The sequence below is a fragment of the Limosilactobacillus reuteri genome, assembly GCF_002254085.1.
GTDB lineage: Bacteria > Bacillota > Bacilli > Lactobacillales > Lactobacillaceae > Limosilactobacillus > Limosilactobacillus reuteri_K.
In genome coordinates this window covers 1-110,035 of the sequence record NZ_NGPY01000055.1, presented here as the reverse complement: position 1 = coordinate 110,035, position 110,035 = coordinate 1, and the positions used below count along the sequence as shown (strand labels likewise).

Here is a 110,035-nt window from a genome sequence, read left to right as displayed (position 1 = left end):
GAATTGAATACTTTACAAATACATTTATTTCAGCTAAAAGAAATGACCTTACTGCAACGGAATTTCGTTACGGCAAAGCCAATTAATTTTTATTATTTAGTGTGTAAACTTGACAGGGTACAGTACCGGTGAAGATCTTCAGCTTTTTTATGGAATAGCTTCCAATGTGACTTCATAATTTTATATTCTCGGCTCTGTTTATCGAGTTGTTTTAGGATAGAAATACGACAATTGTCTAAAGCGCGACCAGCTAATTGCACAAGATGGAAGCGATCAATAATAATGTTGGCATTAGGAAAAAGGCGATAGATAAAGCTTTGATATTGAGCATTTAAATCAATTACAACTGATTGAACGCATTCGCGTTCGGCTTTTGAATAACGACTTTCAAAATAATCAATAATTGTAGGTGATAGACGATCCTGTAACTTTGTGACAATTTGGTGGGTTTCAGCATCACAACAGATAAAGGACATCACAGACTTAGTTGAACGAAACTCGTCAAAACATAGATGCTTAGGCAACTTAGCCACACGATAGTGTGGTTCCATGCGCTCTAAAATTGTTCGACGAACACTGCTAGGAGAGCAGTGACACATTTCAGCAATTAGCTGACCTGATAGTCCTTTACGAGCTAAAAGCATGATTTGATTTTTGAGATCATTGGATAGGGTTTGATTTTCTTTGGTTAAATTAGTAATAGCACCAAAAGTAGTATGGCATGATTTACATTTATAGCGTTGTTTACGAAGCTCTAGTTCATATCTTCTCCCGTTTAAACTAGCCAGTCGTACATGAGTTTTGCGAAAGCCATCCTTATTAACTGTAGGAAAGCCACAGTTACGACAACGATTAATCGGATAGGAAAGAGTAGCTGTTATTAGTGTTATATACTCTTTAACAGAATCATCGTTGTGTTCATCTTCTTCAACAGAAATAATTTTAATATTTTTATCTTTAATTCCAAGAATATTTAGGATAGAATCATTATGGGACATTTGTTTAACCTTCTTTCATGATTTTTGTGGTGAATTGATTGTATAACGAGGGGACAGCAAATGTCTCTTTTTTTATACAAAAAAATCTGGCATGGAATCTCCATCCATACCAGAAAGTGTATACCCATTTTAATGAGTTTCGTCAAAACGAATAAATTACTTTTTAATACATCAGAAAAATTAATGGTATTTTAGTATCGCTAATTTTTAACTAACTTAGGAAGAAAATTTTACAAAAATATTTCAATTGAAAATATTCTAAAATTTCCCTTGATCTAATTACGTTTCTTTAGTATTATGGATAGGTGCTTGAGCTTTGGAGGTAGATTTGCCTTACCCCCTATTAAGTGAAAGCTGCGAAGCGTTGATGCGGAAGGTTGCGACACACCCGGCCGCTTTGCCACAGGATGTGGCGGTAATTTCCGCGGAGCTAGTCAAATTTCAAATCTGACGAAGGAGGGAACATAATGGCAAAACAAAAGATTCGTATTCGGTTAAAGGCTTATGAACACCGTATTTTAGATCAATCTGCTGATAAGATTGTTGAAACCGCTAAGCGGACAGGTGCTCAAATTTCAGGTCCTATTCCGTTACCAACTGAACGGACTATCTACACTGTTATCCGTTCACCACACAAGTTTAAGAAGTCACGGGAGCAATTCGAAATGCGCACACACAAGCGTTTAATCGATATTGTTGACCCAACACCTAAGACCGTTGATTCATTAATGAAGCTCGATCTTCCTAGTGGTGTTGATATTGAAATTAAGCTTTAATTGTTAGAATAAGAATAATACATAAAACATAAAATTGGAGGTGTACTCATGACCAAAGGAATCTTAGGTAAAAAGGTTGGAATGACTCAAGTATTCACTGACAATGGTGAATTAGTTCCAGTTACTGTTATCGATGTTACACCAAACGTTGTAATGCAAATTAAGACCGTTGAAAACGATGGTTACAGTGCTGTACAACTTGGTTTTGATGACAAGCGAGAAGTTTTGAGCAACAAACCTGAACAAGGTCATGCAGCAAAAGCAAACACGACCCCTAAGCGCTTCATCGGTGAAATCCGCGACGCTGAATTAGGGGACATTAAAGTCGGAGACGAAGTTAAGGCTGACGTTTTCGCAGAGGGTGAAACTGTCGACGTTACGGGTACTACCAAGGGTCATGGTTACCAAGGTAACATCCATAAGGATAACCAATCTCGTGGACCTATGGCACACGGTTCTCGTTACCACCGTCGTCCTGGTTCATTGGGTGCCATTATCAACCGGGTTTTCAAGGGTATGAAGCTCCCTGGTCGTATGGGTGGCAAGACTGTTACCATGCAACACTTACAAGTTGTTAAGGTTGATCTTGACAACAACGTATTACTCATCAAGGGTAATGTTCCTGGTGCAAACAAGTCTTACGTAACTATTAAGAACTCAGTTAAGGCTAATACTAAGAAGAGTCTTAGCAAACAACACAATAAATAATAAGAAAGGAGGAAGTAAATAATGACTAGCGTTAATTTGTATAAACAAGATGGTAGCCAAAACGGTACTGTTGAATTAAACGATGCAGTATTTGGTGTTGAACCAAATGAAAATGTTGTATTTGATGCAATTTTGCGTCAACGTGCTTCATTACGTCAAGGTACACATGCTGTAAAGAATCGTTCTGCAGTTAGCGGTGGTGGTAAGAAGCCATGGCGTCAAAAGGGTACTGGTCGTGCTCGTCAAGGTTCTATCCGTTCTCCACAATTCCGTGGTGGTGGTATTGTTTTTGGACCTACTCCACGTTCATATAAGTACAGCCTTCCTCGTAAGGTTCGTCAACTTGCAATCAAGTCTGCCCTTTCTCAAAAGGTTCTTGATAACAGCTTTGTAGTAGTTGATGCATTAAACTTTGATGCACCAAAGACAAAGGAATTCGCTGATGTTATGGGTAACTTAAACGTTGCTGAAAAGACATTAGTTGTTGTTACTGATGACGACAAGAATGCTGCTTTATCAGCACGTAACTTAGCTAATGCTACAGTTGTTACTCCAGCAGGTGTTAACATCTTGAACGTTGTTGATAACCAAAAGATTGTTATCACTAAGTCAGCTCTTTCTCAAGTAGAGGAGGTGCTCGCATAATGGAAGCACGCGACATTATTTTACGTCCAGTAGTTACTGAAGCTTCAATGGCTGGTATGGACAACAAGCGTTACACTTTTGATGTTGATTTACGAGCAACTAAGACACAAGTTAAAAATGCTGTTGAAGAAATTTTTGGCGTTAAAGTTGTAAAAGTTAACATTATGAATGTAAAAGGTAAGTTAAAGCGCCAAGGTCGTTACGAAGGATACACTAAGCGTCGTCGTAAGGCTATTGTTACTTTATCTGCCGACTCAAATGAAATTAAGTTGTTTAACGACAACAACGAAAACTAATCATTAAAAAAGGAGGAAAAAACAGTGGGAATTCGTAAATATAAAGCAACCACTAACGGTCGCCGTAATATGAACGGTTACGACTTCGCTGAAATCACGAAGACAACACCTGAAAAGTCATTATTGGCTCCGTTAAAGCACACTGCTGGTCGTAACAGCTATGGTCACATTACTGTTCGTCACCGTGGTGGTGGTACAAAGCGTCAATACCGTATTATTGACTTTAAGCGAATTAAAGATGATGTTCCAGCAACTGTTAAGGCAATTGAATACGATCCAAATCGTACTGCAAATATTGCTTTACTTGTTTACGCTGATGGTACTAAATCATACATCATCGCACCTAAGGGCTTGAAGGTTGGCATGACCGTTCAATCTGGTCCTGATGCTGATATCAAGGTTGGTAATGCTCTTCCTTTAAAGAACATTCCAGTTGGTACTGTTATTCACAATATTGAATTAAAACCAGGTAAGGGTGGTCAACTTGCTCGTTCAGCTGGTGCCTCAGCTCAATTACTTGGTAAGGAAGAAAAATACGTATTAGTACGTCTTTCTTCTGGTGAAGTTCGTATGGTCCTTGCTACCTGCCGTGCTACTATCGGTACTGTTGGTAATGATGAACACGCCTTGATTATTAAAGGTAAGGCTGGTCGTACTCGTTATGCTGGTCAACGTCCACACGTTCGTGGTTCTGTTATGAACCCTAACGATCACCCACATGGTGGTGGTGAAGGTAAGCAACCAGTTGGTTTACCATCTCCTCTTTCTCCATGGGGTAAGAAGACTGTTGGTAAGAAGACCCGTTCACACAAAGCTCGTTCAAACAAGTTCATTGTTCGTGGTCGGAAGCGCGGTCCACATACTCGTTAAAATTTATATACGTTCTAATACCCGAGAGGAGGTACACTAAATGGGTCGTAGTTTGAAAAAAGGACCTTTCGCTGATGCTTCATTACTGAAGAAGGTTAAGGAGCAAGAAGGTTCTGAAAAGAAGACTGTCATCAAGACATGGTCACGTCGTTCTACCATTTTCCCAAGTTTTATTGGTTACACATTTGCAGTATATGATGGTCGGAAGCACGTGCCAGTTTACGTACAAGAAGACATGGTTGGTCACAAGTTAGGTGAATTTGTTCCTACTCGGACTTTCCATGGTCATGCTTCTGATGACAAGAAGACAGGTAAGTAAGGAGGGTGAAATAACATATGGCTGAAAACATTACGTCAGCTAAGGCTACTGCCAAGATGGTACGGGTGTCTGCTCGTAAGGTTCGTCTTGTATTAGATGCCATTCGTGGCAAGAGTGTTGCCGAAGCATTTGCTATTTTGAAGTTCACCCCTCGTGGTGCCGCTTCAGATGTTGAAAAAGTATTAAAATCTGCTGTTGCAAACGCTGAAAACAATTTCGACTTAGATCGTGCTTCATTGGTTGTAAGTGAAGCCTTTGCTAACGAAGGACCAACTCTTAAACGGTTCCGTCCTCGTGCTAAGGGTTCTGCTTCTCCAATTAACAAGCGGACTAGTCATATTACAGTGGTTGTTACAGAACGATAGGAGGAATGAATAGTGGGTCAAAAGATCAATCCTAATGGTTTTCGTGTTGGGGTCATTCGTGATTGGACTGCAAAGTGGTACGCTGATAAGGACTTTGCTGATTACCTTAACGAAGACCTTCGAATCCGTAAGTATATTGAAAAGCGACTTGCTGATGCCTCTGTATCAACCGTTGAAATTGAACGTGCAGCTAACCGCGTAAACGTATCAATTCATACTGCCAAGCCAGGAATGGTTATTGGTAAAGGTGGTTCAGAAGTTGAAGCACTTCGTAAAGAACTTAATAAATTAACTGGTAAACGTGTTCACATTAACATTGTGGAAATTAAGAAGCCAGATTTAGATGCTCACCTTGTTGGTGAGAGTATTGCACGGCAATTAGAAGCTCGTATTGCTTTCCGTCGTGCTATGCGTGGAGCTATGCAACGTGCTATGCGTGCTGGAGCTAAGGGTATTAAGACTCAAGTTGCTGGTCGTTTGAACGGTGCAGATATGTCACGGATCGAATCATACTCAGATGGTACTGTTCCATTGCATACACTCCGTGCTGATATCGATTATTCTTGGGACGAAGCTAACACTACATACGGTGTTCTTGGTGTAAAGACTTGGATTTACCGTGGTGAAGTACTTCCTACTAAGAAGAACTCAAACAATGATGAACAAGGAGGGAAGTAACACATGTTAGTACCAAAACGTGTAAAGCACCGTAAGGTTCAACGTGGTCATATGCGCGGTGAAGCTAAGGGTGGTAAAACTGTTACTTTTGGTGAATTTGGTTTACAAGCTCTTGATTCACATTGGATTAGCAACCGTCAAATTGAAGCTGCTCGTATCGCTATGACGCGTTACATGAAGCGTGGTGGGAAAGTTTGGATTAAAATCTTCCCACAACTCTCATACACAAGTAAAGGTGTTGGGGTCCGGATGGGTAACGGTAAAGGTGCTCCTGAAGGATGGGTTGCTCCAGTAAAACGTGGCAAGGTAATGTTTGAAGTAGGGGGCGTTTCTGAAGAAGTCGCTCGTGAAGCTTTACGTCTTGCCGGTCACAAGTTGCCAGTTCGCACTAAGATCGTACAACGTGAGGAAGTAGGTGGACAATCTAATGAAAAGTAAAGATTATGTACAAGAACTGAATGGATTAACCACTGATAAGCTACTTGACCGTGAAAAGGAACTGAAGGAACAATTGTTTAACTTACGTTTCCAATTAGCAACCGGCCAGTTGGAAAATACTGCAAGTCTTAAGCAAGTACGCAAAGATATTGCACGGGTTAAGACAGTTCTTCGTCAACAAGAATTAAACAAATAAGAATACGAAAAGGAGGATTAGCGCATGAGTGAAGAACGTAATGCACGTAAGGTTTACCAAGGCCACGTTGTTTCTGATAAAATGGATAAGACTATCACTGTTGTAATTGATACTTACAAGAGTGCACCTATCTATGGTAAGCGTGTTAAGTACTCAAAGAAGTACTATGCTCACGATGAAAACAACGAAGCTAAGACCGGCGACACTGTACAAATTATGGAAACTCGGCCATTATCAGCTAAGAAGCGTTTCCGTCTTGTAAAGATTGTCGAAAAAGCTGCTACCCTTTAATTTAGCAGATAACTCTAAAAATTATTCGTATTCTAATTCTTATTTGTAAATGGAAGGAGGACATTAACCGTGATTCAACAAGAAAGTCGGTTGAAGGTCGCTGATAACTCCGGTGCTCGTGAAATCTTAGTTATTAAGATTTTAGGTGGTTCCCGAGTTAAAACAGGTAATATTGGTGACATCATTGTTGCTACTGTAAAGCAGGCAACACCAGGTGGCGTTGTCAAAAAGGGTGACGTTGTTAAGGCCGTTGTTGTACGGACTAAACATGGTATTCACCGTAAGGATGGTTCATACATTAAGTTTGATGAAAATGCCGCTGTTTTAATTAACAACGACAAGAGCCCTAAGGGTACCCGTATTTTTGGCCCAATCGCTCGTGAGCTTCGTGGAGACGACTTCATGAAGATCGTTTCATTAGCTCCAGAAGTTCTCTAAAGATTTTACCGAAAATAAGGAGGTGCACAATCAACATGTTCATTAAAACAGGTGATAAGGTTCGCGTAATCGCTGGTAAGGATAAGGGCAAAGAAGGTACTATTAAAAAGGTACTTGCTTCTCAAAACCGCGTTATCGTTGAAGGTGTAAATATCGTTAAGAAACACCAAAAACCAAGCAACTCAAATCCTAATGGTGGCGTTATTGATACAGAAGCTGCAATTGATGCTTCAAACGTAATGCTGATTGATCCTTCAACAAATGAACCAACTCGTGTAGGTTACAAGTTCGTTGATGGTAAGAAGGTTCGTGTTGCGAAGAAGTCAGGTAAGACACTTGACTAATTTTTAAGGAAGGGAGGAATAACTTCTAATGGAAAACCGTTTGAAAGCTAAATACGAAAATGAAATTCGTCCAGCATTGATTGAAAAGTTTGACTACTCTTCAGTTATGCAAGCACCAAAGATTGACAAAATCGTTTTAAACATGGGTGTTGGTGATGCAACTACTAACTCCAAGAATCTTGACGAAGCTGTTGAAGAACTCGGCTTGATTTCTGGTCAAAAACCTTTAATTACTAAGGCAAAGAAATCAATCGCTGGTTTCCGTCTTCGTGAAGGTATGTCAATTGGTGCTAAGGTAACCTTACGTGGTGAACGTATGTATGATTTCTTAGATAAATTAGTTAATGTGGCATTGCCACGGGTTCGTGATTTCCATGGTGTAAGTAACAAGGCATTTGATGGTCGTGGTAACTACACTCTTGGTATCCATGAACAATTAATTTTCCCAGAAATTGATTATGATAAAGTTAACCGAGTTCGTGGTTTAGATGTTGTTATTGTAACAACTGCACAAACTGACGAAGAATCCCGTGAATTACTTGCTCAACTCGGTATGCCGTTTGCTAAATAAAGGAGGTTCCACAAATTGGCTAAAAAATCAATGATTGCTAAGTGCAACCGTCCAGCTAAGTTCTCAAGTCGTGAATACACGCGTTGTGCACGTTGTGGACGTCCGCACTCTGTTTACCGTAAATTCCACCTATGCCGGATTTGCTTACGAGAACTTGCCCACAAAGGACAAATTCCTGGTTTGAAGAAGGCTAGCTGGTAAACAAAAAAACCGACAAAAGGAGGAAAACATCGATGTCTATGAGTGATCCAATTGCAGATTTCTTAACTCGTATTCGTAATGCTAACATGGCTCAACACGAATCAGTAGAAGCACCTGCATCAAAGATGAAGAAGGACATCGCTGAAATCTTAAAAAACGAAGGTTTCATTCGCGATGTTGAATACGTTGATGATAACAAGCAAGGCATCATCCGTGTGTTCTTAAAGTACGGTAATGACGGTCAACGTGTTATTTCTGGCTTAAAGCGTATTTCTAAGCCTGGTTTACGTACATACGTTAAGTCAGATGCTGTGCCTAAAGTTCTTAACGGATTAGGTATTGCTATCATTTCAACATCTGAAGGTGTTGTTACTGATAAAGTTGCTCGTGCCAAGAAAATTGGTGGCGAAGTTATCGCTTACGTTTGGTAAAAAACGAATATTAGATAGGAGGTGCAAAGATGAGTCGTATTGGTTACAAAGAAATTGATTTGCCAAGTGGTGTTGAAATTTCTCAAGATGGTAATGTAGTTACTGTTAAAGGTCCTAAGGGTACTTTGTCTCGTGAAATTTCACCATTAATCAAAATGACTATTGATGGTAACGTTGTAAAGTTTGATCGTGATGCTGATACTAATAAGTTAAAGATGTTACATGGAACTACTCGTGCTAATGTTAACAACATGGTTGAAGGTGTTGTTGATGGTTACAAGAAGGTTCTTAAGCTTGTTGGTGTTGGTTACCGTGCTCAACTCAAAGGTAACAAGTTGATTTTAACTGTTGGTTACTCAAACCCAGTTGAAATGGATAAGCCAGAAGATGTTGAAATTAACGTACCTGACAATACTACTATCGAATTAAGCTCAATTAACAAGGAACACCTTGGAAATTTTGCTGCTGAAGTTCGTGCTGTACGTTCACCTGAACCATACAAAGGTAAGGGTATTCGTTACGAAAACGAACACATTATCCGTAAGGAAGGTAAGACTGGTAAGTAATCTGAAAAGATTATTTAACATTCTTTTATTTAATAGAATTAATATAATAAGAGGTGACTGTTGTGATTTCTAAACCAGACAAGAACAAGATCCGTCAACGTCGTCATTTACGCGTTCGCGGTAAGATTTCTGGTACTGCGGAGCGCCCACGCTTAAGTGTTTATCGTTCAAACAAAAACATTTACGCTCAATTAATTGATGACGTAAAGGGTGTGACGCTCGCAAGTGCCTCCACAAATGATAGTGAAGTAAGTGGAAAGACTAAGACTGAACAAGCTAGTGGTGTAGGAGCATTAATTGCTAAACGCGCTAACGAAAAGAACATTACTGAAGTTGTGTTTGATCGTGGTGGATACCTTTACCATGGACGTGTTCAAGCTTTGGCTGAAGCTGCTCGCGAAAACGGACTTAAATTCTAAAAAAAGGAGGAATAACCTGCAATGGCATCATCAGAATTCATTGATCCAGCAAAGTTGGATTTAGACGATCAAGTTGTAGCCATCAACCGGATTACTAAGGTTGTAAAGGGTGGACGTCGTATGCGTTTCGCTGCTTTAGTAATTGTTGGTGACCGTAAAGGTCATGTTGGTTTTGGTACTGGTAAGGCTCAAGAAGTTCCAGAAGCTATTCGTAAAGCTCAAGCAGCTGCTGAAAAGAACTTGATTACTGTTCCTATCGTTGGAACTACTATTCCACACGAAGTTATTGGTGTATACGGCGGTGGAAAAATCATGTTAAAGCCAGCTGTTGAAGGTTCTGGAGTTGCTGCCGGTGGTGCGGTTCGTAATGTTATGGACCTTGCCGGTGTTGCGGACGTTACTTCTAAACGTCTTGGCTCTAACACACCTGTTAACGTTGTTCGTGCAACGTTTGAAGGTTTGAAGCAATTAAAGAACGCTGAAGAAGTTGCAAAGTTACGTGGTGTTTCAGTAGACCACTTAGCAGAATAAGGAGGGCACTAAATTATGGCTCAAGTAAAAGTTACCTTAATTCACAGTGTTGCCCACCGACAACCTACTCAACGTCGTACTGTTAAGGCATTGGGATTAGGTAAGATCAATAGCTCAGTTATCTTACCAGATAATGCGGCAACACGCGGTCAAATTTTTAAGATCGCTCACTTGGTTTCTGTTGAAGAAGTTAAGTAATTAAAATTAAATAATAAGGAGGTGCCTACTAATGAAGTTAAACGAATTGAAGCCAGCTGCTGGTTCTCGTTCTAAGCGTCTTCGTAAGGGTCGTGGACTTTCATCAGGACACGGTTTTACATCTGGACGTGGTACTAAGGGGCAAAAGGCTCATGGAAAGACCCGTTTAGGATTTGAAGGGGGTCAAATGCCACTTTACCGGCAAATTCCAAAGCGTGGATTTACCAACATTAACCGGAAAGAATACGCAATTGTTAACTTGGCATCATTAAACAAGTTTGATGATGGTACAGAAGTTACTCCACAATTATTGATGGAAAGTGGTTTAGTTAAGAACTTGAAGAGCGGTATCAAGATTCTTGGTAGCGGTAAGCTTGAAAAGAAATTAACTGTTAAGGCTAATAAGTTTTCTGCTTCTGCAGTTTCTGCAATTGAAGCTGCCGGTGGTAAAACTGAGGTGATGTAGTTTGTTCACAGCCGTCAAAAATGCATTCAAGGTAAAAGATATCCGTAAAAAGATTTTCTTTACATTGTTTGTATTGATTGTCTATCGGATTGGGGCAGCGATTACCGTTCCTGGAGTTAACGCTGCTGCTTTGCAGGAAATCTCCTCAACCGGTTTAGCATCAATCCTCAATACCTTTAGTGGTGGTGGATTGGAGAATTACTCTTTATTTGCAATGGGAGTGTCTCCATATATTACTGCGCAAATTGTTGTTCAACTATTACAAATGGATATTGTTCCGCGTTTTGTTGAATGGAGTAAACAAGGAGAAGTAGGACGGCGAAAACTTAATCAAGCAACCCGATGGTTAACGATTGTACTTGGATTTATTCAATCAATCGGTATTACCGCCGGGTTTAATGCATTGAGTACTATTCGTTTGGTTAATCACCCTGGTGTTCAAACGTATTTAACAATCGGTTTAATTTTAACTGCAGGTACAATGTTTGCTACTTGGATGGGAGACATGATTACTGAACGTGGATTGGGTAATGGTGTTTCCATGTTAATTTTTGCTGGTATTGTTGCGCAAATGCCAGGTGGAATTCGTCAGTTATGGGATGACCAAATTGCTGGTGAATCTGGTTCTGCTTTGTGGATGGGAATTGGATTTGTTGCTCTTGTTATTGTTGCAATTTTAATTATTGTAGCATTTGTTACATGGGTACAGCAGGCGGAAAGACGTCTACCAATTCAATACACAAGACGAACCACTACTTCACCATCCAGTAGTTATCTTCCTTTGAAGATTAACGTATCAGGTGTTATTCCTGTTATTTTTGCTGGTTCTTTTATCTCAACCCCGCAAACTATTCTTATGGCTTTCCAGCAAAACCATGGTGGGGATAGTTGGTATCAAATCATGACGACCATTTTTAACATGCAATCTGGTCCTGGGATCGCACTGTATGTATTTTTGATTGTTGTATTTACCTTTTTCTATGCCTTTGTTCAGGTTAACCCAGAAAAACTTGCTGAGAATTTGCAAAAGCAAGGAAGTTATATTTCTGGGGTACGTCCTGGAAAGGGTACACAAGACTATATTTCTTCATTGTTAATGCGATTGAGTACAGTAGGTTCATTATTCTTAGGATTAATCTCCTTAATTCCGTTAATTGCAAGTAACGTATGGAACCTAAGTCAGTCAATTGGTTTAGGTGGTACAAGCTTACTGATTATCGTACAAATTGCTTTAGATGTTGTTCGACAGTTAAACGGACTAACAATGAAGCGCGAATATATTGGATTTATTCGAGAACCTAAAGGAGGAAATGACTAATGAGTATGAATCTTGTATTAATGGGACTTCCAGGTGCCGGTAAAGGTACTCAAGCTCAAAAGATCGTTGAAGATTTTCCAATTCCTCATATCTCAACTGGAGATATTTTTCGGGCAGCCATGAAGAATGAAACTCCCATGGGAATTGAAGCTAAGAAATATATTGATAAAGGTGAACTTGTTCCGGACGAAGTTACTAACGGTATCGTTAAGGAACGGTTAGCTCAAGATGATACTAAAGATGGCTTTATGCTGGATGGATTTCCTCGTAATCTTAACCAAGCAGCAGCTTTGGATAAGATGTTAGCAGAGAGTAATCGGCATCTTGATGCTGTGATCAATATTCACGTTGAACCGGATGTATTGGTAGAACGTTTAAGTGGACGTTTTATTTGTCGTAACTGTGGAGCAACATATCATAAACTTTATAATGCTCCTAAAGTTGAAGGCACATGTGACGTTTGTGGTCATCATGAATTTTATCAGCGTGATGATGATAAGCCTGAAACGGTTAAGAATCGTCTAGATGTTAATATTAAGTTGAACACACCACTGGTAGACTATTACCAAAAGAAAGGTGTTTTGCACGAAATTAATGGTGAACAAGATATCGATAAAGTTTACGAAGATATCAAGAAAGTATTAACAAACCTAAACTAGATAATAGTTATCTCTTGCGAAGTTTGTAAACATATGCTAAACTATGCAAGGTTTATCTATCTGATTAGTGGGAAGTTTTATACTTTCCACCATTTTTACGTAATATCTAGAATAGGTAAGGAGGTACTATTTCGTGGCCAAAGCCGATGTAATTGAAGTAGAAGGTAAAGTAACTGAAACTTTGCCTAATGCAATGTTTAAAGTTGAATTGGAAAATGGAGCAGAAATTTTAGCACATGTTTCTGGCAAAATTCGGATGCACTACATTAAAATTTTACCAGGAGACCGTGTTAAAGTAGAAATGTCTCCATATGACCTTACAAAGGGTCGGATTACTTTCCGGTTCAAGTAGTTATTGATCATTTACTCTCAATAGGAGGATTTTAGAATGAAAGTAAGACCATCTGTTAAAAAGATGTGTGAGCACTGCAAGATCGTTAAGCGTAATGGTCGTGTTATGGTTATTTGCTCTGCTAACCCAAAGCATAAGCAACGTCAAGGTAAGTAATTTATTTTATAGAGAAATGGAGGTGTAGCTCATGGCTCGTATTGCAGGTGTCGATTTACCTCGTGACAAGCGAATCGTAATCGGCTTAACATATATTTTTGGTATTGGTAATTCTACTGCTAAGAAGATTCTTGAAAATGCTGGTGTATCAGAAGATATCCGTGTTCGTGATTTGACTCCAGATCAAGAAGAAAAGATTCGTGCACAAGTAGATCAAATTCAAGTTGAAGGTGATTTACGGCGTGAAGTTTCAATGAATATCAAGCGTCTTCAAGAAATTGGATCATACCGTGGTATGCGTCACCGTCGTGGCCTACCTGTTCGTGGTCAACATACTAAGAACAATGCTCGTACTCGTAAGGGTAAGGCTGTAGCTATCGCTAATAAGAAGAAGTAATTTAACTTTATAAAAAAAGGAGGTTAGTACTAGATATGGCAACCAAAAAAGGTACGCGTAAGCGTCGTGCAAAAAAGAATGTTGAAACTGGTGTTGCACACATTCACTCAACATTTAATAACACTTTGATCATGATTACTGACGTTCAAGGTAACGCTGTAGCATGGTCCTCAGCTGGTGTTTTAGGCTTTAAGGGAAGTCGGAAGTCCACTCCATTTGCTGCTCAAATGGCTTCAGAAGCTGCTGCTAAGCAAGCTATGGAACATGGTATGAAGACTGTTGAAGTTGAAGTTAAGGGTCCAGGTTCAGGTCGTGAAGCTGCTATCCGTGCACTTCAAGCAACTGGATTGGAAGTTACTGCTATTCGTGATGTAACACCTGTTCCTCACAATGGTTCTCGTCCTCCAAAGCGTCGTCGTGTTTAATTGACATTGCTGGAGACAATTATTTCCATCAATTGCCTTTTTGTCTCAAATACGAACCACGTTTTGAAAGGGGTACAAGGATAGAATGATCGAATTTGAAAAGCCAAATATTCACAAAGTTGAAGAAACAGATAACTACGGTAAATTTGTCGTAGAACCACTTGAGCGCGGTTATGGAACCACTCTCGGTAACTCGTTAAGACGTGTATTAATTGCATCTTTGCCAGGTGCAGCGATTACGAGTATGCAAATTGATGGTGTTTTACATGAATTTAGCACTGTTGAAGGTGTAACTGAGGATGTTACGCAGATTATCCTAAATCTTAAGAAAGTTTCTTTGAAACTTGATTCTGAGGATCAAAAGAATCTTGAATTAGATGTTAAAGGACCTGCTGAAGTAACTGCAAGTGATATCCAGGGTGATAATGAAGTTACAATCTTAAATCCTGATCTGCATATTGCAACTGTTGCTGATGGCGCAGAATTACACATCAAGTTAACTGCTGATAAGGGTCGCGGTTACCTTTCTGCTAACGATAATAAGGCCCGGATGGATGATTTAGCAATTGGTGTTTTACCGATTGATTCCATCTATACCCCAATTGAACGTGTAAATTACACTGTTGAAAATGCACGGGTTGGTCAGCGTAACGATTATGATAAGTTGACGCTGGATGTTTGGACTGATGGTTCATTAACACCAACTGAAGCAGTTAGTCTAGGTGCGAAGATTTTGACTGAACACTTAGCTATGTTTGTTGATTTAACAGAAACAGCTCAAAATGCTCAAGTGATGGTTGAAAAAGAAGAAACACACAAAGAGAAAATGCTTGAAATGACGATTGAAGAGCTTGATCTCTCTGTACGTTCTTACAATTGTTTGAAGCGAGCTGGTATCAATACTGTTAAGGAATTAACTGATCGAACAGTGTCTGATATGATGAAGGTTCGGAACTTAGGACAAAAGTCGTTAGAAGAAATTAAACTTAAGTTAAATGATCTTGGTGTTTCATTTCGCCAAGACGACTAATTAGTATACCAATTGCAAAGGAGGGAACCACTTTATGAGTTACCGTAAATTAGGACGTACAAGTTCACAACGTAAGGCTTTATTGCGTGATTTAACTACAGATTTAATCGTTAATGGTCGTATTACCACTACTGAAGCACGTGCTAAGGAAGTTCGTAAGACCGCTGATAAGATGATTACACTTGCTAAGCATGGTGATTTAGCTTCTCGTCGTAAGGCTGCCGCTTTTGTACGTAATGTTGTTGCTGATGTTAAGGAAGATGGCGATGATATTCGTGTACAATCTGCTCTTCAAAACCTTTTTGAAGAACTTGCTCCAAAGTATGCAGATCGTAACGGTGGTTACACACGCATCTTGAAGACTATGCCTCGTCGTGGTGACGGTGCACCAATGGTTATTCTTGAATTAGTGGACTAATTGATTTGTTCACATAAACTAAATACGTAATAAAGAATCACTATCATTGATAGTATAGAGCGTTACGATGGTGGGGAAACCCTAGTCTAGCTTGAATGCGGGAAACCCTCGCGCACTTCAATGGTAAGTGATTTTTTATTTTAAATTTAATTTTGATAGATAATTCTGTGGACTTTGCTAAAATATACTTATTAACTAAAATTGAAAAGAGGAAATACTGTGACTGGAATAAAAATTCGAAAGCTTGTATTTACATATCCAGACAGTAAATACCCCGTTTTAAAAAATATCAATCTAGATTTTGAACCATTTTCTTGGACAGCGATTATTGGCCATAATGGTAGCGGAAAGAGTACATTAGCCCGATTACTTGATGGGTTACTCAGTCCTACTGCGGGATCAATTGAAGTTGACGGGATTCAAGTTAACGAAAGTTCTTTAGGTCAGATTCACCAGCAAATAGGATTCGTTTTTCAAAACCCTGAAAATCAATTTGTAGGAGCAACAGTTGCTGACGATGTTGCATTCGGACTTGAAAACCGACAAGTAGCTCGAAATGAAATGGAGGAAAAGATTGATAAAGCTTTAAAGATGGTGGGAATGAGTGATTATAAAAACACAGCTCCTATTAATCTCTCAGGAGGACAAAAGCAACGGGTAGCACTTGCAGGAATCCTTGCATTAATGCCTAAGATAATAATCCTTGATGAGGCCACTAGTATGCTTGATCCTTTAGCACGACAAGAAATTTTGTCTTTATTGCGAAGATTAAAAAATGAATATAACCTTTCAATTATTTCGATTACGCATGATCTTAAAGAAATTGAGCTAGCGGATAAAATAGTTGTATTAAATGATTCGCAAGTTGTAAAGCAAGGTACTCCAGCCGAAATTCTTAAAGATAAAGAATTATTACTTGAAATTGGAGTAGGAGTTCCTGCGAGTCAGCAACTGCAGAAATTATTGGTTGAACGAGGAATTGATATTCCAAATAGATATTTAAATTTAGAGGAGCTAAAAAATTGGCTAAAGCAGCAATTACAGTAAAAAAACTCCACTATACATATCCCAATTCTACTAATGAAGCCTTACATAATATTTCATTAACAATTCATGAGCAGGAATTTGTTGCCATTATTGGACAAACCGGAAGTGGAAAATCAACATTGGTTTCATTAATTGATGGATTAATAAAACCTAGTAGTGGAGAACTTAATGTAGCAGGTTTAGAAATTAATGCAACGACAAAAGCTGAATATTTAAGTAAAATCCACCATCAAGTCGGTTTTGTATTCCAATTTCCTGAACAGCAACTATTTGCAGAAACAGTTGCGGAGGATATTGCTTTTGGGCCTCATAATTTAGGGTGGTCTGCAAAAAGAATTGAAAAAGCAGTTGACGAAGCATTAAAAATGGTGGATTTGCCGTTAGAATTAAAGTCACACTCCCCTTTTGCGCTTTCTGGAGGACAGATGAGGCGAGTAGCGATTGCTGGCGTTTTAGCAATGGATCCCAAAATTTTAATTCTTGATGAACCAACAGCGGGACTGGATACTCAAGCAACTAATGATTTGCTTAAACTTATTAAAGAACTTAATATGAAGGGAACAACGATTATAATGGTTACTCACCAAATGGAACAGGTAGCCTACTATGCTAATCACGTAATTGCAATGAGTAATGGGCAGGTTGTTGCGGATACGACTCCTCAGCAATTATTTAATGATGCTCAACGATTAAAAAAACTATCATTGACGTTGCCTGTTTCCGTCGAAGTTGCGCAATTCCTTAGTAAAGATGGGATAACTTTAAAAAATACAGAACCGCTTACGCTTGATGCATTAGCAGATGAAATAGCAGAAGCGATGAGGAGAAAAGAAAATGAATAGTAAAATCGTATTTGGTAGTTATGTACCAGTAAAATCGATCCTTCATCGTCTTGATCCACGAATAAAACTAATTATGTGTATTATTTACGTTATTTTAATTTTCTTCGTGAATAATTTTTTAGCTGCTATATGGCTTTTATTAGCGCTCCTTGCGGCAATTAAGTTAAGTAATGTTGGGTTAAGACAGTATTGGCAAGGAATTAAGCCGTTATTTTTAATTATTTTGATAACAGTAGCGTTTCAAATTTTATTTAGTAGTGGCGGAAAGATGTATTGGCATTGGGGAATTATGGCAATAACTCGTGACGGTCTTATTAACTCATTGATTATTTTCTATCGTTTTATTGTAATTATCACTGCCTCAACAGTTTTAACTGCCACCACTCAAACTTTTCAGATTGCAGACGCCTTGGCATGGTTAATGAAACCATTACAAATAATTAAGGTCCCTGTCAATCAGATTACGTTAATGCTTTCCATTGCGTTGCGCTTTGTTCCAACTATTATGGATGAAACTAATAAAATTATGAAAGCTCAGCGGGCCCGCGGGATTAATTTTAACGCTGGAAATCTTTTGACACGGATTAAACATTTAGTTCCGATTCTTATCCCATTGTTTGTCAACTCGTTTAAGCGGGCAGAAGAATTAGCAACGGCAATGGAAGCACGAGGGTATGATCCTAATGCACCACGGACTCATTATCGTCAATTAGTTTGGCATAAAAATGATGCGTGGGCTAGCTTGGCGCTATTGATTGTGACAGTTGGTCTAGTTTGTATTCGAATATTTTTCTAAATTAATAAGGAAGTAAACAATGTATCGTTATAAAATAACCTTTGCTTATGATGGAACCAATTTTTCCGGTTTCCAAATTCAACCAAATAAGCGGACAGTTGAACAAACATTAAAGAATGCAGTAAATAAAATTGCTAAGCACCCAACTCCTGCTATTCCCGTTATCGGCTCAGGAAGAACAGATGCAGGAGTTCATGCTCTGAATCAGGTTGCGCACTTTGATATTCCCTATCATTTAAGTAATGAATCGATGAGAAAGGCCCTCAACAGCATTTTGCCACTGGATATTTTAATTAAGAAGGCCGAATTAGTGGATAATGATTTCCATGCGCGATACAGTGCTCATCGTAAGACTTATCGTTATCGGGTTGATCAGGGGGAATTTGTGAACCCATTTAAACGCAACTATACTTCTCATTTTAAATATCCTCTTAACTTAGAAAAGATGAGAAAAGCAGCTAATGATTTAGTTGGAACTCATGACTTTACAAGTTTTGTTGCGTCGGGGAGTCAAGCAAAAAGCAATGTACGGACGATTGAGAATATTACAATTAGACGAGACGAATTAAGAAATGAAGTCGTCTTTGATTTTACTGGTAATGGTTTTCTTTATAACCAAGTCCGAATAATGGTCGCTTTTCTCTTAGAAATCGGAAGCAATCAGCGGCCAGTAGATGACGTGTCTCGAGTCCTTACAGCAAAGGATCGGACATTGGCACGGATGACAGCTCCAGCGAGTGGTTTATATTTAGTTAATGTAGATTATGGAACAAATGATGAAAAGGATTGACGAAAGTACTAGAAGAAGGTATACTAGCCATTGGTATTTCTTTTCCATCTAATAACTCGGTACACTATTATATGTAAAAGAAAAACAAAATTGGAGGACTTAATCGTGAGAACGACATACATCGCAAAACCTGGTGAAGTTGAACGCAAATGGTACGTTGTCGATGCTAAGAATGTCCCAATGGGTCGTTTAGCATCTGCAGTAGCATCAATTTTGCGCGGTAAGAACAAGCCAACATTTACTCCACACGTTGATACTGGTGATTACGTTATCGTTATCAACGCTGCGCAAGTTAAGTTAACTGGTAAGAAAGCATCTCAAAAGATGTACTACCGTCACTCAAACTACCCTGGTGGTTTGAAGCAACGGACTGCTGGTGACTTCCTTGCAAAGGAACCAGAGAAGTTATTGGAAACTGCTATCAAGGGTATGCTTCCACATAACTCTCTTGGTCACAAGCAAGGTTTGAAGTTACATGTTTATGCTGGTGAAGACCACAAACATGCTGCACAAAACCCAGAAGTTTTAGACATTACTAACTTAATCTAAGGAGGGAATGGAATTGGCTCAACAAGTACAATACAGTGGTACTGGTCGGCGTAAGGATGCAACCGCACGCGTTCGCTTAGTACCAGGTTCAGGTAAGATTACGATGAACGGCAAGGCAATTGAAGACTACATTCCATTTGCCAACTTACGTGCTATCGTTAACCAACCATTTGCTGTTACTAAAACAGAAGGTCAATACGACGTTTTAGCTAACGTTAATGGTGGTGGATTCTCTGGTCAAGCAGGTGCAGTACGTCACGGTATCGCCCGTGCACTTCTCGCTGTTGATCCAGACTTCCGTGACGCTTTAAAGAAGGCTGGTCTCTTAACTCGTGACCCTCGTATGAAGGAACGTCGTAAGCCAGGTCTTAAGAAAGCTCGTAAGGCTGCTCAATTCAGTAAGCGTTAATATTTCGATTATCGCTTCCAGAGACATCAGTGTTTTGCTGGTGTCTTTTTTATATTTAAACGGAATTTAATATACGGTATAATAAATGATAACTAATATAAAGGAGGGATTACTAATGACTAAAAAGGTAGCATTAGTAACTGGAGCAAGCCAAGGAATTGGTAAGGCAATTGTAGAAAGATTGATTAAGGATGGCTTTGCAGTTGCTCTTGTAGCATTAAACGAGGCAAAGCTCCAACAAGTTGCTGATGAAATTAATAATAATGGTGGAGAATCACTCCCACTTGTAGCTGATGTAGCAAATAGGGAAGAAGTATTTGCAGCTGTTGAGAAAACAGTCGAACATTTTGGAGATCTTAATGTAATCGTTAATAATGCTGGATTAGGTCCTACGACTCCAATCGATTCAATTACACCAGAACAGTTTGAAAAAGTATATGGCGTAAACGTTGCCGGCGTTTTATGGGGAATTCAAGCTGCCCACAAGGCATTTAAGGAGCTTGGCCATGGTGGTAAAATTATCAATGCTACATCTCAAGCTGGTGTTGTTGGTAATCCTAACCTTGCACTTTATTCTGGAACAAAATTTGCTATTCGAGGCATTACGCAGGTAGTAGCTCAAGATTTGGCAACTGAAGATATTACGGTAAATGCTTTTGCACCAGGAATCGTTAAGACACCGATGATGTATGATATTGCACATCAAGTTGGTCAAAACGCTGGTAAGAGTGATGAATGGGGAATGGAAACTTTTGCGAAGAACATTGCAATGAAGCGTCTTTCTGAACCAGAAGATGTTGCTAATGTGGTAAGTTTCTTAGCTGGTCCTGATTCAAATTACGTTACTGGACAGACAATTATTGTTGATGGTGGAATGCAATTCCATTAATATTTAATGCTAGTAGCAGCAAGCGCAACTGGAAAAGAATTTTTCAGCTGCGCTTTTTTAACTTCTTCTAAAAATATTACGATAAATTAACCCAAACGAGATGGATTTTGCTACAATTAGTAACTAGTAGAAATGAGGAGGCTAGGCTTGTGGCAAAACGGAAGCGGAGAAGCAAAAACCGCCATACGGGTAGAAATTGGATTATTAGCATTCTTGCTGTTATTGTTATTTTTTTGGGTGTTTACGTTGGACACCATTTTTACCGAATCTGGAATCAGCAACGAATTGAACAAGAGGCACGTGAAAAGGATCGCCGAGCGAAGCAATTATTTATTCAGCAAGTTGCTCCTGAAGCCCAGGCAATGCAAAATACTTATCATGTCTATGCATCAATTACGATTGCCCAAGCGATTCTTGAATCTCAATGGGGAACGAGTCAGTTAGCATCGCAATACCATAATTTATTTGGAATTAAGGGAACGGGAACAAATTCACGAGTAATGACAACTAAAGAATACATTAATGGTAAGTGGATCGTTACTAAGGGACGGTTCCGCGTTTATGATAGTTGGAGCGACTCTATTAAGGATCATACGCGATTGATGTTAAATGGGACAGACACCAATCAACAAAATTATGATCGAGTTGTTCATGCGACTAATTATCAAGAAGCAGCTCGTGGATTACAAGAAGCAGGGTATGCGACTGATCCTGATTATGCACAAAAATTAATTTCTGTGATTAAGGCATATAAATTATATAATTATGATAAGTAATATAGAGGGGTACGAAAATGAAAGAGCTAGAAGAAAAAATTAAGGAATATGGGACTGTTTTACCGGGTAATGTTTTAAAAGTGGATGCCTTTTTGAACCATCAAGTTGATCCTCAATTAATGTTGCATATCGGTCAAAAATTTGCCAAACTTTTCGCTAATGAAGGTATTACTAAAATTTGGACAGTTGAATCATCAGGAATTGCGCCAGCTGTAATGACCGGGTTGGAAATGAACCTCCCAGTTATTTTTGCTCGTAAGCATAAGAGTCTTACTCTTAACCAAAATATGTATACTGCTGATGTATATTCATATACCAAGAAAACAACCAATCGGATTTCAATTTCTAAAAAGTATGTAGATGCTGACGATAAAATTTTAATGATTGATGATTTCTTGGCTAATGGTCAGGCAGTAGAAGGTTTATTAGAAATTGCCGATCAAGCAGGGGTTCAAGTAGCTGGTGCAGGAATAGTTATTGAAAAAAGTTTTCAACCTGGAGCTGGTGAACTAAAAGAACGTGGAATTCGTGTCGAATCGTTGGCACGAATTCAATCATTGAGTGATAATAAAGTTGAATTCGTAAAAGACTAATAAGGGAAGTGATAAAATGGGCAGAGATGCTATTTACCCAGGTAGTACTTTAGGAATTATTGGAATTAACCGTAATGGGGCTACACTTATTGCGGCAGCGAAAAAGGCAGGCTTTAATGTTGGGGTGTATGTGGATCGCTCTCAGCCATCAGTAACTAAAATGGCTGACTTTACAATTGTAGGGGCAATGAACGATCGGACAAAACTAACTCAGTTTGGGGAAGCGTGTGATGCAGTTATTTATCAAACCCCTAATGTCGATTCTCGCGTCCTGCACTTTTTGAATCAATATGCAGTGATTCCACAGGGGATTAATGCTCTTGAAATTGTTCAAGACCGGTTAATGGAACGGGCTTTCTTAGATCAAGTAAATATTAACATTGCTCCATATGTGACGGTGGTTAGTTTAGATGATGTTTACCAATCAATTGATTCCATTGGCTATCCTGCACTATTAAAACCCATTCAACGAGGAATTGGGGAAAATTCAATGCTGATTGAGCGCCAATCAGATATTACTCGCGCCGCTGATTTTATTGATACTGGTACATATTTACTAGAATCGTGGATTGAACATACAAATGAATATACGATGACAGCGGCAACTGATGGAAAAGATACAGAGATTTTTCCCCTTGCTCAGCTTCATTACAATGACAAGCGCCAGTTGATTTCTGTTGCGACACCAGCAAATATTCACGATGATATGTTAAAAGAGATGCAGCGGATTGTAAAAAGTGTTGCGGCATCTCTTGAATATCGGGGTGTATTTTCCGTTAACTTTTATGTTACTTCTACTGGTACTCTTTATGTAAAGAATATTGAACCAGGGTTAACATCGATTGCTAATATTTATGATGTCACGACAAATGTTGACCAGTATGAAGAACAATTAAGAAGCGCTGTTGGAATGCCCCTGCATGTTATTACACCATTACAAATTGGTTTGTTGATGGTAGTTCGCAATTATCAATCACGGGCAATTCAGCGGCAATGGTTGTTGAAGAATAACTGGCAATTTAGGTTCTTTAATGATGTTGGGGACGATGATCAAGCAATTCTAGGCTTTGTCTGGGTAACCGGCGGCGATAACTTGGCAGCCTTAAAGAATCAGGTTGACGATACTGAAGTTTGGAACGACCAGGCTTGATCATGAAATTACAAATTAAGCGTACAAGATTACGAGGGACTGGGGATGAAATCGCAGTCTCTTTATTTTTCCTAACGTATGTTCGATTTTAGCACCAAATGAGATCCTAATTTGGTATAATATTAGCCGATGAAAATTTAGAGAGGATGGAACAAGCGTGAATAACGGTCAAGCATTATTAGAAGGAATGAACGATAAACAATCCGAAGCAGTATTAACGACAGAGGGACCATTATTAGTAATGGCCGGTGCTGGATCAGGAAAGACACGGGTTCTTACACACCGGGTTGCTTACTTAATTGAAGAAAATGGTGTATTACCATGGAACATTTTAGCAATTACTTTTACTAACAAGGCTGCGCGCGAAATGAAAGAGCGGGTTGGTAAATTACTTGGTGAAAGTGCTAATGAGATTTGGGTATCGACTTTTCACGCATTATGTGTTCGAATCCTCCGTCGTGACATTGAAAAAATTGGCTACAATCGCGCCTTTACGATTGCGGATACAAGTGAGCAACGGACGTTAATGAAGCGGATTTGCGCAGAATTAAATATTGATACCAAAAAATTCGATCCCCGCAGTATCTTAAGTACGATTTCTAATGCTAAAAATGCTTTGTTGACGCCAGATGACTATAGTAAAGAAGCTAATAGTATGTTTGAAAACATGGTTGCACGTGCTTATAAGCTTTACCAACAAGAGCTAGAAGCTAATCAGGCATTAGATTTTGATGACCTGATTATGAAGACCATTGAGTTATTGGAAAGTGATCAAGAGACACTTGAATTTTATCAAGATAAGTTCCACTACATCCATGTTGATGAGTACCAGGATACAAACGATGCCCAATACCGGTTAGTTAATTTATTAGCGCAAAAGTACCAAAATTTGTGTGTGGTAGGGGATGCAGATCAGAGTATTTATGGTTGGCGTGGAGCTAATATGAACAATATTTTGAATTTTGAGCATGATTATCCTCAAGCCAAGACAGTAATGCTTGAGCAAAACTATCGGTCAACGCAAACAATTTTAAATGCAGCGAATGAAGTTATTGCTAATAACCTTTATCGAAAAAAGAAGAATTTGTGGACAGAAAATGGTCAAGGGGACAAAATTTCGTATTACCGCGCGCAAAATGAACACGATGAAGCGCAGTTTATTGTTTCGAAGATTAAAGAAGAACAAGAAAAGCATGGTTATCACTTTAATGACTTTGCGATCCTTTATCGGACTAATGCGCAATCACGGATGGTTGAAGAAACTTTCTTGAAGAGTAGTATTCCCTATACGATGGTCGGTGGTCATAAATTCTATGACCGGCGTGAAATTCGTGATATTTTAGCATATTTGACTTTAATCGTTAACCCTGCCGATTCAATGAGCTTTGAACGAGTTGTTAATACGCCCAAACGAGGAATTGGTTTAACTAGTGTGGAACATCTTCGCAATTTTGCTAATGAAAATGGCTGGACATTATTAAAGGCAGCTCAAAATGTTGATACTGCTAGTGAAATTACTGCACGAACACGAAACAAAATTGATGAATTTGGTCAATTAATGGCTAACTTGACTAAACAAGCAGAATATCTAACGTTAACTGATTTAACTGAACAGATTTTAGAGTTAAGTGGCTACAATAAGATGCTGAGTGATGATCGAAGTCTTGAAGCACAAGCTCGTCGTGAAAACCTTGATGAATTTAAGTCGGTTACGCAAGAATATGATGAACAGCATAAAGACGATGATGATCCTAATTTGCAAAAAATTATTAACTTTTTAGCTGATTTGGCCCTTGTTTCAGATCAAGATGATGTTGACGAACAAGCACCTGCTGTAACTTTAATGACATTACATGCAGCTAAGGGACTTGAATTTCCAGTTGTTTTTCTTGTGGGAATGGAAGAAGGTATTTTCCCATTATCGAGAGCTTTAATGGAAGATGATGAATTGGAAGAAGAACGTCGCTTAGCCTATGTTGGAATTACGCGGGCAAAGAAGAAGCTTTATCTTACTAATGCCTTTTCACGCTTACTTTATGGTCGTATCCAACGTAACCAACCATCACGATTTGTAGAAGAAATTGATTCTGAGTTGCTACAGTTTGAAAATAGCCTATCAGGTAATAGTATTAAAGATAGTAAACTGCCATTTGATCGTGCTGCTGCGACCGCTACTACCTACCGTGACCAACAAAAGCGGACATATCGCAGTGCTGGTAAGCGGGTTAAACCAATTACTAACACCGGAACTGGGGCCGATAAAGTTGGCTGGAAAACTGGCGATAAAGTTGAACATAAAAAGTGGGGCCAAGGAACAGTGGTCAAAGTTAACGGTAGTGGTAATGATATGGAATTAGATATTGCCTTTCCAGGTCAGGGTGTAAAGCGGTTATTGGCAAGTTTTGCCCCAATTACGAAAGTACAAAAATAATGAAATGAGGCGGATGAGATGAGCGAAAAACAGACGCCAGTAAAAGAATTAACCCTTCAAGAAGCTCAAGATGAGATTAAGCCATTACGAGCAAAATTGACTAAGTGGGGAAAAGAATATTATGAACAAGACAATCCAAGTGTAGAGGACCATGTATATGATCGTGCTTATCAGCGATTAGTACAACTAGAAGAACAATTTCCCCAATTAGTCTCTGCCGATTCACCAACCCAACGAGTAGGAGGAGCAACAGAAAGCCAATTAACAAAAGTTCGGCACGAAATTCCGATGTTATCGATGGGGGATGTCTTTTCGATTGAAGAATTGATGGACTTTAACCAACGACAACAGGAAAATCGGGATGTCGAAGTTGAGCCCGAATATAATCTCGAACTAAAAATCGATGGTCTTTCTCTTTCACTTGTTTACGAGAATGGAAAGTTAGTTCAAGGTTCTACGCGTGGCAATGGAACGATTGGTGAAGATGTTACTGCTAATGTCCGAACTATCAAGTCAGTTCCCGCCGAATTGTCAGAGCCATTGTCAATCGAGGTTCGGGGCGAATGTTATATGCCCAAAGCAGCTTTTGCGAAGTTAAATGCTAAACGCGAAGCAGAAGGGTTGCCAGTTTTTGCTAATCCCCGGAATGCGGCAGCCGGAAGTTTGCGGCAACTAGATCCAAAAGTAACGGCGCAACGTGAACTAGATACATTTATGTACTATGTTCCTGAATATCAAAAGCTGGGCGTTAAGACCCAAGCAGAAGCACTTGATCGTATGCGAGAATTAGGCTTTAATGTTAATCCTAATAATCGAGTTGTCCATAACCGTGAAGAGATTGAGGAGTATATTGAAGAATATACAGCTCAACGAGATAAGCTCACTTACGGGATAGATGGAATTGTTGAAAAAGTAAATGATCTTGATACGGAAGTTGCCCTTGGGAATACAGTTAAGGTGCCGCGCTGGGAAATTGCTTATAAATTCCCTCCCGAAGAACAAGCAACGATTGTCCGTGATATTGTCTGGACTGTCGGACGGACCGGCAATGTAACACCAACAGCAGTTATGGACCCGGTTCAATTAGCGGGTACAACGGTTAGTCGAGCTTCTTTGCATAATCCTGATTACTTACGAGAGAAAGATATTCGGATTGGTGATACTGTTTACCTGCATAAAGCGGGTGACATTATTCCTGAAATTTCAAAAGTAGAACTAACTAAGCGTCCTGCAGATTCTGTTGAATATGAGATTCCAACGAAGTGTCCGGTCTGTGGCTCAGAATTAGTTCATCTTGATGGTGAAGTTGCGTTACGCTGTATTAATCCAATGTGTCCAGCACAGATTAAAGAAGGCTTAGCACATTTCGCTTCTCGGAATGCCATGAATATTGATGGGCTTGGTCCTAGAATTATTGAACAGCTATGGGATAAAGAATTAATTCATGATGTTGCCGGTTTGTATCGGCTTAATCATGACCAATTATTAACTTTAGATAAATTTGGTGAGAAATCGACCGCTAATCTATTGACATCGATCGATAATAGTCGTAATAATTCTGTCGAGCGCTTATTATTTGGTCTTGGAATTCGGCATGTTGGTGCGAAAGCTGCTCGAATTATCATGGAACATTTCGGTGACCTTGATAGCTTAATGAAGGCTGATGCCGATGAAATTTCTGCCATTAGTGGAATTGGGCCAACAATTGGCGAAAGTATCGTAACTTATTTTGCTAATCAACAAGTTGTTAAATTAATTGACGAATTACGAGAAGTTGGGGTAAACTTTGCTTATCTTGGCTCACGGTCAAATGCTAATCCTGATAGCGAATGGAATGGTCGGCGAGTAGTACTGACTGGTAAGCTAACTGAAATGACTCGTGGGGAAGCAAAGTCATGGCTTGAAAACCACGGGGCTAAGGTAACCGGAAGCGTCTCAAAGAAAACAGATATTGTCATTGCGGGTGCTGATGCTGGTAGTAAGCTAACAAAAGCTCAAGACCTGGGCATTGATGTATGGAATGAACAGCAATTCAGCCAAGCAATGAAGGAGGAACAGTAAATCGTGAAGCGAAAGGCAAAAAAAATAGCCGTTAGTGCTGCCGTTTTGATGTGTACTGTCTTGCTTGCATCATGTGGTTTTGGAGGAAAGTCGTCATCGAAAAACTATTCAACGACTGGTTCAAGTAATGGTACTTATCAAGGTGTGATTAAAAATGGTCGTTACCGAACAAGTAAAGCTCGAGGTATAAATGTCTCACAAAATGATAATCAATATAACCTTAAAAGTTTTGAAAGTGGTTTGACTCAGGTTTCAAAACGGGTCTTTTCAACAAAAAGCTATATTTTCCAAGAAGGTCAATACCTTAGTAGTGGCACGATTGAAAACTGGCTTGGTCGAAAAACAAAGAGTAATCCTGAAGGGCTAAACCCTGCTCAAGGAAAGAAGAGTAACCCTAACCCAGTCTATATTCAACAAATTGAAGAACAAGATTATATGCAAGAAAGTGGTAATTCCATGAAATTGCGGGGGATTACGATTGGGATTGGAATAAATTCCGAATACAACTACCAAACTAAGACAGGAGGACCAACTTTAACTAAGAAGATTAGTGATAGTGAGGTTCGTCGTCAAGGTGAAATCGCGGCACAAAAGGTTCTTCAACGAGTGCGGAAAAAGTCAGGCGTTGGAAATGTTCCAATCGTGATTGCACTATACAAACAAGCACCAGATGATAGTTTAGTTGGTGGTACATTCTTTGCTTATAGCAAGAATAGTGGTAATACGATTAGTAGCTGGCGGAAGTTAAATTACAAGAATGTAGTCCTTCCAAAGGCTAGTGCATCAACAACTAATAGTTCTGATCAAACTGATGACGATAGTTTCTCAAACTTTAAGAGTCAGATTCAAAGTTTCTTCCCTAACTTGAGCGGAGTTACAGCACAAGCACAATATGAAAATGGAACTTTGTCGGGGATGCACATTACCGTTACTACTCAGTTCTATAGTCAAAGTGAAATTACTAGTTTTACCCAATATATTACCCGGGCAGCAAAGAAGTACCTGCCTAATGGGATTCCGATTGATATTAAGATTCAATCTGATTCCGAAATTCAAGCGGTTGTTTATCGGAATGCTGGTTCTGATAACTTCCAGTCGCATATTTTTGATTCTTATTAAAGGTGAAAAAGGAGAATATCGATTCGTTACTAGAAAATGCGAATCGATAACTCCTTTTTTATTTCTACATGGATGAAATAGGAGCCTATTCTGTGCTAAAATTGTTAAATGTATATGTAGATTTTAAATTACTGGAAAAGAGGTAGAGAGAATGGCCAGTAAAATCACTGAGCAACAAGTAGAACACGTTGCTGAACTTGCTAAGCTTGAGTTCCCTAAGGATGAACTTGGTAAGTTTACCACTCAACTAGGAAACATTATTGATATGTTTGAAGACCTCGAAGCGGTTGATACCGATGGCGTTGAACCAATGACATCAGCAACCGATCGGGTAAATGTAATGCGTGAAGATAAGGCAATTAAGAGTTCCAAAGAAGAACAAGAAGCCTTGCTTAACAATGCTCCTGAAACTGATGGTGGCTACATCAAGGTTCCGGCAATTCTTGACGAAAGTGAGGACGGCGAATAATGGATTTTTACCAAACAAGCTTGAGTCAATTGCACGATGACTTGGTAAATAAGAAAATCAGTGCAACTGAATTAACAAAGGAAACTTTTGCCCACATTAAGGGTAACGAAGACCAAGTTAAAGCCTTCATCAGCTTAAATGAAGAACAAGCACTGAAGCGGGCAGCTGAGATTGATGCAAAGGGCATTAGTGCTGATCAATTAACTGCAGGGGTTCCGCTTGCAGTTAAGGATAATATCTTAACTAAGGACCTCACAACTACAGCTGCTTCTAAGATGCTTGAAAACTTTAACCCTGTATATGACGCGACAGTGGTTGAAAAGTTAAATGCTGCTGATTATATCAACGTTGGTAAGACTAACCTTGATGAATTTGCCATGGGATCATCTACTGAAAATTCAGCATTCTTTACAACTCATAACCCATGGGATCTTACACGGGTTCCTGGTGGTTCTTCCGGTGGTTCTGCTGCTGCTGTTGCGGCCGGGGATGTTTTAGGTGCGCTTGGTACTGATACTGGTGGTTCTATTCGGATGCCTGCTTCCTTTAACGGTGTCGTTGGGATGAAGCCTACATACGGTCGTGTATCGCGGTGGGGAATCATTGCCTTTGGTTCAAGTTTTGACCAAGTCGGCTGGTTGACCCAAAATGTTAAGGATAATGCCTTGTTGACCGCCCTCATCAGTGGAAATGATGAACGGGATATGACATCTTCCCTTAAAGAAGTTCCAGACTGGGCAGCCCAATTAAACGAAAATACGAATGTTAAAGGCTTACGGATTGCTGTGCCAAAGGAATACTTTGATGGCTTAGACGAAGATGTTCAAGAAGTAATCAAGGCTGCTTTGGACCACTTAGAATCCCTCGGCGCAATTGTTGATGAAGTAAGTTTGCCACACACCAAGTATGGGGTTCCTGCTTACTACATTTTAGCCTCATCTGAAGCATCTTCTAACCTTCAACGTTACGATGGTATCCGTTATGGCTTCCGAGCTGCTGATGTTAAGAACTTGGAAGATGTTTATGTTCGTTCTCGTTCGGAAGGTTTTGGTGAAGAAGTTAAACGGCGGATTATGTTAGGGACATTCTCTCTCTCTGCTGGTTTCTATGATGCTTACTTTAATAAGGCCGCTAAAGTTCGCCGTCTTATTGCCCAAGATTTTGAAGACGTATTTAAGGATCATGATGTAATCGTTGGTGCTACTGGTGCTTCAACGGCATTTAAGATTGGTGCGGAGATTGATGATCCACAAACTATGTACATGAACGACGTATTGACTGTTCCCGTTAATATGGCCGGCCTTCCTGCAATGTCCATTCCTGCTGGCTTCTCTGCTAAAAATGGCATGCCAGTTGGTCTGCAAATCATCGGAAAAGCATTTGACGAACAAACAGTTTATAACACTGGATATGTCTTTGAACAGACAACTGATTTCCATAAGAAGACACCACAGTTAGGAGGTCAAAACTAAGATGAACTTTCAAACAACAATCGGTCTAGAAGTCCACGTTGAATTAAAGACTAATTCAAAAATTTACAGTCCATCCCCCGTTGAATACGGTGACCAGCCTAATGCAAACACTAATGTCATCGACTGGGGTTACCCTGGTGTATTGCCAAGTTTAAATAAGGGTGTCGTTCGTGACGGAATCATGGCTGGACTTGCTCTTCATGCTCAAATTGCCCACCACATGCACTTTGATCGGAAGAACTACTTCTATCCTGATAACCCGAAAGCCTACCAGATTACTCAATCAGATACGCCAATCGCTCATGACGGTTGGATTGAAATTGAAGTAAATGGTAAGAAGAAAAAGATCGGTATCAAAGAAATGCATATTGAAGAAGATGCTGGTAAGAACACTCACACCAGTAAGTATTCATATGTTGACTTGAACCGGCAAGGAACTCCTTTGATCGAAATTGTTTCTAAGCCAGATATCGCCTCACCTGAAGAAGCGGTAGCCTACTTGGAAGCATTGCGTCAACGGATCCAATTTACGGGGATCTCTGATGTGAAGATGGAAGAAGGATCCATGCGGGTTGATACCAACATCTCAATTCGGCCAATCGGTTCTGACAAGTTTGGGACCAAGACAGAAATGAAGAACATCAACTCCTTTAATTATGTTCGGAAGGCCCTCGCATTTGAAGAAAAACGGCATCAAAAAGTATTGATGGCTGGTGGACACATTGGTCAGGAAACACGTCGTTATGATGAAGCGACTGGTGAGACTATTTTGATGCGGACAAAGGAAGGTTCTGATGATTACCGTTACTTCCCAGAACCAGACTTGCCACCAGTAAACGTTAGCGATGAATGGATTAGTGAAATTGAAAGCGAAATGCCAGAAATGCCTGGTGAGCGTCGTGAGCACTATGTTAAGGACCTTGGCTTAACTGATTACGATGCCATGGTTCTTACCCAGACTAAGGAAATGTCTGATTTCTTTGAAGAGGCTGTTAAGGACGGTGGCGATCCTAAGCGGGTAGCCAACTACTTAATGAACGATGTAAACTCATACTTGAACGATAAGCAAGTTGACTTACAAGACACCAAGCTTACTCCAGCTAACCTTGCCGGCATGGTGAAGTTGATTGAAGATGGGACAATTTCTTCTAAGATGGCTAAGAAGGTCTTCAAGGGTATCTTAGATGGTGAGGAGCCAAATGCTTACGCAAAGGAACACGGTCTTGTTCAATTATCTGATCCTGCACAACTGCAGCCAATCGTTGATGAAGTTCTTGATAACAATGAACAATCAATTGAAGACTTTAAGAATGGTAAAGACCGGGCTGTCGGCTACTTAATGGGTCAAATCATGAAGCAAACGCGTGGTAAAGCAAATCCACAAGTTGTTACTCAATTATTGATGAAGTCTTTAAAGGCTAAATAGTTAGGGGGGATGACCGTGCGAAAACGTGCTCGGATAATTTATAATCCTACTTCGGGGCGTGAGACTTTTCGTAGCGACCTCGTAGATATCCTATCGATTTATGAAAAAGCAGGTTATGAGACCAGTGCTTTTGCGACTACTCCTGCTCCTAACTCAGCCAAAAATGAAGCTACCCGTGCTGCTAAGGATGGTTTTGATTTAATCGTTGCAGCTGGTGGTGATGGGACACTTAATGAAGTGGTTAATGGAATCGCGGGCTTAGAACACCGGCCGACATTAGCCATTATCCCTGCCGGAACAACGAATGATTATGCACGAGCATTACGAATCCCACGAGATGATCCGATTGCGGCGGCTAAGTTAATCTTGAAAAAAAATAAGAAGTTTAAGATTGATATTGGTCGTGCGGGGGATAATTACTTCATGAATATTGCAGCTGGTGGGACAATGACAGAAGTAACCTACGAAGTTCCATCCCAAATGAAATCATTATTTGGCTATGCTGCTTATTTTGCCAAGGGTGCAGAATTAATCCCACGAATTAAACCGATTGAAATGTTGATTAAGTATGATGGGCAAGAATATCGTGGTAATGCAACAATGTTTATGATTGCCCTTACTAACTCAGTAGGTGGTTTTGAACAGATTGTCCCTGATGCTTCTCTTGATGATGGTAAGTTTACAATGATCATCATTAAGAAGAGTAATGTCATTGATATGCTAAGTTTAATGGCAAAGGCGCTTCAAGGTAAGCATCTTGATGATCCACGAATTATTTATGCTAAGGCGACTGACATTGAAGTTATTCCCTTAAATAAGGAAGACCGCTTAATGATTAACCTTGATGGTGAATATGGTGGTGACGCGCCGATGCACTTCCATAACTTAAAACAGCACTTAGAAGTGATTGCTAATTTGGATGAAATTCCTGAGGACGCAATTACAACTTCTGCTGATTTTAAGCGGGTCGAAAAAGACTTTATGGATGGCATTGACGATTATAAAGATCGCGAAAAGAAATAGAATAAATAAACGGTCAGCTTCACAAAGAGGAAGTTGGCCGTTTGTTTTGTTATAATAGGAGAAGTTTGTAACGTTGAAATTAATGGAGGAATAACTTTGAAACTAAACATTCCAGTACATAAAAATGAAGAGTACCCTGCGAAAGTAGTTGACCTAACTTATGAGGGTAACGGGGTTGTGAAGATTGATGATTTTCCCGTCTTCGTTCCCAATGCTTTACCAGGGGAAGAGATCACAGTAAGGATTACTAAAGTTGCCAGTCATTTTGCCTGGGGCCGGGTGATGGCATGGCAAAAGAAGAGTCCTGACCGGGTTGATGTTAAGGATAAAAAGTATATCCAGACAGGAATTGCGCCGCTTGGTCATTTGAAATATGAAGCCCAATTGAAGTTTAAACAGCACCAAATCGCTGAGTTGCTGGCAAAGGCGCATTTAGATGAGATTGAAGTATTGCCAACGACGGGGATGAAAAAACCTTATCATTACCGCAATAAGGCCCAAGTACCAGTAAAAATGGTCCGCGGTCAATTAGAAACCGGTTTTTATAAGCGGGGAAGTCACAACTTAGTCCCGATTGAAGATTTCTATATCCAAGATCCAGAAATTGATAAGGCCATTGTGGTTGTCCGTGACTTATTACGGCAATACCACATTACACCATATGATGAACAAACTGGTAAAGGCGTGATTCGCACAGTAATGGTTCGACGGGGATATTACAGTCATGAGGTAATGGTTGTTTTGGTTACCAACACCAAACGCTTACCGATGGAAAAGCAAATTGTTGATGGGATTGTTGCTGAGGTTCCAGAAGTAAAGAGCATCGTTCAAAACATCAATGATAAGCGAACGAACCGCTTGCTCGGCGATAAGAATAAAACATTATGGGGTGCTGATGAAATTCATGATCAGCTCCTCGAGATTGATTTTGCAATTTCCCCATTATCCTTCTATCAAGTTAATCCGCAGCAAACTGAACGCCTTTACCAAACAGCCATTGATAATGCTGGGCTAAATGGCAGTCAAACAGTTATTGATGCCTACTGTGGAATCGGGACGATCTCATTGGCAGTTGCTAAGCACGCTAAGCAAGTTTACGGGGTCGAAATTGTCCCAGCCGCGATTGAAGACGCCAAACATAACGCTAAACGGAATGGTATTAAGAATGCTAAGTTTGTTGTTGGTAAGGCGGAAGATCAATTTGCTAAGTGGCAAGCAGAAGGGCTCAAACCGGATGTTGTCATCGTTGATCCACCGCGGAAGGGCTTAGCTGAAAGTCTGATCGAAGCTACCGGTAAGATGGGACCAAAGAAAGTGATTTATGTTTCCTGTAATCCTGCTACTTTGGTTCGTGATATCAAGCGGTTTGCTGATCAGGGCTACCATGTAACGAAGCCAATTCAGCCGGTGGACCAGTTTCCACAGACGACACATGTGGAGAGCGTAACGGTGTTGGAATGTAGCTAATGGGAACGTGAATTTAACTAATTTAACTGCTCCTTGTAATAGACGTCTGTAAAAATAAATTATAAGGCAAAAATTGAACTGGTAACAATTAACTGATTCTTATTGAGAATAGGGAGTAAATAATAGAGTACCGATGCCATGAAAAGTTGTAAATGTTTATTACAGGATTAAATTCTTCAAATATTACAATTACCTAAGAATAATTGACCAATAATGAATAATAATTCTTTCTTTATGGGGTAGTTCTATTAAAAAATTAAAGTTTTGTATTGTTAATTAGACATTTAATAACTTTTTTCAATATTTCAGGAATTGGCACTCCAATTTTACTGATTATTTTTAACAAAGTAATTAATTCTTTTGAAATATAAAATATGATTGTGTAGTTTCTAATTTTTGTACCACTTTTTAATAAATGAACATCTAGAATATGTGTAGTACTAACTAGAATTAAAATTGCGATTTTACACAGTAGAACATGAAATAATGCTTTAATTGAAAAATTATGTTTATCAATAGCAAATAAGATATGTGTTAAATAATTAACTACTATAAAAATTAATAGACAGTAGAGAAGATCATCAATTCCACCGAGATAATATTCGAAAATAATTTTAATCATTATATTATTCCTCCTTAAATACATCCTTTGAGTTTGATTTGCTAATACTCTGACGTTGATCTGAATTTGGCATCAGGGTTGGTTTACCTGCAGGTTTAACAATTTCTTGACTGAACAGTTCGGTGAATTTCTTCTTATTGATTGGTCGGTATAACCTTCGGCACTCTTCTTTGCTAACATTTTGCGGATGATTACTTTATCTTCAATTGAGTCACGTTTTGGTTGCCCATCATCGCTTGAAGCTTCATTTTCGTTGCTTGATAACAATTGATGAATGGACCGAATGGTTTTCTGGGTCTGATCAAGCTGGTTCTCAGCCTCCTTGAGTTTCAACTCAAGGTCATTCATTATGCTCATAGGAATCCTCCTTTACTTCGTTAATCTCTAGCTGTTGAACATCTTTACCGGGTGCAATCACCATCAGATGGTGTGGTTGACCAAGTAGTAAACGCAGCAGTCGTTCACGGATTGTGATTTGACGCATGATGCCAACACCATCTTGTTGGGGATGTTTGGTAACACTGATTGATACTTTATTAGCCATTCTTGCTAGCTCCTTTCATTAAGTTACGTGAGCCATTTCTCACACCTGTTTGCCAGGAGCAGAAAAAAAGTGAACCATATCTGGCTCACTTTTACGAAAATTATTCTTTTTTATTATAAAAACTGCGCAATTTTACTAATCCAGCTCTAACATGTCTTCCTGCCATGGTTGGGCTAATACTCATTTTCTCAGCAATTTCTTTCTTCTTGAGTCCTTTGCAGTAATAACCGAGGACAGCATTTCGTTGTTTATTAGTTAAAGTTGTCAGGGCAGCTGGTAATTGTGCAATCAATTGCTGGTGGTGCCGCTGGTCTTCCTTTTCAATTAATGAATCCAATAAGTTATCCTTGCTGTAAACAGATGTAATTTCCATGGAACTACGGTCCGCTATTGTATCGATTGCATTAATAGCTGGATCTTCCTGTGAATTAGCGAAGAATTTATCCTGATGCCGTTCGTTTCGATGATCTGAATTATATTGCTTATGATCAAAGTCAAAGACAACGTTACCTTGTTCTTTGGTGATAGTGATTACTTGGTTTCCTATCTGCTTGACTCTAACGACTAGCTTGCCATTTTCTTCACCGATTAATTCATACTCACTGTTATTTGTCTTCATTAATAAAAGCCTCCGTTCCGGTCTCTCGAAACGAAGGCAAAGAACAAAAAGAGCCACTGGTAGTGTGCTAAACAGTCCAAAACTCATTCGTTTCGGGACTGCAGCAAACCTTCCAGTGGCTGGTTGCAGTAAAAGTATTTGATTTTGTGATGACCTGGAAGAGCCATTAGCTGTATGGCGACCATCGAGTAGAAAGAAAAGTCAACTAAAACTTTTTGTGAAATGTTAAAATATAATGTGATAGTTAAACATGTAACTTTCTACACCATCTATGCTAGAGATTTTCTGAATTTGGTGACTCCCAATAATTACCCATTTCTCGTAAATTTCTCGGAACTATCTTGGGGGAGGTGAAAGCATGGTGCGATTGGACTTGGCTACCTACATCGCCACGTTGAAAAAATATATGAGGCAAAAAAATACAGCTACTTTAGTGGATACTCTTTTTGGCTCGATTGCCGGACCATTAGAACTTAAGATATCAAGGGGACCGCATAAAGGCGAAGAATATGCGATATCTTCTGGAAGAGCTAGTGAACTTCTAAATAGGAAGAGAAATCCTGATACGCAAATTTCTGCCGGGGCTGATAATCCTAAAGTTTTAGCAACAATTGGTGATTATTTTGATTCCACTGTGCTCGAACTTCTGATGATGGGTGATAGTTTAGATGCGCTGAACGATGAATTGATAGGTGAAATTAACAGTGATGTTCATATGCAAAGGGGCATAAAAAAAGAGCTTTTAGAAAAATCTAAAAGCTCAAATATTAGTTCATTGTTAGCAGCAATCTTTTTGTATGTCGTTAAGGTAGATAACACTGGTAAACCAGAACGTACTCTAGAATCTATTAAAGATGTTCCATTAAGTAGTGTCTCATTTGATTCTCAGGATAATAAACTTCATATTAGTTCTCTTACTATTCCACTGCCCGAAAGCATTGCCCCTAGAAATATTAGAAATGATGAATTTAAATATTTGAATGCATTATGTCAGGCATACTCAGACAAGCTTGGTATGACAATCAGCATAGATAATATTGATTCTTGCCCTAAAAAAAGATTTCGTAATGATTTCAATGATGAACGAAATTATTATAATAGTGTACAAAGTAGAATTAGAGGGGTAAGAGAAATATTCTCTGATGTTGATGAACAATATGACGTGCTTAAGAAAGAAGCTTATGAAGGAATAAAGGAAACATATCTAGATGATTATCCGGATGGATTTAAACGTTTAATGGAGGTCTTAAAGAAAATTACTAGTACTTCATTAAATAGGTCTCAACTGGTTAAACTGGATATTATCGGTAATGCTGAAAGAAAGGGCTTATGTCATGTTTTAGTAAATGACGGGTACATCAATTCGTGGGTGGACATTGATGAATGATAAGAATATTTTTAACAGTTCTGTAGAGCTAACATTACGAACACTATTGGTGTTAAGTCATTTTAGTGATTTAAACGTTGATCAGATTGCGATAATAGATTTTAAGACTACCTATGGTAAGTATTTTGGAAATTCAGAATACAATTTACATGGTGATAATGAGTTTGGCTTGCAAGAGTACGGATTACGTAGACAGAAAATAAGTAAGTCTATTAAGGAAGGTGTTTTACAAGGAATAATTACTTATCGTGAATTTGCTAAAAAAGGTTTTCTCTACTCTTTAAGTACTGATGGGAAATCAGTTGTTAATAATTTTCCTAAAGAAGATTTATATTTTAAGGAATATAACGCAGCCTTAAAAAACATTGAAGTGCCCAACATATATGAAATAAAAAATTTTCAGGATAAGTTAAGCCAAAAAATGTGGGGAGGTGTAAATAATGAATAATAAGTTTCATATAAGTTCTGTTAAAGTAACAGGGCCAGGAGTGCGGGATTCTGAAGTCCAATTTCGAGAGGGGCTTAATATTGTTGAAGGTGGATCAGACACAGGGAAAACTAGTATTGTGCATTGCATCTTATATGTTTTTAACAAATCCTGGGGCAATAAAAACGATAGTAAACGACACAAAAAATTCCCATTTTTAGATGAATATGGTTACACACAAGTTGTGGTAACATTCAAAAATAAGAAAGGTTATATTACCATCTCAAGGGAAAAAGACGCTCAAAAAGTTCAAGTAGATAGTTCCTTTTCAGGAATTTCGTCAGGCTATTATTCGGTTAATAATACTAAAAGAAAAAATTTAAATGATATTTTATTAGAAATGTTAGGAATGCAAGAGCGACACCAAATTCCCAAAAATATTAACTATCAAACTCAAAATTTTTCGTGGAAAGGTATTTCACCCTTATGGTATGTAGATGAAAATGACGTAATTCAGGCAAATCCCATAATGCTACCCTTGTATAACACACAAACGACAGCTTTCTTGTCTTCTTTAATTTTTATGATTACTGGAAGTGAAATAGAAATTCCTGAAGGTATTAGAGACCCTAAAACTAAAAAGGCAAAGGATGAAGCAACTAAAGGGCAACTTGCCAAGCAGTTACAGGAGTCTAGTAGCAAAATAGAAGAGATTCATTCCCAACTTGCAGAGAAAAAATATGATAATGTAGAAGACCAGCTTCAGGTTATCGTTGACAAAATTGATAAGTTAAATGAACAAATATATGAACGTGTCAATAATATCCACAGTATTCAGCAAGAGCTAACTGGAATTAGCCAACAGATAGAAGAAATGACAGTATATGTGGCTAAATTTAAAAACCTACGTTCAGAATATATAGGCGATGTTAAACGTCTAAGTTTTATTGTGAATGGGGAACAACAATTAAAACATATCCAAGGCAAACGAAAATGTCCATTTTGCAATCAAACTATTAATCCGAAAGATAACCATAATCATACTAAAGCTGCTCAGGCGGAACTTAGTCGTATTATAGGACAATTAGAAAGCTTAGAACAATCTACAAATGATGTGAAAAATAAGAAGCATAATCTTGAGCAAGAGCAGCATGACAAAGAAGAACATCTTAATCAATTGAGTCAGAAGCTACAGAAAGAAATGAAGCCAGAGCTAAAAAGCTTAAGGAAACAGCAAGAGAATTATCAGAATTATTTGTTGTTAAAGAATAAAGAAGAGATATACAAAGGATTAATTTCAGAATGGTCTGATGAAATCAATAAAATTGATAATGAAAAAGAAAAACATCCTGAGTATCATCCTCTAGAACATCTTCCTGAAAATTTTGCTAAAAAAATTTCTGATATCGTTCGTACTATTTTAATAGAATGTGATTACGCGGGTTTAGAAAATGTTAGGTTTGATATCAAAAATTTTGAAATTGAAATTAATGGTATTCAGAAATCAGATAATCACGGCAAAGGATATAGAGCATTTTTAAACACTGTTGTTAATTTGGCTTTCAGAGAATATATGTATGAAAATGCAATGTATTCTTCATGGCTTGATATTATAGATACGCCATTTCTCGGGTTGGAAGAAGCTGGCGATTCTCATATACCTGAGCACCTAAAGACTGGCTTGTTAGATTATCTAATCTCTCATCAAAAAGAGGGCCAAGTAATCTTAATTGAAAATAATAAAGACCTGCCACAAAAATCTTTGAGCAAAGAAAAGGTAAATGTAATTGAATTTGAAAGTGATAGTAAACGGACGGGATTTTTGTTAGATATTAGCAAATAGAGTTTAAAAACGGCTGGTACTGATATAACTTTAGTACCAGCTTTCATTTGTTCTAAAGTTATGAGAACGCATAATTAAATGCCTATTTAAAGAATAAACACTGTATAATTGAATTATGAGAGTTATCTATGTGAGGGGAAAATATGTATTTTAGTTACAATAAATTATGGAAATTATTAATTGATCGTGGTTGGAAAAAGAAAGACTTGCGTGAAAAGAGTGGAATTAGCTCTGCATCAATTGCCAAATTGGGAAACAATGGCAATGTTACAACAGAAGTACTGCTTAAGATTTGTAAAGCATTAGATTGCGATATAAGTGACATTATGAAAATCGTAAGATCCTAGATTTGGGGTAAAAATATGGTAAAGACATATAACGAATTAACCCGAGTTCAACTTCCTGCTGTACTGCATTTAGTAAAACTGGGTTACAAATATTTTTCGTATAAACAAAATAAACAAGATATTGATACTGAAACTAATATTTTTGTTCCAGAATGCAAAAGGCAATTTTTAAAGTTAAATCCAGAAGCAACAGATTCTGATTTTGAAAAAGAATTTAAAGATATCAAGCTGGAGCTAGGCTATAACGATCTAGGACGCAGTTTCTTTAACAGAATACAAGGGACGAGTAATTCTAATTATAAATTTATTGATTGGGAAAATTTTAATAATAACTCATTCAAAATAGCTATTGAAGTTCCTTGCATAAATAGTGAAGAAGAATTTAGACCTGACATTACAGTATTTATTAATGGCCTTCCACTTAGCTATATTGAAGTAAAACAACCTAATGCAATTAGGGATAAGACGACAGGCATGAAATCCGAGTTTAATAGGATGACTGTTAGATTTAAGAATCAAAAATTTAGAAAGTTTCACAACATTACCCAGTTAATCTGTTTTTCGGATAATATGCCTTATGCTGACGATGAAGGGCAACAAATGCAAGGTTCATATTATGCTACTACAAGTCTTGGTAAAGCTATCTTTAATTCTATGCATGAGGAACGGTATGGAGAATTAGTGGATAGAATTGGAACTATTTCAGATCAGCAAATAAATGAAGTACTTAAAGATGCAAATAAGATTGTCTTAAAAAATAGTCCTGAATTTAAGACAAATTGCAAAAATGAAACCCCAATGAATATGTTCTTAACCTCAATGTATGACAGGCAACGGTTGCAATTTTTCTTGCGCTTTGGGATGACCTATGTTGATACAAAGGATAAAAATGGTAATGAAGTGTTGCAAAAGCATATTATGCGATACCCCCAATTCTTTGCCACTCGAGCAGTTGCTGACAAAATTAATGAAGGTGTAAAGAAGGGAGTTATTTGGCATACACAAGGTTCAGGTAAAACGGCACTAGCGTTCTTTAATATCCGATATTTGCGATATCTTTTTCAGAAGAAAAACATTATTCCAAGATTTTATTTTGTTGTAGATAGATTAGATTTAGCAACTCAAGCAAGTAAAGCTTTTAAGGAACGTGGGCTGAAAGTTAAATTGATTTCTAACAAAAGACAATTGAACAAGCCCTTTTCCGAGGATATATCCGTAGTTAATATTCAGAAAGTTAATGAAGATACTGATTTAACAAATAAATCTGGGTATGATTTGAATACTCAAAATATTTATTTTATTGATGAAGCTCATCGCTCGTACAATGAAAAGGGATCGTATTTGCCTAACTTATATAATGCCGATAAAAAGTCCATAAAAATTGCATTAACTGGAACACCATTAATTAATATTGATCACAAGGGCAAGAAAACTAGCAGAGCTACAACTAAAGAAATATTTGGAGACTATATTCATAAGTACTATTACAACCAATCTATCCAGGATGGTTATACTCTACGCTTGATGCGAGAAGAAATTGAAACCAGCTATAAGCATAAATTAAAGGACATTTTAAATGGCTTATCAGGGAATGTTGAAAAGGGAAGCCTGAATAAAAGGCTCCTTTACTCCAATCCTAAATTTGTTTCTCCAATGTTGGATTATATACTTGATGATTTTGTTAAATCGAGGGATATATTTGGTGACCAGACCATCGGTGGAATGATTGTTGCACAGTCTAGTGAGCAAGCTAGGGAAATGTATAAGGAATTCCAAGAAAGACAACGGTCTGGCAAAACAAAGTTAACTGCATCTCTCATTCTCTCTGATAAAGACGATAAAGAAACCAGAGGAGAAGAGGTGGAAGATTTCAAAAAAGGAAAAACTGATTTACTCATTGTTTACAATATGTTGCTAACAGGGTTTAATGCTCCAAGACTAAAAAAATTGTATCTTGGACGAATGATCAAAGCACATAACCTATTGCAAGCTTTGACCCGTGTTAACCGACCATATAAAGATTTCCGTATGGGCTATATTGTTGATTTTGCTAATATTTCAAAAGAGTTTGATAAGACTAACCATGCATATTTTGAAGAATTAAATAGCGAGTACAACTCTAATTTAACAGATGAAAAAGCTGAAAACATATATGGTTCCCTCTTCGTACCTGCACACGAAATCGAAGATAGCTTGAATCAGGCAACAATTATTCTGTCACAGTATGATACTGGTAATTTAGAGAACTTTAGTCAGCAAGTAAGTGAAACACCAGAAAAGAAAGATTTATTAGAGCTTAAAAATACTCTTGAAAAACTTAAAGAATACTACAACATTAGTCGACTGATGTCGTACACTGATTTAACAGAAAAAATCAAAGCAGTTGAAGTTCCTAAACTGTTGAAAATTGTATCTGATAGGCTCATGACCTTAAATCTTATTTCTAATGCCAAAGATGACTCTAGTGATCAGCTTCTGAAAATGGCTATGAATAAAATGGACTTTAGCTTTAAGAAGGTTGGTGAGGTTGAACTTCAGTTGGCGGCAAATGATTTTGTTGAAAAGCAGAGACAAGCTGCATCAGCTTTGGGTCATAATTGGGATCAAAAAGACCCAGAATGGATTAGCCTTTATGAAGAATTTACTCGTGTCCTTGAAAAACAGCATATTGGTGAAATGACAACGGCAGATACTAAATTGAATACAACAGCTCTTGATCGAATAATAAAGCGAATTAACAATTTAAATGCTAAGAATAGACGTTTAGCAACTGCATTTAATGGCGATAAAAAATTTGCTAGAACATATAAGTATGTCATATATAAGAAAAAGGGTATAGCACCTAGTTCAGTAGCTGAAGAACCTGTTTTATATAAGGTTATGAAAAAAGCAAAAGATAAAATTGATAATGAGGTGTCTAAAAACCAAAATATGGTTGTAAACAAGGCATATTTTAATAACGAAGCTATTCAATCTATTCGCCAAAGTAGTCGAGAAGAGAATACAAAAATACCTGTACCAGAAGTTAAAGAAGTTTCTAGTCTTTTGACTGAGGAATATGACAAGGAATATCAAGGAGTTGATTAAAACAAATGAATAATACTGAATATAGTAATAAGGTAAAGCAATTGGTAGATGACTTGAAAGGTGTTTTTACCAGTGCTGGACTTGGTGGAGAAGCTGGCGAATACAAGCTACTTACTCAATCTTTCTTATATAAATTTATTAACGATAAATTCTTGTACGAAGCACGAAAATTTGATCCTAAGAATGATTATCAGACTCTCATGAAAATGAGTGATGATGATTATGAGGGATTACAAATGGACTTAGGTAATGAATCCGCTGTGATTAAACGTGAAGATCTTATTGAAACTCTATTTAATCGTCAAAATGAAGATGATTTTAGTACTTTATTTGATGCCACGTTGAATGACATTGCCATTGATAATAATGATATCTACTCGGTCGAGACAGCTGGGAATACTCAAGTGCGGCTATTTGATAGTGACCTTATTCAAGATAATGTTATTGATGGATCGCAACGAAATATTGTTGCTCGAGCTATTATTAACAAACTGTCAGAAACTAAGTTTGATGAGCATATCTTTGATGCTGGTTTCGATTTTTTCTCAACTATCTTTGAATATATGATCAAGGACTACAACAAAGATGGTGGTGGAAAATATGCCGAATATTACACACCACATTCTGTTGCTAAAATCATTGCTAACATTTTAGTTGGATATGACAAACCAGAAAATGTTCGAGTTTATGACCCTGCTGCAGGTTCAGGAACTTTGTTGATGACTCTTGCAAGTAAAATTGGTACAGATAGAGCAACTGTTTATAGTCAAGATATTTCGCAGAAATCAACTAACTTGCTTCGTATGAATTTGATTTTAAATGGCTTGAGTCATTCAATTCATAATATTGTACAAGGCAATACAATTCTTCATAATAAACACACAGAAAAAATGGACTATATTGTCTCAAATCCTCCATTTAATTTGGACTTTTCCCAATGGAGAGACGAGATCTTGACTTTACCTGATAAGAATTTAAGATTCTTTGCTGGTGTGCCTAATGTTCCTAAAAAGAAGAAAAGTAGCATGTCTATTTATTTACTTTTTATACAACACATTTTGTGTTCAATGAGTGATGACGGGCATGCTGCAATAGTTGTACCTAGTGGTTTTTTAACAGATACAGGTTCCATAGAATCAGAACTTCGTAAAAGAATAATTGAGAATAAATCTTTATTTGCGGTTGTCCAAATGCCTACAAATGTTTTTGCAACTACTAATACAAGCGTTTCAGTGATATTTATTGATAAAAGTAAAGAGCACAGTAATGTTATGTTTGTGGATGCCTCAAAGTTAGGAAGTTTAGTAAAGGCAAAAGATAATACTAGAGTTGTTCTGTCTGATCAAGATCAACAAAGAATAGTTGATGCAATAACTGACAATAAAGAAGTACAAGAATTCTCTACCTTTGTTTCTACTAATACGATTACTGACAATGACTATATGCTAAAGCCAGGACTTTATTTTGAGATGCAGTATTCTGTTTTGGCAAACTATCTAGTAAATTTAAGTAGTGAAGTCGAGAAAGCAAAGCAAAGAAAAAGAGGATTGTTATGGAATATAAGAAATGAACTAGAACGCAATAAAATAATTGAGTGGTTTGTAAAATTTAATGCCGATACTGATGTATTTTCTGGAGAGAAAAAATCTTCATTGTATGGAGAAATACCTGTTGAAATTGAGCTCACTTCTTTAGAACAACTATTAGATCAAACGATTGGAGGAGAATGGGGCAAAGCTAGTGAGCAGGGTAATTACAAAAACAGAATAAAATGTATTAGGGGGACAGATATTCCTAATGTTTCAAGGGCGTATTATGATAATGTACCTACTAGATATGTTTTGGACAAACATATTAAGGAAAAAAGAGTACGTATTAATGACATAATAATTGAAATTTCAGGAGGTAGTCCAATTCAATCAACTGGGAGAATTTGTTTAATAACAGAAGAGCTGTTAAAAGAAATGAAAGTACCTGTGCTATGTACCAACTTTTGTAGGATTTTAAGATTAAAATCTCCTGAATTAGCGTTATATGTATATAACTATCTTGTCCTTTTATATGACCGTGGATACTTCTTTAACTTAGAGAATAACACTACAGGAATAAAGAACTTAATTTTTAATTCATTTGAAAAAAACGTTAAAGTGCCAATCCCAAATGCAGAAGTCATGACAAAGTTTAATAAGAGTTTAGAGAAGGACTTCCAGAAAATAATAATTTAATTAAAACCTCATCTTTGAATTGAAGTTTGTTCTACTCGCTCTCTAGTGAAAAGATGAGGTAGTTTTTCCAGATGTTCATAAACAAATCTAATATTTTATGGACACCGGGTATATAGCTTTGCACCAATCTGAATTATTTATCTTATCGCTACTAACTACAGCTTTGGCTTTGATAAGAACTTGAAAGATTCTCTAATTGAAACGCACTTTAAACAAATTGATACTGCTAAGTATGCTCAAGAGGGGATGTAGTGCAACGCACATTTAGGGAGGAAGGAGGACGAAAATAGTGTCTAATGAATTTTTAAACAATCTACAGAAAAATAATGAATTTCCAATTATATTTATAGGGTCGGGGATAACACAGCGCTATTTCAAAAATGCACCTACATGGGATAGCCTACTAAGGCAGATTTGGGATGAATCCAAAACTGACCAATCCTATTTTTCTAGGTATAACCAGTTGTCAAAAAAATATCAGAATGCTTTTCAGACATATACTCATCTAGCTGATGAATTAGAACAAAAATATGATCAAGCTTTTTTTGATGAAGAACTCAAGATTGATGGTTTAACTCCTGAAGAAGCACACTATAATGGCGTTTCTCCTTTTAGAAAAAGAATAGCATCCATATTCTCTAATTTAGAGCCTAGAGACGGGGTTCATGCAGAAGTTACATTATTATTTGATATGTTAAAGAAAGCTCGATTGGTTGTAACGACAAATTACGATCCCTTTATTGAAAAGAATCTGAAAAATACCAACATAAAGGTTGGTAACAAAGGGCTTTTCGAGCCATCGGATTCCCTAAATGAACTGTATAAAATTCATGGATCGGTAGAAGATGCTAATTCAATAATAATTACTAGTAAGGATTATGAAAAACTTCAAAGAACGTCTGCAATTGTAAATGCAAAAATACTAAGTCAATTAACAATTTCTCCAATAATTTTCCTTGGGTATTCGCTAACAGATCAAAATATACAAACGCTTTTAAAAGATTTAGCAAGCAATATGCCTTTTTCTATTGAGAAAGCTGCCAAAAGAATAGGGGTAGTGGACTATCAAAAAGGGAATAAAAATATAGAGGAGACCATGGCAGATACTCCATATGGAGTGCATTATACGAAACTATCAACTGATAATTTTGAACAAATATATAAAGGCGTTTCCAAAATTAATCAGGGAATTTCACCTTTAGAAATTAGTAAGTATCAAAGTGCTTTTAGAAAGATAATCGATACGAAAGGTAAGCAAGGAAAATTAAAACAGGTATTGACATCGTTTGTTGACTTAAATAAGTTGCCTGATGAATTAAAAAGCAAAAATCTAGTAGTTGCTTTAGGGGACAGTAGGTTTTTGTACAAATATCCTACTTATGTTGATTATGTAAAAGACTATTTTCTAGGAAAAGAGGAAATGCCTTTAGAAATCGCGTTAAGATTTATTGTAAAAACTGCTCCTAAATCTACCTTACCCGTTTCAAAGTACATTCTTAAAGTAAAAAATGGTGAGTTAACATTAAAGGATAAAGATAAAGCTAAATTAAATGACAGATTAAGTAGTTTCCCGTCTCTCGAATCTTTACATTTGCCTAATACGCCTAAGAAACATCGAAATTCATTACGGAATATGGACTTTAATAATGTGCAAAAAATATTATCTAGGAATGATAATATAAAGAATTATACGAAGTTAAATTATTTTAGCTCCCATATAAAAGATTATTCTAAGGAAACAGCACTTAATCTTATAAAGTTTATTTTAGAGAATGAAATAGATAGTTTTATTGGTGATACTGCATGTCGGAAACTTTTTATGGCTTATAGTCTTGGTTATGAACCTATAGTCCAAAAAATATAAGTAAACAAAAAAGAGCCTCAATCATAGAAACTCTATGTGAGACTCTTTTTTGCAAGCCCAAAAACAGCATTACAAATGGCATAATGGTTTTTGTCTATATTATGGTACCAGTAGTTTTAAAATCAGTCAAGTTTGTGAATCACTGCAGTTGTTATTGATTCATAATTACTTGGCAGTTTTTAGGAAGCAGTATACATTCCCACAAACTAATAAAATCTTATCTCTATAATTCATTCCAAACTTCCACTAAAAGTCGGAATTATAGTCTTGAGTCAACAACTATGCTAGATTGATGTAGACAATAAAAGTTGCCTAGCGTAGTGATTATGTCCACACCGGTTATAAAATGTTGGAAAACACCGATTTAAATTGTCGGTTTTCCAACATTTTTTTATACTTGTTTCATATTAAATCTGGAGGAATTTATATGAGACAAGATATTCGACAGGAGTTGAGAAAATATCAAATGGATAAAATTAAACCAAATTTTACTGAATTAGGTCGTCAATTAGGCTGCGATCCAAGGACAGCTAGAAAATATTATTATTTGAAAGACGATGGTTATGAAAACAAAAGAAAATGACGTAAAAGTAAATTAGATCCCTATCGAAATATTATTGATGAGAAGGTTAAGAATTCTTGTTCAGCTACTTCAATTTTTTATTTCATTAAGGAGATGGGTTATACCGGCGGTATAAGTATATTGCGTGATTATTGCCATCAAATTAAAGTAAAAAAACAAACAACTCCAGTTGTAAGAATTCAGACTGCGCCAGGTCAATCTGCACAAGTTGATTGGAAAGAGGATTTTGTTCTACATACCCGAAAAGGTACTCCTATTAAGTTCTCAATTTTTCTTTATGTTCTTGGATATTCCAGGAAAAAGTATCTTAATTTTGTCTTTGATCGGAAACAAGATACCTTATTCTCGAGTCTTGTTGGAGCTTTTGAATTTATGAATGGAGTTCCTAAAGAAATTGTCTTCGACAATATGAAAACAGCTGTTGATCATGCTAGAAGTTCCTTTACTAAGGTTGTATGGAATGAGAAGTTACTGGAGTTTGCACGCACTGCTGGTTTCACACCTAAATCATGTAAACCATTCAGACCACAAACCAAAGGTAAAGTCGAATCACTAGCTAGAACCATTGAACGATTAAGAGTCTATAATTATGAATTTGATAATGTAAATGACTTAGCACAGCTAATTCACAAGTTAAATGTGCAGCTTAATAATGAATTGAGTCAAGCAACTGGGGAGAAGCCAAACACTTTATGGACAAAAGAAAAAGAATATTTATCACCTTTTGACAAGAATTTGCTTCTGTCAGTAATTGATCGGGATCAAACTCGCAAAGTTTCCAATGAATCCATGATCACTTACAAGGGTAATAAATATTCTGTACCAGTTAAGTATATCGGAAAAGAAGTTACAGTCAATATAACCGATTCTCTACTTCTTGTATCATTTGATGGTCGCCTTCTTCGAAAGCATTTGCTTTCGGATCAGAAAATAAATTATCACCATGACGATCTACAAGAAGTACTCAGTAACGGTGTATATCACGATCTTGCCGAAGAAGAATTAGAGAAAAAGGTTCAACGTAATCTTACTATGTTTGATAATTTAAGAGGATAAATCAATGACAGCTTATACAGAACTAGAAAATAACTTAGAAGCACTGAAACTAATGCTATTAGAGAATATTTACCAAATTACCTCGAAGGAGACAAACAACTTTCGCTAGCTGAAATTCTTAAACAATTAACTGATAAAGAATTAAATTACCGTAAGCAGCGCTCAGCTCGTATGTCAATTCACACAGCACACTTTCCTTACCAAAAGGAAATTAAGAATTTTGATTTTAATTTTCAACCTTCTGTTGATAAAGAAAAAATAACCAATTTAATGTCAATGGAATTTGTTGAGAATGCACGTAATGTTTTATTTATTGGCAGTTCCGGGGTGGGTAAAACTCATTTAGCTACTGGACTAGGAGTTGAAGCATGTAAAAACCATTTGAGTACTTATTTTGTTAATTGTCATGAACTAATTGAAAGGTTGAAATTAGCTTATCAAGAGAATCGTCTTGAGCCTATGCTCAAGAACTATCTTCGTTATAAGCTTTTAATAATCGACGAAATTGGCTATTTACCAATTGATAATTTAGGGTCCAACCTATTTTTTCAGCTAATTTCAAGGAGATATGAAAAAAAGTTAATCATTGTTACTACTAATATTCCGCTATCTAAATGGGGACAAACTTTTTCTAATCCTACTATTGCCAATGCAATTCTAGATCGATTAGTTCATCATTCAGAAATATTTAAAATTTCTGGTAAATCATATCGCATGAAAGATTACACGGAACAACATACAAAACAGCATTTAAACCGGTGAAAAAGTACATTTTTAAACCGGTGATTTCTGACAATTTTAAATCGGTGTTGACAGTGATTAATCAAAAATGTGTAATTGACCAACTAAGCTCGTGGCATGTTGAGAGTGTTACTGTCCTTGAGCGCACGGATAGATAGCCTGTAAACGCCGGTATGCCAGTATTTTTGATAGATGAAAAGTGTACTAATTCCTCTTTTGGTGATTGAAATTAGTACACTTTTTGCTTGTTGAGCTAGAGGGTTGAGTAGACAACGTGCTGGATTTTTAGGTTGTGTAGATAAGTGTCCGTTTTGGGGAGTTGAGTTGGTTAAGTTGATGAGAGAAGCAGTAATGGTTGACATGACGATAAGATAATGGATGTTAATTATTAAAGATATTTATAATCAAAGATTTAATTTATTGATTCTAATCAATTTTTGTAAAATGCTTTTATGCTAGATTTATATCGCAATAATCAAATGGAAGGATGAGAAATATAGTTGACTATATTGCAAAAATTAAACCAATAAATGCGGATAAAGTTGAAACACAGGCGCATGGAATAGCAACATTCAGTGAAAATGGTAATAGCCTTCATATTCATGTGGAAATGTTTGATACGCCTGCCAATATTGAACATTGGGAACATTTCCATGGATTTCCAGATGGGAAACAAGCTCATGTTCCGACGCTAATGCAGGACGTGAATCATGATGGCTTTATTGATTTACCTGAAACAGAGGCAGTATCTGGGACAACGATGGTTCCTTTTGATGATGCACCACAAGAAATGAACATTCCCCATGATGGCTACCCGGTTGCAGATAAATACGGTCATTATGAATATGATAAGGATGTCCCATTAAAAGATTTACAAGCAAAATTTAAGCAAGCATTTGGTAGTGACGATCTTCAATTAGACAAACGAGTAGTTTATGTTCACGGCGTACCAGCGGATCTTAAATTGTTATCTAGCGTTGCCGGTAATGTTATGAGTTATGATGCACATACAACTTTGCCAATTGCTGCTGGAGAGATTAAATTGGCACATTAATTTTTATAGAACTGAAATTTGAAAGCCAGAGTCTATGCTTTTTGCATGGTTTCTAGTCTTTTTTGTATATTCTCTCTTTTATTAAACGAAATTTACATGATAAAACTGTGATTTTTTGCTTAAAAGATAAATATAAAAAGACACTAGTATCTTGATAACAGTCAAGTCACCTAAATTGTTTTTTACCTATAATGTGTAGTGTCAAGAAAGGGAGAGGTGAAAAATGATTAAGTTACAACAATTTTTTATGAGGTATAAAAAGCAGCTTTTGCTTGTTAATACTATTCTGCTGTTGCTTGCTGAAGGATCTAAATGGCTATTGCACATGAATTTACCATACCAGGCTTTAATGCTTATCGTGGGGATTGTCGGAGTGCTTCCAATTGCTTTGACGGCTATTTCATCTTTAAGGGTTAAATTAATTTCTATTGATGTTTTAGTATCATTGGCGGTAATCGGTGCCTTCATTATTGGTAAATTTAATGAAGCAGCCATTGTTACTTGGCTATTCATGTTAGGAGATGTACTGGAAGAATTAACCCTAAAGAAAACGCGGTCAGCCGTTGCTGATTTAACCAAAATGGCACCACAGACTGCGTTAGTTGTTCAAGATGATGGCTCAACTGAGAAAGAAGACGTCGATTTCATTGATCCTGGTGAGAAGATTTTAGTTAAAACTGGTGACCAGGTTCCAGTCGATGGCAAGGTTATTTCAGGTTCTGGTTATCTTAATGAAGCCAGTGTTAACGGTGAATCTAAATTAGTTAATAAAAAAGCCGGTAATGAAGTATATGCAGGAACTGTCCTTGAAAACGGTACATTGACTGTCGAAACTACCGCAGTCGGTGAAGATACGACTTTCGGTAAAATTATTGAAATGGTTGAAGAAGCACAAGATACAAAGTCACATACAGAAAAGTTAATTAACCGGTTTTCCAAATATTACACTCCTGCCGTACTTGTAATTGCGATTGCTGTGGGCCTAATTACTAAAGATCTTAAGTTAGCTATTACGGTTATGGTGCTGGGCTGCCCAGGTGCTCTAGTTATTGGTGTACCAGTATCTACAGTTGCTGGTATCGGTAATGGTGCTAAAAGCGGCATTATGTTTAAAGGGTCGCAAGTAATGGATCAAACTCACCGGATTGATGAAATTGCTTTTGATAAAACCGGCACTTTGACTGTTGGACATCCAGAAGTTAGTGCAATTGAGGTATTAAATGGGCCCAAAGATGAAATTATTAAATTAGCTGCTCAAATTGAGCGTCAAAGTAACCACCCCTTAGCTCAGGCAATTGCCAAATTAAATAAACAAAAGCCAGCTTCAATTAAAGTGGAAACTGTTAAGGGTAAGGGAATCATCGCCACTTTAAATAATCAAAAATATTATTTGGGTAACCAAGACTTAATCGTTGAAAATACCCGTACCAATGCAAAATTGGATAAGACAATTAATCATTTGAGTCAATTAGGTAATTCAATTGTCGCTTTTGCTAATGAAGACCAAAGTCAATTAGCTGTTTTTGGCATTAAAGATCAATTGCGCCCAGAAGCTAATGATGCTTTAACCCGCTTAAAAGAATTAGGGGTTAAAAAGTTAGTTATGCTTTCTGGAGACAATCAAGAAATTGCTGAACGAATTGCGGCGAAGTTGTCAATCGATGAAGTTCATGGTCAAATGTTGCCACAAGACAAGGCTGCTTTTGTTAAAAAAGAAAGAGCTAAGGGACACCATATTGCTTTTATTGGTGATGGGATCAATGATAGTCCGGCCTTAGCTAATGCTAATGTTGCAATTGCCGTTGGTAGTGGAACGGATGTTGCCATTGAAGTTTCAGACATAGTTTTAGTTAAAAATGACTTGCGGAAGATCGCTTATGCCCTTGGCTTATCCAAGAAGACAATTTTGAACATGAATGAAAATATCGTGATGGCTTTACTGACAGTCTTATTGTTGTTCATCGGTTTGTTTGCGGGTTATGTTGAAATGGCAAGTGGGATGTTTATTCATGAATTTAGTATCTTAATTGTTATCTTGAACGGGATGAGATTAATCAAATTTCAACAAAAAATTGACGATCATCAAGTTTATAATCAACAAAACAAAGTAGCATTAGATATGTAAATTAATAAGGAAGGGAGAATTTAATCATGGAAAAAGTAATGATGAAATTATCTGGCATGACCTGTCCTTCATGCTTAAGCAAAATTGAAAGGGCGGTTGGTAGTTTGGATGGAACCGACCAAATAAAAGTTTTATTCAATGCAGGAAAGCTAAAATTTACGCTGGATACTGATAAGACTAAAACTGTTGACGTCAAGACAGCTATTGAAAAAATGGGTTATGAAGTACAAGGAATTAAGGAAAGGAGCTTAACTGATGAATGCAGAAGAAAAATACCAGGCGGAATTGAAGCAAAGCGACCTTGATCACCATCAGCCAACTGCAGCTGCCATGACTGGTCACATTATTTCTAACTTGTTAATCCATTCTTTAAAGATTAACCAAGCTAACTTATTTGCTAAAGGATCTGCTAGTCTCTTTTTAGCCGAAAAAGCTGCTGGTTGGATTGCTTATGAACGTCAGGAATTTGACCAATTGAATCACTTATTGGTTAATAATGGTGAAAGTATTCCAACAATTACAGCTCAATTTAAGGAGTATACTATGCTAGAAGAAGATGGCAGTAGTAAATATTTAGCATGTGATAAGCAACTATTTGCCTTGGTAAAAGATTTTGATACGCAAACGCTCTTCATTACTAAGGCAATTGCTTTAGCTAACAATGAAAGTTGGCTAGAATTGTCTGCTAATTTAACTAATTTAATGGCTTGGATTAAGGAGCAAATTCGGGTAACTCAAGACTTCTTAGGTCATGAACTAAAAGAAGGATTGTATGTCGAAGACGACGATGATGACTTTTAATTAAAGGACGATGAATTTAATGGCTGATTTATGTGTTAACTTAGTACCACTATTTAATGCTTTACCTCAGGATGAGAAGATGCAAATCGAAAAATTAGTTCAGCATAAAAACTATCAAAAGGGTGAAGTGATAATTGATCCAACGATAAATGATAATTTAGTAATTGTCGCTGATGGTAACGCTAAGCAGTACACCTTAGATGAAGACGGCTATGAGAATGTTTTGCAAACCTTGCATACAGGTGATTATATTGGTGAGGATTGGATTTTTGGTCAAAAAAATATCAATAATTACGTCGAGGCTACGGAACACAGTGAAATTTGTTTATTAAAACGGCAGGATCTACTGAAGCTGATGCATAAACAGCCAAAATTAAGTATTCGATTATTGGAACTAAATATTGTTAAAGTTTCGGAAATGCAAAAACAAATTCACTTGTTGGCTTTGCCGAAGGTTGAAGACCGGTTATTAAAGTATTTACAAACATATGCAGATGAAATTGGTAAAAATAATTTTACCTTACCCTTAAAAATGAAGGACTTAGCCTTATACCTTGGAACAACACCTGAGACCCTGTCTCGTAAATTTGCTTTATTAGAAAAGCAAGGTCAACTGAAACGTCAATTACGTCGAATTGAATTATTCGAAAATTAGTTTAATTAGGCAATTATTGCTTAGTTGATAATATACACGTTATATCAGTTTAGAAAATAAGAGAAAGGCGGGTCATATTATATGCAAAGTGAATTTCAAAAAATTTTTCAAGAAATTCAAGCAGATCCTGATAATGAATCTTTTACAAAGCAAGGGATCAAGCCACTTTACTATGCTTCTTCATCTGCCAGAATAAATATCATTGGTCAAGCACCAGGACGAATTGCCCAAGAAAAAATGAAATTCTGGGATGATCCTAGTGGTGATCGTCTTCGGACCTGGTTAGGGGTTTCGAGAGACGTTTTCTATAATTCTGGAATGATTGCAATTTTACCAATGGATTTTTATTATCCCGGGAAAGGCAAGTCTGGTGATCTCCCACCGCGTAAAGGATTTGCTCAAAATTGGCATCCACAGCTATTGAAATTAATGCCTGATATTCAGTTAACCATTTTAGTGGGCGCTTATGCGACGAGAAGCTACCTTCACCTAGGATATAAAGATCGGTTGACTGATATTGTCAGGAATTATCAGCAATACCTGCCAGACTATTTTCCAATCGTTCATCCGTCACCACGAAATAAAATTTGGGAGGCAAAAAATCCATGGTTCGAGGAGCAGGTAATTCCAGACCTGCAAAGAAGAATTCAAATAATTCTAAATAATTAGGGGATGATCCAGATGCAGAAACTAGGCATTATCGGTGGTATAGGCCCAGAAGCAACAATGAATTATTATTCGGCAATCATTAAGCGGTATCAGGAGCGGATCGGGACTGATAAAGAGCTGCCTCGTATCACTATTGAATCCATTAATATGTATCACATGTTTCGTCTGCTTGATGCTCAACAGTATGATAAAGTCGCCGGTTATGTAGGAGCTGCGGCCAATAATTTATTGAAAGCCGGGTGTGACTCTGGATTGATGTGTGGCAATACGCCCCCATCTATTATTTGATCAGATTCAAGCGCGCACTGATTTGCCATTATTAAGCATTGTCGAGACAGCGGTAGCGGCTGCCCAGCAGTTGCACCTTCAACGATTGGCTTTACTAGGCACCAAATTTACAATGCAAAATGACTTTTTCATCAAGCCATTTCGAGAGGCCGGAATTGAAGTTTGCCGTCCCAGTGAAAATAATCAATCCATAATTCATCAAAAAATTGTAGACGAACTCGAAAACGGGATTGTTAAGAAAGAGACTAAGCAGCAGTTAATGACAATTATCAATAAGATGGTTCAAAAAGATCACCTTGATGGTGCAGTCTTGGGATGTACCGAATTGCCGTTAATCTTAGGGCAGGAAGATTTCAAGAACATTCAAGTGTTTGATATTGCTCAGGTTCAAATCAAGGCTGCTGTGGATCAACTTCTAAAAAAGTTAAAATAACTGAGTGCCGCAGATCCTGAATATTTACATCTTAACTTTAACCACTTCACTATCTTTGAACGTGAACTCCATGTAACGTTGAAAGATGGTGATTTTTTCGGATATCTGTCAACTGGTATGGTTGACTAAAAATACTTCCTACGAAAATGTAGGGGGTATTTTTTACGAAAAAATACAATCGATTCTTAAAAAGAAAAATTTTTGATTGGCAAAACCATAACAAGTTCGTTTTAGAGTTTTGATTTTGCGATTGATGCCCTCTAAAGGTCCGTTAGAGTAGTCAAACTTTGCGCTATTTAAGACATATTTCATATTATGACGTAAGGTTTAAATAGCTGTATCCATTTCTGTATTTGTTTTTTGATAGTCTAAAATGGTGGACGCTAGTAATTCACTATTGCGCTCGTTTAGGGCTTTCGTGATATCTTGGTAAGTTTGGTATACTTCAGCGAACTTAGAAAATTTGCTAGTAATGAGATCAACAGCATTTTGGCGAGTCATATATTGCTTAACGTCGCGCAGAAAAACTACTTTTTCTGGCTGAAGATCTTCAGCTTTTTTATGAAATAGTTTCCAATGTGATTTCATAATTTTATATTCTCGACTATGTTTATCGAGGTTTTTAAGAATGGAAACACGATAATTATCTAAAGCTCGGCCCGCTAATTGCACAAGGTGAAAGCGATCAATAATAATGTTGGCATTAGGAAAAAGGCGATAGATAAAGCTTTGATATTGAGCATTTAAATCAATTACAACTGATTGAACGCATTCGCGTTCAGCCTTTGAATAACGATTTTCAAAATAATCAACAATGGTGGGGGATAGACGGTCCTGTAACTTTGTGACAATTTGGTGAGTTTCAGCATCGCAACAAATAAAGGACATCACAGACTTAGTTGAACGAAATTCGTCAAAACATAGATGCTTAGGCAACTTAGCCACACGGTAGTGTGGTTCCATGCGCTCTAAAATTGTACGACGAACACTGCTAGGAGAGCAGTGACACATTTCAGCAATCAGCTGACCAGTAAGCCCTTTACGAGCTAAAAGCATGATTTGATTTTTGAGATCACTAGATAGGGTTTGATTTTCTTTGGTTAAATTAGTAACAGCTCCAAAAGTAGTGTGACATGATTTGCATTTATAGCGTTGTTTATGAAGTTCTAGTTCATATCTTCTCCCGTTTAAACTAGCAAGTCGTACATGAGTTTTGCGAAAGCAATCCTTATTAACGGTGAGAAAACCACAGTTACGACAACGACTAATCGGATAGGAAAGCGTAGCTTTTATTAGGGTTATATACTCGTTAACAGAATTATTGTTGTGTTCGACCTCTTCAGCAGAAATAACTTTAATATTTTTATCTTTAATTCCAAGAATATTTAGGATAGAATCATTATGGGACATTTGTTTAACCTTCTTTCATGATTTTTGTGGTGAATTGATTGTATAACGAGGGGACAGCAAATGCCTCTTTTTTATACAAAAAATCGGGCATGGAATCTTCATCCATACCAGAAAGTGTATACCCCTAATTCCTGCTTTATTGATTGGAATTAGTACACTTTTTGTTTATTGAGTCCGAGGGTCGAGTGTTCTATGTCCTTTTTTGTAGGTTGAGTGTGTAAATGTCCGTTTCGGAGGGTTGAGTAGACTGAAATGCTGAAAGCAGTGATAGAGGTTGATATGATAGCGTTGAGAATGGTTGTAAAAATAGCTGATTTTGAGCTTAACAATTGAGTGGATTAAGCTACTGGCATAAAATCGAGTTTTGCTTTATTAGACTACTTTTATTAAGGAGAATTGTACACTCGACTACTTTCGGGTAAAAAGAAAAGCATGATCGTAAAAATAACGACCATGCATGGATATTAATGACCACGATGTTTCTTACGATGCTTAGCTACTCGTTTTTGATAACGAAGTTCTTGCGTTAATCGTTTTTCAGTAGTGTGTTGCGCTTTTCGTAATTTTTTCTTTTCCTCAAATTGTTTTTTCAAAGTGATCTGCGCTTTGGTACTGATACCTTGTGACTTCATTGCTTTGTTGGCCAACCGCTGAGCATGCTTTGGGTTGATACGTTTCGTAACTATACGTGTTCTACTCGGTTCATGATGAAAGTGGAATCGTTGATAATCCTGATTTATCAATTTCAGGATTAGTGACATTTTTGGTTCTGAACTTCCAAGGGTAACTGATGCTACAGAATAATCTTTATCGTCATGACATTCCAAAATGGCCTTATAGAAACTACCATCAAAAACAATTGTTAGACAGGATTGGATAACCATCATGTCCCCTCCTTTGATTTTTTTAATCGAAAGCGGGACATCCCGGAGAGGAAGGATACTGATCAGCTTGTGCCGATGTTCGGACTACCAACCGAACTGTGTTTTTACTTTCTAAGGTATAGTATCATAACACTGTATAATATTAGATTTAAAATCATCACAAATTTTTAGAGGGGAGACTTACTTTGAAAATTCCTCATACTCTTTCTGAATTTACACAAACCTATTACTATAAAACAGAATTAATAAAGCTATGTCGACAATGGAATTTACCCACATCTGGGACAAAAGCAGAACTCAATTCGTACATTGAAAAGTATTTAAAGGGAATGTCTGCGAACAAAATTAAACCGTGTCGAAGTAATAAAATACATCGTTTATTAACGTATAATGAGATTAATTTGGACACAAAGTTAATTAACTCTGGCTTCTGCTTTAACAAAGTTGCTCGTCAGTGGTTTGCTGATTATTTTGGTGTCGAGAAATTCTCCTTCAGCAAGAAGATGGCCGTTATTAAAAGAAAAGCGGAGGTAGAACGTGATGAACAAGCGACTGTTGGCGACTTAATTCAACAGATGCAGAATTGGGACAAAAATAAAAATGCATCACCTGCAGAAGAAAATACTTATCAATGGAATAACTTTGTTCGCGACTTTTTTAAGGATCCAGCTACTAAGCAGTTTAATCAGCGGTTAAAAGTTGCTTCGCTTTTATGGAAAAAAGTACGCATTTCACGGGGAAATAAGGTTTATTATCATAATATGTTAGAGAAGTATAATAAAGAAATTGAAATACATAAGAAAGGATAATGTATTAGGCTTTTCTTGAACGCGTTTTTCCTACTAATCGATCCATACATCTATTAAAATCCTTCAGATAACCTTCTCATTTGCATAATGAGCAAAATAAATGAAGTTTGCGCCATGAGATATAAGCTTTTTCCAACTATGGCTTAGAACTTTATTATTATATAAGGGTACCTGTTCTTGTGGATATAAATCACCAACAAACGCCTCTCCGCTATCTAGAACAAGAGATATAGAATCTGCACTATGACCAGGTGAACTCAAAATTATGCCTGAGATTCCACAGTCACTGAGAAAATGACGACTATCAACTAAATTTAACTTGTGGATATGTTTATAATTAATTGGCTGAAAATCAGGGTTATGTTCTTTTTGGAAGATATAATCACTTTGATGAATATAGGCCATTTGACAATCAAGCACCACTAAGGAGATTCCAAGATTCATCAAATCAGTTGCTAATCCCATATGGTCGGGGTGGTAGTGGGTAATTAATAGATAATCAATATCTTGGACCTTTAACTTTTTTCTTCCTAGCTCTTGGAAAAATTTAGGAAGAGTACCTGCCCAGTCTGCATCAATTAACAGATTTTTCTTTGTTCCTTTTAAGAGATAACATTTAGTATTGCCGTATTTTAATTGAATAATTTTAGTCATGAGAAGCTCCGATTTTTATAATTTTGGCATTAATATTTTGATTCATTGTCTTAAGTTTTAGAAATTGAACTAGATTGTTTCTTTATTACCTTTCACCACCTTTCAATGTTACATAGAGTTCGCGTTGAAAGGTGGTGCTTTTTGATTTGGTGTAATCAAGCTACAAATATTAGTTATTCTTATTGTATAATTAAACAACCAAAAGTAAAGGAGAGATAGTCGATGACTCAACTCGAACAAAAAAGGCTTGATCTAGCTGTTAAGCAAAAAAGAGGATTGCATTTTATCGCTGCTTCTGTTTTGATTTGGCTTGCAATTGCATTTATTTATTCATCTGCTGTGCCGATTTTGACTAAGAATTTATTTGTTTTTATTTGTACAGGCATCTTATTACCGCTGGCATGGGGAATCTCAAAAATACTAAAAGTTAACTTCAGTGATAATAAAAATCCTTTGTCAAATTTGGGCATCTTATTTTCAGTGAATCAATTATTATATTTGCTGATTGCCATGTGGATTTATCCGATTATCCCAGATAAAATGCCGATGGTTATTGCAATAATTTTTGGTGCGCACCTAATGCCCTTTAGCTGGTTATATAAATCCAAAGTGTATTTACTGTTCTCGATAGTTATTCCGTTTTTGGCGCTATTCATTGGCTTATTATTTAGTCCAACTATTTTAGCTGTTGGAATGACAGTTGTAGAAACTATTTTTTGCGGTGCATTAATTATTGAAAATAAAAATTGAAATTTATGGAATATGATCAGCAATATAAACTTAATCCGGTTAAATAAAGCCGTTATAGTATAAGGCCTCGTTAAGGTGTAAAATAACCTTAGAGTAGAGACTATCCAATCGAGGTGAAACCACATGCGTAAATATCTCAAAGCGCTAATCATGATTATCTTAATTCTAGTGCTAATGGTTGTTGGTCAAATTGCACCACTAGCAGTAGCTGACCACTTAAATTTCTCAGAAAATGCAGCAGTTATTTTAATGACAGTTACTTATCCAATAATTGTCATCGGTGGTGGATGGCTGCTAAACCATTTCTTGTTTCATCAATCGCTGCCGTTAGTATCCAAATGGCGTTTTCAATGGTGACCAATTTTATATGCAATCTTGGCGGATGTCTTAATCTACCTATTTTCTTGGATTGCTCAGACTAGCTTTCGTTCATCGGTCACGACAATGAATAATTGGTGGTTGCAATTCACGATGACGGTTGTGAGTGCCCCATTAGTTGAAGAATACGTCTTTCGTGGATATGTATTTGGTGCACTGGATAGCACAATCGCTCTGCAACGATTTGGCTAACAGCATTTGTTTTTGGCTTAATTCACCTATCGTCACTCGGTAAAGCAGCGTGGTATAATGCAATCTTCCTCGTAATCGCCTATACTGCAATGGGGATGTTCTTCACGCTAATTGCTGTGGCGGCGAAAAGTTTGTGGGCTAGTTTTACCGCGCATGTTGTGAATAATTTATTGATCTATATTATTGGAATTTGGGCAGCGGTTTCCACTTCATCAAGTATGATGTGGCGAAGTCTAACCGGAACTTTGCTTGGCATGGGGATCGTTGCTGGATTGGTTTATTGGCGTTTTTTAAAGAATAGAAAAAGTTGATGTCTATCTCATATTTAACTAGATAATCGAATCAATGTTAATAGAACAATATGTGTAGGGCAAATTAAATTCATCATCAAACCCTAATAACAAAATAAGTAACCATATAGCCTGTAATAGCAACAATAAATGTTGTTACTACAGGCTATTTTTTGCTTAGCTCAAAACGTAGGGACGAGTAGAAACCAATGATAATAAAAATATTGTACTTTTTAGATAACAGTGTTATTTTTAAACTGTTGAATAACACTGTTATCTAGGAGTGCAATAATGAAAACTACGAAAGAAAAGATAATTCAGACTGCAATAGAGTGGATAATAACAGATGATTATACTAATTTATCAATGCGAAAATTAGCTAATAAATTTGGAATGACAACTGGAGTATTATATAAACATTTTAAGAATAAAGATGAATTATTTTATCAAGTATCAATTAGATTATCTCAACAAGTGGCTAAACAATTAGTAATTGATTCTGAGATTTCAGCAAAAGATAAGCTACTTTCAATTGCTAATGGATTATGTATGCTAAGTCAAAAACAACCAAAGCTGATAAACTTTTTATTTTTTAATCCTAGTTTGGACAAATTTTATCAGAGTAGGAATCACGATTTTCAATTCTATAATCAAGTAATGTTACTAATCCACCAGGTTAATCAAGGAAGCGTTACTGATGAACAATTTTTTACTCAGATCTGGGCTTTTATTCAGGGATACTTACTACTCATTTTAAAGGGAGTTACTAATTATGACCCACATTTGGTTGAGAGAACTTTAGATGAAATGATTCGAGGTAGTGAAAATTGATTTTAATAGTTTACTGTCATCCTTACAATCAGAGTTTTAACCAAGCCGAGTTAGATGCCGTTAAGAAAAACCTGCATAGAAGAAGCGTGAAATATGAAGTGATTGATTTATATAAAGATGGCTTTAACCCAGTCTACTCAACAGAAGAGTTGAAGCTTTATCATCAAGGTGGTACTACTGATCCATTAGTTTCTAAATACTTATCATTATGTCAGCAAGCAACCACGATTATTTTTATTACGCCAATTTGGTGGAACAGTATTCCCGGAATATTAAAAGGTTTTATTGATAAGGTGATGAAAGAAGGGGTAGGACTATCACATACGGTTCATAAAACAGGAGTAAAGGGTGAATTAACTAATGTTCATCATTGTTATGTGTTAACTACCTCAAGTTCGCCAACGCTTTATATTCGGTATTTGAATGGTAATGCAATAAAACGGATATTTATTAGACAAACGCTTAAACAATTAGGATTTAAACATTGCTATTGGCAAAACTTTGGCTTGATAACAAACACATCTGTTAATCGGCGGATTCGGTACCTGACAAAATTACGGCAACAAAATTTTAAGTAAAATAGCACCTAGCAATTACTACCAGGTGCCGTAAAAATAACTTATTGCCTAAGCTTCCTATTAATTTATTTCAAATCCTGCTTTACCGCGTAAAAATTAATAAACCACATAATAAGATAAATCATTACAAAAATGCCAGTAAAAACTAACCAGTTAATTAGGTTTAATGGGAACCAGCCGGCTAGAATTGCTAGGGGAGTAAATCCACAATAATAGATGATAAAATTAACGATTGTTCGTTTTAAAATTGACCAATCCTCAATATTAAAAATTAATGCACCAAAGTTAAATACAAGCCCCATCATCCCCCAGAGAATTACGGAAACTAACACTGCATTCAACGGTCGACTAAAATGATTGGTAAAAGTTGGTGCAGATGGTACGTAATCTTTAAGGTTGTAGAGGTAACTAAAGAATAATGAAAAGACTAAGCCGAATAACTCGCCGACACTTACCCCACTGATGGCATAAAGAAAATATTTTTTCATAAACCTAACCTCGCTTTCAAATTTTTGATTTTGCGTCGACTAATTGGGATTCGCTGGTGATTTTTTAGGATTACATCAATTGCGCCATTATCCATTAATTCTAAGTGATCGATATGCTTAAAATTGAAGATTGCAATCTTAAAGGCTTCAACAAAATCATTAGTTAATTGCGCTTTTAATACCGAAATTGTTTTCCGATACTGATAGCGTTTATTAGCGGTTGCCACTTCTAAGCCGTGATCAGCTGTTTGAATGGAGAAAATATCACGATAGTGGACAGGAACTAATTCATTATCATAGTTACACTATAGTACCTGCTCATTGTTATTTAAATATTCCAAAAGATCAGCGAGTTTAGGAGTCATTTTCCGCACCCAAATTTCAGCATGTTCATCCTTGATTGAACTATCGACATGACAGTTGATTTTCAAAGTGTTACACCTCCTCAATTGATGTATCAATTTTAACAAAAGATAACGATACTAACTGCAAATAATAATGAATGGTGAGAAAATACGAATAAGAGGTATGATTTAGGAAACAAATTGGTAAGTTTGCAAATAAATTATCAGAGTCTAGTTATATTTTAAGTTAATTCTTGACATGCGACTTTAGCGTTCTGTTAAACTTAAATCAAGAGGGGGATGATGGGATGCGGACAGTACAAGAAATCTTAAAGAATATGGATGAAGAAAAGTTAATTAATGCTTATTTATATCGCTTTCCAATCAATGTTCAAGATTGCAACGGTAATGAGGCGAAAATCGGTGAGGTCAAAGCAACTATCCATAAAGGAATGCATAAGTATTTAGAGCGATTGAGGAATTTACCAATTATGAAAGATAACGATCAAGGAATCTTTTTCGTTCATCGTTGCATAGAAGATGATATGAATGGCCAAACATTTCAATTAATATTCCTCAATGAGTTAAAAGAAAACCGTGAAGCTACAGAATCATATGGTTGCGATTTTATAGAACAAGCAAAGATCATGGGCTATTGGGTTGCCGAGACGCCATTAACTAAGTATTACCTTGAAGATTTAATTGTTGATATTTTATATGAAGCATCATTCTTTGGCCCTAGTCAGGAGCATTTACAAGAAGAAAAAGATAAACTTAATCAAATGATCGCTGATGATGATTCAGAAACTATTTCTGCGGAAGACTTTTTTGCCGAATTGGAAGAGAAACAAGGCTATAAATTTGATCACCAGTCACCTGATGAGCGAGAATTAGAAATAAAAGTTATTAAAATGGCCGGAGAATATTGGGAACATTCACGCAAAAAAGAATTACGTAATGTAATGAAACTTTTGGGAATTTGAATGGGAAAATAAAGTCTCGGATTGCCAAGGATTCTAAGGATGATGGGAAGTAGTTAATAATGAGTAAGTATAATCAGTTATGGCAGTATATCGCAAACAATGAGAACGGAGCCTTTGAGCTGACATTTGAACAAATTGGCGTGATCGCTGGTGTGCCATTAGATCATTCTTTCTTAAGGTATAAGAAAGAGTTACTAAATTATGGCTTCAAGGTAGAAAAAATTTCAATGAAAAATCAGTTAGTTGAATTTACCAAACTTAAAACAGAAAACGAGTAGTAATGATTTAAAGAAGGCAGTTAAAATGCGACAAATACCGATTAATCAGGCTAGGTCTATCTTAAAGCAGCTTTTGAAAGCAAGAAATCATCAGAAAGTTCGTTTACTAACAAATAAGAAAGACCGTTCATTAACGGTTATTGTAAATAATGGTGAAGTAACCGTGATTGAACAAGGATACGTTAATGATGCCAATATATATTCCGCTGAAAGCTCAGCTAAACACAGACTTACAAAGGCTTTTAAGCGCGAATTTCCCCGTAGTCACCAGCTTTATGTTAGCTATGAGAAAACGAGCTAGATTATTCACAGATAATAGTTAGCAATATCTAGGCTACTGTAATAAATGAATTTAAGCAGATTACTTTTCATTTTTCTATTTATGAGTAAACTTAGGGCTAAAACTAGCTTTTAGAGGTGGAGTTCTATGAAGACGTTATTTGTTACAGATGAAGCTAAGAAACGGATTGCAAAATATATTAGTCCGGATAAACGAATTGTCCTTGATTTTGATGATGGTGTTGGACCATTTTCTGCAGTTGGAAATTGTAATCTTGATGCAAACTATAAACTAATCTTTGTTAATAAAGACATCGAATTAACTGATTTTGATGAAAGGGTCAGTTCTAATATTGGCGACATTTATATTAAAAGCGAGTGGTATGCTAGTGCTCAATTTGAAGATCAAATGGAACTTCGCTTTGATCCTAAGCATATTGCACTACCATTAGTTAGCCCGACTAAGATCTTAACAGGGAATGTAGAGGTGCTTAATATTAGTAAACCGATAAAGGTAGAATATACGAAGACACATGATTGTTAAAATGTATTAATAACGACTACTTTAAAAGATTTAGGCGATTTTAGCGGGGAGTTAAAAGAGGCGATTAATCAAATTAGACAGCAAAACTAAATTATTACATCGCATATTTCCCAGGAAATATTAATCTCATAGGTCACTAGTTATGGTGAAATTCCAGGCTAGTGGCTTTTATCATTAAATCATCATTGTACTTTTACCCCCCCTTTTTATAATTGGGGTGTAAAACGGTTACAAAATTAGGGGTGATGAGAATGTTACAGGTTAAAAACCTCAATATCTATTACGGGCGCCATAGAGTTATTATTAATGCATCATTTAAAATTCAACCTGGTGAAATTATTGGCCTAATTGGACCTAATGGAGCTGGTAAGTCTACAATAATGAAAACAATTCTAGGATTAACTAAGTTTACTGGAACGATTATTTTTAATGGACAAAAGATTACGCTGACTAAACATACAGCGCTTCAACATGTTGGTGCTTTAATTGAAAACCTAGCCTTATAGCCTTTTTTGACGGGCCGTGAGAATTTATCACTTTATGCCAATGACCAGGCAGAGCTAGCGAAAATAGTTTCAATACTTGAAATTGATCAATATATTGATCGACGAGCAGGCGATTATTCAATTGGAATGAAGCAAAAGTTAGGAATTGCATTAGCGTTTTTAAATCATCCCCAATTAGTTATCCTTGATGAGCCAATGAATGAGCTAGACATTGAAGCAACCATTTTAGTTTGCAAAGTTATTCATCGTTATGCGACCGCGGGAACAGCTTTTCTTATTTCAAGTCATGTTTTGAGCGAACTTCAAAAGGTGATGACCTCAATAATTATCCTTAACCATCATGAAATTATTATGGATGTTCCAATTGATCAATTTAAGAATACTCCCGTAAGCAAAGTTAAGTTAAAAGCTACGGACAATTCCGCTGCAAAAGTAATTTAGACTAACAACGGGCTTGATGTTCATCAGAATGATAACTATTTAATTATTAATATTACTGACGTTGATCAAGTACAAAATTTACTTTACCAGCATCAGATCATGTTACGCGAACTAACTCCGGTTCACCAAAATTTTGAACAAGTAGTTGTTAATGTTCTTAAAAAGAATCGGAGGGATACACAATGAAAACTAATCTTTCCCACGAATTCTATAAGATGATCCGCTAGCGGTCTTCTTGGGTAGCGGTGATTGTCTTTTTCGGCTTAATGCTATGTTCAGCAACGCCGACTGCTTATATTACTAAAAATCTCATTTCTCAAGGCTTCGGCACTGGTCAGTGGGTGATTATTATCATGATTACGTTAAGTGCTAACTTTATTGCAATGGAGTTAAAGAATAATACGATGACCACGTTGCTATACAAGAGTCCCAATCGTTGGGGAGTTTTTGTCGCAAAATTGATTGTCCTAATCGTATATAGCATTATTCTTTTAATTGCCGGATTTATTTTTACTTTAATCATTAAAGCCGTATTGGTTAACAGTCATTTTGCCCAGCAATTTGTAACTAAGTTTGCAATTAATAATGAAGTATTAGTTTTTGATCAGATCCTACAAATTGCACAACAGTTTTGCAAAAAATTTCAAAAACAGCCACAAGTAATGGATTTTCTGTTCTTTAATCCAACAATTATTCAGGTTTACCAAGCGGACAAGGATGACTTTAGTTTTTTACAGACGATTCAACGGTTGGCCCAACAAGTGAATCCAGGAATTCTGAATGATCAGCAATTTTTTGAACAGTTATGGTCTTTCATCCAGGGATATTCGCTGTTAATCAAAAATGGTGTCACCACTTATGATCCCCAAGTCGTTAAAGTAACCCTCAGTCAAATAGTAGGAGGAAAATAATGGATACATTAATCATTTATTGTCATCCTTATGCGCAAAGTTTTAACCATGCAGTATTAGAAAGGGGGCAAAGTAATTTGAATAGCCAAGGTATTAATTATCAATTAATTGACCTTTATGCGGAACATTTTGATCCTACTTATTCTGCGGAAGAACTTTCATTGTATCATCAAGGAGGGACAGTTGATCCCTTGGTGCGCAAATATTTAGCACTTTTAAAATCGTGTCAGACAGTGATTTTTATAACTCCTTGTTGGTGGAATAGTATTCCTGGAATGTTAAAGGGATTTATTGATAAGGTGATGAAAGAGGGATCCAATCTCTCCCATACGGTAACCAGGACCGGAATTAAAGGACTACTGACGAACGTCCAGCATTGCTATGTATTAACTACTTCAACTTCGCCAACTTGGTACTTGCGATTTTTTTGTGGGAATGCTATTCAGCGGGTATTTGTTAATACGACCCTGAAACAACTTGGCTTTGAGCATCGGAAATGGCTTAACTTTGGCGAGATTTCCTGGTCATCCCCGCAACGCCGCCAACGTTATTTGCAAAAAATCGCCCAATATCGGTTTAAGTAAAATGGTTAATACTATCAAAAATTTGCTAAAATTGTGGATTAATGTTCAGGGATCATCACTTGCTTGGACATTCTTACAACTGTAAACTATAAATGATATTCCTTTCGCTTTCTTTTATAGCCAGCGAGTAAAATTCATGTCTCACACATTCAAAAATAAAGGAGTAGTAATCATGGCGCAGTTATTTTATAGTCCTGACCTGGCTGATCGACTACCTCATAATACTGGTAAAATTAGCCAAAAACCTTTACGACGGTGGCAGCTTAGTCCGGTAAAGATTGATAATAAAACATACTACCTATATGTAGAAGAGGAAACTGGTTTGCCAGTCTTTACTGACAAATTAGGCGAGGGTAAGTTTAGTCAAGTTGCCATTAACTTTCTAAATGAAATGCCCTTTTTGGTTGATCCGCAACGTACTTGGTTAATGCAAAATGTTTTTTCATTTAATTTATACCGGCCAATCCCATCTGATGAAAACGAAAAACTTAAAAATTATTTGCAGATAATTGCTAGCCACCAAGCAGAATTTAAGGAAACCCTTAACGATAATGATGATTTTTCATCAACTGAGGATTTCAATGATCTTGTCTACTTGTTATTAGCTTTATCTGGAAATGATCAGGAGGTTTTAATGCAATTTTGCCAATTGGTTAATGAAGAACATCCGGTGAAGGTGAAAGCTCCACGACCGGGGGCCAAATATTGTACTATTAAGCCACAATTTAAAGACCCCCGTATTTGGGTGGATGACGAAGGAAAAGCTTCAGCAGATAATTCAGCAACAGTTCAGGCGATTAGCCAAAACAACCAGCAAATGATTGACCAGTTTATCGCCAGTGCTGATGGTCAGTTAATGGGAGATGATAAGACTGCTCGTCGTATCTTGGACCAATTTTTGAACCACTTCATGTTAAAAGATAAAATTTGTACGGTTACAACCAACCTAGCTGCGCCAAACATCTTTTTCGCTGGAACGTTAGATCAAATTGATGAGGATCTTCTTTCTGCTACGTTATCCAATTTTTATGTTTTTCTAAGTCACACAGGAATCGTGAGCCAATCAGCTGCTAGGGATGTTGCAGACTATCTAGATACAAGCTACGATATTATCTATGGAGAACCGGAATTAGCTGCACCAGAAGATGACTATCAAGATTCTCTTATTCAGCAGTTGCTTGATGAACTAGCTCCAGTACAAGCAGATACGTCAGCGAATGTTGGCAACCGTCAATTGATTAATCCGCAAAACTATGACCAAGCGTATGTAATTACTGCTAAATTAGCTGATTTTAAACCGCTAGCAAGCCGTACGTTCGTGATTAAAGGTAGTAGTACAATTGAGGAACTCGCTGAAACAGTGATTTTGATGTTTCATGGTGACTTGGCACACTTGTATGATGCAATTAATGAACAGACTGAGGAATTTTATACTCAGTCAGCGGATTTTGTGCCAGGCGGGATGACAAAAGTTAAGCTTGATCTAGCAACGGTCTCATTATTAAATGAAAAAGATAAATTAACTATTCATTATGACTATGGGGACGGCTGGGAGTTTAAACTTCATGTCCAAAAAATTCAACCAGTTACTAATGAGGAGCTACCACATGTTCAAAAAGCTCGTGGTTACGGTATTATTGAAGATATTGGTGGTATCGGTGGTTTAGAGCAGTATTATGATGATTACCAAAAAGGGCAAGTCGAGCCTGACCTTTTAGACTGGTTAGGTGGAGAACCAATTGACCTCAATACTGTAGACATCAACGAATTAAACCAGTTAATTAAATAATTCGCCTCACTATTTTTGTAAGAGGTGTAAGGTAACGGATATACGGAAATCTTTGTCAGCTTTCAATGAGATAATAATGGCGATCATTGCATTGAAAACTCAACCTTAAATAGTTAAATTAACCACTTCACCATCTTTGAACGTGAACTTTATGTAACGTTGAAAGATGGTGATTCTTTCTATTTTGAACTAACTAGTCGAGTATTCTATGTTCTATTTCGATAGTCAAGTAGGCGTTTGTAGGGTAATCGTGTATTTAACGTTTTATATAAAAGAAACGTGTTAAGGGAGGCAGCAAAATGACAGATCGACAAGCAAATGTGAAACTAAGAAGTTATCAAACATCTGATTGTATGGACATTAACCTATACAAAAATCATCACCTCATTTTAGTAACGAAGCGATGATTGCGATACAAAATTTATTTTTGCCTGTTTCTAATTTGCTTATTAATTCGATTAATATGTTGCTCTTCTAACAAACGAATAAAAAGCCAAATAGCGATATAGACGATAATGAAAATTATAATGGTTTGCCAATTAAGAGGCCAGTGATTGATTAGCATCATTACAGAATATAGAATAAAGGTCCCAATTAGGTGAATAACGAGAGCAATCGAATATGGTAGTTCTGTTTGAAAGACAAAACTTAATTCCCCGATCAATCCACTAATAATGAACACTGTAATGACACTAGTAGTAGAAACAGTCATATTAGGTGTGAGAAATGCAATAATTGCGAGATAAGTAATAGATCCATAACCCATCCCGCGAATAAAGTAACGGATACCCCTTTTTAAATTTATCATTTTATAGTCCCAATCTTCTTTCTAACTCTGGTAGATATTTCCGTGAAACATCGGCACGTTGATCAAAATTTAATTTAGCAATCATGTTACCAGTAAATCCAGCTTCTAAGGAAAGTAAATGATTTAAATTAATAATGCCGTGTTTTGATACTTGAACAAAATTTTCGTTAAGCCTTGTTAATACCTGATATAGTCGTCCGTTTGTTTGAATTACATCACTTTTTGTATAAAAAGAGAGAATGTTTTTGGTTACCTCTACCTTGATAAGCTCTGTTTGCTTTATAGTTAAAATCCTGTCTTCTGTTTTTATTGGGATTAAAGAGCTACTTTTCTGATTATACTTATCTAAATAATTAAGCAGGTTAATAACTTTATCGTTTTTAGTAACAGCGTTCACAGTAATATTAAGATCGTCAGGACCTAGTAATGGATCTGCCTGAAAATGAATTTGCACAATTAACTCTTCCTCTGATATCGATTTGCCAAAACAGCTCCAAGACCTATTAAAACTATAGACATTCCCACAATCATTAATGCATTACTATAATTATTTAACTGATAACCATGAATCTTGAAGTGGATACCCAGATATTCAATCATTTGGTACCGACTAGATGGCGGTAAAAATTTTTTGCTTAGTTTGTTTAGTAGAAGGCTTCGCAAGCTAGCAGCCTCATAACTACTTGGAAATAATTTTACTACAAATTGTGCTGATTTGGATAATGTTCCATAGGGCATATAAGTAGCGATCATAAATCCGGAAGCTGCGCCAATTATGGCAGAAAGGCGGCTAAAAGTCGTAGAAGAATGGATTAGGTCAACAATAATTAAATTAACAGCACTTGCGCCAATTGCACCTAAAACAATAAAAACTAATCCGGGAAGCAATGCAGTAGTTGGAATAGTAATATTATCTACTAAAATAAAGTAAACTGCCATGATGAAGAATGTAATGATCTGCATTAGTGTGCTAATAAATATTGTTGCAGTTAAATAGCTACAATTAATTTGGAACGGTGTCAAATCAGTTAGACTTAAATCATCCCATGTTCGACTTTCTCGATCTTTGACTAATTGACCAAGAGCTTGAAATGAAGTGGTAATGCCGGCGATGGCAACAATTCCACTAATCATCCATAAATCTAACATTTCTTTTGCATGAGGCAATGATTGCCATGAAGATATCAGGTTTTGTTGCAAAAAACCAATATAAATAAAGAATGAAATTAAAGCACCAAGGCAAGACATCAAGACACCAATCTTATTAGCAAAGTAAATCTTTAAGTTTCTTTTAATTAACGCAATCATATTATTGAAGCTCCTTTCCGGTAATTTTGACAAAAGCATCGTTAATTGAACCGGGGGTATATGAGAAGTTAATGATATACTCTTGATTGCTATGTAGTAATGTAATAACTTCTGAACAATTAAGACCATCAAAAGAAAATTTTTGAGGTGTTAATTGTTTCTCAGGGTAGTTAGTTTGTAGCTTATGTCCATTTGTTGTAACCACTAATTTAGTTGGTGCATAACGTTGTTTAATATCGGTTGCTGAGCCAGAAACTAAAATTTTGCCGTTTTCTAAGATATACATTTGATCGGCATTTTCGGCTTCTTCTAAGTAATGAGTTGTTAGAAAAATAGTTAGACCATGTTCCTTTTGTAGCCTTTGAAGGAGGTTCCAAATAACAAGTCGCGTTTGTAAATCCAATCCAGTTGTCGGTTCATCAAGGAAAAGAATATCTGGGTCGGTAATCAAGGCACGAGTGATATCAACCCTGCGTCGCTGTCCACCAGATAATGTTCCATAGCGCTGATTTAGAAAATGGGTGAGGCCCATTAGGCTAATTAACTGGTGAACCCATTCAGTATGGTCTTCATGATATAAGTTTGATCTAAAGTTAAGATTATCTTTAACTGAAAGCTCTTTATCGAGAATGCTATCTTGGAAGACAACGCCAATTTTTATTCCTTGACGGCGTGCGATCATCCCAGAGGTTGGCGTCATTAAACCAGTAAGAAGATTGATAGTAGTTGATTTTCCTGCACCATTAGTACCTAGGTAAGCAATTAATTGACCACGATCGATCTGTAAATTTACGTTATCTAGAGCTAATTTTGTTCCGTATCTTTTAGTAAGATTATTTGCCTTAATTAACATGATTAGAATGCCTCCTGATATATTTGATAGTGTGAATATATCAGTAAAAACAATATTTGTGATTGATAGAAAGATAAGTGGTTAATATATGATTATGAAATGCAATTATGGTTAACTAAAAATAGCACCCAAATTCGAAGAGCTGAGTGCTATGTAAACTTTAATACCATCTTTGAATGTGGATCCATATTGGGGTGGGAGTAGGCTTTGGTGTTAGTATAAGGCACAAAAGAAGTTGAATTTCATAAAGCAATTTATCGTATAATTAAAGTAAAAACGAGGTAAGGGGAAATGAATAATATTTCTAAAAGTGACTGGCAATTATTCAACAAGTTGCTTCCAGAATGGCAAGAAAGATATATGAATCGACTTAACCAAGAATACAAAAGAATATTAAATGGTGATGGTTCGCCATCAAATAAATTTTGGAAGTTGGAAAAACGAATAAAAGCAGATCGAAAATCGCCGGGGGTTATTGTTGAGGTATCGAAAAACTCCATGTTTCAAACTTTACTGCAGTTAATATCAGAGAAGGTAATTACAGATGAAGATTTAAATGGTTTTAGTGAAGAATTAAGAGACGGGATTAATGATGTTGTTAAACGATTTGGCTAATCTAAAGTTTCGAAAGTAATAACAATAGCTAGCCAAAATGAAGTTAAACTACATGGAAATAGGTAAAGAACAGAGACCAATCTCCCCGCAATGGAATAAATTTTAATAGAAAGCCAAGTAATTACTAAGTTCTTTAGAGAAGGTGGCTGTTGCTTGGCTTTTTAAATTATGAATATCCTATAACTAATCTTCTAAAAATTAATTAACCGCATTAATCTTTTGTAAATGCAGTATCTTGTCCGTATGTAGATTTTATATAATAAAAGCAGAAAATAATTGATACAAATATAAAGTCCAGATATAAGGGAGGTTAGTTATGAACAGGAAGCAACATCAGAAACCATTTTACCGCCGTCCATGGCTATGGATAGTAGTTGCACTATTACTAGTTGGTGGGGGATGGTTTATTAGTAACCATAATCAGGCACAGAAAACTCAAAGAGATTCAGTCGTTAAAACAACTACAGAATCAGATAAGAAGAAAAAGTCGACAAAAGAATCTAAGAATAAAGGGAAAGATAGTTCTGCTACTAAATCTTCCAGTAATAGTAATAATCAATCAGCGAACTCGATAAGCGCGCAACAGTCTCAGCAACCGAATAATGAGAAGAGTTATCCAAATAATAATAGTCAGACAGCCTCTTCAACAATTCAGCAGCCTAATAATGGAACGATAACCCCACCAAAGGAACCAGAGCCATGGGTTGATCCCGGTAATTATGAACCAAATTCAATTATTGGTGATAGTTCTACAATGTATTGTTACTTGCCAGGACAATATCCTGATCCTGGAATTGCTCCTGAAAATGTGGTTTATTTCGATTCATTAGCTGATGCCCAGGCAGTTGGGTATCGGACACATCAATAAAATAAGAGTGCTATACAAAAAGTTCATTTGTACGCACTCTTTTTATTATTCGAGAAATTTATCATATGCATTATCAGTTAAATTATATTTTTCCATAACTTTGTGTTTAACGATCTCTGGTTTAATATTGAGTTCATAAAGAGAGTCAATTAGCTTTTTTATGTCTTCCTCGCGAACTTCCATTTTAGCGTCCATCAAGTTCAATTCGTACTTCATAAAGCCATCTCTCCTTTCTGGATCTTGTTTGACTTTATCAATTTCGCCTTGAATTTGTGCAATAAATCTATTCTTATTGTCGCCTTGATTACGCATTAAAGCAAGGAAGTTCTTAATCGGTTCATCATTTTTATCAAATTTTTTAGCAAGGGCATTGAAAATAACGACAGTCCGATTATCACCAAATTTCAGGTTATGGTCTCGAGTACACGTAAGATTAAATTCATATCGTGCCCATCCCTGCTTAAAATAATCAAAATTACAAAACATAATAATATAAGTAGGGTAATTATTGAGTACTGAGTAATTATCTCCAGGTCTTAATAGCTCATGATCAACCTGTTCTTGGTAATAACGTAACCGTGCTGGTATGTTATTTTGATTATTAACTTGCATCTCAATGACAATGATATTATTTTTATCATCACGAACATAAACGTCAAAGCGAACACGATGGGCACTAACGATATTAATATTTTTTTGGGTGTCTAACTGGATAATCTGTTTTGCTTTAATATTTGGCAGGGCTCTATTAATTAACTCTAAACAGATTTCTTTATTTTGCATTACTAGTCCAAACATTGGATCACTAGTAATTGTCATCTTTTGCCATTTATCATAGATTAAGGCAATTTGTTCTTCTCGTGATAGATTATTCATAAATTTACTCCTTATGTATTTTTGCTTCTAAAGGAATATATACGTAAATAATCTAATTTTGCAGCAAAAATTTAAGTTCACTTACTTTGAATCGCCGCCAGTTTTTCATTATCAATCGAAACCGGTAAAACAATTGAGAGCAGTTTTATTAAGATAATATCCATCACACTGATAAAAATAATTATCAATAAGGTAACGAAGATCTGAACAAGCAAGAGGTGCAAATTGCCACCAAATAAAAGCTCATTAGGTACTTGATGACTGATCTGATGGCTAGCGAAAATGAAAGAGAATAGCCTATTGTAATCCAGAGAATCACGACTAAGCCACACATCTGAGTTTTGATTAATATTTTTATACGACGAAACAAAACGTTTGTACTCTTTTCACTACTTAAGTTACACTTGATTCAATAATGTAAGAATCTGGAGGGATGAATATGAAAAAGTATGATGATATTCTGATTGGATCAGGACCAGCAGCCTACAAAATGGCTAATCTTTTGGCTAAAACTGACCATAAAGTATTGGTAATCGAGGGCTTCGAATATGGGGGTACTTGTCCTAATTATGGATGCGAGCCAAAAATTTTTCTAGAAGGAGCTGCCCGGACTGTCCTCCAATCTCAGCAACTTCTCGGTCGAGGCATTGGTCAACCAGCAAAATTAGATTGGGAAGCATTAATGCAGACTAAGCTTAAGCGGTTCGATCCATGGCCAGATGAAACTCGCAATATTATTAAGAAAAATCATGATATTGAAGACGGCTACGCAAGTTTTGTTGATAACCATACTATTACTGTAAACGGTCACCAATACCAAGCCAATCATATTATCATTGCGACGGGGCAAACGCCAAATATTCTGGATATTCCTGGTAAAGAATATCTTCATACCAGCTATGACCTCCTCTCGTTAAAAGAACTTCCACAACGGATTATGATAATCGGTGCTGGCTTTGTTGGCTTAGAGTTAGCAACCCTTGTAGCAGCTGCTGGCGCTGAAGTAACAATCGTTGTTCATTCTGACCGCGTCCTTCGTGAATTTACAAAGACGGAAGATGAAGCGCTAGTTAATGCGATGCAGCAACGGGGAATAAAATTTAGCTTTAATACTGATACGCAAAAAGTAAGCCAAGGTAAAGACGGCTTGCTCGTTACGACCGATCATGGCGAAATACGGACTGACTATGTACTTGATGCAACTGGTCGTCATCCCAATATCGAAAAATTAGCGCTTGAAAATACTGATATTGAATATGATCGTCATGGTATTAATGTCGATGGTCACTTGATGACAACAGTTGACGGTGTATACGCAATTGGGGATGTTGTTAATCGGAAACAACCTAAATTAACACCGGTCGCCGAATTTGAAGGCCAATATCTTTTTGACTACTTAACAGGTAAAACGAATCAAGATATTGTTTACCCGACAATTGGTCAAGCTGCTTTTACTTTTCCTGAAGTAGCTCGCGCTGGTGTTAATCCCGATGATGTTGTGAATGATTCCAATTATCAGATTAAGAAAGTTTCACTAAAATATGGTAGCCTTTACGCGGGTCAAAACGATCAAATCAGTACCCTTACTTTAATCTTTAAAGATCAGCAATTGGTAGGGGCAAGTGAAATTGGCGATTACGCGACTGATGATATTAATAACTTCTTGCCAATTATTGGTTTAAAAATAAATGGGAAGGAGTATCGCCAAAAAGTAATGGCGATTTATCCAACATTAGGTGATAAGGTTGCTGGATTGTTACCTTAAGTAATAAAAATCTCTTCTGTGAATTCGGAAGAGATTTTTTTCCTCTTTGTCATATAGTACAATACAAATACAAACTTAAAAGCTAGGGTATTATCAATGACTATATTTGTAATTCTATTAATTTATAAATTTATTAAGGGAACCTTTGAATATGAAAAGGTAACGCGGTTTGAATTGGTAATTCTTCCTATTTATTCCGCAATTATGATGGTCTTGAGTTTAGAAAACGTTAGATCTTTAACAGCATTTGGCCTTACAATTATTCTTTTAATCCTCGGAGGTTCAATTGGTTTTCTTCAAGCTAGTCAGACGCAAATCAAGGATACCAACAAACTAGATTCCCATCAGCGACCGATTTTGAAGGTTAAGAGAAATTGACCGTATCTTGTGGGCTGGCTTGTTTCATTTGCAATTGGGATTAGTGTTGAAGTATTTTATGGTGCGCATATTGACACGACGGAAGTATCACATGAACTGTTTGAAGAGGTTCTAAAAGACTTATCCGCAATCGCCTTTTTCCGCAGTCACAACGCTTGGTTCATATGGGTGTTAAATGTGGCAACTAGTTTTACCTATGGAGCCTGCTTAATGGTTCGTTATCCCAAGATTAGGGAAGCAGTGCGGCGAAAGAAATAAAGTGACCAATACAAGACTTTATTAAAGTAAACCTAAATATGCTAAACTTTAGTAAGAGTATGTAATTTAGGAGGAATCACCTAATGGATTTACAAGATGCAATTAATCAACGCCATTCAATTCGTCAATTTACGGACAAACCAGTTGAAAAGAAGATGATTACTAAAATTGTTGAATTAGCTCAACGTGCTCCATCATGGGTAAACTCTCAACCTTGGCAAGTATATTGTGCGATGGGCGATACATTACAAGCAATTAAGAATGCTTATAGTGACCAAGATATTGCAGGTAATCAAGGGGATTCAGATTTGCCAGTGATGAGCCGTGAAGATTGGGCACTGCAAACTCAAGCTAACATGAAGCAGTGGCGTCATGGGATTGTTCATCACTTTGCTAATTTTGATGTAGCTCATGAAAACATGACAAATGCTAGTAATACTTTATATGATTCGCCAGTAATTCTTTATATTACTATTCCTAAAGCTTCACCAGATTGGTCGATTTTTGATGCGGGCTTGTTTGCTGAAAACATTATGTTAGCCGCAACTGCTTATGGCTTGGGAACGATTCCAACCTATAACAGTGTTCGTTTCCCGGCTATTCTTCACCAAACTTTAGATGTGCCAGCCGATGAACGGTTTATTGTTGGTATCTCGCTTGGGTATTCGGCTCATACAACAATTAATAGCTACCATTCAGAGCGTTGTCCTGTAAATGAAATTTTGCATTTTAACTAAATAGGAAGGGCATAATGTTGCAAGATTTAATTACTCTTCGCCTTTAGGAAAGATTAGGCTTCAAGCAGGGGAATATGGAATCACTGAAGTAAAATTTCTTGATCGGTCTGAAAAGAATAATCTTAATCCTAATTATCTTTTAATTAAAAATGCCGTTAGATGATTATTTCCTGGGAAATGTTCCTTCAACATATTTCCAGTTCTATTTGAACGGTACAGACTTTCAACTGAGAATATTAAGCCCTAATAATAAAAAGACGCGGGTGAGGAAAAGTTTTTCTCATCGGCGTCTATCTTTTTATTCTTTCCATTTAATTGAAAAGTCATTCTATTTACTTTTGTCCTTGAAATATTTTTTGACTTTTGGTACAACTTCTTTTCCGTAAATTTCGATTGCTTTTAATACATCTTTATGGGGCATTGAGGCAATTGGTAAGTGGAGGTAGAAACGCTTCAAACCAAGTAATTCCATCATTTTAATAATCTTGTCAGCAACCGTATCGGCATCTCCGACAAAAATAACACCATTTTCGCCAATACTTTCAAGGTATTGTTCATATGTCATGCCAATCCATTTCGGCCGCTCTAATGGTTGAGTTAGGATTGTTACCAGTAGCTAGTGATATTTTCAATGGCTTCTTTGGTCGGGGATAATTACAATGTAGTCAACTTTTGGTCAATCAAGAATTTCGTTCCGGTTAATTTCAACTAGTATATCTAATTTTTCATTAAATAGTTCATCATAATTATCAAGATCATAACCAAATAAGTCAAAAGCTTCAGTAAATGATCCACGACCAGCCATAATTTTAATTCTTTCAGGAGCCATTGCATGCGGTGTGTTCACCGATAGCGTATGCATCAATTCCTAATTAATCGGCCAATTCTATTTTTTTCAATAAGATTTCTAATCCGGTTAATTGTCTTACCTGTTTTTTCGAGTGGAGGTTTTTAACTTGTAAATAATTAGTTTTTCCTACAAAATTCAAGTTTATTCGTTACAATAACTAGTATGGCAAAGAGAAGGAAAAAACAAAATTTAATACATTTATCACTTATTTTAATCGTAGCAACAATAATCGGCGGAAGTTTCTTTTATTCTCATCATATGAGAAAGGTCAGTAATTCATATGCTGTTAGTGAAACAGCGATGTTAAACATTGGCGCAAAAGTATATAATTCACTTTCAGCAATTCAACGGGTTAGTCTTCCAGAACAAGTGACAGTTAAAGTTAATCGTTATTATTTGACTTCAGCTAATAAAAATAAAGAAACATTTGCACGAATCAACTACAACGGTAAAAACTATTTCGTTAGAACAACAGATATAGAATTGAAAATGGATAATACTATAAATAATTATCTTAACCAATCAGGCTTACCTCATGCTAAAATCACGAAACAAATATCCAGTATATTTGAACAACGAGGTTATAGTACTTCTTCCGGTGTTCCTCGTGGGGTCGTAATTCACGATACTGGAAATGAAAATACAACAACTAATAGCGAAGTTTCTTATATGAAGCAGAATTATAGCTCAACGCAGGTTTTTGTTCATACATTTATTGATAATCAACAAATTTTGAATATCGCTGATACAAAATATATGGCAGAAGGTGCAGGACCAAATGCTAATCCATACTTTGTCCAGTTTGAAATGCCACATGAATATACCGCAGCTTCTTTTGCAAAACAGCTTGGCAATGCTGCTTACTATACAGCCTATATCTTAAAACAGAATAATTTGCCCGTGACGAAGGGAACCAAAGATGGTGGCGGAACTGTTTGGACACACGCAATGGTTTCAAGTTATCTTGGTGGAACTGATCACCAAGACCCAGTTTCTTATTGGTCGACATCGGCTCGTAAGTTATTTGATACAAGCTATATAATTAATGATTTTGTTGAACTAGTGCAGGCTTACTATAATGAAATGTAAGTAAAAACTATTTTTTGAGTTGCTGATTAATTGAGCGGATCTCTTTTTTTATTGAGTACCAATTAAGGCTCCAAATTATGGCATAAATTATAATAAAAATAAGCGTGAAAATAGCAAAATTAATCCAAGTCAGCGGGAACCAACCACATAGGATTGCTAATGGCGCAAAGCCAGCATAGTAAGCACAGAAATTAATGATCGTTTTCTTTAGCAGTGACCAATTTTTAAGTTCAAAAATTAAACTTCCAAATCCAAAAACACAGCCGATTAGCATCCATAAAACAACGGAAACAGTTACGCTGTTAAGGGGATGAGCGAATTGGTTAACAAAATTAGGGGATGATGGGTAGTAGATGGTACTGCCATTAAGATAGTTGAAGACTAAAGAGATTGCTAGACCAATTAGAACTCCGATTCCTGAGAAACCAATCGTATATTTGATATATTTTTTCATAGTCCTAACCTCGCTTTCAAATTTTTAATTTTTCGTCGTGAAATCTGAATATGGCTACCATTCGTTAAAATTGCATCTATCAAGCCATTATCTAATAACTCAAGGTGATCAAGGTAATGATAATTAAAAATAGTGCTACCAGATGCTTCAATAAAGTCATTTGGAAGATCGCTTTTGAAGTGGGATAACCGTTTACGATAAAAGTAGGTATGATCTTTTGTTAAAATTTTAGTACCGGTCTTAGCAACAGTTAATTCAAAGATGTCAGGGAATTTAATAGGGATAATTTGATCTCGGTCATAACACCATAATACTGATTCGGTGTTCGTGAAACCTTTTAAGAGGTTGCTAATTTCAGGATTCATTTCACGGACAAATAACTCAAGGTGCTCCTCTTCAATATTAGGGTCGATATGACAGTTTACTTTCATAATCCTCACTTCCTTTCTAATCTAAGTATATTAGATTTACCATTGCTTACATTGTATATGTAATAAGTGGTCAAAACTTTACAGCAAATGGCAAAATTCCTTAAATTATTGGTCGTTTAGTTTTTTATAAAGAAAATTTTTTTATCCGATTAAAGGTGTAATAGTGGAGAGTTATTAAAATCTATCCTATATTTATATTAGGAGGGATGGTTAATGACTCTCTTAATAATTTTTTGTTTGCTGATTTTATATAACTTCATTAAAGGAACATTTCAATTTGAATCTGTGACTAAGACTAGTTTTATAATTATTCCGATTTATGCATTAGTCATGACCATTATTTCGATCTTTACGGAGCAACAGGAATGGCATTTGATGGTTACAATTGTTTTAATTTTAATCGGCATCATGCTTGGCTGGTTTCAAACCTTTAGCGTTCGCATTGTTAAGACAGCGAAAAAGGATAAATACGGTAATCATATCTTTAAATATCGTCGTGGTTGGGCCTACTTATATGGATTTGCCCTTGTATTTATGGTTGAAGTTACGACAGATCGACTTTTAGGGCTAAGGATGACGTTCAAAGGTCTCTTATTTGAATTGTTAGATGAAGTTTTACGAGAACGTTTTAAGTTTTTGCCAGATAATGGTTGGGTAATTTGGCTATTGCTCACAGTTACGACTGGTACCTACACTTTAATCCTTATTCATCACTATCCCTGCATTAAAGAGGCATTAGTTTGGAAAAAATACGCTAAGAAAAAACGGTCAGGAAAAAACTAGTATTTTTCACTGACCCTTTTTGTTTAAAAAGTGTGTTTTAAGCAAGCCGTATACTGTTAAAAATGCGAAGAAAATAACAGATGAGCATAATGCTCTTTTGTTATTAATAGTTAGGTAAGCTGTACATCTTCATGTCTTTATCTTTCATTATTTGATCCAAAAATGTCTAAGAAACTAATAAAGAGATTAATAAAGTCAAGGTAAAGTTGTAAAGCGCCAAGAACAGCCAGTCCATTGGATGAGACTTGACCATTGCATTCGATATAGATATTTTTCATTCGTTGCGCATCCCAAGCAGTTAACGCTGTAAAAATGATTACGGCAACGATCGAAAGCAGATAATTAATCATTGGACTTTGGACAAAAAAGTTAACCAGCATGGCGATAATCAAGCCAATTAAGGCTGCACTGGCATAAGAACCAAGTCGCGTAAAATCACGGTGAGAAAAAGTACCAATAATTGCCATTGTTAAGAATACACCCGCTGAGGAAACGAAGGCTGTTGCAATATCAGTACCAGCATAAGCGCCTGCGATAAAAGCAAAGGTAATTCCGTAGACGATCGCTGTTAAAATTAATAGGAACAGACAAAGACCAGGACTACGAGTAGCATTAAAATTGATCCCCAACGTCAGGATGATTGGCAAGAGGATAATTAACCACATTCCCCAGCGGTTATTGACCATAAAAGCAGTAAATTGCTGAGCGAAAACAGTCATTACGAGCCAAGCGGTTAAAGCAGAAAGCAATACTGCCAGGGTCATTAAACCATACATTTTTGTTAAAAACTTATTTAAGCCGGTAATATCAACAACGTTTCGACGGTTAGGTGAAAAATTGTCCATTATTGAACGCTCCCTTCACAAATAAATCTTTACCTTTATTATATTCCAAAAATTTAATAATAAAATTGTTTTGCGGAAAAACTATGCTAAATTACTAATTTTTGTATAATATATAAAATTATAGGAGGGATAAATTATGCAAGTGTTTGATAAACAATTTACTGAACTAACAGTTAATGAACTTTTTGCCATTCTTAAGTTACGAGCACAAGTTTTTAATGGAGAACAGCAGAGTTCTTATCCTGATCCAGACAATAGCGACTTAATTGCGCATCATGTTTTTGCGACTGCTGATGGTGAAGTAGTGGCCTATGCACGTTATTTTATTCAGAATGATGTTGTAACTTTTGGCCGCGTAGTTGTGGCTCCACAAGCACGCGGGATTGGTTTAGGTGGAAAGATTATTGAACATTTATTAAGTGGAATCAAAGTGAATTTCCCCAACTTTAAGATAACTATTCATGCTCAAGCCTATGTTGAAGACTTTTATAAAAAATATGGTTTTGCATCTGTTGGTGACCATTTTATAGAGGCTGAGCGTGAGCATGTTACGATGGTTCATGAACCGTTAAACGATATTTATGACAAATAATATAATGAAAGCAAATCAAATTGGCTCTATTAACTATATAAGAACCTTGAAACAAAGCGGCCTTAATGCTCATAAACAGCTTGACTTAATTATTAATCACCATTTACAAGCTTATATTGATAACTATGGATTTCTTCAATTTTCACCAACTGTATATCAATTTTCACCGCAGTTAGCCCCCACCAGTTTTTTCTATCCTTATTTTCGTGATCTAGTTGTGACGGCTTATTCAGGGAAGAAAGGGCTAAAAGCAGATTTATTAGGACGCAAAATTCATTTATTTCGCAGTTATCTTGATCGGCAAAACATCGCTTTTATTCGTCGATATCAGTGCCCTTCTCTTTCACCAGAAGCGACAGATTTTCAACGATTGCTTTCCTATGCTCACGACAATCACTTTAAATTGGATTTTAAAACTGGTGCTAATTACCATAATCGTTACCATCATAAATTTATTTACCCCTCGAATATGAAGGTTCAATTAGTTCGTAATTCGTATCGTCGGTATGCTAATCCAGCCCGAATGATTGAATTTATTGTTGATATCGAAACAGGAAATTTTATTAGTCAATGGAATATTTATCGCTTTGATAACCAAGGAAGGGTTGATTCAGACCCCACACATTATTCGACCAATCAATTACGGCAAATTGCGGATACAGAATCTTTTAACTATGGAATTCCCTATGGAGATTATTATATAACTGGTAAATATCGGCACACTCATCAACGTCTTGATATTACTCAACCAACCGATAGTCAGCTTCGAAAGGTCGCTAAAAAATATTGGCAGGCACCTAGTGATTATGATGATGGCGGTAATTATGCTGACTTAGTAAAAAATATGCAGGATGTTATCGCATGGCGAGGTGTTCCAGATTCGCAACGAATAAAGGCTTATGCTGATTATGTCAATTCATTAAAAGAACATCATTGTAAAAATAGCGGAATTAATCATTTCTTTGCTAAGAATAAAGCGTATCAGCAATTTTATGTTCCTTGGTGGCGGAGATTGATATAATTAAGGACAGAAAGCGTTAATCTATGTTAAAGTTATTATCCAGTAAAATAATTAAGTTATTATTGTCTATTATGTTCCAAAAGTGTTATTGTTGAATTTGAATAAAATGATTGATTGGAGGGATTCTTGGATGGGAACCGATTATGATCAACTTAAAGCAGCTTTAAAAGAACCGTCATTAAATGCCAAACTTTTTTCTTCACAGTTTGGTTTAGAGGCAAAGAAGCACCGAATTTTGACCAATGGGCGGGCAAGTCGTTATCCATATCCTGAAGATCTGCGTTCACGGCAATATAATATTTATTTGAACTCAGGCTATACGGATGACATGATGGACTTTGAAACGGGTCCAGTTGTTGGCGCTAAAAATGCAGTCCGGCAACTAAAAATGTTAGAGCAGATTGTTATCTCGCATTTACGGAGTGATGAACGATTGTGGCCGTTAAGTATGGCGCCAGGACCGACTTATCAGCATGACCTTGAATATTTACAAACTGCATTTACTAAGAAATGGGACCAAGAAACACATGATTATCTAGGTAAAAAATACGGTATTGTCCAAGAAATCTTGGGGGATGTTCATGTTAATTTCAGTTTGGATAGTGAATTAATCAACGAGATTTATCACCGCTTTTATGCGGATCGATATCCAAACCGCATTGATTTTCAAAATCATCTTTACTTTAAATTGGCGCAAAACTTTTACCTTTATCAATGGTTATTTACATACTTATATGGCGCGAGTCCAATTTCTAAAGATATGCCGCATAGTATTCCTGAGGATTTGAAGTTGCCAGTTCGTAGTTTACGTTGTAGTGATTATGGGGATGACAATTTTACCAATGAGCAAGTTACCTATACTTCCTACGACCAGCATTTTACAGAACTAAAGCATTTCATGGATAATGGTACTTACTATAGTATGAAAGAATTCTTTGGCCCAGTGCGATTGCGACGACATAACCATGATATGCATGATATTGATGGGGCTTTGCATGAAGGTATTGATTATCTTGAGTTTCGTAATTTCGACCTTGATCCGTTGTCACGGACAGGAATTAGTGATGATACAATTAACTTTCTTGAATTAATGCTTTTAAATAGCATTCTTTCACCATTACCTGATAACTTAGAAGAGCGCCTAGCAGAAGCAAAAAAGCGGAATAATGAAGTGGCCTTACAAAAACCGAAAGAGCAATTACCATGGATGCATGAAGAAGCAATGCAGTTAATCGCAGAGTTGCAAAACTTTATTGTTGAGTTTAATGCTCCGCGAGAATACCAGCTTGCTTTGAAGTTTGTACAACGACGAGTGGATGATCCTTCGCTAACTCTTAGCGGTCAGTTAGCAGATCAACTTGAAAATGGTGATTTATTATCATTTGGGTTAAAAATTGCCAATGATCGTTACACGAAAAATATTAATTTCCAACATCCATTGCAAGCAATCAGCGATGTTTACTCAGATGATGTTCAACAATTGGTTAAAGCTGCCATTGAGTTAGGTGTCCAAATAGACTTGCAACCAACGCAAGTAGTATTATATGTAGGAGATCATCAAGAAAGCTATCATGCTCAAGCAACTTTTGATTTCTCAAAGGGTGCTCGTGATGTAATTCTTAGTGATTTTCCAGAAGTTCAGGATTTTCAGGAAAAGTAAAAAAGAGACTGAGGAGATTATTTCCTAGTCTCTATCTTTTTAAAGTAGGGTAATAACCTTGTTTTCACTTTCGTTATTTCCCGGGAAATAGAAAGAAGCGCTAAAAATGAGAAAGATTGGAATTATTGGCCTCGGTCATGTGGGTGAAATGCTAGCCAACCAATTAGTAATGAACGGAAAAGTTGATGAATTAGTTTTGATTGATGAAAAAGATCAACTAGCTATTGCAATTCAGGCCGATTTAAATGATGCCCAAACGGTTTTAGCGACCCACACAAAAATAATTATTCAAGATTACGCTACCTTAGCCGATGCGGATGTCCTTATTACCGCCTTTGGAAAGAGTGCTTTGATGAAGCAACAACCAATGGCTGAGCTTGAGACCAGCTATCAGCAGGCCTTACAAGTTGGTAATAAGATTTTTAAGAGTGATTTTAGTGGGATCTTAATTAACCTTACTAATCCTAATGAGGCAATTACTGCTGTTCTCCAGCAAAAAGTTGGCTTGCCGCAAAAGCAAGTAATTGGGATTGGAACGGTTGTTGAAACTGCGCGCCTTTATCGGGCAATTGCAGAAGTCGCAAAGGTCGCTGCTGCCAATGTAACTGGCTTTGTCTATGGTCAACACGATGGTCATCAGGTATTTGCTTGGTCAACTGTTCGTGTGAATGGCCAACCCTTAACTGCGGCAATCAATGGTCATCACCTAGATCAAAGTCAGCTTAAAATTAAGGCGAACCTTAGTAATTGGTACACTCTCGATGGATTAGGATATAATGTTAGTGCTGTTACTGCTTGGACTCTCCGAATTATTACGGCAATTTTTGCGGATGAACAATTAGCGTTGCCGGTTGCAATTTATCAGCCGCAGTATTCAACCTACATCAGTTTTCCGGCGTTAATTGGTCGGCAAGGGATTGGCAACCTCCTCCTCTTAAAGCTTTACCCATTTGAAGAAGAGGAGATTAAGAGTTCGGCAGCAACAATTAAGCATCAATTAGATTCTCTAAAAAATATTAAAGGGGAGTAGTTGTATGATCAAACGAATTGCAGTTTATTGTGGTGCGCGTGATGGAAATGATCCGGCATTTAATCATGAAGCACAACGATTTGGTGAATGGCTAGTCCAACACGATATTGAATTGGTTTATGGTGCCGGTGCGTTTGGCTTGATGGGAACCCTTGCTCGGACAGTCTTGCAAAATGGGGGCGTTGTTCACGGGGTAATTACTACTGAATTAGCTGAACGTGGAGCTATCTATAACGAATTAACCGATGTAAGGATTGTTCGTAATATGGATATTCGCAAGCAAACGATGATGGATCTTGCCGATGGGTTATTAGCTTTTCCTGGTGGCTTTGGAACATTAGAGGAAATTACTGAAGCCGCTTCATGGACAACAGTTGGGGATAATCATAAGCCAGTTGCTTTTTACAACTTTAATGGCTTTTATGATTCGTTAAACGACCTATTTAAACAAATGAATAAGGCGGGCTTTGTAGAAGATCCTTATTTGAATAGTATCTGTTTTAGTGACCAGTTTGACCAGATTTTGGCATTTATGCAAAACTATAAGGCACCGGCACATCGCCAGTACGCTCGAAAATAATTTAAAAATAAAAACGTGAGTGGGAATTAACTTTCTCGACAAGGCGGTGGGCTAAGTCCGAACGGTGATTAGCACGGCACGGGCTGATTATCGTTCGGACTTAGCCTCGAGCCTTGTAGTTACGACGCGAAGCTAGCCTACGAGGATTTCCACGATATCGTAACAACATTCGTATAAAAAATGAGGCCGTTGAAAAAACAAAAGTTTTTTCTCAGCCTCGCCAACATTATTTTAATGGTTGAATAGTATAAACTTGGTCATCAGCTTCATCGGTTAATGAAACTGGCCGTTGTTCATTTGCCCGAATAGTAATGTGATAACCAAACCGATCAAGGAAAACTAACTTATCAGGTTTGATTTGTTGAACCGTTGCCGGAATGATTTGGTTATCGATACCGAGCTTTAATTCAGGAGAGATGGTTATTTTATGAGAGCGATCTCGTTCTTTATCATAATATTGCCATGTGCCCGCATAAAAGATAGGTAACGAGATCGTATTATTGCTTTTCTTCGCACGACTGAACCCTAAAGTACTGGTGAGTCCAGCCATTAGTCCCGCGCCGAAAAGTAACATTCCTTTTTTTCTCATATTTTATCAGTCTCCTCAATTAAGTGATAAGTCATTCTATAACATAACTAATTATACACACATTTCTATTATCAGAAGATTTCATTTCTGTTAAAAACGCGCAATAATTGTTAAAATTAAATGTAAGCAAAGAAATATTTGAAAAGGAAGAGTTGATTTTATGCTAAAACTTGGTGTTATTGGAACAAATATTATTACTGATCAGATGCTAGATGCGGCCAAGACAACTGGGAAATATGAATTGACTGCTGTCTATTCTCGGACATTAGAGCACGCTGAGAAGTTTGGTAAGTCATATGGAGCAACTGAATTTTATGATGACATTGATAAGTTCTTTGAAGAGGGCGACTTTGATGTTGTTTATATTGCTTCACCAAATAGTTTGCACTATCAACAAGCACGGAAAGCAATCGAAAATGATAAATTTATCATTGTTGAAAAACCAGCCTTCGTAAATCCAAGTGAATACAGTGCAATTGAATCATTATTAGCAGCCCACCCTAAGGCTCGTTTGGTTGAAGCAGCTCGTCATATCCATACCAAGATTTATCAAGCTGCCTTGAAGAAAGTTGATGAGATGAAGGAACATTACGTTCAAGGCGCAACCATCACTGTAATGAAATACTCATCGCGTTTTGACAAAGTTCTTAATGGCAGTAAACCATATCCAAATATCTTTACCCTTAAGTATGCAGGAGGAGCATTAATGGACCTCGGTGTATATGCTGTTTATGGTGCCGTTACTATTTATGGTGAACCAGAATCTGTAGTTTACTTCCCAACTCTTACTAAAACTGGGGTTGATGGTAAAGGGGTTGCAATCCTTAACTATGACAAATTTACTGTCACTTTAAACTTCGGTAAGACTGCCAACTCTCACCTCTATTCTGAAGTTTACGGCTTGAAGGATACCTTAGTCTTTGATAGTATTTTTGATACGCGAAAGGTTACTTACTATGATGCTGACCAAAATGCGCACCCAATCGAAGCACCAGTTGAAGAAAATTCAATGACTGATGAAATGAATGATTTCGCAGACCTCTTTAACAATCCTGATGATGAAGAGGAAATGAAGAAGTACAAGCATTGGTTAGAATTATCTAAGACGGTCAACTCAGTTATGTACTCCCTTCGTCAATCTGCTCAACTAGTTTTCCCATCTGATAACGATCAAGAATAGGATGATTTAATTTGATCGAACAATTTCAAAAACACTTTGATGAAAAATACAAGCAGCCCACAGCAATCCAAAAAGCAGTTGCGCCGGCATTAAAGACTGACCAATCTGTCCTTGGAATAGCACCGACTGGCTCTGGAAAGACCCTAGCTTTTACGTTGCCACTCTTGCCTAAGATTATGCCAGGCGAGGGAACTCAATTATTGGTTCTAGCACCTTCTCAGGAATTGGCAATCCAAACAACGAAAGTAATCCGTGAATGGGCAACCTTAATTGGTGTTAGCGTTCAATCACTGACAGGAGGGGCAAATTTACGGCGACAAGTTATAAATTTGCACCAACACCCGGATGTTGTGGTGGGGACTCCTGGACGGGTACTCCATATGCTTGATAACCACCACTTAAAGCTCGGCCATCTAATGACAATGGTTATTGATGAAGCTGATGACATGCTTCAAGACGATACTTTAGCCGTCGTGGAAGATATTGAGCGTGCAACCCCGTTATCTACTCAATTAGCATTCTTCTCTGCTACCAAATCTCCTGTTCTGGACGAATTGAACGTGATGTTTGGTCGCGATATTGAAACTATTGATGTTCGTGATGAAGATACTTCTCAGGGACCGGTAGAACATGGTTACTTAAGTGCACGAACCAATGCGCAAAAAACAGCAACTTTACGCCGGTTGACGAGTATTAAAGATTTTCGGGCGCTTGTCTTCTTCAACAGTACCCGTACCCTTAATTATGCTGCAAGTCGGTTGCGACACGAACATGTTCCAGTCGATACCTTGGGTGGTAGGCAGAAACAAGTACAACGGGAAAAAGCAATGCGGATGTTTCGGAAGCGGCAAATCAAGTTGTTGTTGACGACGGATTTGGCAGCTCGGGGCATTGATATTCCTAAATTGCCGGCTGTTATTAACTTTGACTTACCAACATCGCTCAATACCTATATTCATCGGGTTGGCCGTACTGGGCGACAGGGAGAACCGGGATTAGCACTTAGTTTAGGTGATGATCATGATATTCGTGACCTTAAGAAGCTGCTTGCTGATAGTGACTATGAACTAACTAAGCTCTACATTGGTGATAATAAATTAACCAACCAGAAACCAGAAGAGGGTCAACGGGTGGTTTCAATCAAAAAGCAGGCTAGTCGTCACTTGCAAAAAGAACAATTAAGTGGGGAAACCCATAAAAAGATGAATCAAACTCTCAGTGGATTCTCTAAGCCAAAGGAACGGCGAAAGAAAAAGAATCGCAAAAATAAAGGAATTCGTTTGAAGCATCGTCGTAAAAATAACGAAAACTAAAAAAGAATAATTACCGTCTTTACGAAATCCTTCGTAAATGCGATAATATTCTTTAGTTTGGTCCTATAGTATAATTGGATAGTACATCCGCCTCCTAAGCGGTCGATTCCGGTTCAAATCCGGATGGGACCATTTGATAATGCACTGTCGACGTGATTGCTTTGTTTAGTGATTACGTCTTTTTTATTAGAAACTGAAGGGAGAGTCATTAATGCAGCCACCATATAAGATTATGTTTTTGTTTGGTACGCGGGCCGAGGTTTTGAAGTTGGCGCCGATCATTAGATTGATGTATCAAAATCCTGCGACCTGGCAACCGGTTCTTGTTGCAACGGGAAATTCACAATTATTAAATGACACGTTGGCATATTTGGATTTTCAAATTGATTTCAGTGTTGATTTATCGAACACAACAAGCACAAATGAAGTCGAGTTGCTGAGCCAGCTTTTACATAACTTAAATAATGTGATTAATGCCGGACAACCAGATATGATCCTTGTGGCTGGTGATGCTACTACAACTTTAGCTGCCAGCTTAATTAGCTTTTATCATCATATTTCACTTGGCCATGTCGAAGCTGGTTTGCGTACTTATGAACGGTATTCGCCATTCCCTGATGAAATGCATCGGCGCCTTACAGATAATCTAGCAGACCTTTATTTTGCGCCAACGACAAGTGCCCGCGATAATTTATTGCAAGAGCACCATCCAGCAAAACGAATCTATGTTACTGGAAATACTTCAATTGATAGCGTGAAGCATAATTTACAAGAAGATTTTACGCATCCTTTACTGCAGTCCATCCCAGCAGATAATCGGATTTTATTAATGACAATGCGGCGCAAAGATAACCTCGGCGCCCCCATGAAGCGTGTTTTCCATACAATGCGTGATATTGTGGAAACTAACAACAATCTTGACCTGATATTTCCTGTCTATCCTCATCCAGAAGAAGAATTACTGGCTAATGATATTTTAGGAGATCATGACCGGATTCATCTTATTACACCATTAAATCATCATGATTTCTTAAATATTGCTGCCCGGAGTTCGATTCTGTTAACTGATTCAGGCGGTTTGCAGGAAGAAGCTCCAGCATTGCATCGCCCTCTTTTGCTTTTACGTGATGAAACAGAACGTCAAGAAGCGGTCAGCCTAGGGGGCGTAAAAATTGTTGGTACTGATCCGACAACGATTCAACAAGCGGTTTTTGAATTGTTAAATGATGAGAAGAAGTATCGGCAAATGGAACTAGCGGAAGTACCATTTGGAGATGGGCACGCAAGCGAAAAGATTCTTAAAATTGTTGAAAAATACTTATCACAACAATAAAAAAGGTGAATAAGAGAGCTTTTTATGTAAAAGAGTAGTCTCTTATTCACCTTTAGTTTGCTTTAGGTGGTCGTAATGATCCACGTTTAACGATAATTGGTAATTGCTTTAGGGCATTGTAAACATGATGAAGTTCCGTCTCTGCTTTCTTCTTATCAATTCCTTTAGCAGTCATAACAGCATCAGCAGCTTGCGCATAATTACGCTTATATTCTTGATTGATTTTATTCCAATCAACTCCAGCAAATTGTTGAGCTAATTCCTTATCATAAGGTAACTTTCCTTGAAGCATCAGGACAGCAATTCCGGGATAGCCAAGATAGCCTTGCCAGTATGAGGCATTGTCATTTGAAGTATAGGTATTGTCGTGAAAGGTGACGGTATAAGTTTTCGCTTCATTAGAAGAGGTTACGAGTGCTTGATCGTTTTCAAGTTTAACGTGACCGTCAGCAATTGCTGTATAAGCTTCTAATATTTTTTCAATTGGTGGGAATTTTTTCATCATTTTAGGTCAGTCCCTTCTTAATATTTATTATAGTTGGGATTCTCAAAATAAATAAAAAATTCGCACTGTAAGTTTACAGTCCGAATCCTATCATTTATTTATCTGCAATATCGCGATTATCTTTGAAGATTAACCACTTTGAGAAAATATAATTAGCAATTATCACAATGACATTATCAATAAATTTAACGATAAATTGTTGGAGAGGATCATTGAATCCTAATAAAGAAACCCCAACATACATAATAATTATATCTAATACAAGTGTGAGGCCTCGGTAGAAATAGAACCGAAGAAACTCAACAATAAAGTCACTAACAGTAGTGTAATGTGATCCAAATACCCAGACTTTATTAGTGAAGTAAGCTACTAAAACCGATAGAAACCAGGCAATAACATTAGCTACTTGATAATTCCAATGGATCCCAGAACTCAAAATCTGGAACACTGCTAAGTTAACCACCGTTGTGACAACGCCCCAGAAAAGGTAGGCGATGATTGACTTATATTTTACCCACAGATCCTTAATCATTCAGTTTAGCCGCCTTTTCTACTAATTGCTTAGCGAAGGCATCGAGCTTTTGAATGTCTTCTTCATCTGGTGCGAGGTTGATTTTAACATTTTCAGCGCCCTTAGTTGCCCCTGTCTTGGCAAGAGCATCCCCAAATTTATCGACGGCAACACAGAAGTCATCCCCATAGAAAGTATCACCAGAGCCGGCAACTCCGTAAACTTTGCCTGCTAGTTGTTCTTCTTGCAAGTCTTCATAAAAGTCAATTCCTTCTTCTGGAAGAGCTCCCTCATCGTAAGTATAAGGACAGATCACACAAATATCAGCTTCTTCAAAGTCAGCTGGATCAGCCATTGTCATTTCAACTTCATCGACTTCTACTCCTAAATCTTCAAGAGCGTCAGTAATGATATCCGCAACGTCTTCATTATTACCTGTAATGGTTGCGTATACTACAAGTGCTTTTGCCATTTTATAACCTCCATTAAATCTATAACGTTCATATAGTATAGCACGGTTTGCGATATCAGGGCAGACAAGTGGTATACTATTTATGTTAGATTGTAAATAAGGAGATCGCGAAAATGATTAGTTTAAAATCACCTCGAGAAATCGATGCAATGGAAAAGGCCGGGGCAGCCTTAGCGGCAATGCACCTTGGCCTTCGTAAAATTATTAAGCCGGGCGTCTCAAGTTGGAAGATTGAAGAATTCGCTCGGAAATACTTCAAGGCTGCTGGAGCTAAAGCTGAACAAATTGGTTTTGAAGGATACAAGTATGCTACCTGTGTTAGTGTTAATGATGAAATTTGTCACGGATTCCCTCGTAAGAAGTTAATCTTAAAGAAAGGCGACTTAGTAAAGGTTGATACGGTTGTCAGTGTTGACGGTGCTTTCAGTGATTCTTGCTGGAGCTATGCGGTAGGAGAAGTTTCTCCTGAAATCCAAAAGTTAATGGACGTTACTAAGAAGTCACTGTTTATGGGAATTGACCAATGTGTTCCTGGTAACCGGATCGGTGATATTGGTGCAGTTATTCAACACTACACAGAAGATGAGAATGGCTATGGGGATGTCCGTGAATTTGTTGGTCATGGTATTCAACCAACAATGCATGAAGATCCAATGGTGCCTCACTACGGCGAACACGGTCAAGGAATCCGTCTTCGTAATGGGATGACCATTACTGTTGAACCAATGATTAACACCGGTACGTGGGAAGCTGATACCAGTGATCCAAGTGGTTGGCTTGCTAAGACTGCTGATGGTGGTTGGAGTTGCCAATACGAGCATACCTTAGTTATTACGAATGACGGTCCGAAGATTTTGACGTCTCAGGATCCGGAAGCAGATGCTGATTATATGTACGATGATAATTATGCTAAGTACTTGGAACATTACCGGGAGATCGCAGAAAAGGTTGCTAAACAGTTTGAAAATTAGTTGCCTGGTAACAGAAAAAGGATGTTAGAAAACTTTTGCATGTTTCTAACATCCTTTTTTAACGCTAATCATATTGATGCATATACTTTGAAAGCCGCTTTAAGCCTTCTTTTAGGGTTGGCTCTGGTGCACAGTAGCCGAGGCGAACGTGACCCGGAGTATCAAAAGCATCGCCGGGCACGAGGAGAACCCCTTCATCATGGAGCAAATTTTCACAGAAGGTATGAATATCAATTGGCACATCAAGCTTTGGGAAGGATGTGGAGACTGCTTGTGGCATAATGACACTTGCTCGGTCTTCATGGTCAATCCAATCCTTATAGATAGCGAGGTTGCCAAGAACTAACTTCCGGTTCCGGGCGAGAACCTGATCACGGTGACGTAAGACATAGGTAGCTAGCTGGTCGTTAAAGACTCCTCCACAGATCATGGTGTAATCACGGAATTTACGGAAGACATTGGCAACTTCAGCGTTAGTCGCAGTCCAACCGATCCGAACCCCTGGCACCGAATAAGTTTTTGAAAGAGAATTAGTAGAGATTCCCTTATCATAAAGGTCAATAATCTGGGCAAACTTTTCGGGGTGATCGAGGGGCAGGTAGACTTCATCAACAAGAACATAGGCATCGACTGACTTAGCAATTTCAACAACTTGTTCGAGAAATTCTTTATCCAGAACTGTTCCTGTTGGATTATTCGCGTTGTTTAGACAAATCATTTTAGTATTAGGTTTAACCATCGCTTTTAGGTCATCGATTCGTGGGTACCAATCGTCTTCTTCATGAATATGCCAGTAATCAACATTTGCACCTAATGATTTAGGAATATCGTAGAGTTGTTGGTAAGAAGGATATTCGGCAATTACATGGTCGCCGGGATTAATTAGGGCATAGAGGGCTAAAATGTTTGCCCCAGTGGCGCCATTTGTTTGCAAGATATTTTCTGGATCAACATGGTGATACAGTTTAGCAACTTCTTCTTTAAACTCAGGTGATCCTTCAATCCATCCGTAGTTCATTTGCTGCTTATCAAGCATCTCATAAAACTCTTTGCCATTGTTACCATCTAAATTTAAGAGATCGTGCATACTCAAAGAAGCGATTGTACTCTGCGAAATATCATAAGTTGCGCTCTTTTCCCACTTATTTAGCCATGCTTCGACACCAAAATGTGCTATTTCTACCATAATCTTTTTCCTCCTTTAATTAATTGAAATTGTTCCGTTGATTACTAATACTAAGGAAATAGCCGCAAAGACAGCGATAATCCCCATTGCCCATTTTTTCTTTACTGTGATTGGGTGATGGAATTCCTTGCATGCTTGGACATAGAAGAAGAATCCGGGAATAAAACCGACTGAAACGACCATTATTTCCTTCCAGCCAGAGAGAACCATCGCCATCAGTTCAAAGAGGGTGGCAATTAGTCCAATAACAAATTGTCCCCATTCTTGGTGCTGCCAACTGTACATCATCTGGTAAATACCAACAAGGAGGTAACAGATCAAAATCGCAGCCGTACAAAGCGTATATGCAAAGTTGTAGGCATAGGTAGTGAAAAGCAAAGAGAAGAGGAAGATCGATTGAAGAACCCCGGTAATTACTAATGCCCGTGTTGGCGCTTTTTTGTCATTTAGCTTACCCCATGATGTTGGAAGGGTTTCATCATCAGCCATTAGCATTAATGATTCGGCTGGGAGCATTGTCCACGAGAGCCATGAAACTAAAACTGAGACGATTAATCCAATGCTGATCAGGGCGGCACCCCATGTTCCAACCAAATGTTGCATGATAGCACCGAGCGCCGGTTGACCACCAGCTGCTAACTGGGCCCGAGTCATGACCCCGTATGGCAAAATGGAAACCACAATGTAGATAACAAGCAAACTTACCAAGCCGAAGATGGAAGCACGTTCAGCATCTGTCCGCGTTTTGGCACGACTAGAAAGGACAGAGGCCCCTTCAACACCGACAAATAGCCACATCATTACCATAATTGAGGCCTTTACTTGGTCATAGATTGAACCGGTTTCGATTTTTGCACTAAGGTTCTGTGTTACATTGCCCCAGAAATCAGCAGTAAAGATCTTAGCCTTAAAACCAAGAATCACACAGATAACAAAGACGACTAATGGAATAATCTTGCAGATCGTCCCAATCGAATTAATAAAGGCCGCTGATTCGATCCCTCGATTTACTAAGAATGTCAAAACCCAGGTTAAAATAATTGCAACAATAATTGAGAATAAGTTTTGACCATTGGCAAATAGACTGGGGAAAAACGTTCCAAGAGCGCTCATCATAATCGTCGCAAAAGCAATATTGCCGAGCCACGCTGAAAGCCAGTATGCCCAACCAGAAATAAATTCGCCCAGCGGACCAAAAGCAGCCGCCGCATAACTGAAAATTCCTGAATCAAGGTCTGGCCGTTTTTGCGAAAGATTAGTTAGGGAGAGGACTAAAGTCAAGACGCCGATCCCTACTATGATCCAGGCAATGATTGCTGGACCAGGAGCCGCCGCAGTAGCTAAATCACTGGTAATTCCAAATACTCCTGAACCAATTGTCGACCCCACAATTAAAAGGGTTAGTTCCGTCGTATTAATACCTTTTTTCTCACTCATTTACTCCACCTCACGATCTTATATATTAGAGTGAAAATCACATAAATGTTCTTAACTCAATTATAGCAATCGAGGAAAGCGCTATCCATAGCATTAAGATTAAATGTGAAAAGAATTATTAAGTGATGAGAATAGTATACATCACTTATAGCCAAATATACAAATACGCGAATAAAGATTGCTAAATTAGCATAAAAATACAAAAGGTGGTATAAAAGTAATGTGAAATTATGTAAAAGACTTTTATTTTTTTAAAAGACGACTATACTAATAATTATTAAATAATTTCTTATTTTTATTTAAGAATTTTAAAGCTTTGGAGGCATTATTTTGGACGAACAGAGTAGTAATAAAAAGATGATTACTACCTTTGGACTAGTGACGATGATCATTACCGCCATTTTTGGTTTTGGGAATGTTTCAAACGCCTACTTACAAATGGGTTACGGTAGTATTATTTGGTACGCATTAGCAGGGATTTGTTTCTTCTTTCCCTGTGGCTTGATGATGGCAGAGTACGGTTCCACATTTAAGGATGCTAAAGGGGGTATTTATTCCTGGCTTGCCGGGTCAGTTGGTGAACGAATCGCCTTTGTTGGTACTTTCGTATGGTTAGCATCTTGGATTGTATGGATGGTATCAACGGCATCACGGATTTGGATTACTTTTTCTGCCTTGCTTTTTGGTAAGGATACTACCCAACAATGGCACGCATTTGGTCTGACCTCGACTCAATTGATTGGGGTCCTTGGAATTCTATTGATTCTTGGGACAACTTGGTGTAGTTCACGGGGAATGACCGCCATTGCTAAAGTTGGTTCACTTGGTGGTATTTTTACAATTGTTGTTAACATTATCTTTGTTATTGTCAGCGTTATTGTTTTAGTCGCCGATAAGGGAATCTTAAAGCAACCAATTCATGGTGCTTCAACTTTCATTACATCACCTAATCCACAATTCCAGACACCAATTGCTATTATTTCATTTGTTGTTTATGCTATTTTTGCTTACGGTGGAATGGAATCATTAGGGTCTGTTACTGATAGTATGAAAAATCCTGAAAAGACATTCCCTCGTGGATTGATTATTGCAAGTATATTTACGATTGGTACTTATGTTTTAATGATTTTTATGCTTGGTTGGTCAGTAAATTATCAACAAACTTTGACTAAGAGCAGCGTTAACCTTGGTAATGTTACCTATGTTGTCTTTAATCAATTAGGGGTTACCATGGGGGATGCACTTGGATGGTCGCACGGTGCTGCCCTTACTTTTGGACTTATCATGACGCGAATCGTTGCCTTTGCACAGACCCTTGGTTTCTTGGGTGCATTGTTTATCCTGCTTTACTCCCCAATCAAGGCCTTCATTCTTGGTTCTAATCCCGAATTATGGCCAAAGAAGCTTACGAAACTTAACAAGGCGGGGATGCCTGCAAATGCAATGTGGCTTCAAGCAATTATTGTTTCAATTATTGTTTTCTTAGTTGCCTTTGGTGGAAATGCTGCTCAACAGTTCTACTTGATTTTGACTGATATGGCGAACGTTTCAACTTGTTTCCCATATATTTTCTTGATCGGGGCCTTCCCGTTCTTTAAGGCAAAGAAGGACCTTGACCGGCCATTCGTCGTCTTTAAGAACCGTTTCTGGACAGATGTATTAGTATGTTTCGTTGAATTGATTTTAATCGTGGGGATCGTCTTTACATTTATTCAACCACTATTACAAAAAGATTATCAAACAGCTTTCTGGACACTTGCTGGACCAATCTTCTTTGCAATTGTTGCATTGGTTTTCTATCAAATCTCCGCAAAGCGTCATAATATTGCTGAATAAGGGAAGTGAAAAGGAAGCGTGTGACTTCGTTTTCGAGTTCCTGTAAGCAACAATAAGCCTCCAGCATTTGGTTTTACCAGCGCTGGAGGCTTATTGTTATACTGTATTATCTGTTTTTTATGAAAGGAATCTGCTTATGTCCGTTTCTTTTTTACTTTAATGTAATATTTGTCCTGTGTGCAGTTTGTTATAATTAAACCTATAAAATATTTTCGGAGGTTATTATGGACAAGGAATCGGGCAAGGGCAAGACTTTTATTGCGTTATTAATTCAACATATTACAATGGCCCAGATTTCAAGTTCTGCTGCTGTTCTAGCTTACTATACCTTGCTATCTATTTTTCCTGCCGTGATGGTAGTAGGAAATTTATTGCCGATGATTGGAATTGACGCTAAGACGATTTTAGCCTACCTCTCCACGGCAATTCCTGAATCGGTCTATGATTTTATCCAGCCGTTGATCTATGATTTCTTACGACGGGGGAGTGGTGGTGTTCTGACAACCGGGGCATTGATTGCTCTCTGGTCGACCAGTCAGGGAATTGCCGCTTTTCAACGCAGCGTTAACCATGCCTATGGGATTGCGGAAAATCAGAATCCGGTGATGAACCGAATCGTCTCATTTGTTTGGATGATTGTCCTCTTAGTAATTATCTTTATCATCATTATTTTATACGGTTTTGGGGAACAGGTTCTTAAGAGTATCCAGCCAATTTTTAATTTCCGACGCGATTACATTGCTATCTTTAGCTCATTAAGATGGCCAATAACGTTTGGCGTCTTGTTTATCGCGCTCACGCTTTTGTATTACTTTGTTCCTAATGCGAAGGTCCGGTTGCGCTATGCACTTGCTGGTTCATTCTTGGCTTCATTGCTTTGGATGGGATTATCACGTTTATTCTCGTTCTATACCTTATTATTTGGTCACGGGGTAATTTCCTACAAGACAATTGGAGCTTTTATTGCAATGATGGTATGGCTTGACTTTTCTGGCTATATTATCATGCTGGGGGCGGCGCTAAATGCTGCTTTGCAAGAATGTCATGAAGGTGAATTGCATGCCAAGAAACACTTTTGGCAACTGGTAGAAAGAAAAAACAAAAATGGAGGCTAGGAAATTTCCTAGCCTCCAAATGTTGAAGATCTTTAGAACTTGATATTTAATTACTTTTGTTCATCGTTAAAGATAACGGTAGAAACAGTATCAACGTATTTCGCAGAAAGAGGTTGTTGGTAAATATTTTCGCCTTCCTTAGTAAAGAGATGAGCTTGTGCGATTTCTTGCATTGCCTTCCGAACGGTTTCGGCATCGAGATCACCACTGGCATAGTTTAACTTTAATGAATGTTTTTTACCGAGATTGCCTTTGAAAGTTAAGTTTAATGTACGCATAAGTTAGTTTCCTCCTTGAAATTAGTTGTTCAATGTGACTTGACTAGTAACGATAATATCTGTATCAAGGCATTTTTCAGCAGTAAGCATTTCAATTGCTGCACTAAATTGTGCTACCTGCTCATTAGTGACTTCCTCAATAATGTTGTTAAAGGGATGTTTAACGCCCTTGGGATGTTCACTGTTAGTGAGGGTGAGTTGAATTTTAGCGGACTTGAAATTACGAACCATTTGCATGATAAAAACTTCCTTTGTTTAATTTGATTTGTTAAGTAGTGGCCACTGCTTACACCTTTATAAACGATTAAAAGTTGAGAATGTTAAGGAGAAATTTAAAAATGGCAAAAATTTCGAAAATTGAAGCACAAAAACGAAAGGGTCGATATAACATATACCTTGATGGCAAGTATGCTTTTCCGGTTGCAGAAAGTGTTTTGATTCAGTTCCGTTTGATGAAGGGAACCGAGCTAGACGAAAAGCAAATTGCGGCCATTGCGACTGCTGAACAGCAAGCAAAGGCATATTCACGGATGCTTGATTACCTTTCTTACCAGATGCGGACGGAAAGCGACATTATTAAGAAGCTAAAAGAAATTGATACGCCAGAAGAGTTTGTTGAGCCAATCTTAAAAAAGCTGCGCGGTCAACAGTTAATCGATGATCATGCCTATGCAGCTTCTTATGTCCGCACGGTGATTAATACGGACTTGAAGGGGCCGGGGATGGTTCGTCAACATTTACGACAAAAAGGGATTGGCGAAAACGATATTGATGATGCTTTGACGCAATTTACTCCCGAAGTTCAAGCGGAATTGGCAAAGAAGTTAGCTGTAAAGTTATTTCGCCGTTACCGGAACCAGCCAGAGCGGCGACGAGAGCAAAAGGTACAACAGGGGCTCATGACAAAAGGCTTTTCTAGTAGTGTGTATGAGATGATTAAGGATGAAGTTGTTCCGCAGTCTGATTTGGAACAGGAGAATGATCTTTTAGCGAAGGAAGCAGCGAAACAATGGCGTCGTGTTCGTCGTTATCAAGGATATGAGCGTGAGCAGCATTTTAAGCAGGCAATGTATCGAAAGGGGTTTGACCTTGATGATGTCCAAAGCTGGTTAGCTGCGCAAGATTTCCAATAATAACTTTTCAAGATTAGGAATTACTGGTATTATTTTAATGATTATGTTTAAAAACAATAATTAGGAGTAAAATAGTGAATATTAAAATCTTAGTGGCGGTCCATAAAAATTATCGGATGCCAGATGATCCAATGTATTTACCAGTTTTTGTTGGTAAAGAAATTCACCCGACTGTTAACCATACATTTCAGGGTGATAATACCGGAGATAATATTTCAAAAAAGAATCCGCACTACAATGAGTTAACAGCCTTGTACTGGGGATGGGAAAATCTTGATGTGGATGCGTTAGGATTAGTCCACTATCGTCGTTACTTGACGATGGGACACTCAAAGGATCTTTCAACTATCCTCAATCATGAACAAGTTGAAGAGTTGTTGAAAGATGCCGATGTAATCTTACCAAAGAAGCGGCATTACTACATTGAAACAAATGAATCACATTACCTCCATGTTCATGAGCACGAGCCGCTTGAAATTACGCGACAGGTGTTAAAAGATAAATATCCCCAGTACTTACCGGCTTTCGAAAAGGTAATGAAACAGACATCGGCTCACTATTTCAATATGATGATTATGAAGAAGCAGCCGTTGGATGAATATTGTACCTGGCTGTTTGATGTTTTAGACGAAGTTGAGAAAAAAGTTGATTATTCTGACTATACACCATATGAGCAACGGGTCTTTGGCTTTTTGAGTGAGCTTTTACTAGATACTTGGTTGTTGACTAATCCGCAATACAAGACAGTGGAAGTTAACCGGGTATTTCTTGAAAAGCAAAACTGGCCATTAAAGATTGCAAAGTTCTTAAAACGTAAAGTCACCGGCCATGGTGAACATTAACGATTGGAGAGACAAGAATGCCAAAATTGTCAATAGTTGTTCCTTGTTATAATGAGGAAGAAACTATTCCACTTTTTTATCCGGCAGTTGAAAAAGTGGTTAAACGGATGCCAGTGGACACTGAGTATTGGTTTGTCAATGATGGATCAAGTGATGGGACTTTAGCAGAACTACGCAAGCTGCACGCGCAAGATCCAGAACGGGTTCACTATGTTTCTTTTTCCCGCAATTTTGGGAAGGAAGCAGGATTGTACGCGGGATTACAGGCCGCAACGGGTGATTATATTGTTGTGATGGACGCTGATTTACAAGATCCACCAGAATATTTACCAGAGATGTATCAGGATATTTCTACTGGTGAATATGATTGTGTGGGGATGCGGCGGACAGATCGAAAAGGTGAGGCAAAGTTTAAGTCCTTCCTTTCTAACCAGTTTTATAATGTTATCAATAAAATTTCTGATACTAAAATTGTCTCTGGAGCCCGTGACTACCGAATGATGACCCGCCAGATGGTCGATGCGGTGTTGTCATTAACTGAATATAACCGGTTCTCAAAAGGTATTTTTAACTGGGTTGGGTTTAAGACCAAGTACCTTCCCTATAAAAATGTCGAACGGGTGGCTGGAACAACAGATTGGTCGACCTGGAGGTTATTTAAGTATGCGATTGACGGGATTACTGATTTTTCAGAAGCTCCCTTAGCAATTGCTACCTGGGCTGGCGGATTAACGGCATTCATCTCCATTATCGGGATGATTATTGTTATAATAAGAAAGATTATTGAGCCTGCTAGTAGTGCTTTTGGCTGGGCGTCAATGGTTTGCATCATCCTATTCCTCGGTGGTATCCAGTTACTGTGTTTAGGAATAGTGGGTCGCTACATTGGTCGGATCTATATGCAGACCAAGAAACGGCCGATATATATTATTAAAGAGAAAAAGTAGGGTTGAGAATCATGAGTGAGAAGGTAAAAATTAAACAACAATCTAAGAGCTACCTTTTCTGGAAAAGGTTCTTTGATATTGTGTTATCGTCAGGAGCATTGGTTTGTTTTAGCCCCGTGTTTTTAGCTATTTTTATAATGAATCGCTTTGGTGATAATAAGGGACCACTGTTTTATAAGCAAGAACGGATCGGCTGGTATGGGAAGCCCTTTAAGATTTACAAGTTTCGTTCAATGGTTGTGAATGCAGATAAAATTTTGGAAAATGATCCTGAACTTTATGCTAAATATGTGGCAAATAACTATAAGTTAGAGCCAGAGGAAGACCCCCGAATTACGCGGTTGGGTAGGTGGTTACGGAAAACATCCATTGATGAAATCCCCCAGTTTATTAATATCTTGCGTGGTGAGATGAGCATTATCGGACCCCGACCAGTTGTTAAGGCAGAATTAGCAGAATATGCTGACCGAGTTGATAAATTTTTATCGGTAAAACCAGGAGCAATGGGACTCTGGCAATCGAGTGGGCGGAGTAATATCCCATATCCAGAACGTTGTGATGTTGAATTAGAATATGTCGATGAGGCTTCGCTTGGATTTGATATGAAAATAATGTTTAAGAACATTATCAGTATCTTTAAACGTGACGGTGCGTATTAAGAAAGTAAACGATTTCTTTTTACAACAATGATTAGTCAAGCATGATTAACGATTATTACAATTAAGTTAAAAATATATATCTTAATAGTTACGATTACCTACAAAAGCTGTTATTAAAGGCTTTTGTAGGCTTTTTTGTTGATTTGCAAGGAGAAAGCACAACCAGTATGATATTAATCGTGAGAAAATTAAGTATTTAAGTTACAATTCGGTTTTAATTTTATGGAGGACAAGCTTATTTTTAAACCTAGTCATTTAAAATCAAAAGTTTTATCTACTCTTACTGTATGTGGAGGAGCTTTATTCCTGTTAAGTGGGAATGCTGCTGCTGATGATCAAACAACTGATGTTCAACAACCAGTTACTCCTCAACAAACAACTAATGAACAACCAAATACATCCACAATTGATGTACAAACACCAAATACATATAACGGAGTAGCAGTTAGTCCACAAGCTAGTGAAGCTACTCAAAATACAGAAAATTATAATGTTGTTCCAACGCAGGACAATAATCAAGAAGTACAACATAAAGAAGCAACTCAACCACAAAATCCCAACAATTATGGTTATTTAGATTCAGTTAGTTTATCAAACAACGAGTTGCAAGTTAGTGGTTGGCAAGCAACTAACCAAGCTGCAGACAAGCCTTACCATTACGTAATTGCGTATGATAATACGGTTAACGCAGAATTAGGTCGTCAACAAGTTAAAAATGTTAGTCAACCGGATGTTGCCCAAGCCTATCCAGATGCAACCAATGCTGATAATTCCGGCTTTAATTCGACTATTAAGTTAAATACAACTAATGAAGATTATACTAACCACTCTATTAGTGTAATCAGCCGGTATAGCGATGCTACTAACGGTGAAGGCAATCATGTTGATTATTGGTATCCAGCGTTTACTTTTGACCAAGGTAACTATGCTTGGTTAGATGATATGCATACTGAAAATGACCAATTACATGTTACTGGTTGGAATGCAACTAACCAAGCAAGTAATAAGGATTACCACTATGTAATTCTTTATAACAAGACAAAGGGCCATGAACTTAGCCGTCAATTGGTTGATGAAAAGAATAGTCAACGTCCCGATGTTCAAAAGGTTTATCAAAATGTAAATAATGCCACTAAGTCTGGCTTCAATGTAACATTTGATTTATCAAAGTTATCATTTGACGCTAGTGATCAATTACAAGTAATTAGCCGTTATAGTGATGCTCAAAACGGTGAAGGTAACCGTGTAGATTTCTGGTTTGCACCAACAAGCCGTGAAAACCAAGGTAATCTTGATAGTGCCAATTTTAGTAATGGGCAATTAGTTGTTAATGGATGGCATGCAAATGATGCATCAACCATCGCACCTAACCACTTCTTGATCCTTTTTGATCGGACTGCTAACAAACAAGCTGCTTCCCTTTCAGCGAGTCAAGTTAACCGTCCCGATGTTGCCAAGGCATTTGGAGCTATTCAAACTGCAGGTAAGGCAGGATTCACTGGCATATTTAATGCTAATGTCATTATTCCTGGTCACGAATATTCATTAGTTAGTCGCTATTCTACTTCTGCTAATGGTAATGGGGATCAAGGTCACTATGTGGACTATTGGTTTAATGGCCTTAAGTTCAATCAAGCACGCTACAGTGTAGATTCATTTACTCAAAATGATAAAGGATTCCATGTAACAGGATGGATGGCGAGTGACTTTGCGGTTAATCGTCCAAACGCTTATGTTATTTTACTTAATAATGGTAAAGAAGTTACTCGTAGCAAGGTTACTTTAACTGACCGTTCAGATGTAGCTGCTGTTTACCCAAGCCTTTACAACAGTCGTAAGAGTGGATTTAGTACTGATTTGATAGTAAATCCAGCAAGTTTAACTGGCGAACTTTCAATGATTCTACGTTTTACTGGTTCAAATGATGGTAACAGTAATTACACCGATCAAAATACTAATAAGTATGCTACTAATGCGGGTAGTTTTGATACGGTAAATGTTTCTGGTAACCAAATTAAGGTTGCTGGTTGGCACGCAAGTACACAAACTGCCGGAAAGGACTACCAATTTATTATCGTATTGGATCAGAATGGTCATGAATTAACTCGTCAAGCGGTAAATACAAAGGATATCACTCGTAATGATGTTCAAAAGGTATATCCATGGTTAACTAATAGTGTTAAGTCTGGTTTTGATACTACTGTAAGCATTAACGATCAAATTAATCATAAAGTTGTTCGCTTGATTCACCGTTACTCTAACCAAGCTAATGGTGAAGGTAGTTATGTAGATTACTACTCAAATCCTATTTCTGTTTATTCAGAATTCCAAAATGAAAATGGCACTACTTTCTACTATGATTCTCGTACTGGTGCTAAAAAGACTGGTTGGGTGAATATCAATAACAATAACTACTATTTTGACCCATCTACAGGTGCTATGTTTACTGGTACCCATACCGTTGATGGTAAATCTTATGACTTCGGTAATAATGGTGTAGCAGTTGAAAATGATAAGTGGGGTTGGCCATTCCCTAACGTTGGTGAAGGTCACTTTGGCGGTGCACAGTTATTTGGTGTAAACCCTGGTGGACAGTTCCGTAGAAATGGCTTCCATGATGGTCTTGACTTTGGTTCAATTGATCACCCAGGCTCAGAGGTTCATGCAATTCACGGTGGTAAGGTTACCCAAATTGGTTATACTGCTGGTTTAGATTGGTATGTATTAGTTGACACTGGTGAATACCTTACTGTTTATCAAGAAGCATTCTCAAATAAGAACAATATTCAAGTTCAAGTTGGTCAACAAATTAACACTGGTGATGTAATTGGTCGTCGTGATACGGCACACGTTCATATCGGTGTTACCCGTCAACATAACTTTAATATTGCTTTAGCTAACTCATTTAACAATAATGGTACTTGGTTAAATCCATTAGACTTAATTCGGAATGGTTCTAAGTAATAAAGAAAAGCTACTTATTGTTAATAAATAAGTAGCTTTTTTATAGGGGGATTTTGGGAGATAACAATGGAAATAAAAAACACTATAAATTATACAAAGATGGTAAAAATTGGTGCACGATGGCTTTAGCTGTTACGGCTGTTTCAGCGGGATTAGTATTGGGGAATACGAATGTAAAAGCTGATACGCCGACTGATAATGTACCGGTAGTTAAAACTACTAATCCTACTACTGGCGATGCCAATGCAGAGCTAGCTAGTCAAGAAAAGGCTGCTCAAGCAAAGGATAACGGGAACTATGGCTACCTTGATGCTGCTCAAGTTGTTAATAATAATGACTTGCATGTTAGTGGTTGGCAAGCAACCAATCAAGCCGCTGGCAAGGATAATCGTTATTTAGTGGCTTATGATAGTACTACTAATACTGAATTGGGTCGTACACCGGTAACAGAAAATGTAGCTCGTCCGGATGTAGCGAAGGCTTATCCTGAGGTAGTAAATGTCAAGGATTCTGGTTACCAAGCAACAATGAACAACCTGGATTGGAGTAAAGTTAAGAGCGTTGACGACCAAATTCACATTGTTAGCCGCTATAGTGACGCTGCTAATGGTGAAGGAAATTATGTCAGTTACTGGTATGCGCCTAAAAAACTTGCACCAGCTAATACCAGTAATCAAGGGAGCCTTGATTCATTTAACATTAGTAATGGTCAATTAACGGTTACTGGCTGGCACGCAACTGACTATTCTCAAGTGGAAAATAATCACTACTTGATCTTATTTGATAATACAAATAAGACGCAAGTTAAGTCCATTAAGATCACTAATGTTGCTCGTCCTGATGTGGCAAAGGCTTATCCTACAGTAGCAACAGCTGGGCAATCTGGCTTTAATGCTAATTTCGGTACAGTAAATCTTACCCCGGGTCATAATTATAGTATTGTTAGTCGTTACTCGACGTTAGATGGTGGCAATGGGGATAATGGTCAAAGTAAGACTACCGATTATTGGTTTGCTCCCGTAACTTTGAATCAACAAGCTTCTTATGTTGATAGCTTTACCAAGACTGATAATGGCTACAATGTGAAAGGCTGGATGGTCAGCGATCAATCAATTAACAAGCCTAATGCTTACCTTATTTTATTGAATGATGGTCAAGAAATTGCCAGAACGAAGGTCGAACTAACTGACCGTCCCGACGTAGCTAAAGTTTACCCAAGCATTTACAACTCGCAAAAGAGTGGCTTTAACGGTGAATTTAAGGTGGATTCAGCTAAGGCAAACGGCACCCTTAAAGTAATTATGCGGTTTGCTGGTGATGATGCTAATAAGAACTTTAGTGACCAATATAGTCAAGACTACCCAACAAATGCTGGTAATTTTGATAATATTCACGTAACAGCTAGTCAGGTTAGTTTAAGTGGCTGGCATGCAAGTACGCAAGCGGGTAATAAACCATATGAATGGTTGATCGTTCTTGATAATAACGGTCAAGAACTTTACCGCCAAGAGATTACGGGTAAAGGCCTTGGACGAAATGATATCCAAAATGTTTATCCTTACATTGAAGGGGCAAATAAGTCAGGCTTTCAAATTGTGATTCCGACTCAAGAAAATATGCTCCACAAAGTAGTTAAAATTATTAACCGATTAACGGATGATCCAGCCGGCAATGGTAATTATATTGATATTGTATCTAGACCGATATCTATTCTTTCAGGAGCTCAAACTGAAGGCCGTAAAACGACTATCTACAATGATAATGGACAAATTGTTGCGGTTTATAATGATGCGGAGGTTATTAGTCAACTTCCGGAATTACCAACTGGTTGTGAAATTACAGCAGTAACAATGATGTTACGTTACGCAGGCTATGATGTTAATAAGGTACAGCTTGCTAATATCATGCCACGAAGTAATAATGGAGACTATGGATTTGTAGGTAATCCGTTTAGCCTGAGTGGATGGTGAATTTTACCAACACTGGAATGCTGATAGACAACGAGCAATTAGTTATTAAGATTAACTTTAATTAGTGGCGCAAATAATCAAGATGGTTTACAATAAGTGCATAAGATACATGATCCTAAACGGAGGAATTAATTAAATGAAAATTAAACGACTTTTACTAAGCAGTTCTGTATTATTAATGACCACTTTAGGCTTAGCTGGTTGTGCAAGCAGTACAAACAAATCTGCTTCTAGTGACAGTTCGTCTAAAGAGACGACCTCAAAAGTTACTGAGAGTCGCAAAAGTTCTGCAAAAGCTAAAGATTCAACTAAATCAAGTAGCAAAAAGAATGCCGCTTCATCTAAAGTTAGTGATGATGATGTAGCCAAGATTGATTCTAATAGTAGTTCAAATACTACTTCTCAAAATGCGAGTTCATCTAAGGTGACGAGTTCATCACAGTCTTCTGCTACAAGTACGACAAAGTCATCTACTTCTAGTCAACAATCTTCAAGTAATAAGGCTAATCAAAGCAGCAAAATTCAACTTGGCTTAAGTGACGTTGCCGTTTGGACAGATGAAAATGGCGTTACTCACCATGTGGATAGTGATGGGATGGATCGACAAACAACGAGCGGTAGTGATCAAATTACTTATAATGATTGGTCAGGTAGTTTACCAAGCAATGCAAAAGTTGTCCAAGCTCACTAAAAACCACTTAATAGAAGAAAAGGAATGCTTTTTGAGTACAAAATTAAACTCAGAACATTCCTTTTTTTATGCTCCTGAAATGTCAATTTAAATTAGAAAAAAGGTGAAAGTTGTTCTTCTGTGACATGACTCAAGAATACTTCTAATGGTGTACGATAATTAAGAGATTTTCGTGGGATATTGTTGCGACGATGCATTAG

The 110,035-nt window shown here is 37.2% G+C and carries 130 protein-coding genes, 1 tRNA gene and 9 pseudogenes; 109 read left to right on the top strand and 31 right to left on the bottom strand.

Annotated elements, in window-relative coordinates:
* Positions 1–128 precede the first annotated feature (128 nt).
* A pseudogene (locus tag CBG10_RS09000) lies at positions 129–998 on the bottom strand (ISL3 family transposase); the annotation flags it as partial.
* A gap of 467 nt (positions 999–1,465) precedes the next feature.
* Between CBG10_RS09000 and rpsJ the strand changes: the two are divergent.
* From rpsJ to rlmD, 47 genes are all read left to right on the top strand, one after another.
* Positions 1,466–1,774, top strand: coding sequence for a 30S ribosomal protein S10 (gene rpsJ, locus CBG10_RS08995; protein WP_003664569.1), 309 nt, complete (start codon positions 1,466–1,468; stop codon positions 1,772–1,774).
* Between the two features lie 48 nt (positions 1,775–1,822).
* On the top strand, positions 1,823–2,482 hold the full coding sequence (gene rplC / locus CBG10_RS08990) for a 50S ribosomal protein L3 (protein ID WP_003664567.1): 660 nt from the start codon (positions 1,823–1,825) through the stop codon (positions 2,480–2,482).
* 21 nt (positions 2,483–2,503) lie between these two features.
* Positions 2,504–3,127, top strand: coding sequence for a 50S ribosomal protein L4 (rplD, locus tag CBG10_RS08985; protein WP_003664566.1), 624 nt, complete (start codon positions 2,504–2,506; stop codon positions 3,125–3,127).
* Positions 3,127–3,423 (top strand): 50S ribosomal protein L23, encoded by a 297-nt coding sequence (gene rplW / locus CBG10_RS08980; protein WP_003664564.1) that lies wholly within the window; start codon positions 3,127–3,129, stop codon positions 3,421–3,423. The genes rplD and rplW overlap by 1 nt, the downstream gene beginning before the upstream one ends.
* Positions 3,424–3,447: 24 nt before the next feature.
* Positions 3,448–4,293 carry a 50S ribosomal protein L2 gene (rplB, locus tag CBG10_RS08975; RefSeq protein WP_003664563.1) on the top strand — a complete coding sequence of 282 codons (846 nt, stop codon included), beginning with the start codon at positions 3,448–3,450 and terminating at the stop codon, positions 4,291–4,293.
* A 40-nt stretch (positions 4,294–4,333) separates the two neighbouring features.
* Positions 4,334–4,612 (top strand): 30S ribosomal protein S19, encoded by a 279-nt coding sequence (gene rpsS / locus CBG10_RS08970; protein ID WP_003664560.1) that lies wholly within the window; start codon positions 4,334–4,336, stop codon positions 4,610–4,612.
* Between the two features lie 17 nt (positions 4,613–4,629).
* On the top strand, positions 4,630–4,977 hold the full coding sequence (rplV, locus tag CBG10_RS08965) for a 50S ribosomal protein L22 (protein ID WP_003664558.1): 348 nt from the start codon (positions 4,630–4,632) through the stop codon (positions 4,975–4,977).
* Between the two features lie 12 nt (positions 4,978–4,989).
* The gene (rpsC, locus tag CBG10_RS08960) at positions 4,990–5,655 is read left to right on the top strand and encodes a 30S ribosomal protein S3 (protein WP_003664556.1); all 666 of its coding nucleotides are present in this window, start codon (positions 4,990–4,992) and stop codon (positions 5,653–5,655) included.
* A 3-nt stretch (positions 5,656–5,658) separates the two neighbouring features.
* A complete protein-coding gene (gene rplP, locus CBG10_RS08955) occupies positions 5,659–6,093 on the top strand; it encodes a 50S ribosomal protein L16 (protein ID WP_003664555.1) in 435 nt (144 codons plus the stop codon).
* Positions 6,083–6,289, top strand: coding sequence for a 50S ribosomal protein L29 (gene rpmC, locus CBG10_RS08950; protein WP_003664552.1), 207 nt, complete (start codon positions 6,083–6,085; stop codon positions 6,287–6,289). The genes rplP and rpmC overlap by 11 nt, the downstream gene beginning before the upstream one ends.
* Before the next feature lie 24 nt (positions 6,290–6,313).
* Positions 6,314–6,580, top strand: a complete 267-nt coding sequence (gene rpsQ, locus CBG10_RS08945; protein WP_003664551.1) for a 30S ribosomal protein S17 — start codon at positions 6,314–6,316, stop codon at positions 6,578–6,580.
* 69 nt (positions 6,581–6,649) lie between these two features.
* Positions 6,650–7,018, top strand: coding sequence for a 50S ribosomal protein L14 (rplN, locus tag CBG10_RS08940; protein ID WP_003664550.1), 369 nt, complete (start codon positions 6,650–6,652; stop codon positions 7,016–7,018).
* A gap of 35 nt (positions 7,019–7,053) precedes the next feature.
* Complete coding sequence (rplX, locus tag CBG10_RS08935) at positions 7,054–7,362, top strand: 50S ribosomal protein L24 (protein WP_094501170.1); 309 nt, start codon at positions 7,054–7,056, stop codon at positions 7,360–7,362.
* A 28-nt stretch (positions 7,363–7,390) separates the two neighbouring features.
* Positions 7,391–7,933, top strand: a complete 543-nt coding sequence (gene rplE / locus CBG10_RS08930) for a 50S ribosomal protein L5 (protein ID WP_003664548.1) — start codon at positions 7,391–7,393, stop codon at positions 7,931–7,933.
* Positions 7,934–7,948: 15 nt separating this feature from the next.
* A complete protein-coding gene (locus CBG10_RS08925) occupies positions 7,949–8,134 on the top strand; it encodes a type Z 30S ribosomal protein S14 (RefSeq protein WP_003664547.1) in 186 nt (61 codons plus the stop codon).
* Between the two features lie 32 nt (positions 8,135–8,166).
* Complete coding sequence (rpsH, locus tag CBG10_RS08920) at positions 8,167–8,565, top strand: 30S ribosomal protein S8 (RefSeq protein ID WP_003664546.1); 399 nt, start codon at positions 8,167–8,169, stop codon at positions 8,563–8,565.
* A gap of 29 nt (positions 8,566–8,594) precedes the next feature.
* Positions 8,595–9,131, top strand: coding sequence for a 50S ribosomal protein L6 (gene rplF / locus CBG10_RS08915; protein WP_003664544.1), 537 nt, complete (start codon positions 8,595–8,597; stop codon positions 9,129–9,131).
* Positions 9,132–9,193: 62 nt separating this feature from the next.
* A complete protein-coding gene (gene rplR / locus CBG10_RS08910) occupies positions 9,194–9,550 on the top strand; it encodes a 50S ribosomal protein L18 (RefSeq protein ID WP_003664543.1) in 357 nt (118 codons plus the stop codon).
* Between the two features lie 21 nt (positions 9,551–9,571).
* Positions 9,572–10,081: a 30S ribosomal protein S5 gene (gene rpsE / locus CBG10_RS08905; protein WP_003664542.1), complete on the top strand. Its 510-nt coding sequence runs from the start codon at positions 9,572–9,574 to the stop codon at positions 10,079–10,081.
* 15 nt (positions 10,082–10,096) lie between these two features.
* Positions 10,097–10,279, top strand: coding sequence for a 50S ribosomal protein L30 (gene rpmD, locus CBG10_RS08900; RefSeq protein WP_003664541.1), 183 nt, complete (start codon positions 10,097–10,099; stop codon positions 10,277–10,279).
* Between the two features lie 31 nt (positions 10,280–10,310).
* Positions 10,311–10,745: a 50S ribosomal protein L15 gene (gene rplO / locus CBG10_RS08895; RefSeq protein WP_003664540.1), complete on the top strand. Its 435-nt coding sequence runs from the start codon at positions 10,311–10,313 to the stop codon at positions 10,743–10,745.
* Position 10,746: 1 nt separating this feature from the next.
* Positions 10,747–12,063 carry a preprotein translocase subunit SecY gene (gene secY, locus CBG10_RS08890; protein ID WP_094501172.1) on the top strand — a complete coding sequence of 439 codons (1,317 nt, stop codon included), beginning with the start codon at positions 10,747–10,749 and terminating at the stop codon, positions 12,061–12,063.
* Between the two features lie 5 nt (positions 12,064–12,068).
* Positions 12,069–12,722 (top strand): adenylate kinase, encoded by a 654-nt coding sequence (locus CBG10_RS08885; RefSeq protein WP_310735828.1) that lies wholly within the window; start codon positions 12,069–12,071, stop codon positions 12,720–12,722.
* Positions 12,723–12,855: 133 nt separating this feature from the next.
* Positions 12,856–13,074, top strand: a complete 219-nt coding sequence (infA, locus tag CBG10_RS08880) for a translation initiation factor IF-1 (protein WP_003664537.1) — start codon at positions 12,856–12,858, stop codon at positions 13,072–13,074.
* Between the two features lie 36 nt (positions 13,075–13,110).
* Positions 13,111–13,230 (top strand): 50S ribosomal protein L36, encoded by a 120-nt coding sequence (rpmJ, locus tag CBG10_RS08875; RefSeq protein WP_003664535.1) that lies wholly within the window; start codon positions 13,111–13,113, stop codon positions 13,228–13,230.
* A gap of 31 nt (positions 13,231–13,261) precedes the next feature.
* Positions 13,262–13,627, top strand: coding sequence for a 30S ribosomal protein S13 (gene rpsM / locus CBG10_RS08870; protein WP_003664533.1), 366 nt, complete (start codon positions 13,262–13,264; stop codon positions 13,625–13,627).
* A gap of 35 nt (positions 13,628–13,662) precedes the next feature.
* Entirely contained in the window at positions 13,663–14,052 is a 390-nt protein-coding gene (gene rpsK, locus CBG10_RS08865; protein WP_003664532.1) for a 30S ribosomal protein S11, read from the top strand.
* A gap of 85 nt (positions 14,053–14,137) precedes the next feature.
* Positions 14,138–15,082, top strand: a complete 945-nt coding sequence (locus CBG10_RS08860; RefSeq protein ID WP_003664530.1) for a DNA-directed RNA polymerase subunit alpha — start codon at positions 14,138–14,140, stop codon at positions 15,080–15,082.
* A 34-nt stretch (positions 15,083–15,116) separates the two neighbouring features.
* Positions 15,117–15,500 carry a 50S ribosomal protein L17 gene (gene rplQ, locus CBG10_RS08855; protein ID WP_003664528.1) on the top strand — a complete coding sequence of 128 codons (384 nt, stop codon included), beginning with the start codon at positions 15,117–15,119 and terminating at the stop codon, positions 15,498–15,500.
* 219 nt (positions 15,501–15,719) lie between these two features.
* Positions 15,720–16,547, top strand: coding sequence for an energy-coupling factor transporter ATPase (locus CBG10_RS08850; RefSeq protein WP_094508384.1), 828 nt, complete (start codon positions 15,720–15,722; stop codon positions 16,545–16,547).
* The gene (locus tag CBG10_RS08845; protein ID WP_094512400.1) at positions 16,523–17,389 is read left to right on the top strand and encodes an energy-coupling factor transporter ATPase; all 867 of its coding nucleotides are present in this window, start codon (positions 16,523–16,525) and stop codon (positions 17,387–17,389) included. Before CBG10_RS08850 ends, CBG10_RS08845 begins: the two co-directional genes overlap by 25 nt.
* The gene (locus tag CBG10_RS08840) at positions 17,382–18,185 is read left to right on the top strand and encodes an energy-coupling factor transporter transmembrane component T family protein (protein ID WP_094508382.1); all 804 of its coding nucleotides are present in this window, start codon (positions 17,382–17,384) and stop codon (positions 18,183–18,185) included. Before CBG10_RS08845 ends, CBG10_RS08840 begins: the two co-directional genes overlap by 8 nt.
* Positions 18,186–18,204: 19 nt before the next feature.
* Positions 18,205–18,975 (top strand): tRNA pseudouridine(38-40) synthase TruA, encoded by a 771-nt coding sequence (truA, locus tag CBG10_RS08835; protein WP_094501180.1) that lies wholly within the window; start codon positions 18,205–18,207, stop codon positions 18,973–18,975.
* 105 nt (positions 18,976–19,080) lie between these two features.
* On the top strand, positions 19,081–19,524 hold the full coding sequence (rplM, locus tag CBG10_RS08830; protein ID WP_003672672.1) for a 50S ribosomal protein L13: 444 nt from the start codon (positions 19,081–19,083) through the stop codon (positions 19,522–19,524).
* Positions 19,525–19,531: 7 nt separating this feature from the next.
* Positions 19,532–19,933 (top strand): 30S ribosomal protein S9, encoded by a 402-nt coding sequence (rpsI, locus tag CBG10_RS08825; protein WP_003668771.1) that lies wholly within the window; start codon positions 19,532–19,534, stop codon positions 19,931–19,933.
* Between the two features lie 115 nt (positions 19,934–20,048).
* The gene (locus CBG10_RS08820) at positions 20,049–20,822 is read left to right on the top strand and encodes a (S)-acetoin forming diacetyl reductase (protein WP_094508380.1); all 774 of its coding nucleotides are present in this window, start codon (positions 20,049–20,051) and stop codon (positions 20,820–20,822) included.
* A gap of 149 nt (positions 20,823–20,971) precedes the next feature.
* Positions 20,972–21,598, top strand: coding sequence for a glycoside hydrolase family 73 protein (locus CBG10_RS08815; RefSeq protein ID WP_003674860.1), 627 nt, complete (start codon positions 20,972–20,974; stop codon positions 21,596–21,598).
* 17 nt (positions 21,599–21,615) lie between these two features.
* Positions 21,616–22,191 carry a xanthine phosphoribosyltransferase gene (locus CBG10_RS08810; protein WP_003668766.1) on the top strand — a complete coding sequence of 192 codons (576 nt, stop codon included), beginning with the start codon at positions 21,616–21,618 and terminating at the stop codon, positions 22,189–22,191.
* Between the two features lie 16 nt (positions 22,192–22,207).
* Positions 22,208–23,341 (top strand): ATP-grasp domain-containing protein, encoded by a 1,134-nt coding sequence (locus CBG10_RS08805; protein WP_094512398.1) that lies wholly within the window; start codon positions 22,208–22,210, stop codon positions 23,339–23,341.
* A gap of 157 nt (positions 23,342–23,498) precedes the next feature.
* Positions 23,499–25,772, top strand: a complete 2,274-nt coding sequence (gene pcrA, locus CBG10_RS08800; RefSeq protein WP_094512397.1) for a DNA helicase PcrA — start codon at positions 23,499–23,501, stop codon at positions 25,770–25,772.
* Positions 25,773–25,790: 18 nt separating this feature from the next.
* Entirely contained in the window at positions 25,791–27,833 is a 2,043-nt protein-coding gene (gene ligA / locus CBG10_RS08795; RefSeq protein WP_094501186.1) for an NAD-dependent DNA ligase LigA, read from the top strand.
* Positions 27,834–27,836: 3 nt separating this feature from the next.
* A complete protein-coding gene (locus CBG10_RS08790; protein WP_019253117.1) occupies positions 27,837–28,952 on the top strand; it encodes a CamS family sex pheromone protein in 1,116 nt (371 codons plus the stop codon).
* Positions 28,953–29,103: 151 nt separating this feature from the next.
* Positions 29,104–29,421 (top strand): Asp-tRNA(Asn)/Glu-tRNA(Gln) amidotransferase subunit GatC, encoded by a 318-nt coding sequence (gatC, locus tag CBG10_RS08785; RefSeq protein ID WP_003664503.1) that lies wholly within the window; start codon positions 29,104–29,106, stop codon positions 29,419–29,421.
* A complete protein-coding gene (gatA, locus tag CBG10_RS08780) occupies positions 29,421–30,893 on the top strand; it encodes an Asp-tRNA(Asn)/Glu-tRNA(Gln) amidotransferase subunit GatA (RefSeq protein ID WP_094508372.1) in 1,473 nt (490 codons plus the stop codon). The genes gatC and gatA overlap by 1 nt, the downstream gene beginning before the upstream one ends.
* Before the next feature lies 1 nt (position 30,894).
* Positions 30,895–32,319, top strand: coding sequence for an Asp-tRNA(Asn)/Glu-tRNA(Gln) amidotransferase subunit GatB (gene gatB, locus CBG10_RS08775; RefSeq protein ID WP_003664499.1), 1,425 nt, complete (start codon positions 30,895–30,897; stop codon positions 32,317–32,319).
* A 9-nt stretch (positions 32,320–32,328) separates the two neighbouring features.
* Positions 32,329–33,342: a diacylglycerol kinase gene (locus tag CBG10_RS08770; RefSeq protein ID WP_094501192.1), complete on the top strand. Its 1,014-nt coding sequence runs from the start codon at positions 32,329–32,331 to the stop codon at positions 33,340–33,342.
* Between the two features lie 96 nt (positions 33,343–33,438).
* Positions 33,439–34,809, top strand: coding sequence for a 23S rRNA (uracil(1939)-C(5))-methyltransferase RlmD (gene rlmD, locus CBG10_RS08765; protein WP_179225378.1), 1,371 nt, complete (start codon positions 33,439–33,441; stop codon positions 34,807–34,809).
* 256 nt (positions 34,810–35,065) lie between these two features.
* Here rlmD and CBG10_RS08760 read toward each other — a convergent pair whose 3' ends face one another.
* The 5 genes from CBG10_RS08760 to CBG10_RS08740 all read right to left on the bottom strand — a co-directional run bounded on the left by CBG10_RS08760 (position 35,066) and on the right by CBG10_RS08740 (position 36,594).
* Entirely contained in the window at positions 35,066–35,431 is a 366-nt protein-coding gene (locus tag CBG10_RS08760) for a phage holin family protein (protein WP_179225377.1), read from the bottom strand.
* Positions 35,432–35,435: 4 nt separating this feature from the next.
* A complete protein-coding gene (locus CBG10_RS11610; RefSeq protein ID WP_225361538.1) occupies positions 35,436–35,534 on the bottom strand; it encodes a DUF2800 domain-containing protein in 99 nt (32 codons plus the stop codon).
* Positions 35,504–35,788 (bottom strand): hypothetical protein, encoded by a 285-nt coding sequence (locus tag CBG10_RS08750; protein ID WP_179225376.1) that lies wholly within the window; start codon positions 35,786–35,788, stop codon positions 35,504–35,506. Before CBG10_RS08750 ends, CBG10_RS11610 begins: the two co-directional genes overlap by 31 nt.
* A complete protein-coding gene (locus tag CBG10_RS08745; protein ID WP_094512367.1) occupies positions 35,772–35,975 on the bottom strand; it encodes a hypothetical protein in 204 nt (67 codons plus the stop codon). The genes CBG10_RS08750 and CBG10_RS08745 overlap by 17 nt, the downstream gene beginning before the upstream one ends.
* A gap of 100 nt (positions 35,976–36,075) precedes the next feature.
* Positions 36,076–36,594 (bottom strand): RNA polymerase sigma factor, encoded by a 519-nt coding sequence (locus CBG10_RS08740; protein ID WP_094512365.1) that lies wholly within the window; start codon positions 36,592–36,594, stop codon positions 36,076–36,078.
* A 358-nt stretch (positions 36,595–36,952) separates the two neighbouring features.
* Here CBG10_RS08740 and CBG10_RS08735 point away from each other — a divergent pair, with 358 nt between their 5' ends.
* The 19 genes and pseudogenes from CBG10_RS08735 (at position 36,953) to CBG10_RS11595 (ending at position 56,179) form a co-directional block, all read left to right on the top strand.
* Positions 36,953–37,981 carry an ABC-three component system protein gene (locus CBG10_RS08735; RefSeq protein ID WP_094512363.1) on the top strand — a complete coding sequence of 343 codons (1,029 nt, stop codon included), beginning with the start codon at positions 36,953–36,955 and terminating at the stop codon, positions 37,979–37,981.
* Positions 37,974–38,429 carry an ABC-three component system middle component 2 gene (locus CBG10_RS08730; protein WP_094512361.1) on the top strand — a complete coding sequence of 152 codons (456 nt, stop codon included), beginning with the start codon at positions 37,974–37,976 and terminating at the stop codon, positions 38,427–38,429. The genes CBG10_RS08735 and CBG10_RS08730 overlap by 8 nt, the downstream gene beginning before the upstream one ends.
* Positions 38,422–40,251: an AAA family ATPase gene (locus CBG10_RS08725; RefSeq protein WP_094512360.1), complete on the top strand. Its 1,830-nt coding sequence runs from the start codon at positions 38,422–38,424 to the stop codon at positions 40,249–40,251. Before CBG10_RS08730 ends, CBG10_RS08725 begins: the two co-directional genes overlap by 8 nt.
* 143 nt (positions 40,252–40,394) lie before the next feature.
* Positions 40,395–40,598 carry a helix-turn-helix domain-containing protein gene (locus CBG10_RS08720; RefSeq protein WP_094512359.1) on the top strand — a complete coding sequence of 68 codons (204 nt, stop codon included), beginning with the start codon at positions 40,395–40,397 and terminating at the stop codon, positions 40,596–40,598.
* A gap of 15 nt (positions 40,599–40,613) precedes the next feature.
* A complete protein-coding gene (locus CBG10_RS08715) occupies positions 40,614–43,685 on the top strand; it encodes a DEAD/DEAH box helicase family protein (protein WP_094512357.1) in 3,072 nt (1,023 codons plus the stop codon).
* A 5-nt stretch (positions 43,686–43,690) separates the two neighbouring features.
* Positions 43,691–45,217 (top strand): annotated as a pseudogene (locus CBG10_RS08710) (HsdM family class I SAM-dependent methyltransferase); the annotation flags it as partial.
* A gap of 982 nt (positions 45,218–46,199) precedes the next feature.
* Entirely contained in the window at positions 46,200–47,774 is a 1,575-nt protein-coding gene (locus CBG10_RS08705) for an SIR2 family protein (RefSeq protein ID WP_094512355.1), read from the top strand.
* A 427-nt stretch (positions 47,775–48,201) separates the two neighbouring features.
* A complete protein-coding gene (locus CBG10_RS11605; protein WP_225361535.1) occupies positions 48,202–48,357 on the top strand; it encodes a hypothetical protein in 156 nt (51 codons plus the stop codon).
* Positions 48,358–48,369: 12 nt separating this feature from the next.
* Positions 48,370–49,071: pseudogene (gene istA / locus CBG10_RS08700) on the top strand (IS21 family transposase); the annotation flags it as partial.
* A 21-nt stretch (positions 49,072–49,092) separates the two neighbouring features.
* Complete coding sequence (locus tag CBG10_RS11795) at positions 49,093–49,413, top strand: Mu transposase domain-containing protein (protein ID WP_405076820.1); 321 nt, start codon at positions 49,093–49,095, stop codon at positions 49,411–49,413.
* Between the two features lie 4 nt (positions 49,414–49,417).
* A pseudogene (gene istB / locus CBG10_RS08695) lies at positions 49,418–50,175 on the top strand (IS21-like element helper ATPase IstB).
* Positions 50,176–50,650: 475 nt separating this feature from the next.
* Positions 50,651–51,208 carry a hypothetical protein gene (locus CBG10_RS08690; protein ID WP_094512404.1) on the top strand — a complete coding sequence of 186 codons (558 nt, stop codon included), beginning with the start codon at positions 50,651–50,653 and terminating at the stop codon, positions 51,206–51,208.
* A 223-nt stretch (positions 51,209–51,431) separates the two neighbouring features.
* Positions 51,432–53,333, top strand: a complete 1,902-nt coding sequence (locus tag CBG10_RS08685) for a heavy metal translocating P-type ATPase (protein WP_094508368.1) — start codon at positions 51,432–51,434, stop codon at positions 53,331–53,333.
* A gap of 26 nt (positions 53,334–53,359) precedes the next feature.
* Positions 53,360–53,638, top strand: coding sequence for a heavy-metal-associated domain-containing protein (locus CBG10_RS08680; protein WP_094512354.1), 279 nt, complete (start codon positions 53,360–53,362; stop codon positions 53,636–53,638).
* Entirely contained in the window at positions 53,589–54,134 is a 546-nt protein-coding gene (locus CBG10_RS08675; RefSeq protein ID WP_094508364.1) for a DNA-binding protein, read from the top strand. Before CBG10_RS08680 ends, CBG10_RS08675 begins: the two co-directional genes overlap by 50 nt.
* 19 nt (positions 54,135–54,153) lie before the next feature.
* Positions 54,154–54,789 (top strand): Crp/Fnr family transcriptional regulator, encoded by a 636-nt coding sequence (locus tag CBG10_RS08670; RefSeq protein ID WP_094512352.1) that lies wholly within the window; start codon positions 54,154–54,156, stop codon positions 54,787–54,789.
* 81 nt (positions 54,790–54,870) lie between these two features.
* Positions 54,871–55,458 carry a uracil-DNA glycosylase family protein gene (locus CBG10_RS08665; RefSeq protein WP_003546311.1) on the top strand — a complete coding sequence of 196 codons (588 nt, stop codon included), beginning with the start codon at positions 54,871–54,873 and terminating at the stop codon, positions 55,456–55,458.
* Positions 55,459–55,470: 12 nt separating this feature from the next.
* Positions 55,471–55,746, top strand: coding sequence for an aspartate/glutamate racemase family protein (locus tag CBG10_RS11600; RefSeq protein WP_136001900.1), 276 nt, complete (start codon positions 55,471–55,473; stop codon positions 55,744–55,746).
* Entirely contained in the window at positions 55,718–56,179 is a 462-nt protein-coding gene (locus CBG10_RS11595) for an aspartate/glutamate racemase family protein (RefSeq protein ID WP_225359278.1), read from the top strand. Before CBG10_RS11600 ends, CBG10_RS11595 begins: the two co-directional genes overlap by 29 nt.
* 162 nt (positions 56,180–56,341) lie before the next feature.
* Here the strand turns inward: CBG10_RS11595 and CBG10_RS08650 are convergent.
* Together CBG10_RS08650 and CBG10_RS08645 are read right to left on the bottom strand one after the other, a co-directional pair.
* Positions 56,342–57,589, bottom strand: a pseudogene (locus CBG10_RS08650) (ISL3 family transposase).
* A gap of 464 nt (positions 57,590–58,053) precedes the next feature.
* Positions 58,054–58,476 (bottom strand): YjdF family protein, encoded by a 423-nt coding sequence (locus tag CBG10_RS08645; RefSeq protein ID WP_225361534.1) that lies wholly within the window; start codon positions 58,474–58,476, stop codon positions 58,054–58,056.
* A gap of 182 nt (positions 58,477–58,658) precedes the next feature.
* On the opposite strand from CBG10_RS08645, the pseudogene CBG10_RS11590 reads away from it, so the two are divergent.
* Both CBG10_RS11590 and CBG10_RS08640 read left to right on the top strand, forming a co-directional pair.
* A pseudogene (locus tag CBG10_RS11590) lies at positions 58,659–58,814 on the top strand (SAP domain-containing protein); the annotation flags it as partial.
* 60 nt (positions 58,815–58,874) lie between these two features.
* The gene (locus CBG10_RS08640) at positions 58,875–59,282 is read left to right on the top strand and encodes a hypothetical protein (RefSeq protein WP_225361539.1); all 408 of its coding nucleotides are present in this window, start codon (positions 58,875–58,877) and stop codon (positions 59,280–59,282) included.
* Positions 59,283–59,345: 63 nt separating this feature from the next.
* Here the strand turns inward: CBG10_RS08640 and CBG10_RS08635 are convergent, their stop codons facing one another.
* On the bottom strand, positions 59,346–59,936 hold the full coding sequence (locus tag CBG10_RS08635; protein ID WP_094509365.1) for an MBL fold metallo-hydrolase: 591 nt from the start codon (positions 59,934–59,936) through the stop codon (positions 59,346–59,348).
* A 222-nt stretch (positions 59,937–60,158) separates the two neighbouring features.
* Here CBG10_RS08635 and CBG10_RS08630 point away from each other — a divergent pair, with 222 nt between their 5' ends.
* From CBG10_RS08630 to CBG10_RS08610, 6 genes are all read left to right on the top strand, one after another.
* On the top strand, positions 60,159–60,686 hold the full coding sequence (locus CBG10_RS08630) for a DUF7010 family protein (RefSeq protein WP_094512346.1): 528 nt from the start codon (positions 60,159–60,161) through the stop codon (positions 60,684–60,686).
* 123 nt (positions 60,687–60,809) lie between these two features.
* Positions 60,810–61,043, top strand: coding sequence for a hypothetical protein (locus CBG10_RS08625; RefSeq protein ID WP_094512345.1), 234 nt, complete (start codon positions 60,810–60,812; stop codon positions 61,041–61,043).
* Between the two features lie 87 nt (positions 61,044–61,130).
* Positions 61,131–61,256, top strand: a complete 126-nt coding sequence (locus CBG10_RS11740) for a CPBP family glutamic-type intramembrane protease (RefSeq protein WP_143452355.1) — start codon at positions 61,131–61,133, stop codon at positions 61,254–61,256.
* On the top strand, positions 61,247–61,567 hold the full coding sequence (locus tag CBG10_RS08620; protein ID WP_094512343.1) for a CPBP family glutamic-type intramembrane protease: 321 nt from the start codon (positions 61,247–61,249) through the stop codon (positions 61,565–61,567). Before CBG10_RS11740 ends, CBG10_RS08620 begins: the two co-directional genes overlap by 10 nt.
* Positions 61,568–61,837: 270 nt before the next feature.
* On the top strand, positions 61,838–62,377 hold the full coding sequence (locus CBG10_RS08615; protein WP_035153977.1) for a TetR/AcrR family transcriptional regulator: 540 nt from the start codon (positions 61,838–61,840) through the stop codon (positions 62,375–62,377).
* Complete coding sequence (locus CBG10_RS08610; RefSeq protein ID WP_094512342.1) at positions 62,374–62,955, top strand: NAD(P)H-dependent oxidoreductase; 582 nt, start codon at positions 62,374–62,376, stop codon at positions 62,953–62,955. Before CBG10_RS08615 ends, CBG10_RS08610 begins: the two co-directional genes overlap by 4 nt.
* Before the next feature lie 65 nt (positions 62,956–63,020).
* Here the strand turns inward: CBG10_RS08610 and CBG10_RS08605 are convergent, their stop codons facing one another.
* The 3 genes and pseudogenes from CBG10_RS08605 to CBG10_RS11735 form a co-directional block, all read right to left on the bottom strand.
* Positions 63,021–63,443, bottom strand: a complete 423-nt coding sequence (locus tag CBG10_RS08605; RefSeq protein ID WP_094512341.1) for a DUF3021 domain-containing protein — start codon at positions 63,441–63,443, stop codon at positions 63,021–63,023.
* Positions 63,440–63,721, bottom strand: a pseudogene (locus tag CBG10_RS11585) (LytTR family DNA-binding domain-containing protein); the annotation flags it as partial. The pseudogene CBG10_RS11585 and the gene CBG10_RS08605, both read right to left, overlap by 4 nt.
* A gap of 27 nt (positions 63,722–63,748) precedes the next feature.
* On the bottom strand, positions 63,749–63,874 hold the full coding sequence (locus CBG10_RS11735) for a hypothetical protein (RefSeq protein WP_263851420.1): 126 nt from the start codon (positions 63,872–63,874) through the stop codon (positions 63,749–63,751).
* Positions 63,875–64,095: 221 nt separating this feature from the next.
* On the opposite strand from CBG10_RS11735, the gene CBG10_RS08595 reads away from it, so the two are divergent.
* The 8 genes and pseudogenes from CBG10_RS08595 to CBG10_RS11575 all read left to right on the top strand — a co-directional run bounded on the left by CBG10_RS08595 (position 64,096) and on the right by CBG10_RS11575 (position 70,102).
* Positions 64,096–64,770: a DUF6557 family protein gene (locus tag CBG10_RS08595; protein ID WP_094512339.1), complete on the top strand. Its 675-nt coding sequence runs from the start codon at positions 64,096–64,098 to the stop codon at positions 64,768–64,770.
* Between the two features lie 59 nt (positions 64,771–64,829).
* The gene (locus CBG10_RS08590; RefSeq protein ID WP_042746431.1) at positions 64,830–65,048 is read left to right on the top strand and encodes a hypothetical protein; all 219 of its coding nucleotides are present in this window, start codon (positions 64,830–64,832) and stop codon (positions 65,046–65,048) included.
* 25 nt (positions 65,049–65,073) lie between these two features.
* On the top strand, positions 65,074–65,349 hold the full coding sequence (locus tag CBG10_RS08585; RefSeq protein ID WP_094500974.1) for a hypothetical protein: 276 nt from the start codon (positions 65,074–65,076) through the stop codon (positions 65,347–65,349).
* A 126-nt stretch (positions 65,350–65,475) separates the two neighbouring features.
* On the top strand, positions 65,476–65,871 hold the full coding sequence (locus CBG10_RS08580) for an iron-sulfur cluster biosynthesis family protein (protein WP_035153987.1): 396 nt from the start codon (positions 65,476–65,478) through the stop codon (positions 65,869–65,871).
* A gap of 245 nt (positions 65,872–66,116) precedes the next feature.
* Positions 66,117–66,818, top strand: a pseudogene (locus CBG10_RS08575) (ABC transporter ATP-binding protein).
* Positions 66,819–67,063: 245 nt separating this feature from the next.
* Positions 67,064–67,729: an ABC transporter permease subunit gene (locus tag CBG10_RS11580; protein WP_225361533.1), complete on the top strand. Its 666-nt coding sequence runs from the start codon at positions 67,064–67,066 to the stop codon at positions 67,727–67,729.
* The gene (locus CBG10_RS08565; RefSeq protein ID WP_094512338.1) at positions 67,729–68,313 is read left to right on the top strand and encodes an NAD(P)H-dependent oxidoreductase; all 585 of its coding nucleotides are present in this window, start codon (positions 67,729–67,731) and stop codon (positions 68,311–68,313) included. Before CBG10_RS11580 ends, CBG10_RS08565 begins: the two co-directional genes overlap by 1 nt.
* A 172-nt stretch (positions 68,314–68,485) precedes the next feature.
* Complete coding sequence (locus CBG10_RS11575; RefSeq protein WP_225361532.1) at positions 68,486–70,102, top strand: plasmid pRiA4b ORF-3 family protein; 1,617 nt, start codon at positions 68,486–68,488, stop codon at positions 70,100–70,102.
* Between the two features lie 421 nt (positions 70,103–70,523).
* On the opposite strand, the gene CBG10_RS08550 is transcribed toward CBG10_RS11575, so the two are convergent.
* The 4 genes from CBG10_RS08550 to CBG10_RS08535 are packed head-to-tail and all read right to left on the bottom strand — an operon-like array spanning position 70,524 to position 73,071.
* Positions 70,524–70,910, bottom strand: a complete 387-nt coding sequence (locus CBG10_RS08550) for a DUF3021 domain-containing protein (protein WP_094500969.1) — start codon at positions 70,908–70,910, stop codon at positions 70,524–70,526.
* A 1-nt stretch (position 70,911) separates the two neighbouring features.
* Complete coding sequence (locus CBG10_RS08545) at positions 70,912–71,364, bottom strand: LytTR family DNA-binding domain-containing protein (protein ID WP_094500967.1); 453 nt, start codon at positions 71,362–71,364, stop codon at positions 70,912–70,914.
* Positions 71,365–71,366: 2 nt separating this feature from the next.
* On the bottom strand, positions 71,367–72,218 hold the full coding sequence (locus CBG10_RS08540; RefSeq protein ID WP_094500965.1) for an ABC transporter permease: 852 nt from the start codon (positions 72,216–72,218) through the stop codon (positions 71,367–71,369).
* A 1-nt stretch (position 72,219) separates the two neighbouring features.
* A complete protein-coding gene (locus tag CBG10_RS08535; RefSeq protein WP_094500963.1) occupies positions 72,220–73,071 on the bottom strand; it encodes an ABC transporter ATP-binding protein in 852 nt (283 codons plus the stop codon).
* A 291-nt stretch (positions 73,072–73,362) separates the two neighbouring features.
* Between CBG10_RS08535 and CBG10_RS08530 the strand changes: the two genes are divergently transcribed.
* Both CBG10_RS08530 and CBG10_RS08525 read left to right on the top strand, forming a co-directional pair.
* Positions 73,363–73,686, top strand: a complete 324-nt coding sequence (locus tag CBG10_RS08530) for a multidrug transporter (RefSeq protein WP_094500961.1) — start codon at positions 73,363–73,365, stop codon at positions 73,684–73,686.
* A 316-nt stretch (positions 73,687–74,002) separates the two neighbouring features.
* Positions 74,003–74,554, top strand: a complete 552-nt coding sequence (locus tag CBG10_RS08525) for a hypothetical protein (RefSeq protein ID WP_094500959.1) — start codon at positions 74,003–74,005, stop codon at positions 74,552–74,554.
* A 45-nt stretch (positions 74,555–74,599) separates the two neighbouring features.
* Here the strand turns inward: CBG10_RS08525 and CBG10_RS08520 are convergent, their stop codons facing one another.
* On the bottom strand, positions 74,600–75,430 hold the full coding sequence (locus tag CBG10_RS08520; RefSeq protein WP_225360000.1) for an Rpn family recombination-promoting nuclease/putative transposase: 831 nt from the start codon (positions 75,428–75,430) through the stop codon (positions 74,600–74,602).
* Positions 75,431–75,863: 433 nt separating this feature from the next.
* Here CBG10_RS08520 and CBG10_RS08510 point away from each other — a divergent pair, with 433 nt between their 5' ends.
* From CBG10_RS08510 to CBG10_RS08500, 4 genes are all read left to right on the top strand, one after another.
* On the top strand, positions 75,864–77,195 hold the full coding sequence (locus CBG10_RS08510; protein ID WP_094500957.1) for a dihydrolipoyl dehydrogenase family protein: 1,332 nt from the start codon (positions 75,864–75,866) through the stop codon (positions 77,193–77,195).
* 96 nt (positions 77,196–77,291) lie between these two features.
* Entirely contained in the window at positions 77,292–77,573 is a 282-nt protein-coding gene (locus CBG10_RS11570; protein ID WP_225361531.1) for a hypothetical protein, read from the top strand.
* Positions 77,574–77,582: 9 nt separating this feature from the next.
* Complete coding sequence (locus CBG10_RS11565) at positions 77,583–77,831, top strand: hypothetical protein (RefSeq protein WP_225361529.1); 249 nt, start codon at positions 77,583–77,585, stop codon at positions 77,829–77,831.
* Positions 77,832–77,914: 83 nt separating this feature from the next.
* Positions 77,915–78,568 carry a nitroreductase gene (locus CBG10_RS08500; RefSeq protein ID WP_094512336.1) on the top strand — a complete coding sequence of 218 codons (654 nt, stop codon included), beginning with the start codon at positions 77,915–77,917 and terminating at the stop codon, positions 78,566–78,568.
* A gap of 328 nt (positions 78,569–78,896) precedes the next feature.
* Here CBG10_RS08500 and CBG10_RS11560 read toward each other — a convergent pair whose 3' ends face one another.
* Together CBG10_RS11560 and CBG10_RS11555 are read right to left on the bottom strand one after the other, a co-directional pair.
* Positions 78,897–79,133, bottom strand: a complete 237-nt coding sequence (locus CBG10_RS11560) for a hypothetical protein (protein ID WP_225361527.1) — start codon at positions 79,131–79,133, stop codon at positions 78,897–78,899.
* Between the two features lie 111 nt (positions 79,134–79,244).
* Entirely contained in the window at positions 79,245–79,415 is a 171-nt protein-coding gene (locus CBG10_RS11555; protein ID WP_225361525.1) for a hypothetical protein, read from the bottom strand.
* Positions 79,416–79,580: 165 nt separating this feature from the next.
* Here CBG10_RS11555 and CBG10_RS08485 point away from each other — a divergent pair, with 165 nt between their 5' ends.
* Entirely contained in the window at positions 79,581–80,507 is a 927-nt protein-coding gene (locus CBG10_RS08485; protein ID WP_094512335.1) for an N-acetylmuramoyl-L-alanine amidase, read from the top strand.
* Positions 80,508–80,514: 7 nt separating this feature from the next.
* On the opposite strand, the gene CBG10_RS08480 is transcribed toward CBG10_RS08485, so the two are convergent.
* Together CBG10_RS08480 and CBG10_RS08475 are read right to left on the bottom strand one after the other, a co-directional pair.
* The gene (locus CBG10_RS08480) at positions 80,515–80,961 is read right to left on the bottom strand and encodes a DUF3021 domain-containing protein (protein ID WP_094512334.1); all 447 of its coding nucleotides are present in this window, start codon (positions 80,959–80,961) and stop codon (positions 80,515–80,517) included.
* Positions 80,958–81,392 (bottom strand): LytTR family DNA-binding domain-containing protein, encoded by a 435-nt coding sequence (locus tag CBG10_RS08475; protein ID WP_094512332.1) that lies wholly within the window; start codon positions 81,390–81,392, stop codon positions 80,958–80,960. Before CBG10_RS08475 ends, CBG10_RS08480 begins: the two co-directional genes overlap by 4 nt.
* 213 nt (positions 81,393–81,605) lie before the next feature.
* On the opposite strand from CBG10_RS08475, the gene CBG10_RS08470 reads away from it, so the two are divergent.
* Positions 81,606–82,175 (top strand): hypothetical protein, encoded by a 570-nt coding sequence (locus CBG10_RS08470; RefSeq protein WP_019251474.1) that lies wholly within the window; start codon positions 81,606–81,608, stop codon positions 82,173–82,175.
* 137 nt (positions 82,176–82,312) lie between these two features.
* Here CBG10_RS08470 and CBG10_RS08465 read toward each other — a convergent pair whose 3' ends face one another.
* A complete protein-coding gene (locus tag CBG10_RS08465; protein ID WP_065867087.1) occupies positions 82,313–83,020 on the bottom strand; it encodes a Bax inhibitor-1/YccA family protein in 708 nt (235 codons plus the stop codon).
* Positions 83,021–83,156: 136 nt separating this feature from the next.
* On the opposite strand from CBG10_RS08465, the gene CBG10_RS08460 reads away from it, so the two are divergent.
* The 5 genes from CBG10_RS08460 to CBG10_RS08440 all read left to right on the top strand — a co-directional run bounded on the left by CBG10_RS08460 (position 83,157) and on the right by CBG10_RS08440 (position 87,903).
* The gene (locus CBG10_RS08460; protein ID WP_065867086.1) at positions 83,157–83,612 is read left to right on the top strand and encodes a GNAT family N-acetyltransferase; all 456 of its coding nucleotides are present in this window, start codon (positions 83,157–83,159) and stop codon (positions 83,610–83,612) included.
* Complete coding sequence (locus CBG10_RS08455) at positions 83,602–84,633, top strand: DUF3114 domain-containing protein (RefSeq protein ID WP_094512331.1); 1,032 nt, start codon at positions 83,602–83,604, stop codon at positions 84,631–84,633. Before CBG10_RS08460 ends, CBG10_RS08455 begins: the two co-directional genes overlap by 11 nt.
* 130 nt (positions 84,634–84,763) lie before the next feature.
* The gene (locus CBG10_RS08450) at positions 84,764–86,293 is read left to right on the top strand and encodes a glutamate--cysteine ligase (protein ID WP_094508160.1); all 1,530 of its coding nucleotides are present in this window, start codon (positions 84,764–84,766) and stop codon (positions 86,291–86,293) included.
* 106 nt (positions 86,294–86,399) lie between these two features.
* Positions 86,400–87,323: a lactate/malate family dehydrogenase gene (locus tag CBG10_RS08445; RefSeq protein WP_094512330.1), complete on the top strand. Its 924-nt coding sequence runs from the start codon at positions 86,400–86,402 to the stop codon at positions 87,321–87,323.
* Between the two features lie 4 nt (positions 87,324–87,327).
* Positions 87,328–87,903, top strand: a complete 576-nt coding sequence (locus CBG10_RS08440; RefSeq protein WP_019251480.1) for an LOG family protein — start codon at positions 87,328–87,330, stop codon at positions 87,901–87,903.
* Between the two features lie 226 nt (positions 87,904–88,129).
* Here CBG10_RS08440 and CBG10_RS08435 read toward each other — a convergent pair whose 3' ends face one another.
* The gene (locus CBG10_RS08435) at positions 88,130–88,492 is read right to left on the bottom strand and encodes a DUF4828 domain-containing protein (protein ID WP_003670659.1); all 363 of its coding nucleotides are present in this window, start codon (positions 88,490–88,492) and stop codon (positions 88,130–88,132) included.
* 160 nt (positions 88,493–88,652) lie between these two features.
* Between CBG10_RS08435 and CBG10_RS08430 the strand changes: the two genes are divergently transcribed.
* From CBG10_RS08430 to wecB, 4 genes are all read left to right on the top strand, one after another.
* A complete protein-coding gene (locus CBG10_RS08430; protein ID WP_094512328.1) occupies positions 88,653–89,672 on the top strand; it encodes a Gfo/Idh/MocA family protein in 1,020 nt (339 codons plus the stop codon).
* Between the two features lie 11 nt (positions 89,673–89,683).
* Positions 89,684–90,985, top strand: a complete 1,302-nt coding sequence (locus CBG10_RS08425) for a DEAD/DEAH box helicase (protein ID WP_094512327.1) — start codon at positions 89,684–89,686, stop codon at positions 90,983–90,985.
* 59 nt (positions 90,986–91,044) lie between these two features.
* A tRNA-Arg gene (locus CBG10_RS08420) sits at positions 91,045–91,117 on the top strand.
* Between the two features lie 79 nt (positions 91,118–91,196).
* Entirely contained in the window at positions 91,197–92,318 is a 1,122-nt protein-coding gene (wecB, locus tag CBG10_RS08415) for a non-hydrolyzing UDP-N-acetylglucosamine 2-epimerase (RefSeq protein ID WP_094512326.1), read from the top strand.
* A gap of 52 nt (positions 92,319–92,370) precedes the next feature.
* Here wecB and CBG10_RS08410 read toward each other — a convergent pair whose 3' ends face one another.
* The 3 genes from CBG10_RS08410 to CBG10_RS08400 all read right to left on the bottom strand — a co-directional run bounded on the left by CBG10_RS08410 (position 92,371) and on the right by CBG10_RS08400 (position 93,806).
* Complete coding sequence (locus CBG10_RS08410) at positions 92,371–92,823, bottom strand: hypothetical protein (protein ID WP_094512324.1); 453 nt, start codon at positions 92,821–92,823, stop codon at positions 92,371–92,373.
* Positions 92,824–92,917: 94 nt separating this feature from the next.
* Positions 92,918–93,355 carry a GtrA family protein gene (locus CBG10_RS08405; protein WP_094512323.1) on the bottom strand — a complete coding sequence of 146 codons (438 nt, stop codon included), beginning with the start codon at positions 93,353–93,355 and terminating at the stop codon, positions 92,918–92,920.
* Positions 93,348–93,806: a flavodoxin gene (locus tag CBG10_RS08400; RefSeq protein ID WP_003674777.1), complete on the bottom strand. Its 459-nt coding sequence runs from the start codon at positions 93,804–93,806 to the stop codon at positions 93,348–93,350. Before CBG10_RS08400 ends, CBG10_RS08405 begins: the two co-directional genes overlap by 8 nt.
* A gap of 113 nt (positions 93,807–93,919) precedes the next feature.
* On the opposite strand from CBG10_RS08400, the gene map reads away from it, so the two are divergent.
* Positions 93,920–94,777 (top strand): type I methionyl aminopeptidase, encoded by an 858-nt coding sequence (gene map / locus CBG10_RS08395; RefSeq protein ID WP_065867079.1) that lies wholly within the window; start codon positions 93,920–93,922, stop codon positions 94,775–94,777.
* 64 nt (positions 94,778–94,841) lie between these two features.
* Here the strand turns inward: map and CBG10_RS08390 are convergent, their stop codons facing one another.
* Positions 94,842–95,963 carry an aminotransferase gene (locus tag CBG10_RS08390; protein ID WP_094512322.1) on the bottom strand — a complete coding sequence of 374 codons (1,122 nt, stop codon included), beginning with the start codon at positions 95,961–95,963 and terminating at the stop codon, positions 94,842–94,844.
* Between the two features lie 15 nt (positions 95,964–95,978).
* Positions 95,979–97,400 carry a basic amino acid/polyamine antiporter gene (locus tag CBG10_RS08385; RefSeq protein WP_094512320.1) on the bottom strand — a complete coding sequence of 474 codons (1,422 nt, stop codon included), beginning with the start codon at positions 97,398–97,400 and terminating at the stop codon, positions 95,979–95,981.
* 330 nt (positions 97,401–97,730) lie between these two features.
* Here CBG10_RS08385 and yjeM point away from each other — a divergent pair, with 330 nt between their 5' ends.
* Together yjeM and CBG10_RS08375 are read left to right on the top strand one after the other, a co-directional pair.
* Positions 97,731–99,236 (top strand): glutamate/gamma-aminobutyrate family transporter YjeM, encoded by a 1,506-nt coding sequence (gene yjeM / locus CBG10_RS08380; RefSeq protein ID WP_094512318.1) that lies wholly within the window; start codon positions 97,731–97,733, stop codon positions 99,234–99,236.
* Positions 99,237–99,460: 224 nt separating this feature from the next.
* Positions 99,461–100,351, top strand: coding sequence for a YihY/virulence factor BrkB family protein (locus tag CBG10_RS08375; RefSeq protein WP_019252561.1), 891 nt, complete (start codon positions 99,461–99,463; stop codon positions 100,349–100,351).
* 50 nt (positions 100,352–100,401) lie between these two features.
* Here the strand turns inward: CBG10_RS08375 and CBG10_RS08370 are convergent, their stop codons facing one another.
* Positions 100,402–100,629 (bottom strand): DUF2922 domain-containing protein, encoded by a 228-nt coding sequence (locus CBG10_RS08370; RefSeq protein ID WP_094512316.1) that lies wholly within the window; start codon positions 100,627–100,629, stop codon positions 100,402–100,404.
* A 21-nt stretch (positions 100,630–100,650) separates the two neighbouring features.
* Positions 100,651–100,866 (bottom strand): DUF1659 domain-containing protein, encoded by a 216-nt coding sequence (locus tag CBG10_RS08365; protein WP_094512314.1) that lies wholly within the window; start codon positions 100,864–100,866, stop codon positions 100,651–100,653.
* Between the two features lie 101 nt (positions 100,867–100,967).
* On the opposite strand from CBG10_RS08365, the gene recX reads away from it, so the two are divergent.
* The 7 genes from recX to CBG10_RS08330 all read left to right on the top strand — a co-directional run bounded on the left by recX (position 100,968) and on the right by CBG10_RS08330 (position 109,835).
* Complete coding sequence (gene recX / locus CBG10_RS08360; protein ID WP_094512312.1) at positions 100,968–101,762, top strand: recombination regulator RecX; 795 nt, start codon at positions 100,968–100,970, stop codon at positions 101,760–101,762.
* A 74-nt stretch (positions 101,763–101,836) separates the two neighbouring features.
* The gene (locus CBG10_RS08355) at positions 101,837–102,604 is read left to right on the top strand and encodes a DUF4422 domain-containing protein (RefSeq protein WP_094500925.1); all 768 of its coding nucleotides are present in this window, start codon (positions 101,837–101,839) and stop codon (positions 102,602–102,604) included.
* A 17-nt stretch (positions 102,605–102,621) separates the two neighbouring features.
* A complete protein-coding gene (locus CBG10_RS08350; RefSeq protein WP_094500923.1) occupies positions 102,622–103,551 on the top strand; it encodes a glycosyltransferase family 2 protein in 930 nt (309 codons plus the stop codon).
* 11 nt (positions 103,552–103,562) lie between these two features.
* Positions 103,563–104,210 carry a sugar transferase gene (locus CBG10_RS08345; RefSeq protein WP_094500984.1) on the top strand — a complete coding sequence of 216 codons (648 nt, stop codon included), beginning with the start codon at positions 103,563–103,565 and terminating at the stop codon, positions 104,208–104,210.
* Between the two features lie 222 nt (positions 104,211–104,432).
* Complete coding sequence (locus CBG10_RS08340; protein ID WP_094512311.1) at positions 104,433–107,174, top strand: M23 family metallopeptidase; 2,742 nt, start codon at positions 104,433–104,435, stop codon at positions 107,172–107,174.
* Positions 107,175–107,227: 53 nt separating this feature from the next.
* Entirely contained in the window at positions 107,228–109,144 is a 1,917-nt protein-coding gene (locus tag CBG10_RS08335) for a C39 family peptidase (RefSeq protein ID WP_225361522.1), read from the top strand.
* A 136-nt stretch (positions 109,145–109,280) separates the two neighbouring features.
* Positions 109,281–109,835: a CDP-diacylglycerol diphosphatase gene (locus CBG10_RS08330; protein WP_094512309.1), complete on the top strand. Its 555-nt coding sequence runs from the start codon at positions 109,281–109,283 to the stop codon at positions 109,833–109,835.
* Positions 109,836–109,927: 92 nt separating this feature from the next.
* Here CBG10_RS08330 and CBG10_RS08325 read toward each other — a convergent pair.
* Positions 109,928–110,035, bottom strand: a pseudogene (locus tag CBG10_RS08325) (IS30 family transposase); the annotation flags it as partial.

Coding starts and splice junctions, on each gene's coding strand:
- CBG10_RS08840 (WP_094508382.1), top strand. CDS start 17,382: ATGAATAGTAAAATCGTATTTGGTAGTTATGTACCAGTAAAATCGATC.
- CBG10_RS08475 (WP_094512332.1), bottom strand. CDS start 81,392: ATGAAAGTAAACTGTCATATCGACCCTAATATTGAAGAGGAGCACCTT.
- CBG10_RS08805 (WP_094512398.1), top strand. CDS start 22,208: ATGGGCAGAGATGCTATTTACCCAGGTAGTACTTTAGGAATTATTGGA.
- CBG10_RS08365 (WP_094512314.1), bottom strand. CDS start 100,866: ATGCAAATGGTTCGTAATTTCAAGTCCGCTAAAATTCAACTCACCCTC.
- CBG10_RS08670 (WP_094512352.1), top strand. CDS start 54,154: ATGGCTGATTTATGTGTTAACTTAGTACCACTATTTAATGCTTTACCT.
- CBG10_RS11605 (WP_225361535.1), top strand. CDS start 48,202: ATGAGACAAGATATTCGACAGGAGTTGAGAAAATATCAAATGGATAAA.
- CBG10_RS08745 (WP_094512367.1), bottom strand. CDS start 35,975: ATGGCTAATAAAGTATCAATCAGTGTTACCAAACATCCCCAACAAGAT.
- CBG10_RS08445 (WP_094512330.1), top strand. CDS start 86,400: ATGAGAAAGATTGGAATTATTGGCCTCGGTCATGTGGGTGAAATGCTA.
- CBG10_RS08470 (WP_019251474.1), top strand. CDS start 81,606: ATGACTCTCTTAATAATTTTTTGTTTGCTGATTTTATATAACTTCATT.
- rpsJ (WP_003664569.1), top strand. CDS start 1,466: ATGGCAAAACAAAAGATTCGTATTCGGTTAAAGGCTTATGAACACCGT.
- CBG10_RS08440 (WP_019251480.1), top strand. CDS start 87,328: ATGATCAAACGAATTGCAGTTTATTGTGGTGCGCGTGATGGAAATGAT.
- wecB (WP_094512326.1), top strand. CDS start 91,197: ATGCAGCCACCATATAAGATTATGTTTTTGTTTGGTACGCGGGCCGAG.
- CBG10_RS08605 (WP_094512341.1), bottom strand. CDS start 63,443: ATGAAAAAATATTTTCTTTATGCCATCAGTGGGGTAAGTGTCGGCGAG.
- CBG10_RS08410 (WP_094512324.1), bottom strand. CDS start 92,823: ATGATGAAAAAATTCCCACCAATTGAAAAAATATTAGAAGCTTATACA.
- CBG10_RS08730 (WP_094512361.1), top strand. CDS start 37,974: ATGAATGATAAGAATATTTTTAACAGTTCTGTAGAGCTAACATTACGA.
- CBG10_RS08530 (WP_094500961.1), top strand. CDS start 73,363: ATGAATAATATTTCTAAAAGTGACTGGCAATTATTCAACAAGTTGCTT.
- CBG10_RS08885 (WP_310735828.1), top strand. CDS start 12,069: ATGAATCTTGTATTAATGGGACTTCCAGGTGCCGGTAAAGGTACTCAA.
- CBG10_RS08665 (WP_003546311.1), top strand. CDS start 54,871: ATGCAAAGTGAATTTCAAAAAATTTTTCAAGAAATTCAAGCAGATCCT.
- CBG10_RS08860 (WP_003664530.1), top strand. CDS start 14,138: ATGATCGAATTTGAAAAGCCAAATATTCACAAAGTTGAAGAAACAGAT.
- CBG10_RS11600 (WP_136001900.1), top strand. CDS start 55,471: ATGCAGAAACTAGGCATTATCGGTGGTATAGGCCCAGAAGCAACAATG.
- CBG10_RS08565 (WP_094512338.1), top strand. CDS start 67,729: ATGGATACATTAATCATTTATTGTCATCCTTATGCGCAAAGTTTTAAC.
- CBG10_RS11575 (WP_225361532.1), top strand. CDS start 68,486: ATGGCGCAGTTATTTTATAGTCCTGACCTGGCTGATCGACTACCTCAT.
- CBG10_RS08740 (WP_094512365.1), bottom strand. CDS start 36,594: ATGAAGACAAATAACAGTGAGTATGAATTAATCGGTGAAGAAAATGGC.
- CBG10_RS08675 (WP_094508364.1), top strand. CDS start 53,589: ATGAATGCAGAAGAAAAATACCAGGCGGAATTGAAGCAAAGCGACCTT.
- CBG10_RS08645 (WP_225361534.1), bottom strand. CDS start 58,476: ATGATGGTTATCCAATCCTGTCTAACAATTGTTTTTGATGGTAGTTTC.
- CBG10_RS08455 (WP_094512331.1), top strand. CDS start 83,602: ATGACAAATAATATAATGAAAGCAAATCAAATTGGCTCTATTAACTAT.
- CBG10_RS08615 (WP_035153977.1), top strand. CDS start 61,838: ATGAAAACTACGAAAGAAAAGATAATTCAGACTGCAATAGAGTGGATA.
- rplP (WP_003664555.1), top strand. CDS start 5,659: ATGTTAGTACCAAAACGTGTAAAGCACCGTAAGGTTCAACGTGGTCAT.
- rpmJ (WP_003664535.1), top strand. CDS start 13,111: ATGAAAGTAAGACCATCTGTTAAAAAGATGTGTGAGCACTGCAAGATC.
- rplV (WP_003664558.1), top strand. CDS start 4,630: ATGGCTGAAAACATTACGTCAGCTAAGGCTACTGCCAAGATGGTACGG.
- rplC (WP_003664567.1), top strand. CDS start 1,823: ATGACCAAAGGAATCTTAGGTAAAAAGGTTGGAATGACTCAAGTATTC.
- CBG10_RS08435 (WP_003670659.1), bottom strand. CDS start 88,492: ATGAGAAAAAAAGGAATGTTACTTTTCGGCGCGGGACTAATGGCTGGA.
- rplD (WP_003664566.1), top strand. CDS start 2,504: ATGACTAGCGTTAATTTGTATAAACAAGATGGTAGCCAAAACGGTACT.
- CBG10_RS08510 (WP_094500957.1), top strand. CDS start 75,864: ATGAATATGAAAAAGTATGATGATATTCTGATTGGATCAGGACCAGCA.
- CBG10_RS08630 (WP_094512346.1), top strand. CDS start 60,159: ATGACTCAACTCGAACAAAAAAGGCTTGATCTAGCTGTTAAGCAAAAA.
- rpsK (WP_003664532.1), top strand. CDS start 13,663: ATGGCAACCAAAAAAGGTACGCGTAAGCGTCGTGCAAAAAAGAATGTT.
- CBG10_RS08345 (WP_094500984.1), top strand. CDS start 103,563: ATGAGTGAGAAGGTAAAAATTAAACAACAATCTAAGAGCTACCTTTTC.
- gatC (WP_003664503.1), top strand. CDS start 29,104: ATGGCCAGTAAAATCACTGAGCAACAAGTAGAACACGTTGCTGAACTT.
- CBG10_RS08465 (WP_065867087.1), bottom strand. CDS start 83,020: ATGGACAATTTTTCACCTAACCGTCGAAACGTTGTTGATATTACCGGC.
- rpsH (WP_003664546.1), top strand. CDS start 8,167: ATGTCTATGAGTGATCCAATTGCAGATTTCTTAACTCGTATTCGTAAT.
- CBG10_RS08595 (WP_094512339.1), top strand. CDS start 64,096: ATGCGGACAGTACAAGAAATCTTAAAGAATATGGATGAAGAAAAGTTA.
- CBG10_RS08430 (WP_094512328.1), top strand. CDS start 88,653: ATGCTAAAACTTGGTGTTATTGGAACAAATATTATTACTGATCAGATG.
- CBG10_RS08540 (WP_094500965.1), bottom strand. CDS start 72,218: ATGATTGCGTTAATTAAAAGAAACTTAAAGATTTACTTTGCTAATAAG.
- rplX (WP_094501170.1), top strand. CDS start 7,054: ATGTTCATTAAAACAGGTGATAAGGTTCGCGTAATCGCTGGTAAGGAT.
- CBG10_RS08770 (WP_094501192.1), top strand. CDS start 32,329: ATGACCGTGCGAAAACGTGCTCGGATAATTTATAATCCTACTTCGGGG.
- CBG10_RS08680 (WP_094512354.1), top strand. CDS start 53,360: ATGGAAAAAGTAATGATGAAATTATCTGGCATGACCTGTCCTTCATGC.
- CBG10_RS08460 (WP_065867086.1), top strand. CDS start 83,157: ATGCAAGTGTTTGATAAACAATTTACTGAACTAACAGTTAATGAACTT.
- CBG10_RS08625 (WP_094512345.1), top strand. CDS start 60,810: ATGCGTAAATATCTCAAAGCGCTAATCATGATTATCTTAATTCTAGTG.
- rplQ (WP_003664528.1), top strand. CDS start 15,117: ATGAGTTACCGTAAATTAGGACGTACAAGTTCACAACGTAAGGCTTTA.
- CBG10_RS08390 (WP_094512322.1), bottom strand. CDS start 95,963: ATGGTAGAAATAGCACATTTTGGTGTCGAAGCATGGCTAAATAAGTGG.
- CBG10_RS08480 (WP_094512334.1), bottom strand. CDS start 80,961: ATGAAAAAATATATCAAATATACGATTGGTTTCTCAGGAATCGGAGTT.
- CBG10_RS08330 (WP_094512309.1), top strand. CDS start 109,281: ATGAAAATTAAACGACTTTTACTAAGCAGTTCTGTATTATTAATGACC.
- CBG10_RS08590 (WP_042746431.1), top strand. CDS start 64,830: ATGAGTAAGTATAATCAGTTATGGCAGTATATCGCAAACAATGAGAAC.
- CBG10_RS08580 (WP_035153987.1), top strand. CDS start 65,476: ATGAAGACGTTATTTGTTACAGATGAAGCTAAGAAACGGATTGCAAAA.
- rpsS (WP_003664560.1), top strand. CDS start 4,334: ATGGGTCGTAGTTTGAAAAAAGGACCTTTCGCTGATGCTTCATTACTG.
- rplF (WP_003664544.1), top strand. CDS start 8,595: ATGAGTCGTATTGGTTACAAAGAAATTGATTTGCCAAGTGGTGTTGAA.
- CBG10_RS08350 (WP_094500923.1), top strand. CDS start 102,622: ATGCCAAAATTGTCAATAGTTGTTCCTTGTTATAATGAGGAAGAAACT.
- CBG10_RS08340 (WP_094512311.1), top strand. CDS start 104,433: ATGGAGGACAAGCTTATTTTTAAACCTAGTCATTTAAAATCAAAAGTT.
- rplW (WP_003664564.1), top strand. CDS start 3,127: ATGGAAGCACGCGACATTATTTTACGTCCAGTAGTTACTGAAGCTTCA.
- CBG10_RS08820 (WP_094508380.1), top strand. CDS start 20,049: ATGACTAAAAAGGTAGCATTAGTAACTGGAGCAAGCCAAGGAATTGGT.
- CBG10_RS08375 (WP_019252561.1), top strand. CDS start 99,461: ATGGACAAGGAATCGGGCAAGGGCAAGACTTTTATTGCGTTATTAATT.
- CBG10_RS08450 (WP_094508160.1), top strand. CDS start 84,764: ATGGGAACCGATTATGATCAACTTAAAGCAGCTTTAAAAGAACCGTCA.
- CBG10_RS08685 (WP_094508368.1), top strand. CDS start 51,432: ATGATTAAGTTACAACAATTTTTTATGAGGTATAAAAAGCAGCTTTTG.
- CBG10_RS08720 (WP_094512359.1), top strand. CDS start 40,395: ATGTATTTTAGTTACAATAAATTATGGAAATTATTAATTGATCGTGGT.
- rpsE (WP_003664542.1), top strand. CDS start 9,572: ATGGCATCATCAGAATTCATTGATCCAGCAAAGTTGGATTTAGACGAT.
- gatA (WP_094508372.1), top strand. CDS start 29,421: ATGGATTTTTACCAAACAAGCTTGAGTCAATTGCACGATGACTTGGTA.
- ligA (WP_094501186.1), top strand. CDS start 25,791: ATGAGCGAAAAACAGACGCCAGTAAAAGAATTAACCCTTCAAGAAGCT.
- CBG10_RS08520 (WP_225360000.1), bottom strand. CDS start 75,430: ATGAATAATCTATCACGAGAAGAACAAATTGCCTTAATCTATGATAAA.
- rpsQ (WP_003664551.1), top strand. CDS start 6,314: ATGAGTGAAGAACGTAATGCACGTAAGGTTTACCAAGGCCACGTTGTT.
- CBG10_RS08405 (WP_094512323.1), bottom strand. CDS start 93,355: ATGATTAAGGATCTGTGGGTAAAATATAAGTCAATCATCGCCTACCTT.
- CBG10_RS08385 (WP_094512320.1), bottom strand. CDS start 97,400: ATGAGTGAGAAAAAAGGTATTAATACGACGGAACTAACCCTTTTAATT.
- CBG10_RS08525 (WP_094500959.1), top strand. CDS start 74,003: ATGAACAGGAAGCAACATCAGAAACCATTTTACCGCCGTCCATGGCTA.
- CBG10_RS11740 (WP_143452355.1), top strand. CDS start 61,131: ATGAATAATTGGTGGTTGCAATTCACGATGACGGTTGTGAGTGCCCCA.
- CBG10_RS08725 (WP_094512360.1), top strand. CDS start 38,422: ATGAATAATAAGTTTCATATAAGTTCTGTTAAAGTAACAGGGCCAGGA.
- CBG10_RS08535 (WP_094500963.1), bottom strand. CDS start 73,071: ATGTTAATTAAGGCAAATAATCTTACTAAAAGATACGGAACAAAATTA.
- CBG10_RS08735 (WP_094512363.1), top strand. CDS start 36,953: ATGGTGCGATTGGACTTGGCTACCTACATCGCCACGTTGAAAAAATAT.
- CBG10_RS08715 (WP_094512357.1), top strand. CDS start 40,614: ATGGTAAAGACATATAACGAATTAACCCGAGTTCAACTTCCTGCTGTA.
- recX (WP_094512312.1), top strand. CDS start 100,968: ATGGCAAAAATTTCGAAAATTGAAGCACAAAAACGAAAGGGTCGATAT.
- CBG10_RS08550 (WP_094500969.1), bottom strand. CDS start 70,910: ATGATAAATTTAAAAAGGGGTATCCGTTACTTTATTCGCGGGATGGGT.
- rpsM (WP_003664533.1), top strand. CDS start 13,262: ATGGCTCGTATTGCAGGTGTCGATTTACCTCGTGACAAGCGAATCGTA.
- CBG10_RS08500 (WP_094512336.1), top strand. CDS start 77,915: ATGGATTTACAAGATGCAATTAATCAACGCCATTCAATTCGTCAATTT.
- CBG10_RS08635 (WP_094509365.1), bottom strand. CDS start 59,936: ATGACTAAAATTATTCAATTAAAATACGGCAATACTAAATGTTATCTC.
- rpsI (WP_003668771.1), top strand. CDS start 19,532: ATGGAATTGGCTCAACAAGTACAATACAGTGGTACTGGTCGGCGTAAG.
- map (WP_065867079.1), top strand. CDS start 93,920: ATGATTAGTTTAAAATCACCTCGAGAAATCGATGCAATGGAAAAGGCC.
- CBG10_RS08400 (WP_003674777.1), bottom strand. CDS start 93,806: ATGGCAAAAGCACTTGTAGTATACGCAACCATTACAGGTAATAATGAA.
- CBG10_RS08370 (WP_094512316.1), bottom strand. CDS start 100,629: ATGCGTACATTAAACTTAACTTTCAAAGGCAATCTCGGTAAAAAACAT.
- CBG10_RS11560 (WP_225361527.1), bottom strand. CDS start 79,133: ATGACATATGAACAATACCTTGAAAGTATTGGCGAAAATGGTGTTATT.
- CBG10_RS08485 (WP_094512335.1), top strand. CDS start 79,581: ATGGCAAAGAGAAGGAAAAAACAAAATTTAATACATTTATCACTTATT.
- rplO (WP_003664540.1), top strand. CDS start 10,311: ATGAAGTTAAACGAATTGAAGCCAGCTGCTGGTTCTCGTTCTAAGCGT.
- rpmD (WP_003664541.1), top strand. CDS start 10,097: ATGGCTCAAGTAAAAGTTACCTTAATTCACAGTGTTGCCCACCGACAA.
- CBG10_RS08750 (WP_179225376.1), bottom strand. CDS start 35,788: ATGAGCATAATGAATGACCTTGAGTTGAAACTCAAGGAGGCTGAGAAC.
- gatB (WP_003664499.1), top strand. CDS start 30,895: ATGAACTTTCAAACAACAATCGGTCTAGAAGTCCACGTTGAATTAAAG.
- CBG10_RS08810 (WP_003668766.1), top strand. CDS start 21,616: ATGAAAGAGCTAGAAGAAAAAATTAAGGAATATGGGACTGTTTTACCG.
- truA (WP_094501180.1), top strand. CDS start 18,205: ATGTATCGTTATAAAATAACCTTTGCTTATGATGGAACCAATTTTTCC.
- CBG10_RS08760 (WP_179225377.1), bottom strand. CDS start 35,431: ATGATTAAAATTATTTTCGAATATTATCTCGGTGGAATTGATGATCTT.
- CBG10_RS11570 (WP_225361531.1), top strand. CDS start 77,292: ATGACTATATTTGTAATTCTATTAATTTATAAATTTATTAAGGGAACC.
- CBG10_RS08585 (WP_094500974.1), top strand. CDS start 65,074: ATGCGACAAATACCGATTAATCAGGCTAGGTCTATCTTAAAGCAGCTT.
- rpmC (WP_003664552.1), top strand. CDS start 6,083: ATGAAAAGTAAAGATTATGTACAAGAACTGAATGGATTAACCACTGAT.
- rplE (WP_003664548.1), top strand. CDS start 7,391: ATGGAAAACCGTTTGAAAGCTAAATACGAAAATGAAATTCGTCCAGCA.